Genomic DNA, 114796 nt, shown 5'->3' with positions numbered 1-114796 from the left:
GGACCCACCTGGAACGGGCCATCGGCACCCTGGAGGCGCCCGGGGAGGCCGCGGTCGAGACCGTGGTCTTCGCCTCCGGCATGGCCGCCATCTCCGCCGTCCTCCTCTCCCAGCTCTCCGCCGGCGACGCCGTCGTCCTGCCGACCGACGGCTACCAGGCCCTGCCGCTCCTCCACGAGCAGCTGCGCGCGTACGGGATCGAGGTGCGCACCGCCCCGACCGGCGGGGACGCGCAGCTCGACGTGCTCGACGGCGCCAAGCTGCTGTGGATCGAGACCCCGTCCAATCCCGGCCTCGACGTCTGCGACATCCGCCGGCTGGTCGCCGCGGCGCACGCCGGCGGGGCCCTCGTCGCCGTCGACAACACCCTCGCCACCCCGCTCGGTCAGCGGCCGCTCGAGCTCGGCGCGGACTTCTCGGTCGCCAGCGACACCAAGGGCATGACCGGCCACGGCGACATCCTGCTCGGCCACGTCAGCTGCCGCGACCCGCGCCGGGCCGCGGAGGTACGCCGCTGGCGCAAGATCGTCGGCGCCATCCCCGGGCCGATGGAGGCATGGCTCGCCCACCGCTCGCTCGCCACGCTCCAGCTGCGGATCGACCGCCAGTGCGCCACCGCCCTGGAGCTCGCCCGGGTCCTGGCCGGCCACCCCGACGTCACCGGGCTGCGCCACCCCGGACTCCCGGACGACCCCTCGCACGAGGTCGCCGCCCGGCAGATGCGCCGCTTCGGCTCGGTGATCTCCTTCGAGCTCGCCGACCGCGCACGAGCCGAACGCTTCCTGGACGAACTGCGCCTGGTCGACGACGCCACCAGCTTCGGCGGGGTGCGCTCCTCGGCGGAGCGGCGCGGACGCTGGGGCGGGGACGCCGTCGCGGAGGGCTTCATCCGCTTCTCGGTCGGCGCGGAGGACCCGGAGGACCTGATCGCCGACGTGCTGCGGGCGCTCGACGCGGCGCGCAAGGCCGGCTGACAAGGCTCGGACGGGGGCGCTCCGAGCCTCCCCCCTCGTGGCTCGGAACGCCCCGGTCCTCACGCGGAACCCGCCCGGACAAGGCTAGTTGACTGTGCGTCAGTGTCCAATCACGGGAGCGACAGCGACCTATCGACATATTTATAGTGGGACGATCCTGCGATGAGGCACGGCCGGCCGGGGAGGGGCGCACATGGATCTGGCCCTGCTGCGCACGTTCGTCGCGGTGCACCGGGCCGGTTCCTTCACCCGCGCCGCCGCGCTCCTCGGCCTCTCCCAGCCCGCCGTCACCAGCCAGATCCGCACCCTGGAGCGGCAGCTCGGCCGGCCGCTCTTCCTGAGACAGGCCCGCGGGGTCACCCCCACCAGCATCGGCGACGAACTCGCCCACCGCGCCGCCCCGCACCTGGACGCCCTGGTCGAGATCGCCGAGACGGGGCTCGACGTCGAGCGCGGCGTCCGCACCCTCCACGTCGCCGGGCCTCCCGAGTTCACCTCCCTGCGCGCCCTGCCCGCGCTCGCCCCGCTCGTCGCCCAGGGCCTCGCCCTGCGCGCCTCCTTCGTCGGCAACACGGAGGAACTGCTCGACGGGCTCGCCGCCGGCCACCACGACCTGGCCCTCGCCACCGCCCGGCCGCGCGGCGGACTGCTCACCGCCACCCCGCTCTGCGACGAGGAGCTCGTCCTGGTCGCGGCCCCGCGCTGGGCCGCCCGGCTCTCCCCCGAGGTGCTGCTCGCCACCGGCGCGGTGGTCCTGGACCAGCTCCCGGTGGTCGAGGTGCACGAGTCGCTGCCCTTCGCCGCCCGCTACTGGGCCGCCGTCTTCGAGACGGCGCCGGCCACGGCGGCCACCGTCATCGCCCCCGACCTGCGGGCCGTCCGGGAGGCCGCGGCGGCCGGGGCGGGGCTGGCCGTGCTGCCCCGCTACCTCTGCGAGGAGGCGCTGGAGCGGGGACGGCTCGTGGCGCTGCTCGATCCGCCGGTGCCACCACTGCGGACCTACTTCCTGGTGGCCCGGACGGGAACCCTCGCACTGACCCACATCGCACGGGCCCACGAGGAACTGGTGCGGGCCGCGGGGGACTGGTGAGTTTCAGCCGGGTGGGAACGGGCCATTTTCTTCCCATGCCCGAACGCCCCGTGGTCAAGCGCACCGCACGCGCCATCCTGCTCGACGGAGACGACCTCATCCTCATCAAACGCACCAAGCCGGGGATGGATCCGTACTGGGTCACGCCCGGTGGCGGCGTCGAGCCCTCCGACTCCACCGTCGTCGAGGCCCTCCACCGCGAGGTGCACGAGGAACTCGGCGCCAAGATCGTCGATGTGGTCCCCTGTTTCGTCGACACCGTCGAGCACATCGTCGACGGCGGCGTCTCCGGCGTGAAGGTCCAGCACTTCTTCGTCTGCCGGCTGGAGTCGATGGACCTCAGGCAGCGGCACGGCCCCGAGGTCGACGAACCCGTCGGCGAGTACGAGATCGTCCGGGTGCCCTTCAACCGCGTCGGCATCGCCGCCGTGCACCTGGTGCCGCTCTCACTGCGCCACTACCTCGACGGGAACATCGAGGGGGTGCGCGCCATGCACGCCCCCGACCTCGGCTGACCCGGCCCCCACCACGGCGAGCTCCGCCAGGAAGTCATGGCGGATCCGCTCCGTCGGGACCCCCGAGCCACGCAGCACGTCGATGCCCTCCCGGACCATGCCCAGCGGGCCCGAGAGGTACGCGTCCCGCTCGGTCCACGGGCCCGCCTCGCGGACCGCCTCCGGCAGCGGGCACTGCGCCTCGGTGACCGGGTGCACGGCGAGCCAGGGGAAGGTCTTCTGCAGCCGCAGCAGGGTGTCCATGTCGTAGAGGTCATGGCCCCTGCGGGCCCCGTAGAAGACGTCGACCTTCCGCCGGTCACCGTGCTCGGCGACGTCCTCCACCAGCGCCTTGATCGGCGCGATGCCGGTCCCGCCGCCCAGACAGAGCAGGCCCGTGTCGGTGGCGTGGTCGACCGTCATCGAACCGGCCGGCGGGCCCAGCCGCAGCACGTCCCCGGGCCGGGCCCGGTGCACCAGCGCCTGGGAGACCCAGCCGGCCGGCACGGACTTGACGTGCAGGGTGAGCAGTCCGTCCGGGCGGGGCGCCGACGCGAAGGAGTAGTGCCGCCAGACGCGCGGCCACCAAGGCGTCTCCAGCGTCGTGTACTGCCCGGCGAGGAAGGGGTACGGCGCGTCCGGCCGCAGCGTGAGGACCGCGATGTCGGGGGTCCGCAGATCGTGCGAGACCACCTCGGCCTGCCACCAGGCCGGGGCCTTCACCTCGTCCTCGGCGGCCGCGTCGATCATGATCTGCGAGATCACCGTGTACGCCCGGACCCAGGCCGCCTCGGTCTCCGCGTCCCAGCTCCGCTCCGCGTACCGGACGAGCGCGCCGATCAGCGCCTCCCCGACCGCCGGGTAGTGGGCCGCCTCGACACCGTACTTGCGGTGCCCGCGCCCGAGATGGCCCAGGTACTCGCCGAGGAAGGCGCTGTCGTCCATCCGCTCGGCGACCGTCAGCAGCGCCTTGAGCAGCCGGTCCCGCTGGGTGTCCATCGCGGCCGGGAAGAGCTCCCGCAGGGCCGGGTTCCGGACGAAGAGCAGCGCGTAGAAGTACGAGGTCACCTTGTCGGCGACCGGGGCGATCTCCTCAAGGGTGCGGCGGACGAGCACCGCATCGGGGGAGGGCCCCGCTATTCGGGCCCCCGTCCCGTCGGTCGTGCTGGTCGGACCATCCATCATGTGCCTCGCCTCACGCAGCCGGCTTCCGTGCTCGCAGCATGACGGCCGCCGGAGAGGCTTCGGGCGGAAAGCGGCGTTCTCGGGCCAAAGGGCAGGCTTGCGGACTAGGCTCCACTCTTTCGGCGCGGGCCTGTTTCACGTGAAACCGGCGCGGTGCGCCTCATACGGCACGACGAGGGCCGCGGTTCACGGAGCACAGCCGGGCGCGTTTCACGTGAAACATCACCTGAAAACCTCTGGACGGAAGATCACCCCGTCGGAGAGCCTGGCCGTCATGCCGATCTCCCCCACAGACCTCGCACAGCTCCCCGTCCGGCGCCTCGACCCGAACGACCTCCTGGCCTGCGCCGACCTCTCCGAGAACCGCGGCTGGCCGCGCGAAGAGCACAAGTGGGGCCTGCTGCTCGCCGCGGGCACCGGGTACGGCATCGACGACCCCGACGGCGAGGGCCTGCTCGCGTGCTGCGTGGTGACCTCGTACGGCCCCGAGCTCGCGGCCATCGGCATGGTGCTCGTCGCCGAGCGCTACGCCCGCCGCGGCGTCGGGCGCCGGCTGATGGAGTACGTCCTGGAGACGGCCGGGGAGACCCCGTTGACGCTCTACGCCACCCCGAACGGGCAGCCGCTCTATGAGGGGCTCGGCTTCACCGTGTTCGGCCGCTCCGAGATGGTGAAGGGCCGCTTCACCGCCTCGGCGCCCGCACCCCGCGTGCCGGTCCGCCCGGCGACCGCCGAGGACCTCCAGGAGGTGCTCCGTCTGGACGAGGAGATCTTCGGCCTCGACCGGACCCCGCTCATCACTCGGCTCCCGGCCTTCGCCGACCATCTGCGGGTCGCCGTCGAGGACGGCGCGATCACCGGCTTCGCCGCGGCCTGGCCCAACATGGACACCCATGTCGTCGGCCCGCTGATCGCCCGCGACACCGCCACCGCCCAGGCACTGGTGGAGTCACTGGCGGCCGCCAGTGACCGTCCGCTGCGCACGGACGTCGATCTCCGGCACACCGAGCTGCTGGGCTGGCTCAAGGAGAACGGCCTGGAGCCGATCGCCGTCAACGCGATGATGGTCCGCTCGCTCCCCGGTCTCCCCGGCGACGCCGACCGGCGCTTCGCCCCGCTGACCGTCGCGGCGGGCTGACCCGCCCTCAGCCGTCGGCACGCTCTGGACGAGGCCACGAGGAAACCGAAGCCGGCCCGTCGGGTCCGGGTCGTCGAAGCCGGGCCCGGCGCCCTTCGACGCGGGTCGTACGCTGCGGGCATGAGCGATCTCGAGATCCGTCCCGCCACCGCGGAGGACGTGCCCGCCATCGTCGCAATGCTCGCCGACGATCCGCTCGGCGCCCAGCGGGAGTCCCCGGACGACCCGACGCCCTACCTCGCCGCCTTCGCCCGGCTCGCGGGCGACCCGAACCAGCACCTCGTGGTCGCCGTCCGCGCCGGGAAGGTCGTCGGCACGCTCCAGCTGACGATCGTCCCCGGGCTCTCCCGGCGCGGCGCCACCCGCTCGATCATCGAGGGGGTACGGATCCACTCCGAGGAGCGCGGCGGCGGCCTGGGGACCGTGCTCATCGAATGGGCCGTCGAGGAGTCCCGGCGCCAGGGGTGCGCGCTGGTCCAGCTCACCTCCGACGTCACCCGCACCGATGCCCACCGCTTCTACGAGCGGCTCGGCTTCGAGGCCAGCCATGTGGGGTTCAAGCGGGCGCTCTGACCGTTCGGGGGCGAAGGGCCGTGTTTCACGTGAAACACGGCCCTTCGCCCCCGGAGGCCGGATCAGAGCCCGCGCCAGCCCTTCTCGTCCACCCCGCCCGGGACCGCGTCCCCGGGCTCGTACGGGTCCCGCGTGAAAACGAAGGAGCCGAGGTCGAGATGGCTGACGGTGCCGTCGGGGCGCCGCACCACCCGGAGCGTCTCCCCCGCGTAGTAGCCGTCCAGACCGATCCAGCCGCCTTCGGGCAGCGCCCGGAAAGCCGCGCGCCGGCCCGCGCCCCGCAGCGGCTCCAGCACCACCCCGCCCTCCGCTCCGAGCCGCAGCGTGTAGGAGTACGTTCCCCAGTACCAGGGGCCGGTCAGCGCCAGGAGGTCCTGGTCGACCTCGGACGCGGGCAGCGGGCGCCACGGCTCGGGCAGCCTGGGCTCGGCCTCCGCCACGATCCGTACCAGGTCGGCGGCGACGACCCCGGGCTGTGGTCCGCTCGTCGCGTTGGCGAGGGCCACGCCGACCAGGCCCTCCGCGACGTCCACCCACAGCCCGGCGACGAAGCCGGGCAGCGAGCCGCCGTGACCGATGAGCGTGCCCCTCTCCTCGTGGGCGAGCTGGAGCCCGAGGCCGTACCCCATCTGCACGTCGCCCGCGGCCGGCGGCGAGGCGGGAACCCGCATCTCGGCGACGGTGGCGGCGCTCAGCACACGGTCGTCACCCTCTGCGAGGAAGAGGCCGAACCGGCAGAGGTCGGCGGCCGTCGACCACAGCTGGCCGGCCGGAGCCATCACCCCCAGGTCCTCCGAGGGCTCGGGCAGCATGACGTCGGCCCAGGGGTGCACCGCCCAGCCCCCCGCGTGCGGGGCGACCGGCTGCCCCGTCGTCCGGTCCATGCCCAGCGGCTCCAGGATCTCGGTGCGCAGTGCCTCCTCCCAGGAGACTCCGCGGACCGCCTCGATCAGGGAGCCGAGCAGGGTGTAGCCGGGGTTGGAGTAGTGGAAGCTCCGGCCGGTCGGGTGGAGCAGGGGCGTCTCCCCCAGGACGTCCGAGAGTTCGGGCCGCGTGGCCCCGGGCGTCCGCTCCCACCAGGGCGAGGGTGTCTCCGCGGCGAGCCCCGCGGTGTGGGCGAGCAGCTGGGCGACGGTCGCCTCGCCCACCCCCGTACCGGGCAGGTGCTTCTCCAGCGGGTCGTCGAGACCGATCAGCCCTTCGTCGCGAAGCCGCAGGACGAGGACGGCGGTGAACACCTTGGTGATCGATCCGATCCGGTACTGCGTGTCGGCGTCGGGGGCGTGCCCGTCGACGCAGCTGCGGGCACCGCTCCAGACCATCGCGCCCCCGCGCGCGACGGCGCCGACGAACGAGGGCGCGCGGCCCTCGCTCTGGGCGCGGGCCACACGGTGCAGCAGGGAACGCTCGGTGGTGGGCAGCAGGGCTTCGAAGGCTGAGGTCATGAACCGATCATGCCGCGCCGCCCCGCCCGGGCACGATCAGGTCTGTGCCATGTCCACGAAGCGCGAGTAGTGGCCCTGGAAGGCGACGGTGATGGTGGCCGTCGGGCCGTTACGGTGCTTGCCGACGATGATGTCGGCCTCGCCGGCGCGCGGGGACTCCTTCTCGTAGGCGTCCTCGCGGTGGAGCAGGATGACCATGTCGGCGTCCTGCTCGATGGAGCCGGACTCACGGAGGTCGGAGACCATCGGCTTCTTGTCGGTGCGCTGCTCGGGACCACGGTTCAGCTGCGAGAGCGCGATCACCGGGAGCTCCAGCTCCTTGGCGAGGAGCTTGAGGTTTCGCGACATGTCGGAGACCTCCTGCTGACGGCTCTCCTGCCGCTTGGAGCCGCCGGACTGCATCAGCTGGAGGTAGTCGATGATGACGAGCTTGAGGCCGTTGCGCTGCTTGAGACGGCGGCACTTGGCCCGGATCTCCATCATCGACAGGTTCGGGGAGTCGTCGATGTAGAGCGGGGCCTGGGAGACGTCCGGCATGCGCCGGGCGAGCCGGGTCCAGTCCTCGTCGGTCATCGTGCCGGAGCGCATGTGGTGCAGGGCGACCCGGGCCTCGGCGGACAGCAGGCGCATCGCGATCTCGTTGCGGCCCATTTCGAGGGAGAAGATGACGCTGGGCAGGTTGTTCTTGATGGACGCGGCCCGGGCGAAGTCGAGGGCGAGGGTCGACTTACCCATGGCGGGGCGGGCCGCGATGATGATCATCTGACCGGGGTGGAGACCGTTGGTGAGCGAGTCGAGGTCGCTGAAGCCGGTGGGCACACCCGTCATCTCGCCACTGCGGGAGCCGATCGCCTCGATCTCGTCGAGCGCGCCCTCCATGATGTCGCCGAGCGGCAGGTAGTCCTCGGTGGTCCGCTGCTCGGTGACCTTGTAGATCTCCGCCTGGGCCGAGTTCACGATCTCGTCGACGTCGCCGTCGGCCGCGTATCCCATCTGGGTGATCTTGGTGCCGGCCTCGACGAGCCGGCGCAGCACGGCGCGCTCGTGGACGATCTCCGCGTAGTACGAGGCGTTCGCCGCGGTCGGCACCGACTGGACGAGGGTGTGCAGGTACGAGGCGCCGCCGACGCGGTTGATCTCGCCGCGCTTGGTCAGCTCGGCGCCGACCGTGATCGGGTCGGCGGGCTCGCCCTTGGCGTAGAGGTCGAGGATCGCGCCGAAGACGGTCTCGTGCGCGGGCTTGTAGAAGTCGTGGCCCTTGATGATCTCCACGACGTCGGCGATGGCGTCCTTGGAGAGCAGCATGCCGCCGAGCACGGACTGTTCGGCGTCGAGGTCCTGCGGGGGGACCCGCTCGAAGCCGGAGAGTCCGCCGTCCCAGGGTCCGTCGCTGCCGCGCTCGTGCTGCTCGTCGCGGCCACGTCCGCGTCCGCGGCCCTCGCCACGGCCGTCCCCGCGGCCTTCGCCCCGGGTGCGGACGGGCAGCCGGTCGCTCGGTCCGCCGTCGGCCCAGGGGTCGTCCATGGGCTCGGGAACGCTCACCAGGCCACCTCTTCCCGTCCGCTCAGCGGACCTCGCCGTGCCACTCCTTCTTACGCCACGGCCTTGATCAAAGAGTGGCTTTGCGTCCGCTGCTGGCGCGTCGGGCGCCGGTCCACGGTAGGCCCGCGAGGGGCATCAGCCAATCTGGTTATCCACAGGCTCTGTGGGCGAAGGCCCCAATGCTGTGGATAAGCCGCCGGATCCTGTGCACGGACCGGGGGACAGCCATGTGGACAAACTCATAGCCCACCTACCGCTACGGCCCTGACCTGCGGCTTTTCCGTCCACGGGCTGTGGGGGAGAAAAACTTTTCAGCCCGGGCCACGATCAGAACAAACTGCCCACACCCGAAGCCTCGATCCCCCTCAAAGTAAGGATCACACATGCATTGCATCTCTTACCTGTGGACGATTAGATTGACCCCATGACCCAGGCCCCCACGAGCACCAAGGCCGCACTGCGCCGACACGACCGCGAGATCCTCTCGCTCGCCCTGCCGGCCTTCGGCGCCCTCGTCGCCGAACCGCTCTTCCTGATGGTCGACAGCGCCATCGTGGGGCACCTCGGCACCCCCCAGCTCGCGGGCCTCGCCATCGCCGGCACCCTGCTCTCCACCGCCGTCAGCGTCTTCGTCTTCCTCGCCTACGCCACCACCGCCGCCGTCGCACGACGGGTCGGCGCACGAGACCTGCCCGCCGCCCTCCGGCAGGGCATCGACGGCATCTGGTTGGCCCTCCTCCTCGGCCTCGCCGTCGTCGCCGTCACCCTGCCCACGGCCCCCGGGCTGGTCCAGCTCTTCGGCGCCTCCGACACCGCCGCGCCCTACGCCACCACGTATCTGCGGGTCTCGATCCTGGGCATCCCCGCGATGCTGATCGTCCTGGCCGCCACCGGCGTCCTGCGCGGCCTCCAGGACACCCGGACCCCGCTCTACGTGGCCATCGGCGGTTTCGCGGCCAATGGCGCCCTGAACGCCGGACTGGTCTACGGAGCCGGACTCGGCATCGCGGGCTCCGCCTGGGGCACCGTCATCGCCCAGTGCGGCATGGCCGCCGCCTACCTCGTCGTGGTCGTCCGGGGCGCCCGCCGCCACGGCGCGTCGCTCCGGCCCGACGTGGCCGGCATCCGGGCCTCGGCCCAGGCCGGCGCCCCACTCCTGGTCCGTACACTCTCGCTGCGCGCGGTCCTGATGATCGCCACCGCCGTCGCCGCCCGCATGGGCGACACCGAGGTCGCGGCCCACCAGATCATCCTCTCCCTGTGGAGCCTGATGGCCTTCGCCCTGGACGCCATCGCCATCGCCGGCCAGGCCATCATCGGGCGCTATCTGGGCGCCGACGACGCCGAGGGCGCCCGTCAGGTCTGCCGCCGGATGGTCCAGTGGGGCGTGGTCTCCGGCATGGTCCTCGGACTGCTCCTCGTCCTGGCCCGCCCGCTCTTCGTCCCGCTCTTCACCGGCGACCCCGCCGTCCAGTCCACCCTGCTCCCGGCGCTGCTCGTCGTGGCGCTCTCCCAGCCCATCTCCGGGGTCGTCTTCGTCCTCGACGGCGTCCTCATGGGCGCGGGTGACGGCCCCTACCTCGCCTGGGCGATGCTGCTCACCCTGGCGGTCTTCGCCCCCGTCGCCCTGCTGGTGCCGGTGCTCGGCGGCGGGCTGACCGCGCTCTGGTGGGCGATGACGCTGATGATGACGGTCCGGATGGGCACGCTCTGGTTCCGCATGCGCTCGGGCCGCTGGATCGTCACGGGCGCCACCCGCTGACCGAGGGCGGTGTTTCACGTGAAACACCGCAAAGAGCCACAAGCGCGTGTTTCACGTGAAACGGCGGATGGGCCGCCCCCCAGCGGGGAGCGGCCCATCCGTACTGCTGAGCGCAGCGTTACGCGGCAACGACCTCGATGCCGAGCTTCGCGGCGACCTCGGGGTGCAGACGCACGAGCACCTGGTGCGAGCCCAGGGTCTTGATCGGCGAACCGAGCTCGACGCGACGCTTGTCGACCTCGGGGCCACCGGCGGACTTGATCGCCGTGGCGACGTCGGCCGGGGTCACGGAGCCGAAGAGACGGCCGGCGTCGCCGGAGCGAACGGCCAGGCGCACCTTCGTGCCCTCGAGCTTGGCCTTGACCTCGTTGGCCTGCTCGATGGTCGCGATCTCGTGGATCTTGCGGGCGCGGCGGATCTGCGCCACGTCCTTCTCGCCACCCTTGGTCCAGCGGATCGCGAAACCGCGCGGGACCAGGTAGTTGCGAGCGTAGCCGTCCTTGACCTCGACGACGTCGCCGGCCGCACCGAGGCCGGAGACTTCCTGGGTGAGGATGATCTTCATTTTTCGGTCACCCTTCCCTTATCGCGCGGTGGACGTGTAGGGCAGCAGCGCCATCTCACGGCTGTTCTTGACGGCCGTGGCGACGTCACGCTGGTGCTGCGTGCAGTTGCCGGTCACGCGGCGGGCACGGATCTTGCCGCGGTCGGAAATGAACTTCCGCAGCATGTTCGTGTCCTTGTAGTCCACGTACGCGGTCTTGTCCTTGCAGAACGCGCAGACCTTCTTCTTAGGCTTGCGCACAGGCGGCTTCGCCATGGTGTTTCTCCTGTGTGATCAAGAAGTGTGGGGTACGAGCTGCTTCCAGGGCCCCGAGGGATCCCTAGAAGGGGGGCTCGTCCGAGTAGCCGCCGCCGGAGTTGCCACCCCAGCCGCCACCGCCGCCGGCCTGCTGGCCGCCACCGGAGGAGCCGCCGGAGGCCCAGGGGTCGTCGGCGGGAGCACCGCCGCCACCCTGCTGGCCGCCACCGGAGTTGCCACCCCAGCCGCCGCCACCCTGCTGGCCACCGCCGCCGCCGAAACCGCCGCCGCCACCCTGGCCACCGCGGCCGGTGGTCTTGGTGACCTTGGCCGTGGCGTTGCGCAGGCTGGGGCCGACTTCCTCGACGTCCAGCTCGAAGACCGTGCGCTTGATGCCCTGGTTGTCCTCGTAGGACCGCTGCTTCAGCCGGCCCTGCACGACGACGCGCATGCCTCGCTGAAGGGACTCGGCGACGTTCTCCGCCGCCTGACGCCAGACCGAGCAGGTCAGGAACAGGCTCTCGCCGTCCTTCCACTCGTTGGTCTGCCGGTCGAAGGTGCGGGGAGTGGACGCGACGCGGAACTTCGCGACCGCCGCACCGGACGGGGTGAAGCGCAGCTCGGGGTCGTCGACGAGATTGCCGACGACCGTGATGACGGTCTCGCCTGCCATGGGTGAACCTCTCGGCGGGATTGCTTCTGGCTGCTTGCTGCTACTCGGACCCGATTACCTCTGAGCGAAAGCTCAGTGGGTCTCGGGGCGGAGGACCTTGGTCCGGAGGACCGACTCGTTCAGGTTCATCTGGCGGTCGAGCTCCTTGACGACCGCAGGCTCGGCCTGCAGGTCGATGACCGAGTAGATGCCCTCGGGCTTCTTCTTGATCTCGTAGGCGAGACGACGACGGCCCCAGGTGTCGACCTTCTCGACCTTTCCGTTGCCCTCACGGACGACGGAGAGGAAGTTCTCGATCAGCGGGGAGACAGCGCGCTCCTCGAGATCGGGGTCGAGGATGACCATCACCTCGTAGTGACGCATGTGGAACCCACCTCCTTTGGACTCAGCGGCCACGGTCGTTCCGTGGCAGGAGGGTCGTGATGCGTGAGCGACGGCGTCCCCACTGGCAGGACCAGGGCAGACACCGGCGCAGACCGTACAGAGTACCTGCACATCGCCTTGCGGTTGAAATCCGGCGGGGAGGGGACGCAATCTGTACACATCGGACGTCGGCGGCGCTAGGATGCGCCGCCCTCCGCACGGCACGCCAGGAGGTGCCCCATGGCACAGGCAATGCGACCCGACCCCGGCCACTCCCTCTTCGCGACGGACGGCAAGCCGCATCCGCTGCAGGACACCCTGCTCGCCCTGACGCTGGTGCTCGGCATCCTGTCCTTCGTCACGGCGCAGTTCGACAACCTGCACCTGCTCAGCTCGTGGTCGGGCCTGATCGGCATCCTGACCGGCGCCTACGGACAGTTCATCTCGGTCACCACCCGCGAACGCTTCTTCCTGATCCTCGGACTCGGCGCGTCAGCGGTGGGCTTCTACCTCGGCATGGCGCACGGAGGGCTCTTCGGCGGCGTGATCAGCTGACGCCGAGCACGTCAGGGCCCCCACGGCCCTTCGGGGCGCTCCCCGGTCGCAGTAGGCTTCGGCGCGAGAGCCGGAGCCCCTGACCGATGGGGACACACCTGCCGAGGAGCGCCCCGCATGAGCCTGACCCTGAGGACCATCAGCCGAGAGCAGCATCTGGCGTACATCCAGACACTGCCCGGTGCGAGCCACTGCCAGGTCCCGGCGTGGGCTGACGTGAAGACCGAGTGGCGCTCGGAGAACCTCGGCTGGTTCGACAAGAACGGCGAGCTCGTCGGCGTGGGTCTGGTGCTCTACCGCCAGCTCCCCAAGCTCAAGCGCTACCTGGCCTATCTCCCCGAGGGCCCGGTCATCAACTGGTACGCCCCCAACCTCGACGAGTGGCTCCAGCCGATGCTGGCCCACCTCAAGCAGCAGGGCGCCTTCTCCGTGAAGATGGGCCCGCCGGTCGTCATCCGCCGCTGGGACGCGGCCGCGATCAAGTCCGGCATCCAGGACCCGGACGTCAAGCGGCTCAAGGACGTCCAGGCCACCGAGATCGTGCCGCAGGCGTTCGAGGTCGCCGACCGGCTGCGGAAGATGGGCTGGCAGCAGGGCGACGACGGCGGCGCCGGCTTCGGCGACGTACAGCCGCGTTACGTCTTCCAGGTCCCGCTGGCCAACCGCTCCCTCGACGACGTCCTCAAGGGCTTCAACCAGCTGTGGCGCCGCAACATCAAGAAGGCCGAGAAGGCCGGCGTCGAGGTCGTCCAGGGCGGCTACGAGGACCTCGCCGAGTGGCAGCGCCTGTACGAGATCACCGCGGTCCGCGACAAGTTCCGGCCGCGCCCGCTCTCGTACTTCCAGCGCATGTGGACGGTCCTCAACAGCGAGGACCCCAACCGGATGCGCCTCTACTTCGCCCGCCACAACGGCGTGAACCTCTCCGCGGCGACCATGCTCGTCGTCGGCGGGCACGTCTGGTACTCGTACGGCGCCTCCGACAACATCGGCCGCGAGGTCCGTCCGTCCAACGCCATGCAGTGGCGGATGCTCCGCGACGCGTACGCGATGGGCGCCACCGTCTACGACCTGCGCGGCATCTCCGACTCGCTCGACGAGACCGACCACCTCTTCGGCCTGATCCAGTTCAAGGTCGGTACCGGCGGCGAGGCCGTGGAGTACGTCGGCGAGTGGGACTTCCCGCTGAACAAGCTCCTGCACAAGGCGCTCGACATCTACATGTCGCGCCGCTGACGCTCCCCGCGGGGCTTGCGTACCCTCGTAGTTCCGCGGGTCTCGTACACATCTCCGACACCCCACCGCAGCCATCAGAAAGGTTCCGGGCCGGCCATGGCGCTCTCCCTCTACGTCGACACCGCTCGCTGGCGGGCGCACCAGAAGTCGGTGATCGACCAGTTCCCCGGTCTGATCCCGGTCTGCAAGGGCAACGGCTACGGCTTCGGGCACGAGCGGCTCGCCGAGGAGACGGCCCGGTTCGGCGCCGACATGCTCGCGGTGGGGACCACCTACGAGGCGGCGAAGATCAAGGACTGGTTCGGCGGCGACCTGCTGGTCCTCACGCCGTTCCGGCGCGGCGAGGAGCCGGTGCCGCTGCCCGACCGGGTGATCCGCTCCGTCTCCTCCGTGGACGGCGTGCACGCCCTGGTCGGCGCGCGGGTCGTCATCGAGGTCATGAGCTCGATGAAGCGGCACGGCGTCCGCGAGGAGGAGCTCGCGCTGCTCGCCTCCGCGATCGAGGACGTGCGGCTGGAGGGCTTCGCCCTGCACCTGCCGCTCGACCGCCCGGACGGCACGGACGCCGTCGAGGAGGTCATCGCCTGGATGGACCGGCTGCGGGCCGCCCGGCTGCCGCTGCACACCATGTTCGTGAGCCACCTGCGGGCCGAGGAACAGGCCCGGCTCCAGCAGCAGTTCCCGCAGACCCGCTTCCGCGCCCGGATCGGCACCCGGCTCTGGCTGGGCGACCACGAGGCCACCGAGTACCGCGGCTCCGTCCTGGACGTCACCCGGGTCGCCAAGGGCGACCGGTTCGGCTACCGCCAGCAGAAGGCCGCCTCGGACGGCTGGCTGGTCGTGGTCGCCGGCGGCACCTCGCACGGCGTGGGCCTGGAGGCCCCGAAGGCGATGCACGGCGTGATGCCGCGCGCCAAGGGCGTGGCCCGGGCGGGGCTGGCCACGGTCAACCGGAACCTGTCGCCGTTCGTCTGGGCGGGCAAGCAGCGCTGGTTCGCCGAGCCGCCGCACATGCAGGTGTCGATCCTGTTCGTGCCTGCCGACGCCCAGGAGCCGCAGGTCGGCGACGAGCTGGTGGCGCACCTGCGCCACACCACGACGCAGTACGACCGACTCGTCGAGCGCTGAGCGCGCCGAGCCGGCCGTACGTCACCTCATCGGGTCACCCCCGGGAGCCCTCGGCCCCGGGGGTTCCCCATGTCACGAGCATTTCCTGCGTGCCGGAGTCGGGCGCAGGGGCGGCGTGCCGTGCCGGGTGGGCGGCCCGGCCCATGACGAAGACGTCGGGCGTGCCGTCCAGGACGCCGCCCGAGGGGTCGTCGGAGCCGTCCCGCCGCACCGGGTCCTTATCGGGCGCGAGGATGTCCCGTACGACCATGGCGCACAGGTACAGCGTGCCCAGCAGGTGCAGCACGATCGCGAAGTGGTAGCCGTCGAGCGGCAGTCCCTGCTTGCTGCCGCTGCCGGTGAACGCGAGGTACATCCAGATCCCGAGGTAGTACAGGACCTCGCAGGACTGCCAGATGAGGAAGTCCCGCCAGCGCGGCCGGGCGAGCGCGGCGAGCGGCACCAGCCAGAGCACGTACTGCGGTGAGTAGACCTTGTTGGTGAGGACGAACGCGGCGACCATCAGGAACGCCAGCTGGACGAGCCGCGGCCGGCGGGGCGCGGCGAAGGCCAGCCAGCCGAGCCCGCCCGCGGCCAGCAGCATGAGCAGCAGCGCGTACAGGTTGGCGCGCTCGGGCGGGATCGTCTGGCCGGCACGCTGGCTGACGAGCAGCCAGACGGAGCCGAAGTCGACGTTCCGGTCGCGGCTGAAGAGGTAGAACTGCTTCCACCCCTCGGGCGCGAGGAGCATCACCGGCAGGTTCACCACGAGCCAGGAGCCCGCCGCGCCGAGCAGCGCGGTGCCGAAGGCGCGCAGCCTTCCCGCGCGGACGCAGAGCAGCAGCAGCGGCCACAGGAGCAGCACCGGGTAGAACTTGGCGGCGACGGCGAGGCCGAGCAGGATGCCGGCGGCGAGCGGGCGGGAGCGGGCCCACATCAGGATCGCGGCGGCGGTCAGCGCCACGGCCAGCAGGTCCCAGTTGATGGTGGCGGTCAGGGCCACGGAGGGCGCCAGGGCGACCAGCAGGCCGTCCCAGGGGCGCCGGCGGTGCGTCCGGGCCACACAGACGGCGAGGACGGCCGCGCAGACCATCAGCAGGCCGGCGTTGATCAGCCAGTACGCCTGTTCCTGGGCCTGGAGCTCGCCGCCGGGCGTCAGCCAGGCCGCGACCTCCATGAAGAGCCCCGTCAGAACGGGGTACTCCAGGAACGGTATGTCGCCGGAGAGCCGGTCGAAGTAGGGCACCAGGCCCTCGGAGAAGCCGCGTCCGGCGAACAGGTGCGGGATGTCCGAGTAGCAGGCGTGGGTGTACTGGGAGGTGGTGCCGCGGAACCACGCCCAGTTGTAGCAGGGCAGCTTCTGCACCATGCCGAGGGCGAACATGCCGATGGCGACGAGGGCGATCACCCGCACCGGCGTGAACTGCCCGCCCACGGGTCCGCTGCCCGGCAGGGCACGGCGCCCGTAGCGGCCGCCGATGAGCTCGCTGCCCGCGGCGGCCACCTCGTCGCGCCGGGTGGGGGCGACGACGGGGGGCTCGCCCCCGCGCGCTCCGTCCGGCGCCGCGGGCCCGTCCAGGGGGCCGCTCGTCTTCTTCAGGCTCGGCATGGGGGACATCCTGCCGTACGCCCCTGGGAATCCGGCCGCGACCAGGACGGAAATCCGGCGCCGGGGTCGCCGTTGTTTCACGTGAAACACGAAGGGCCGCCGCGGTCCGCCCCGTACGTGTCGTACGGAGCGGCCGCGACGGCCCTCGCTTCGCCGGGGTCTTGCCTCACGGCCCGGCCCCGGCCATGTCAGCCGAAGAGGCTTCCGTCTCCTGTGGATCCGTCGGTCGGCTCATCGCCGCCACCGCCGTTCCCGTTGCCGCCGCCTGGGCCGCCCGGGTCCGTCGTGGTGTCGGTCGGTGTCGGCTCCGAGCTGTCCGTCGGGGTCGGTTCCGTCGTCCCGCCGGTGCTGCCGCCCTGGTCGCCACCGCCGGTGGTGTCGCAGCCCCAGCCACCCCAGATGTCGCAGGTCGTCTTTCCGGGCTTCGGCTCCTTGGTGGTCGGACGGCCCGGGTCGGTGGGCGTGGCCGGGGGAGTCGTCGTCGGAGCGGTGGTGGCCGTCTCGGTCGGCGTCGCCGTCTCGGTCGGGGTCGGGGTCGCCGTCGGCTTGGGCGTGGCGCCACCGCCGTAGACCGCCTTGGCGTCCGGAAGCTTCTCCGGCTCCGGGAACCGCTCGACGGGAAGGTCCGCGACGGCGTCCGTCATGTAGTCGTTCCAGATCTGGGACGGGAAGGACGAACCGTGGATCGAGTCCTGGCCACCCGTGCCGTACATCTCCTGGAACTTGCGGTCCTTCTTCGTCTCGTCGTCGTCGAAGCGGTACATGTCGATCGCCGTCGAGAGCTGCGGGGTGTAGCCCACGAACCAGGCCGACATGTTGTCGTCGGTGGTACCGGTCTTGCCGGCCACGTCGCGGCCCGGGATGGCGGCGTTGTTACCGGTGCCGTCCGGGTCCTCGACGACGCTGCGGAGCACGTCGGTGACGTTGGAGGAGATGGCCGAGGAGAACGCCTGCTGGGCCTTCGGCTCGTGCTTGTAGATGACCTGGCCCTCCTTGAGGACCTTGGTCACCGAGTAGGGCTCGTTGCGCATGCCCTGGTTGGCGAAGGTGGAGTAGGCGCCGGCCATGCGGATCGCGCTCGGGCTGGAGATGCCCAGCGAGAACGACGGGACCTCGCCCTTCACCAGGGAGTCGGGGCGCAGACCGGCGGTGATGGCCGCGTCACGCACCTTGTCGATGCCGACGTCCATGCCCAGCTGCACGTAGGGGGAGTTGGCGGAGACGATCATCGCCCGGCGCAGGCTGATGTTGCCGTAGCTCTGGTCGCCCTCGTTGTCCTGCTCCCACTCCTTCCCCTTCTCGTCGTGCCAGATCTCGCCGTCGTAGGTGCGGACCTTGAGGTCGTCCTTGCCGCTGTAGCGGCTCTTGTCGGGGTCGACCAGGGTGCGCGTGGAGGGGCCCTGCTCCGCCGGACCCTCGGGGTCGCGGACGCCGTCCTTCATCGCGGCGGCGAGCACGAAGGGCTTGAACGTCGAACCGACCTGGGCGCCGGTGGTGTCGGCGTTGTTGGTGTAGTGCTTGGTCGCGTCCTGGCCGCCGTAGAGCGCGACGAGGGCACCGGTCTTGACGTCGACGGAAGCGCCGCCGAACTCGACGTTGGTGTCGTCCTCCGGACGCTTCTTCTCGTCGATGTACTCGTCGTAGATCTTCTTGACCGACTCCTCCATCGCCTTCACCTTCTTCTTGTCGAAGGTGGTGTGGATCTCGTAGCCGCCCAGATCCAGGGCCTCGGCGCTGATGTCGTACTTGCTGCGGAAGTTGGCCTTCGCGGTGGCGACCAGGTAACCGATCTGGCCGCTCAGCTGGGCGTCCTGCTTCGGCTTCTGGATCTTCGGCAGGGTCGTGTACTTCGCCCGCTCCTCGGCCGGGATCTTCCCGTCCTTGACCATCTCGTCGAGGATCCACGTCCAGCGCTCGGTCAGACGCGCCAGGTTGTTCGCGGGAGTGGCGTTGGGGTCGACCTCGGGGTAGCCGGCCGGGTCGAAGTACGTGGCGCCCTTGAGCACGGAGGCGAGCACCGCCGACTCGGAGGCGTTGAGGTGCTTGGCGTCCTTGTTGAAGTACGCGCGGGAGGCGGCCTGGATGCCGTAGGCGCCGCGGCCGTAGTACGCGGTGTTGAGGTAGCCGGCCAGGATCTCGGGCTTCTCGACCTCGTTGCCGACCTTGATGGAGATGAAGAGTTCCTTCACCTTCCTGGACAGGGTCTGCGACTGGTCGGCGAGCAGGCCGTTCTTCACGTACTGCTGGGTGATGGTCGAGCCGCCCTGGGTCTCGCCGCCCTTCGCCATGTTCCACACGGCGCGGCCGATGCCCATGGGGTCGACGCCCCAGTCGTCCCGGAAGGTCTTGTTCTCGGCCGAGATCACGGCCTCCTGCATGACCTTCGGGATCTGGTCGATGCCGATGATCTGGCGGTTCTGGCCGGCGCCGGTGGCCACCATGCGGCTGCCGTCGGACCAGTAGTAGATATTGTTCTGCGAGGTCGCGGTGGCGTCCACCTTGGGGATGACCACCTGCGAGTACGCGATGACCGCGCCGCCCATGAGGAGCGCGCAGAAGAACAGGAACGTACCCGTCACGAGCTTCCAGGACGGCATCCAGCGACGCCAGCCGTCCTTGTCGTGGCGCGGGTAGTCGATGATCCGCTTCTTGCCCGGCGGACGACCGCCCGGGCCGCCACCGCGGCCACCGCCACCGCCGCCACCGCCGCGACGGCCACCGCCGCCGGGACCGTTCGGTCCGCCGGGGCCGGCCGCGGGCGCGCGTCGGCGACCGCCCCGCTGGGCGGCACGCCGGGCCTCCGCGCGGCCGCCGTACGGACGCGCCTCCTCCCCATGGGAGGCCGAGGCCCCCCCGTACCCGCCGGACGACCCGTAAGGGGCCGGCGATCCGTACGGGGGCGTCCCCGTACCGGTGTCATGGGCCGGGGCCGACCTGCGGCCCGTCGGCTGCTGGGCGGCGCGTCGTGCCGCCGCGCGGCCGCCCGTCGGCGGCTCCTGCGACGGCATCCTGCGACGGTGCTCGCTCATCGAACGACTACTCCTCGGGCAGGCGCGTACGCCTGGAAGCGGCAGTTGAGTTCCGGTCCCCCCGAAATGCGCACGACCGGAGCCCATCGAAGGCCCCTTTCGTATCGCAGCCGGTCACCCGCTGCACTGACGCCCCAGCGCGGCTCCTGGTTCCCGGTGGTGTGCATGCCGCACAGACTACGCACGGCCAAAACCCCTCTAGCGCCGGAGTTCACCCCAAATCAGGCAAGTCGCACGCTGTGAATTGACGATGTGACGCCGGTCACGGCACCTCCACTTGTCGGACCTCTCGGGCCGTTCTATCGTCGTGATGTATCGAGTCGATACATCAGCACGGCATAAAGTGTTCCGAGGCGGACCGCGGTACGGAGGAGGCGACGGATGAGCAGACGCTCCGGCATCCTCGAGTTCGCCGTTCTCGGCCTGCTGCGCGAGGCCCCGATGCACGGCTACGAGCTGCGCAAGCGCCTCAACACCTCGCTCGGCATCTTCCGGGCGTTCAGCTACGGGACGCTCTATCCCTGCCTCAAGACGCTGGTCGCCAACGGCTGGTTGATCGAGGAACCGGGCAGCGCTCCCGAGGACGCCGTGGCCTCGTCACTCGCAGGACGCCGGGCCAAGATCGTCTACCGGTTGACGCCGGAAGGTAAGGAGCACTTCGAGGAGCTCCTCTCCCACACCGGCCCCGACGCCTGGGAGGACGAGCACTTCGCCGCCCGCTTCGCGTTCTTCGGCCAGACCGAGCGCGAGGTGCGGATGCGGGTCCTCGAAGGCCGCCGCAGCCGGCTGGAGGAGCGCCTGGAGAAGATGCGCGCCTCGCTGGCCCGGACGCGCGAGCGACTCGACGACTACACGCTTGAGCTCCAGCGCCACGGAATGGAGTCCGTGGAGCGCGAAGTGCGCTGGCTGAACGAGCTCATCGAGAGCGAGCGGGCGGGCCGCGACCAGCGGCCCGACACCGACGCTCCGCACGACAACGATTCTGGAGAGACGGGCGGCCTGCCCCGGCACGGGGGCAGTACCCGGCCGGATCCGTCCGACGACACCACCAAGTGAAACCCTGCGCCAGCAGGGCTTCCACGATCACACAGGGAGCAACCGGAATGGGTTCGGTTCGCGTAGCCATCGTCGGCGTGGGCAACTGCGCCGCCTCGCTGGTGCAGGGCGTCGAGTACTACAAGGACGCCGACCCGGCGACCAAGGTGCCCGGCCTGATGCACGTCCAGTTCGGCGACTACCACGTCGGTGACGTCGAGTTCGTCGCCGCCTTCGACGTCGACGCGAAGAAGGTCGGCCTCGACCTCTCCGACGCCATCGGCGCCAGCGAGAACAACACCATCAAGATCTGCGACGTCCCGAACAAGGGCGTCACGGTCCAGCGCGGTCACACGCTCGACGGTCTCGGCAAGTACTACCGCCAGACCATCGAGGAGTCCGCCGAGGAGCCGGTCGACGTCGTCCAGATCCTGAAGGACCGCCAGGTCGACGTCCTCGTCTGCTACCTGCCCGTCGGTTCCGAGGACGCGGCGAAGTTCTACGCCCAGTGCGCCATCGACGCCAAGGTCGCCTTCGTCAACGCCCTCCCGGTCTTCATCGCCGGCACCAAGGAGTGGGCGGACAAGTTCACCGAGGCCGGTGTCCCGATCGTCGGTGACGACATCAAGTCGCAGGTCGGCGCGACCATCACGCACCGCGTGATGGCCAAGCTGTTCGAGGACCGCGGTGTCCGCCTCGAGCGCACGATGCAGCTCAACGTCGGCGGCAACATGGACTTCAAGAACATGCTCGAGCGCGAGCGCCTGGAGTCCAAGAAGATCTCGAAGACGCAGGCCGTCACCTCGCAGATCCCGGACCGCGAGCTGGGCGAGAAGAACGTCCACATCGGCCCCTCGGACTACGTGGCCTGGCTGGACGACCGCAAGTGGGCGTACGTGCGCCTCGAGGGCCGCGCCTTCGGCGACGTCCCGCTGAACCTGGAGTACAAGCTCGAGGTCTGGGACTCCCCGAACTCGGCCGGTGTCATCATCGACGCCCTGCGCGCCGCGAAGATCGCCAAGGACCGCGGCATCGGCGGCCCGATCCTCTCCGCTTCCTCGTACTTCATGAAGTCCCCGCCGGTCCAGTACTTCGACGACGAGGCCCTGGCCAACGTCGAGAAGTTCATCAAGGGCGAGGTCGAGCGCTGACCTTCCGAGGTCCGATGCGTTTCACCTGACGAGGGTCCCCGCGGCACTGCCCGGGGACCCTCGCCGTATGTGAGTCTTGCTGCCATGTCCGTCGTACGTGATCTGCGCGTACTGCTGCGCCTGCGCGACTTCCGGCGCCTGCTCACCGTCCGGCTGCTCTCCCAGTGCGCCGACGGTGTCTACCAGGTGGCCCTGGCCACGTACGTCGTCTTCTCCCCCGAGAAACAGACCTCCCCCGCCGCCATCGCCTCCGCCATGGCCGTGCTTCTGCTCCCGTACTCCCTCGTCGGGCCCTTCGCCGGAGTCCTCCTCGACCGCTGGCAGCGCCGCCAGGTCTTCCTCTACGGGAACCTGCTCCGCGCCCTGCTGGCCGCCGGAACCGCCGTGCTGGTCCTGGCCGCCGTCCCGGACTGGCTCTTCTACGCCTCCGCCCTCTCCGTCACGGCCGTCAACCGCTTCGTCCTCGCCGGGCTCTCCGCCGCCCTGCCCCGGGTCGTCGACGAGGAACGGCTCGTCGTCGCCAACTCGCTCTCCCCCACCGCCGGCACCCTCGCCGCCACCCTCGGCGGCGGCCTCGCGTTCGGCGTCCGGCTGCTCGCCGACGACTCGGACGCGGCCGTGGTCGCCTTCGGCGCCGTCCTCTACCTCTGCGCCGCGCTCGCCTCGCTGCGGATCCCCCGTACGCTGCTCGGCCCCGACCCGGACCAGGTGACGCCCCGGCTCTCCAGAGCGCTCGCCTCCACCGCCCGGGAGCTGGCCGCCGGAGTGCGCCACCTGTCCGAGCGGCGCCCGGCCGCCCTGGCGCTCACCGCCGTCGGGCTGATGCGCTTCTGCTACGGCGCCCTGCTCGTGACCGTGCTCATGCTCTCGCGGTACGCCTGGAGCTCCACCGAGACCGAGGGGCTGGGGCTCCTGGGGATCGCCGTCGGCGCCTCCGGTGCCGGCTTCTTCGCCGCCGCCGTGCTCTCACCCTGGGCGGTGGGACGGTTCGGGCCCTTCGGCTGGATGATCGTGTGCTCGGCCGCGGCCGCCGTCCTCGTCCCGGCGCTCGCCCTGCCGTTCACGCCCGCGCCCTTCCTCGTCGCCGCCTTCGTGCTGGGGCTCATCACCCAGGGAGCGAAGATCGCGACCGACACCGTGGTCCAGACGCACGTGGACGACGCCTTCCGCGGGCGGGTGTTCTCCCTCTACGACGTGCTGTTCAACGTCGCCTTCGTGGCGGCGGCCGGGGCCGCCGCCCTGATGCTGCCGCCCGACGGGCGTTCCCCGCTGCTCATCGCGCTGGTGGCGGCCGGCTACGCGGCGATCGCCCTGCTGCTGCGCGGGGAGCGCGAGGAGCGGTGATGTTTCACGTGAAACACCGAGGTGACCCTCCGCGGTGTTTCACGTGAAACACCGAGGTGACCCTCCGCGGTGTTTCACGTGAAACAAGGGGTCCGCGTCAGTCGCGCGCGGCCCACCACTCCTTGAGCGCGGCCACGGCCTGCTCGTACTCCATCGGGCCGTTCTCCAGGCGGAGCTCCAGCAGGAACTTGTACGCCTGCCCGACGGCGGGACCCGGCTTGATCTCCAGGATCTCCTGGATCTGGTTGCCGTCGAGGTCGGGACGGATCGAGTCCAGCTCCTCCTGCTCCTGGAGCTGGGCGATGCGCGCCTCCAGCCCGTCGTAGGCACGGGAGAGCGCGGACGCCTTGCGCTTGTTGCGCGTGGTGCAGTCCGAGCGGGTCAGCTTGTGCAGCCGGGAGAGGAGCGGGCCGCCGTCGCGGACGTAGCGGCGCACCGCCGAGTCGGTCCACTCGCCCGTCCCGTATCCGTGGAAGCGCAGGTGCAGCTCCACCAGACGCGAGACGTCCTTGACCATCTCGTTGGAGTACTTCAGCGCGGTCATCCGCTTTTTGGTCATCTTGGCGCCCACCACCTCGTGGTGGTGGAAGGAGACCCGGCCGTCCTTCTCGAAGCGGCGGGTGCGCGGCTTGCCGATGTCGTGGAGGAGCGCGGCCAGGCGCAGCACCAGGTCCGGGCCGTCCTCCTCCAGGTCGATCGCCTGGTCGAGGACGGTCAGCGAGTGCTCGTACACGTCCTTGTGCCGGTGGTGCTCGTCGCTCTCCAGCCGCAGCGCGGGCAGCTCGGGGAGGACGTGCGCGGCGAGGCCGGTGTCGACGAGCAGGCCGAGGCCCTTCCGCGGGTGGGCCGAGAGCAGCAGCTTGTTCAGCTCGTCCCGGACGCGCTCGGCGGAGACGATCTCGATCCGGTCCGCCATCTCCGTCATGGCCGAGACGACCTCGGGGGCGACTTCGAAGTCGAGCTGGGCGGCGAAGCGGGCCGCCCGCATCATGCGCAGCGGATCGTCGGAGAAGGACTCCTCGGGCGTGCCGGGGGTGCGCAGCACCCGGGCGGCGAGGTCCTCCAGACCGCCGTACGGGTCGACGAACTCCTTCTCGGGGAGTGCCACGGCCATCGCGTTGACGGTGAAGTCACGCCGGACGAGGTCCTGGTCGATGGAGTCGCCGTAGGAGACCTCGGGCTTACGGGAGGTGCGGTCGTACGCCTCGGAGCGGTACGTCGTGACCTCGATCTGGTAGCCGTCCTTCTGCGACCCGACGGTCCCGAAGGCGATCCCGACCTCCCAGACGGCGTCGGCCCAGGGGCGGACGATCTTCAGGACGTCCTCGGGACGGGCGTCCGTGGTGAAGTCCAGGTCGTTGCCGAGCCGGCCGAGGAGGGCGTCCCGTACCGAGCCGCCGACCAGGGCGAGGCGGAATCCGGCCGCCTGGAAGCGGCGGGCGAGGTCGTCGGCGACAGGGGACACGCGCAGCAGCTCGCTGACGGCGCGGCGCTGCACCTGGCTCAGTTCGGTCGAGGTGTCTTCGTTGGCGTTCGGCACAACAGAAAAGGGTACGTGCCCCGTCCCGCCCCGACGTCCCCGTTTTCCCGGCCGCCCCGTCCACCCCGGCGGAGGACGCCTGTGGGGTTCCTGTGAAAACGGCCCCCGCCCGGGCCATCGGCTGGAGGAGTCCCCGGCACTCGGCCCCGCCATGCCTCGTTACCATGCCTGGACACAGCAACCGGGAACCACTGGCATCACGGGCACCACCGACAACGACGAGGACGGGCGAACGCGTGGCTGAGGCGGCAGCTTTCCAGGGAACCGGTCCCTCACCTGCCCGCCGATGGCTGCGGCGCACCCTCACCATCGCCGTCGGAGCGCCCCTGCTCGCCGGTCTCCTCCACCACCCCTCGGCGTCGGCCCAGGCACCCGAGGAGGGCCAGGTCTCCCGGACGGTCGATGTGTCGATCGACACGCTCACCCCGAGCGCTCCGGTCGAGGGGGACACCGTCACCGTCACCGGGACGATGACCAACCGCGGCAAGCGCGCGATCACCGACGCCACGGTGAACCTGCGGGTCGGCCCGCGGATGGACAGCCGCAGCGAGATCGACCAGGTCACCCGGCGGAAGGGCTTCCGCTCCGACAGCGACCCGCAGCCGCTGGACGCCGCCCCCGAGATCGACATCCCCCGGCTGGACGTCGGCGTCGCGCACGACTTCCGGATCTCCGTACCGGTCTCCAAGCTGGGCCTCGACGACGAGGGCGGCGTCTACCAGCTGGGCGTCTCGATCACCGGGCAGACCTCCGAGGCGCAGTACGACCGCGTCCTCGGCATCGAGCGGACCTTCCTGCCGTACCAGCCCGAGCCGACCGACAAGCGGACCCAGCTCACGTACCTCTGGCCGCTGATGTCCTCGGCCCACATCTCGGCCGACACCGCCTCGGACGACCAGCAGACCCCCGTCTTCCAGGAGGACGACCTGGCCGAGGAGCTCCGTCCCGGCGGCCGGCTCGACGAGCTGGTCACCCTGGGCCAGGGCCTCCCGGTCACCTGGGTGATCGACCCGGATCTGCTGGCCTCCGTCGACGCCATGGCCAACGGCTACCGCGTCAAGGACGGCACCGGTCACACCGCCGGCACGGAGGCGAACAGGAAGCTCGCCGAGCGCTGGCTCGGCCTGCTGGAGAAGGCGGTGCAGGGCCGCAAGGTGGTCGCGCTGCCCTTCGCCGACCCCGACCTCGCCTCCCTCGCCCACCACGGCAAGGCCGTCCCGGGCTCGCTCGAGCACCTCCAGTCGGCGACGGAGCTGGCCGGGCCGACCGTCGAGACGATCCTCCACGTCCAGCCCGCCACCGACTTCGCCTGGCCCGTCGAGGGCGCCGTCGACCCCTCGGTCATGGCGGTCGCGACCTCGGCCGGCGCCCGCAAGGTGATCGCCCGCAGCGACAGCATCCAGGACGACGACCTCCCGTACACGCCGACCGCGGCCCGTCCTCTCGGCGGCGGGACGACGGCGGTGGTGAGCGACGCGGAGCTGTCGACGGCCTTCCAGGGCGACATGGTCCGCGCCGAGACCTCGACGCTCGCCGTGCAGGAGTTCCTGGCGCAGACCCTCGCGATCACCCTGGAGCAGCCGCAGGACCAGCGCAGCGTCGTGGTCGCCCCGCAGCGCCGGCCGACCGTGGCGCAGGCGCAGGCGATGGCCGCCGCCGTGCGCGGGCTCGGCGCGCGCCGCTGGACGCAGCCGCTCGACCTGGTCGCCGCGGCGGCGGTGAAGCCCGACCCGGACGCCTCCACCACGGTGCCGCGCGGCTCGCAGTACCCGAAGAAGCTCCGGGACAGCGAGCTTCCGGTGCAGGCGTTCCGGGACATGAAGACCACCCGCGACGAGCTGGACGACTTCAAGGTCATCCTCACCGACGCGACCCGTGTCGTGCCGCCGGTCGGCAACGCGATCAACCGCGAGATGTCCACCTCCTGGCGCGGCCGGGCGAGCGAGGCGGCGATCTACCGCGTCGACGTCCGGGACGTCCTCCAGCGGCTCACCAAGAGCGTCGTCCTCGTCGACAAGTCCGACCTGACCCTCTCGGGGCGCAGCGCGACCATCCCGGTCACGGTGCAGAACAAGCTCCTCCAGGACGTGGAGGGGCTGGTCCTGCGGCTGTCCTCCAGCAACAAGGCCCGTCTGAAGGTCGACGGCGAGGGCTCGGCGGACCTGCCCATCACGGTCCGCGCCGGGCACAGCCAGTCGGTGAAGTTCCCCGCCTCGGCCAACGCCAACGGCCAGGTCTCGATGACCGCCCAGCTCTACACGGTGGACGGCACGCCCTACGGCGCCCCGATGACCTTCTCCGTGCGGGTCTCCGAGATGACCCCGACGGTGATGCTGGTCATCGCCGGCGGTGTGCTGCTGCTCGTCCTCGCCGGCGTCCGCATGTACAGCCAGCGCAAGCGCCTGGCCGCCCGCGCCGCCGAGGCCGAGGCCGAGACGGCCGGATCCGAGGACGACACGACCGCGGAGGACCCGGCCGAGGACGACACGACCGCGGCCGCACCCGAGGACGACACGGCGGAACGCGACAGGACGGAGCCCGACACGGCGGAGCGCGAGACGGCGGACGCGGCCGGGCACCCGAGTGACCCGGACACGGACACCGGCCCCGAAAGCGGCGACCCGTCGAGCCCGAGTGAGAAAGTGGACCGTTGAGCGATGTCGTGGCCGGTCGGCCGGGGACGATGAGGTGGGGTAACCATGAACGCGCCGTACGACGCTGACCGCGGCCAGGGTGCGGGCGGCGCCGCACCGTCCGGCGGCACGCCCCCACAGCAGGGGCAGGCCCCGCAACAGGGACAGCACCCCGGGTACCCGCCGCAGGACCCCTACGGGCAGGGTCCGTACGCGCAGGGCCCGTACCCGGCCGCGCCGCAGGACCCGACCGCGCAGAACCCCGAGAACCCGTACGCCCAGGACCCCTACGTCCAGGACGCCTACGCCCACGACCCGTACCGCGCGCAGGACCTGGCCGCCCAGGACCCGGTGGGCGAGGCGCTCTACGACCGTGCCGCCCACCCGCCGCCCCCGCCGGGCACGTACCAGGACCCCTCGGCGCTCTACCAGCAGCCCGCCGCGCCCCAGCACGCCCCGGATCCGCGGGTCTGGGCGCACACCCCGGCGCCCGAGCCCGACGGCCCCTCCCGCCACCTCCCGTACGGCGACGACGCCCGCACGGTCCAGTTCACCGGCGTCGACGACCTGGTGACCCGGGCGAGCGAGGACGAGCGGCCCGAGCAGGACGCCTTCGCCCACCTCTACCGGGACCAGCAGGGCCAGGTGCCCGCCCCCGCCGCGGAGCCCGACCCGCTGCCGGCGCCCGCGCCGAAGCGGACCGGCCGCGCCTCCGGGCTGCTGAAGTCGAGCGCCGTGATGGCCGCGGGCACCCTGGTCTCCCGGCTCACCGGCTTCGTCCGCTCGCTGGTCATCACCGGCGCCCTCGGCGCCGCGCTGCTCGGCGACACCTTCACCATCGCGTACACCCTGCCGACGATGATCTACATCCTCACCGTCGGCGGCGGCCTCAACTCGGTCTTCGTGCCGCAGCTGGTCCGCTCGATGAAGAACGACGAGGACGGCGGCGAGGCGTACGCCAACCGGCTGCTCACCCTCGTCATGGTGGCGCTCGGCCTGATCGTGGTCGCCGCCGTCTTCGCGGCGCCCGTCCTGATCCGGCTGATGTCGAACACCATCGCCGACGACTCCGCCGCCAACAGCGTCGCCGTCACCTTCGCCCGCTACTGCCTGCCCACGATCTTCTTCATGGGCGTGCACGTGGTGATGGGCCAGATCCTCAACGCCCGCGGCAAGTTCGGCGCGATGATGTGGACCCCGGTCCTCAACAACATCGTCATGATCATCACCTTCGGCCTGTTCATCTGGGTCTACGGCACCTCCGCCGAGTCCCACATGGGCGTGCAGACCATCCCCGACGAGGGCATCCGCCTCCTGGGCATCGGCACCCTGCTCGGCCTCGTGGTCCAGGCGCTGGCGATGATCCCGTACCTGCGCGAGACGGGCTTCCGCTTCCGGCCCCGCTTCGACTGGAAGGGCCACGGCCTCGGCAAGACCGTCAAGCTCGCCAAGTGGACCGTCCTCTTCGTCCTCGCCAACCAGGCGGGCGTCCTGGTCGTCACCCAGCTCGCCACCGCGGCCGGCGAGGAGTCCGGCAAGAACGGCGCCGGCTTCCTCGCGTACTCCAATGCGCAGCTGATCTGGGGCATGCCGCAGGCCATCATCACGGTCTCCGTCATGGCCGCCCTGCTGCCCCGGATCTCCCGCGCCGCCAGCGACGACGACCCGGGCGCCGTCCGCGACGACATCTCCCAGGGCCTGCGCAACTCCGCCGTCGCGATCGTCCCGGTCGCCTTCGCCTTCCTGGCCCTCGGCGTCCCGATGTGCACCCTGCTGTACGCCTCCAGCGGCGTCGAGGCCGCCCAGGGCATGGGCTTCATCCTGATGGCGTTCGGTCTCGGCCTGATCCCGTACTCGGTGCAGTACGTCGTCCTCCGCGGCTTCTACGCCTACGAGGACACCCGCACCCCCTTCTACAACACGGTCATCGTCGCCGCCGTCAACGCGGCGGCCTCCGCCCTCTGCTACGTCCTGCTGCCCGCCCAGTGGGCCGTGGTCGGCATGGCCGCCTCCTACGGCCTCGCCTACGCCGTCGGCGTCGGCATCGCCTGGCGCCGGCTGCGCAACCGCCTCGGCGGCGACCTGGACGGCGCCCACGTGCTGCGCACCTACGCCCGCCTCTGCATGGCCTCGCTGCCGGCCGCGGTGCTGGCCGGCGCCGCCGGCTTCGGCCTGCTGAAGCTCCTCGGCGAGGGCGCCCTCGGTTCGCTGGTCGCACTCGTCGTCGGCGGGGCGGTGCTCCTCGGGGCCTTCTTCGTCGCCGCGCGCCGCATGCGGATCACCGAACTGAACACCCTCGTCGGCATGGTGCGGGGACGCCTGGGACGCTGATCCCGTCCCCCAGGACAACCATCGGGGGGAACCGTGTGTCGTGCATAGCGTCCGACTGTGGGCACAATTGGCTTGGCTGTTGGATGTGGCGCAACGGATGGGGAGGCAGGAACGACGGTGGCGGAACGTAGCACGGCTGCCGTCGACGTGGCCGACAACAGCGGTGACGACCCGCTGACCGCGCAGGCGGACACGGCCGCGACCGACGGGGTGGCGGAAGAGCGGAAGACGGTGGAGGAGCCCACCGAGGCCCCCGAGCAGAAGGCGGTCGAACGGAAGAACGGCGAACATCCCTCCATCACGGCGCCGGAGCTGCACAGCGGCCACAAACTGGCCCGGCGCTACCGGTTGGAGGAGTGCGTCACCCGTCTGGACGGATTCAGCAGCTGGCGTGCGGTCGACGAGAAGCTGCGGCGGGCCGTCGGCGTGCACCTGCTCCCGGCCGACCACCCGCGCGCCCGCTCCGTCCTGGCCGCCGCCCGTTCGGCGGCCCTGCTCGGCGACCCCCGGTTCGTCCAGGTCCTCGACGCGGTCGAGGAGAACGACCTCGTCTACGTCGTCCACGAGTGGCTCCCGGACACCACCGAGCTGACCGCGCTCCTCGCGGACGGCCCGCTGCCGGCCCACGACGCCTACCAGCTCGTCACCCAGGTCTCCCAGGCGATGGCCGCCGCGCACCGCGAGGGCCTGGCCCACCTGCGGCTCACCCCCAGCGCCGTCCTGCGCAGCTCGACCGGTCAGTACCGCATCCGCGGCCTCGCCGTGAACGCCGCCCTGCGCGGCATCACCGCCGACCGCCCGCAGCGCACCGACACCGAGGCCATCGGCGCCCTCCTCTACGCGGCGCTCACCCAGCGCTGGCCCTACGAGAGCGACGCCTACGGCCTCTCCGGGCTGCCCAAGGGCGTCGGCCTGATCCCGCCGGACCAGGTCCGCGCCGGCGTCCACCGGGGCCTCTCCGAGATCGCCATGCGCGCCCTCGCCAACGACGGGGCCACCGCGTCCCGTCAGGAGCCGCCCTGCACCACGCCGGACGAACTCGCCAAGGCCGTCGCCGCGATGCCCCGCGTCAAGCCGCCGGAGCCGGAGTTCCCCGCCCCCGCCGAGTACCAGCGCACCACGTACCAGCAGGGCACGTACGGGCGCCCCCAGCCGCGCCCCATGGTCACCCAGCCCCTCCCGCAGCCGCCGGCCCCGCTGGAGAGCCGCACGGGCAAGGCGCTGAAGTGGGCCGTCGGCGCCCTCCTCATCGCGGCCCTGGGCCTGGGCAGTTGGCAGATCGCCGACCGCCTGCTGCCCAAGGAGCCCAAGCAGAAGACGCCGGTCGTGCAGCCCCCGGTCGACGAGAAGCCCGAACCGCCGAAGCCGCTCACGATCGCCTCGGCCCAGGACTTCGACCCCTTCCCCGACGGCAACGGCGAGGAGTACCCGGAGTCGGTGCCGAACGCCCTCGACGGCGACCCGAGCACCTACTGGCACACCAAGAACTACGCGAGCGCCAACCTCGGCAACCAGAAGGACGGCGTCGGGATCGTCCTGGACCTGGGATCGGCGCAGAAGGTCAGCGAGGTCGACCTCTCGCTCGTCGGACACACCTCGGTGGAGATCCGCACGGCGCCCGAGGACGCCTCCACGGCACCGTCCACGGCGGAGGGCTTCACCACCCAGGCGTCCAAGGCCGGCACCGACCTGAAGGTGGAGCTCACCAAGCCGGTCACGACCCGGTACGTTCTCGTCTGGCTCACGGAGCTCCCCCTCAACGAGGGCGAGTACCGCGGACAGTTGAGCGACGTCAAGGTCATGGGCTGACGACCACAGGGGAGGGGGGCTGTCACCGTTGGACCGTCCGATAGACGCCGCAGACGACCGGGAACTCCTGGCCCGTCATGTCGCCGGGGACCCGGACGCCTTCGGTGAGCTCGTACGGCGCCACCGCGACCGCCTGTGGGCGGTGGCGCTCCGTACCCTGGGCGACCGCGAGGAGGCCGCCGACGCCGTCCAGGACGCCCTCCTCTCGGCCTTCCGGGCCGCCCACACCTTCCGGGGCCAGTCGGCCGTCACGACCTGGCTCCACCGCATCACCGTGAACGCCTGCCTGGACCGCCTGCGCAAGAGCGCCAGCCGCAGGACCTCCCCGGTGGACGACACCGCCCGCTTCGAGCAGCTCCTCGAACCGCACGAGTCCGCCGAGGCACCCGCCGAACGCCAGGACCTCCACCGGCAGCTGCTCGGCGCGCTCGCCACCCTCGCCCCCGACCAGCGCGCAGCGCTCGTCCTCGTCGACATGCAGGGATACCCGGTCGCGGAGGCGGCCCGTATCCTCGGCGTTCCCACCGGCACCGTGAAGAGCCGCTGTGCACGCGGCCGGGCCCGGCTGCTGCCGATGCTCACTCATCTGCGCGCCGACACCGTGGGTAACGAGGCTCCCGACGGGGGAAGGAACCGGACGCCGGGGGCATCCGTCCCACCGGTGTCGGAGCCGACGGAAACCGGACCGATCGATCCAGCTGCTGTGAAGGGCGGAGGTGGGCGCGCGTGACCACGACCGACAAGGCCGACACAGCACAGCACCCGGACGTCTCGGAGATCTCCGACCTGACGGAGGGGCTGCTCTCCCCGAGCCGCTCCGCCACGATCCGCCGGCATCTGGACGGCTGCCCCCTCTGTGCCGACGTCCGGAGCTCCCTCGAGGAGATCCGCGGACTCCTCGGCACCCTCCCGGGCCCGCCGCGCATGCCCGCCGAGATCGCCGGCCGGATCGACGCCGCCCTCGCCGCCGAGGCCCTCCTCGACGCCACCGCCCCGGAGTCCACCCGGCCTGTTTCACGTGAAACCACCACGGCTCCCGAGGACGCTGTTTCACGTGAAACAGCGGAGTCGGACTCCGCGGCCCGGCCCGCCGGCGGGCGTACGACGGGCTCCGACCGCCCGCAGGGCCGCCCCCGGGCGGCCACCGGTCCCGGGCGGGGGCGCACCCGCCACCGGGGTCGCATCGCCGCCCTCACGGGGATCGCCGGGACGGTCGTCGCCGCGTTCTGCGCGTTCAGCCTCTACGCGCTCACCCAGAACGGCTCATCGGAGAGCCAGGGCGCCAAGGCCGACGTCGCGGTGAGCGCGCCCCTCGGCACGTTCTCCGGCGAACCGGTCGAGGACCGCGTCCGGGGTCTGCTCGCGGACGACCTCACCGCCCGTACGCCGAAGGGCGAGCAGCCCGAATCGCTCGCCGCCGAGGAGACGGAGGGCGTCGGCGCCGCCCAGCGGAACAGCGACCCCGCCCTCCCCGGCTGCGTGCTCGCGGGCACCGGCCGCCAGGACACCGTCCTCGCCTCGGAGCGCGGCGAGTACGAGGGCGTCGCCGCCTATCTGCTCGTCCTGCCCGACCGGTCCGACGCCGACCGCGTCCAGGCATACGTCGTCAACGCCTCCTGCACCGGGGACACCCCGGCTCAACTGCTCCGGACAGCGTCCTACCCGAAGCCCTGAGCAAGCCCCCGTCCCGCCGTCCGTCCCACTCTCCGTCTCACTGTCCGTCTCACGTACGCGCCGCGCGGCGCCCTCGGGAATGCTGGCCCCTTAGGATCCGTTGGGTGGGGTGAGAGTGACCGAGACACCGCCCCGTAGGCAGTAGGCAGTCTGCAGAGACGAGGAAGAAACCCGTGAGCGACGTCCGTAACGTGATCATCATCGGCTCCGGGCCCGCGGGTTACACCGCCGCGCTCTACACGGCCCGCGCGTCGCTGAACCCGCTGGTCTTCGAGGGCGCCGTGACCGCCGGTGGCGCCCTGATGAACACCACCGAGGTCGAGAACTTCCCCGGTTTCCGTGACGGCATCATGGGCCCGGACCTCATGGACAACATGCGGGCGCAGGCCGAGCGCTTCGGTGCCGAGCTCGTCCCGGACGATGTCGTCGCCGTGGACCTCACCGGTGACATCAAGACGGTCACCGACACCGCCGGCACCGTGCACCGCGCCAAGGCCGTCATCGTCACCACCGGCTCGCAGCACCGCAAGCTGGGCCTGCCGAACGAGGACACTCTCTCCGGCCGCGGTGTCTCCTGGTGCGCCACCTGCGACGGCTTCTTCTTCAAGGACCAGGACATCGCCGTCGTCGGCGGCGGCGACACCGCGATCGAGGAGGCGACCTTCCTCTCGCGCTTCGCCAAGTCGGTGACGATCGTCCACCGTCGTGACACCCTGCGCGCCTCCAAGGCGATGCAGGAGCGCGCCTTCGCCGACCCGAAGATCAAGTTCGCCTGGGACAACGAGGTGACCGAGATCCACGGCGAGCAGAAGCTCTCCGGTCTGACCCTGCGCAACACCAAGACGGGCGAGACCACCGCCTTGCCGGTGACCGGTCTCTTCATCGCCGTGGGCCACGACCCGCGGACCGAGCTGTTCAAGGGCCAGCTGGAACTCGACGAGGAGGGCTACCTCAAGGTCGCCGCCCCGTCGACCCGCACCAACCTGACGGGTGTCTTCGGCGCCGGCGACGTCGTCGACCACACCTACCGCCAGGCGATCACGGCAGCCGGTACCGGCTGCTCCGCCGCGCTCGACGCCGAGCGCTTCCTGGCCGCCCTCGCCGACAGCGAGAAGCTGGCCGAGACCCCCGCGGTCTGACCCGAACTCTCCCCACCCCACACCCCGCGAAGTTAAGGAGGCCGCCGTGGCCGGCGCCCTGAAGAACGTGACCGACGCTTCCTTCGAAGAGGACGTCCTCAAGAGCGACAAGCCCGTCCTGGTGGACTTCTGGGCTGCCTGGTGCGGCCCGTGCCGTCAGATCGCCCCGTCGCTGGAGGCCATCGCCGCCGAGCACGGCGAGATCGAGATCGTGAAGCTCAACATCGACGAGAACCCGGCCACGGCCGCCAAGTACGGCGTCATGTCCATCCCGACGCTCAACGTCTACCAGGGCGGCGAGGTCGTGAAGACCATCGTCGGCGCCAAGCCGAAGGCCGCCATCCTCCGCGACCTGGAGCCCTTCGTCGAGGCGAAGTGACCCCGCGTTGTTTCACGTTCTCCGTCGCCGGGCTCACAGAGGCCGGAGGGCCGGCTCCTTCTGCACCGCGCCGAGCAGGCGGTCCAGGGCCATCTCGACGTCCTCCTTCCAGGAGAGCGTCGTCCGCAGCTCCAGGCGGAGCCGGGGGAAGGCGGGGTGGGGCCGGACGGTCTTGAAGCCGACCGCGAGGAGGTGGTCGGCCGGCAGCACACAGGCCGGTTCCTTCCAGCGGGCGTCGCCGAACGCCTCGATCGCCTTGAAGCCGCGCCGCAGCACGTCCTTGGCGACCGTCTGCACCATCACCCGGCCCAGGCCCTGCCCCTGGTACTCCGGCATGATCCAGGCCGTCATCAGCTGGACGGCGTCGGCCGCCACGGGGCTCGTGGGGAAGGCCGTCGACCGAGGCACATAGGCCGGGGGAGCGTAGAGCACATAGCCGACCGGCACGTCGTCCACGTAGACGACCCGGCCGCAGGACCCCCACTCCAGCAGCACGGCGGAGATCCACGCCTCCTTCTCGACCTCCGCGCGGGCCGCCTTCACGGCGGCCTCCCCGCTCACCGGATCGAGCTCCCAGAAGACACAGGAGCGACAGCGCTTCGGAAGGTGCGGAAGATTGTCCAGCGTGAGCGGTACGAGCCGACGCCCCACGGCTGCCCCTCGCTTCCCTGGCCGTCGGACGGCCAACCGAGCACGGATACGGCTCTCGGAATCGTAACCAGCGGGCTGTCGGGGCGACACCGCACACAGGCAAAGGGCGGGCCGCGTTCCGATGACGACCGGAACGCGACCCGCCCTGGGGGGGTCCTACGGGGACTACTCCCCGTCCTCCTCCCACTCCTGCTCCGCCTTCAGCATCTGCTTCACGTTGTCCTCGCCGGGGGCCAGCGTCGAAAGGATCCGGTCGAGGTCCTCCACCGAGGCGAACTCGACGACGATCTTGCCCTTCGACTGCCCCAGGTCGACCTTCACCCGGGTCTCGAAACGGTCCGAGAGGCGCGTGGCCAGGCTGGAGAAGACCGGCGAGACCCGGCCGCCCGCCCGGGGCTTCCTCGTCTTCGCGGCGGCGGGCTCGTCGAAGCTCATGAGCCGCACGATCTCCTCGACCGAGCGCACCGAGAGCCCCTCGGCGACGATCCGCTGCGCCAGCTGGTCCTGCGCCTCCGGGTCCTCGACACCGAGGAGGGCGCGGGCGTGGCCGGCGGAGAGCACCCCGGCGGCGACCCGGCGCTGGACCGCCGGGGAGAGCCGCAGCAGCCGGAGGGTGTTGGAGACCTGCGAGCGGGAACGCCCGATCCGGTCGGCGAGCTGGTCATGGGTGCAGCTGAAGTCGGTGAGCAGCTGCTCGTACGCGGCGGCCTCCTCCAGCGGGTTCAGCTGGGCCCGGTGCAGGTTCTCCAGGAGCGCGTCCAGGAGCATCTTCTCGTCGTCGGTGGCCCGGACGATCGCGGGGATGGTCTGCAGACCGGCCTCGTCGGAGGCCCGCCAGCGCCGCTCGCCCATGATCAGCTCATAGCGCCCGCCCTCGGCCTTGCGGACGACCACGGGCTGGAGCAGACCGACCTCCTTGATGGAGGTGACCAGCTCGGCGAGGGCGTCCTCGTCGAAGACCTTGCGGGGCTGCTGTGCGTTGGGGCTGATGTCACCGATCGGGATCTCGGTGAAGTACGCCCCGGCGACCAGCGTCGGCTCGGGCTGCGCCGGCTCGGCGGCGGTCTCGGGCTGCGGGGCTCCCTGGGGGAACAGGCGTGCCGCGCCGCTCCCGGGGAGCGTGGAGACGGCGCCGGTCTCCGGCGCCTGCTGGTCCTGGGGGGCGCCGGCGAACAGCGCGCCGAGCCCCCGCGGCCCCAGTCCCCTACGTCGGTCGCTCACTGAAGTTCCTCCGCCATGCTGTGCTGGTTGTTCTGGTGCCCCAGGCGGCCGTGCTGCTGGGGCTCGTAGTGGACGGCGACGCCCCGGAAGGCGATCTCGCGCGCCGCTTCGATGTACGACAGGGCTCCGCTGGAACCGGGGTCGTAGGTGATCACGGTCTGGCCGTAGCTGGGGGCCTCGGAGATGCGGACGGACCGCGGGATGCTGGTCCGGAGCACCTCCTTCCCGAAGTGGCTGCGGACCTCCTCGGCGACCTGCGAGGCGAGCCGGGTCCGGCCGTCGTACATGGTCAGCAGGATCGTCGAGACGTGCAGCGTCGGGTTGAGGTGTCCGCGGACCAGGTCCACGTTCTTCAGGAGCTGGCCCAGGCCCTCCAGCGCGTAGTACTCGCACTGGATCGGGATGAGCACCTCGGCGCCCGCCACCAGGGCGTTCACCGAGAGCAGGCCGAGGGAGGGCGGGCAGTCGATCAGGACGTAGTCCAGCGGCTGCTCGTACGCCTGGATCGCGCGCTGGAGCCGGCTCTCCCGCGCCACCATCGACACCAGCTCGATCTCCGCGCCGGCGAGGTCGATCGTGGCCGGGGCGCAGAAGAGACCTTCGACGTCCAGGACCGGCTGGACCACCTCGGAGAGCGGCCGGCTGTCGACGAGGACGTCGTAGATGGAGGGGACGTCGGCGTGGTGGTCGATGCCCAGGGCCGTGGAGGCGTTGCCCTGCGGGTCCAGGTCGATGACGAGGACGCGGGCACCGTGCAGCGCCAGGGAGGCGGCCAGGTTGACGGTCGTGGTCGTCTTGCCCACGCCGCCCTTCTGGTTGGCCACCACCATGATGCGGGTCTGCTCGGGACGGGGCAGTCCCTCCCCGGCCCGGCCCAGGGCCTCTACGGCCAGCTGGGCTGCACGGCCAATGGGGGTGTCGTCCATCGGGGGCAGTGTTTCACGTGAAACATCCTCCCCCGCCGATTCGGTTCGGGGACCGGGGACCGGATCGGTCATCGGTCCCGCGATGTTGGCGTCGGACCGCAAGGATTCACTCTCCTCGGCATCAAGCTCGCGATGGGAAGAGCCTGCCATGCCTTCGGGGTCCGGAACCAGCGAGGTCGGTGGATCTGTGGGTGAATCCACCTCTGTGGAAAACTCCGTAACCCTCGCGGGTGGCTTCACACGGGGTCGGCGGTCCCGGGGGGTGGCAGCCGCACGCCCGCGGCTGATGATCCCCTGGAGCAGTGAGCGACGTTTCACGTGAAACACGATGCCCCTGCGGCCCTGCCGGGACCGTCCGACACTCCGTGAATGCGGACGAATGCGACGCTCAGCGGCGCCTACGGGTCTTGCTCGTCCGGGCGGCCTTGGCCCGCTTGGCCGCGAAGCGCACACCGCCGGGGCTCTCGCCGACCTCGACCCGGACCACCGTGGACATCGGGTCGACGATGCCCTCGCCGACGTGGAGCACCGAGGTCTCCACCACGCCCAGCTTGGAGAGCGCGGCACGCGCCCCGTCGAGCTCCTCCTCCGCGGTGTCGCCCTTCAGCAGCAGCATCTCTCCGTAGGGACGGAGCAGGGGGACGCCCCAGCCGGCCAGCCGGTCGAGGGGCGCCACGGCACGGGCGGTCACGACGTGGACCGGCGGGAACTTGCCGAGCATCTCCTCGGCGCGACCGCGTACGACGGTCACGTGGTCGAGGCCGAGCAGCTCCACGACCTCCTGGAGGAAGGTGATCCGGCGCAGCAGCGGCTCCAGGAGCGTGATCTTCAGATCCGGCCGCACCAGGGCCAGCGGGATGCCGGGCAGACCGGCGCCGGAGCCGACGTCGCACACGGTCACGCCCTCGGGGACGACCTCGCCGAGGACGGCGCAGTTCAGCAGGTGGCGCTCCCACAGCCGCGGGACCTCGCGGGGGCCGATGAGCCCGCGCTTCACACCGGCGTCCGCGAGCAGTTCCGCGTACCGCACGGCCTCGGGGAAGTACTCGCCGAAGACCTTCCGTGCCTGCTCGGGCGCCTCGGGGAGCTCCGCTGCCTCCGTCACGGGAACCGTCCTTCCGTGCCGCACGCGTACCGTGCGAGCGCACTGTGGTGGCTGAACTATCAGGCTGACAAAGATCGGCCCCGTCTGCGAACAGACGGGGCCGACGCGATGAGGGGGGTCAGGCAGGGAGGACGACGACGAAGCGCTGCGGCTCCTCGCCCTCGGACTCGCTGCGCAGACCGGCGGCGGCGACCGCGTCGTGCACGACCTTGCGCTCGAACGGGGTCATCGGGTCCAGCTTGACCGGCTGGCCGGTGGACTTCACCTCGTCCGCGGCCTTGGCGCCGATCTGGGCCAGCTCCGTGCGCTTCTGCGCGCGGAACCCGGCGATGTCGAGCATCAGCCGGCTGCGGTCACCGGTCTCCCGGTGCACCGCCAGGCGGGTCAGCTCCTGGAGCGCCTCCAGCACCTCGCCGTCGCGGCCCACGAGCTTCTGCAGGTCGCGGCTGCCGGAGTCGCTGATGATCGAGACCGCGGCCCGGTCCGCCTCGACGTCCATGTCGATGTCGCCGTCGAGGTCGGCGATGTCGAGCAGACCCTCAAGGTAGTCGGCCGCGATCTCACCCTCCTGCTCCAGGCGGGTCAGGGTGTCGCCACCCTCGGCGGCGGCGGAGGTGGTGCCTTCCGTCACGGATGGACTCCTTCTGGCTACGAAGCTACGGGGACGCTTCTACTTCTTGGAGGACGGGTGCTTGGGCCGCTGCTGGCCCTTGCGCTGGCGGGAGCCGCCGGAGTTGGCGCGGCTGCGGCCGCCACCCTGCGTGCCGCCCTTGGCGGGCGTCTCGGGCTTCTTCTCCAGCGAGGTCTTCGCCCCGGTGTCCTGGGCGGTCTCGCCCGCGGACTCCTCGGCGGTCTCGGTGACGGCCTCGTCGCCCTTGGCCTGCTGGCCGCCGGCCTGGCGCTGGGCCTTGGTCTGGCGCTTGGGCTGCTGCCGCTTGGGGGCGGCGGTGCCCTCGGCCTCGGCGACGGCGGCGTCGCTCTTCACCACGGTGCCGTCGGCCTGGGCGGCGAAGCCGGCCTTGGACAGGGCGCCGATGAAGCGGCGCTCGTTCTCGTTGCGGTCGGAGCCCTTGGCGACGATCGCCTTGACGACGGCCTTGTGGCGCCGGCTGCGGACCTCACCGTGGTGCGTGACGCTCTTCAGCAGGCGCTGGAGGTAGGAGTCCTGCGCCTTGCTGCCCGGGGTCGGGTTCTGGTTGATCACGTACATCTGCTGGCCCATGGTCCACACGTTGGTGGTCAGCCAGTAGACGAGGACACCGACGGGGAAGTTGATGCCCATGACGGCGAAGATCACCGGGAAGATGTACATGAGCATCTTCTGCTGCTGCATGTACGGGGTCTTCACCGAGAGGTCGACGTTCTTCATCATCAGCTGGCGCTGGGTGAAGAACTGCGAGGCCGACATCAGGACGATCATGATCGCGGTGACGACGCGGACATCGGTCAGCGAGGCGCCGAGGGCCGCGACGGCCTCGGGCGAGTCCATGAACTTCGAGGCGATCGGGGCACCGAAGATGTGCGCCTGACGGGCGCTGTCGACCAGCTCCTGGTTGAGGACACCGATCTCCTTGCCCGACGCGATGTTGGACAGCACGTGGTACAGGGCGAAGAAGAACGGCGACTGGGCGAGGATGGGAAGGCACGAGGAGAGCGGGTTGGTGCCCGTCTCCTTGTACAGCTTCATCATCTCTTCGGACTGACGCTGCTTGTCGCTCTTGTAGCGCTCCTGGATCGCCTTCATCTTCGGCTGGAGCGCCTGCATGTTCCGCGTCGCCTTGATCTGCTTCACGAAGAGCGGGATCAGGCAGATGCGGATCAGCACCACGAGGGACACGATCGACAGACCCCAGGCCCAGCCCGTGTCAGGACCGAAGACGGCCCCGTACAGCTTGTGGAACTGGACGATGACCCAGGAAACGGGCCAGGTGATGAAGCTGAACAGACTGGCAATCGTGTCCACTAATCAGGCTCCTTGAGCATTGGGCGAGGTCTCTGCGGCCGGGCTCGTCTCGGCGGAGATCCCGCCCTTGTCGCCGCGCAGCGCGTTCCTGAGCATCTCGTGCCAGCGCGGACGCTTCCGCGGGGGGACATGGTCCACTCCGCCCGGCGACCACGGGTTGCACCGCAGGATGCGCCAGGCGGTCAGGGCGATGCCCTTGATCGCGCCATGCCGGTCTATGGCCGTGAATCCGTAGTGGGAACACGACGGGTAGTACCGGCAGACGTCGCCCAGAAGCGGGCTGATCGTCCACTGGTACAGCTTGATGAGGGCGAGGAACGGGTACTTCATCGCGTACCCCCTCCCAGCAGCCGCTGGAGAGCGGCGTCCAGGTCGCGGGCCAGGTGGGCGTGGTCGGCGTCACCGGCTCCGGGCAACGCCCGTACGACCACCAGGCTACCGGGGGGCAGCGCGGACAGCCGGTCGCGGACGAGGTGGCGCAGACGACGCTTCACCTGGTTGCGGACGACCGCACCGCCCACGGCCTTGCTCACGACGAAACCCGCACGCGTCGGGGGAGCGCTCTCCCCAGGCGCGTGCGGGTCCGTTGCACCGCTTCGTAGGTGGACGACGAGGAGCGGGCGACCGGCCCGGCGTCCTCGGCGTACCGCGGTTGCGAAGTCCTCGCGCCGCCTCAGCCGATTCTCGGTAGGCAGCACGTCATGACCTGTTTAGAAGATCAGGCGGACAGGCTCGCGCGACCCTTGGCACGGCGGTTCGCCAGGATGGCGCGGCCGGCACGGGTACGCATGCGCAGGCGGAAGCCGTGGGTCTTCGCGCGACGACGGTTGTTCGGCTGGAAGGTGCGCTTGCTCACTCGGGGGCTCCAGAAATGATTCGGGTGGTGGCGGGACATCGCCTGGCTGTCACCGTGCGCCCACGAGTAGCTCGCATACGCTCGAGTGCACCGCTACGCGACCACACAAGGTGATCTTTGCCCATCGGAGGCAGGCGGCAGCAGCCATCGACAACTCGACCTGGTTACGGTACGCGCGGTTACGCCATCCGGTCAAACCGACCCGTCGGCGGGCCCCTTTGTGCACAGGCTGTGGACAACAACTTGAACCACGTCAGCCGCCACGACTACCGTGACTGGACTCGACTGTCTCTTCCGTTCTGTTCCTGTCGTCCCGAGAACCACACATTCGTGGGACCTGCGAGAAAGCGTGCCCTGTGGCTGACGTACCTGCCGATCTTGCCGCAGTGTGGCCACGCGTGCTCGACCAGCTGCTCGGAGAAGGACAGCAGGGCATCGAGCCGAAGGACAAACAGTGGATCGAGCGCTGCCAGCCGCTCGCCCTGGTCGCCGACACGGCCCTGCTCGCCGTCCCCAACGAATGGGGCAAGCGGGTCCTGGAGGGCCGGCTGGCCCCGCTGATCAGCGAGACCCTCAGCCGCGAGTGCGGCCGCCCGATCCGGATCGCGATCACCGTCGACGACTCCGTCGGCGAACAGCCGCCCGCGCCCTCCCCCGGCCGGCCGCCACAGCCCCGCTACGACGAGCGGCCGCAGCCCGAGCCGTACGAGAAGTACGACGGGTACGGCCACCGGGCGCTGTCCGACGACGGGCTGCCCACCGCGCGCCCCGCCTACCCGGACTACCCGCAGCCGCCGCGCCCCGAGCCGGGCGCCTGGCCGCGGTCCCAGGAGGACCTCTCCTGGCAGCAGCCGCGCCTCGGCGGTTTCCCCGAGCGCGCCCCGTACACCGGCCCGGCCCCGGAGCAGACCGGGCTGCCGCGCTACGACGAGCCCTCCCGCGGCTACGAGCAGCCGCAGCGGCCCGAGCGCGCCGAGCTGCCCGAGCCGCCGGGGGCCGGTCCGCGGCCCGGGCCTGGCGCCGGCGGCCAGGGCGTGGGTCCGGGCATCGGCCAGGGCTCGCTCGGCTCCTCCGGTACGGGCTCCGGCTCCGGCGGGCCCGGCGAGCCGCACGCGCGCCTGAACCCGAAGTACCTCTTCGACACCTTCGTCATCGGTTCCTCGAACCGGTTCGCCCACGCGGCCGCGGTCGCGGTGGCCGAGGCGCCGGCGAAGGCGTACAACCCCCTCTTCATCTACGGCGAGTCGGGGCTCGGCAAGACGCACCTGCTGCACGCCATCGGGCACTACGCGCGGAGCCTCTACCCCGGCACGCGCGTGCGGTACGTGAGCTCGGAGGAGTTCACCAACGAGTTCATCAACTCGATCCGCGACGGCAAGGGCGACGCCTTCCGCAAGCGCTACCGCGACGTGGACATCCTGCTCGTCGACGACATCCAGTTCCTCGCGAGCAAGGAGTCGACGCAGGAGGAGTTCTTCCACACCTTCAACACGCTCCACAACGCGAACAAGCAGATCGTGCTCTCCTCGGACCGGCCTCCCAAGCAGCTGGTGACCCTGGAGGACCGGCTGCGCAACCGCTTCGAGTGGGGACTCACCACCGACGTGCAGCCGCCGGAGCTGGAGACGCGCATCGCGATCCTCCGCAAGAAGGCGGTGCAGGAGCAGCTGAACGCCCCGCCGGAGGTGCTGGAGTTCATCGCCTCCCGGATCTCGCGGAACATCCGCGAGCTGGAGGGCGCGCTGATCCGGGTGACGGCCTTCGCGAGCCTCAACCGGCAGCCGGTGGACCTGGGGCTGACCGAGATCGTCCTCAAGGACCTGATCCCGGGCGGCGAGGACTCGTCGCCGGAGATCACGGCGCCGGCCATCATGGCGGCCACGGCCGACTACTTCGGGCTGACGGTGGAGGACCTCTGCGGTTCCTCCCGCAGCCGGGTGCTGGTGACGGCCCGCCAGATCGCCATGTACCTGTGCCGGGAGCTCACCGATCTGTCGCTGCCGAAGATCGGTGCGCAGTTCGGTGGCCGCGACCACACGACGGTGATGCACGCGGACCGGAAGATCCGGGCCCTGATGGCGGAGCGGCGCTCCATCTACAACCAGGTCACCGAGCTGACCAACCGCATCAAGAACGGCTGACACACCGCCGTACGTGCCTCGAAGGGCGCTCCGGGACACCTCCCGGGGCGCCCTTCGGCGTTGCCGGGAGACGTCTGTCGATGGCGTCTGTCGAATGGGGCTGCGGTGGGGCTGTCGGTGGGGCTGCGGTGGGGCTGTCGGTGGCGTCCGGACGCCACGAGGCGCCATGCCCCGGATGGCCGTGTTCGATTACTCCGTTCCGGTGGCGGGTTCTCCACAGATTGGGGGATGATCTCCCGTCCACAGGGTGGGGACTGTCGAGTTATCCGGATTGTGTCCACAGGCCGGGCTGGTGACAGACCATCACGCCAGCTCAGAGGGGTGTGGATTTGTTGGCAACCGATCTCCACAGGCTGTGGATGAATCTTTCGTCCACAGGGGGCCCGAAGAGTTGTCCACCGGCTGCCCACAGGGGCGGGCCGGTTGCCCACAGCTTCTCCACACCGCTGTCCACTGTTCGGCAACAAAACACCCCCTCTCACCAGCCGGAGTGAAAGGCGTCACACCAAGGGAGACGTTTGGGCTGTGGGGAACCTGGGGAAAGCTGGGGACAGCACTGGGGAGAACTACCCCTCGCCTGTGTATCGGGTGTGCAGAACTTTCGCGTGTCCACAGAGAACCGTGGTTGTCCACCGGTTCCACCCACAGGGGCAGTGGACAAAAAACGGGCTCTGACCTGCGCAGATGGCGTTATCCACGGTTTCCACAGGCCCTACTACTACTTCCACTCATAGTTAGCCCGGGAATCGTTTTGAAGCGGGGCCTGTGCACAACTCGGCGCCGGAGCCCTGACGCGCTCTCGTCACGACTTGACCCCGAGCCGCACCGAGTGTCGGCGGCGTACGTCAGACTGGATCCCGCAGTCGACGAAGAGCCAGCAACAAGCAGGAGGCGGTTCCGGTGAAGATCCGGGTGGAGCGCGATGTACTCGCGGAGGCGGTGGCGTGGGTGGCCCGCAGCCTTCCGGCCCGTCCGCCGGCTCCCGTACTCGCGGGCCTTCTGCTGAAGGCCGAGGACGGCGCGCTGAGCTTCTCGAGCTTCGACTACGAGGTCTCCGCCCGCGTCTCCGTCGAGGCCGAGGTCGAGGAGGACGGCACCGTCCTCGTCTCCGGCCGCCTCCTCGCCGACATCTGCCGCGCCCTCCCCAACCGTCCGGTGGAGATCTCCACAGACGGTGTACGGGCGACCGTTGTCTGCGGCTCCTCCCGCTTCACCCTCCACACCCTCCCTGTGGAGGAGTACCCGGCGCTGCCGGAGATGCCCACCGCGACCGGCACCGTCCCCGGCGAGGTCTTCGCCGCCGCCGCCGCCCAGGTGGCCATCGCCGCCGGCCGTGACGACACGCTGCCCGTCCTCACCGGTGTGCGCATCGAGATCGAGGGCGACACCGTCACCCTGGCCTCCACCGACCGCTACCGCTTCGCGGTCCGCGAGTTCCTGTGGAAGCCGGAGTCCCCGGACGCCTCCGCGGTCGCCCTGGTGCCCGCGAAGACCCTCCTGGACACCGCGAAGGCGCTCACCAGCGGCGACACCGTCACGCTGGCGCTCTCCGGCTCCGGCAAGGGCGAGGGCCTCATCGGCTTCGAGGGCGCGGGCCGCCGCACCACCACCCGCCTCCTGGAGGGCGACCTCCCGAAGTACCGCACGCTCTTCCCCACCGAGTTCAACTCGGTCGCGGTGATCGAGACCGCCCCCTTCGTGGAGGCCGTCAAGCGCGTGGCCCTGGTCGCCGAGCGCAACACGCCCGTCCGCCTCAGCTTCGAGCAGGGCGTCCTCATCCTGGAGGCCGGCTCCAGCGACGACGCACAGGCTGTGGAGCGGGTCGACGCGCAGCTGGACGGCGACGACATCTCGATCGCCTTCAACCCGACCTTCCTGCTGGACGGCCTGAGCGCGATCGACTCCCCGGTCGCCCAGCTGTCCTTCACGACCTCCACCAAGCCCGCCCTGCTGAGCGGTCGCCCGGCGGTGGACGCGGAGGCGGACGACGCCTACAAGTACCTGATCATGCCGGTGCGACTGAGCGGCTGACGCCGGGCTGACCTGCGGGTGAGGGGCGTCGACTGAGCGGCTGACCCCACAGGTGTGCGGCCGGGTCCGGGCGTAGGCTCGGACCCGGGTAGGAACCGCACACGACGCTAAAGGAACACTCTGATGGAGCTCGGTCTCGTCGGTCTCGGCAAGATGGGCGGCAACATGCGCGAGCGCATCCGCCGCGCAGGCCACACCGTCATCGGATACGACCGCAACCCGGACCTCGCCGATGTCCACAGCCTCGAAGAGCTTGTGAACAAGCTCAAGGGTCCGCGCGTCGTGTGGGTCATGGTCCCCGCCGGCGCGGCGACCCAGTCCACCGTCGACGAGCTGGCGGAGCTGCTCTCCCCCGGTGACATCGTCGTGGACGGCGGGAACTCCCGCTGGACCGACGACGAGAAGCACGCGGAGGAGCTCGCCGCCAAGGGCATCGGCTTCGTCGACTGCGGCGTCTCCGGCGGCGTCTGGGGCCTGGAGAACGGCTACGCGCTGATGTACGGCGGCGACGCCGAGAACGTCGCGAAGGTCCAGCCGATCTTCGACGCGCTCAAGCCCGAGGGCCCGTACGGCGCCGTGCACGCGGGCAAGGTCGGCGCGGGCCACTTCGCGAAGATGGTCCACAACGGCATCGAGTACGCGATGATGCAGGCGTACGCCGAGGGCTGGGAGCTCCTGGAGAAGGTCGACTCCGTGGAGAACGTCCGCGAGATCTTCCGCTCCTGGCAGGAGGGCACGGTCATCCGTTCCTGGCTGCTCGACCTCGCGGTCAACGCCCTCGACGAGGACGAGCACCTGGACCAGCTGCGCGGCTACGCGTCGGACTCCGGCGAGGGCCGGTGGACCGTCGAGGCCGCCATCGACAACGCCGTACCGCTCCCGGCGATCACCGCGTCGCTGTTCGCGCGGTTCGCGTCCCGCCAGGACGACTCGCCGCAGATGAAGATGATCGCCGCGCTGCGCAACCAGTTCGGCGGCCACGCGGTCGAGAAGAAGTAGCAATCCACAGGCTGTGCACCACCCGGTGCACAGCGACCGGGGGAAGGCCGGCGCCCACCATGCACGTCACGCATCTCTCGCTGGCCGACTTCCGCTCGTACGCCCGGGCCGAGGTACCCCTCGACCCGGGCGTCACCGCGTTCGTGGGGGCGAACGGCCAGGGCAAGACCAATCTCGTCGAGGCCGTCGGCTATCTCGCCACCCTCGGCAGCCACCGCGTCGCCTCGGACGCCCCGCTGGTGCGGATGGGCGCCGAGCGGGCCGTCATCCGGGCCGCCGTCACCCAGGGCGAGCGCTCCCAGCTGGTCGAGCTGGAGCTCAACCCGGGCCGCGCCAACCGTGCCCGCATCAACAGGTCCTCGCAGGTCAGACCGCGTGACGTGCTCGGCATCGTGCGGACCGTGCTCTTCGCCCCCGAGGACCTGTCGCTGATCAAGGGCGACCCCGGCGAGCGCCGGCGCTTCCTCGACGAACTGATCACGGCGCGCGCGCCGCGCATGGCGGGCGTGCGCTCCGACTACGAGCGGGTGCTGAAGCAGCGGAACACCCTGCTGAAGTCCGCCGCGATGGCCCGCCGGCACGGCGGCCGCGGCATGGACCTCTCCACCCTCGACGTCTGGGACCAGCACCTGGCCCGGGCCGGCGCCGAGCTGCTCGCCCAGCGTCTCGACCTCGTCCACACCCTCCAGCCGCTCGCGGACAAGGCGTACGAACAGCTCGCGCCCGGCGGCGGACCGATTCTGCTGGAGTACCGGCCTTCCGCCCCCGGCACCGGACACACCCGCGAGGAGCTGTACGAGCAGCTGATCGCCGCCCTCGCGGAGGCCCGCAAGCAGGAGATCGAGCGCGGGGTCACCCTCGTCGGCCCGCACCGGGACGAGCTGCTGCTCCGCCTCGGCGACCTGCCGGCCAAGGGGTACGCGAGCCACGGCGAGTCCTGGTCGTACGCGCTGGCGCTCCGCCTCGCCTCGTACGACCTGCTGCGCTCCGAGGGCAACGAGCCGGTCCTCGTCCTGGACGACGTCTTCGCCGAGCTGGACGCGCGCCGGCGCGAGCGGCTGGCCGAGCTGGTGGCCCACGGCGAGCAGGTGCTGGTGACCGCGGCGGTCGACGACGACGTGCCGGGCGTCCTGGCGGGGACGCGGTACGCGGTGAGCGGAGGGACGGTGGAGCGCGTATGAGCGGCACCGAGGAAACTTCCCCACAGCCTGTGGACAAGCCCGCGGCCCCCGAGCCCTCGGGGGTGGACCTCGCCCGGGTCGCCCTGCGCGCCGCGAAGGAGCAGGCACGCGCGCGTGGGGCGGCCGCGCAGCAGAAGAAGCAGGCCCGGCGCGGCGGCGGCCTGCGCTCCGGCGCGCGTGCCGACGGGCGGGACCCGATGGCGCTCGGCGCCGCGATCAACCGGCTGCTCGCCGAGCGGGGCTGGGAGACGCCGGCCGCGGTCGGCGGGGTCATGGGTCGGTGGCCGCAGATCGTCGGGGAGGACCTCGCCAAGCACTGCGTACCGGTGAAGTACGAGGAGGAGCCGGACGCGCGCGTGCTGACCGTGCAGTGCGACTCGACGGCGTGGGCGACGCAGCTGCGGTTGCTCGCGCCGACGCTGGTCGCCCGGCTCAACGAGGACCTTGGGCACGGGACCGTGCGGTTGATCAAGGTGCTGGGGCCGGGGGCGGGTGCGCGGCGGTTCGGGCCGTTGCGGGCGCCGGGGTCTGTGGGGCCCGGGGATACGTACGGGTAGGACGGGGACGGTCCTCGGGCGCGGGCCCAAGCAGTCGGGCGCCGTCGCGCAGGGCGTTGTGCCCACCCGTTCCGCCCTTGCGGAACGCCTGCCCACAACGCGGCGGAGCGCCTGCCCACTACGAGCTACGACTCGAAGCGCTAGGTGGCCGTCAGGGGCCCCTGGAGACCCTGTCCGGATATGGGGAGTCGTCTCGGGGGCGCTCAGGGCGGCACATGCGCTTTCAGGTACCCGCAAACCCCCATGACTGTCGGCGGTACCGGTAGACTGGAAGACAATCCCGCCACACTGCGGAACTGTCGAACGACGCAGCCGGCTCCTCTATGCCCGGAGCACGGCCTGTGCTGTGCCAGAAAGGGCGCTTCGTGGCCGATTCCGGCAACCCCAACGAGAACAACCAGTACACCGCCAGCAACATCCAGGTCCTCGAGGGTCTGGATGCGGTGCGCAAGCGCCCCGGTATGTACATCGGCTCGACCGGTGAGCGCGGCCTGCACCACATGGTGCAGGAGGTCGTCGACAACTCGGTCGACGAGGCCCTGGCCGGCCACGCGGACACCATCGACGTGACGATCCTGGCCGACGGCGGCGTGCGCGTCGTCGACAACGGCCGTGGCATCCCCGTCGGCATCGTCGAGTCCGAGGGCAAGCCGGCCGTGGAGGTCGTGCTGACCGTCCTCCACGCGGGCGGCAAGTTCGGCGGCGGCGGCTACGCGGTCTCCGGCGGTCTGCACGGCGTCGGCGTCTCCGTGGTGAACGCGCTGTCCACGAAGGTCTCCGTCGAGATCAAGACGGACGGCTACCGCTGGACGCAGGACTACAAGATGGGTGCTCCCACCGCGCCCCTCGCCCAGCACGAGGAGACCTCCGAGACCGGCACCTCGGTCACGTTCTGGTCCGACCCCGACATCTTCGAGACGGTCGAGTACTCCTTCGAGACGCTCTCCCGCCGCTTCCAGGAGATGGCCTTCCTCAACAAGGGCCTGACGATCACGCTCACCGACGAGCGCGAGTCCGCCAAGGCCACCGTCGGCGCCGACGACCCGGACGCCGAGGCCGCCGCAGAGCCGGCCGCGCGCACGGTGACGTACCACTACGAGGGCGGCATCGTCGACTTCGTGAAGTACCTCAACTCGCGCAAGGGCGAGCTGATCAACCCGACCGTCATCGACATCGAGGCCGAGGACAAGGAGCGCCTGCTCTCCGCCGAGATCGCGATGCAGTGGAACTCGTCGTACAGCGAGGGCGTGTACTCCTTCGCCAACACGATCCACACCCACGAGGGCGGTACCCACGAGGAGGGCTTCCGCGCCGCGCTGACGACGCTCGTCAACAAGTACGCGCGCGAGAAGAAGCTGCTCCGCGAGAAGGACGACAACCTCACGGGCGACGACATCCGCGAGGGTCTGACCGCGATCATCTCGATCAAGATCGGCGAGCCGCAGTTCGAGGGCCAGACCAAGACCAAGCTCGGCAACACCGAGGCGAAGACCTTCGTGCAGAAGGTCGTCCACGAGCACCTGACGGACTGGTTCGACCGCAACCCGAACGAGGCCGCGGACATCATCCGCAAGGGCATCACCGCCGCCACCGCGCGCGTGGCCGCCCGCAAGGCCCGCGACCTCACCCGCCGCAAGGGTCTGCTGGAGTCGGCCTCCCTGCCGGGCAAGCTCTCCGACTGCCAGTCGAACGACCCCACCAAGTGCGAGATCTTCATCGTCGAGGGCGACTCCGCCGGCGGCTCCGCCAAGTCCGGCCGGAACCCGATGTACCAGGCCATCCTGCCGATCCGCGGCAAGATCCTGAACGTCGAGAAGGCCCGGATCGACAAGATCCTCCAGAACACCGAGGTCCAGGCACTGATCTCGGCCTTCGGCACCGGGGTCCACGAGGACTTCGACATCGAGAAGCTCCGCTATCACAAGATCATCCTGATGGCGGACGCCGACGTCGACGGCCAGCACATCAACACCCTGCTGCTGACCTTCCTCTTCCGCTTTATGCGGCCGCTGATCGAGCACGGGCACGTGTACCTCTCCCGCCCGCCGCTCTACAAGATCAAGTGGGGCCGGGACGACTTCGAGTACGCGTACTCGGACCGCGAGCGCGACGCGCTGGTCGAGCTGGGCAAGCAGAACGGCAAGCGGATCAGGGAAGACTCGATCCAGCGCTTCAAGGGTCTCGGCGAGATGAACGCCGAGGAGCTGCGCGTCACCACCATGGACGTCGAGCACCGGGTGCTCGGCCAGGTCACCCTGGACGACGCCGCCCAGGCCGACGACCTGTTCTCGGTGCTGATGGGCGAGGACGTCGAGGCACGGCGCTCCTTCATCCAGCGCAACGCCAAGGACGTTCGCTTCCTCGACATCTGAGTCGGTCTCAGCTGACCGCACGAAAGGACTGACCACCAGCAATGGCCGACGAGAACCCTCCCGTGACCACCGAAGAAGAAGAGCCGGTGCTGCGCATCGAGCCCGTCGGGCTCGAGACCGAGATGCAGCGCTCGTACCTCGACTACGCGATGTCCGTCATCGTGTCCCGCGCGCTGCCCGACGTGCGTGACGGCCTCAAGCCCGTCCACCGGCGCGTGCTGTACGCGATGTACGACGGCGGCTACCGGCCCGAGAAGGGCTTCTACAAGTGCGCCCGCGTCGTCGGCGACGTCATGGGCACGTACCACCCGCACGGCGACTCCTCCATCTACGACGCGCTGGTCCGTCTGGCCCAGCCGTGGTCGATGCGGATGCCGCTCGTCGACTCCAACGGCAACTTCGGCTCCCCGGGCAACGACCCGGCCGCCGCCATGCGCTACACCGAGTGCAAGATGGCGCCGCTGTCGATGGAGATGGTCCGCGACATCGACGAGGAGACCGTCGACTTCACGGACAACTACGACGGCCGCAACCAGGAGCCGACGGTCCTCCCGGCCCGTTTCCCGAACCTGCTGGTCAACGGCTCCGCCGGTATCGCGGTCGGCATGGCCACCAACATCCCGCCGCACAACCTCCGCGAGGTCGCCGAGGGCGCCCAGTGGTACCTGGCGAACCCCGAGGCCGGCCACGAGGAGCTCCTCGACGCGCTCATCGAGCGGATCAAGGGCCCCGACTTCCCGACCGGCGCGCTCGTCGTCGGCCGCAAGGGCATCGAGGAGGCGTACCGCACCGGCCGCGGCTCCATCACCATGCGCGCGGTCGTCGAGGTCGAGGAGATCCAGAACCGCCAGTGCCTGGTGGTCACCGAGCTGCCCTACCAGGTCAACCCGGACAACCTCGCGCAGAAGATCGCCGACCTGGTGAAGGACGGCAAGATCGGCGGCATCGCCGACGTCCGCGACGAGACCTCGTCCCGGACCGGCCAGCGCCTGGTCATCGTGCTCAAGCGGGACGCGGTCGCCAAGGTCGTCCTCAACAACCTGTACAAGCACACCGACCTCCAGACGAACTTCGGCGCCAACATGCTGGCGCTCGTCGACGGCGTGCCGCGCACCCTCTCCCTGGACGCGTTCATCCGCCACTGGGTGACGCACCAGATCGAGGTCATCGTCCGCCGGACCAAGTTCCGGCTGCGCAAGGCCGAGGAGCGCGCCCACATCCTGCGCGGCCTCCTCAAGGCGCTCGACGCGATCGACGAGGTCATCGCCCTCATCCGCCGCAGCGAGACGGTCGAGGTCGCCCGCGAGGGCCTGATGGGCCTCCTCCAGATCGACGAGATCCAGGCCAACGCGATCCTGGAGATGCAGCTCCGCCGGCTCGCCGCCCTGGAGCGCCAGAAGATCATCGCCGAGCACGACGAGCTGCAGGCGAAGATCAACGAGTACAACGCGATCCTCGCCTCGCCCGAGAAGCAGCGGGCCATCGTCAGCGAGGAACTGGCCGCGATCGTCGACAAGTTCGGCGACGACCGCCGCTCCAAGCTGGTGCCCTTCGACGGTGACATGTCCATCGAGGACCTCATCGCCGAGGAGGACATCGTCGTCACCATCACGCGTGGCGGCTACGTGAAGCGGACCAAGACCGAGGACTACCGCTCGCAGAAGCGCGGCGGCAAGGGCGTGCGCGGGACGAAGCTGAAGCAGGACGACATCGTCGACCACTTCTTCGTCTCCACCACCCACCACTGGCTGCTCTTCTTCACCAACAAGGGCCGGGTCTACCGGGCCAAGGCGTACGAGCTGCCGGACGCCGGCCGGGACGCCCGCGGCCAGCACGTGGCCAACCTGCTGGCCTTCCAGCCGGACGAGCAGATCGCCCAGATCCTGGCGATCCGCGACTACGAGGCCGCGCCGTACCTGGTCCTCGCCACCCGCTCCGGGCTGGTGAAGAAGACCGCGCTGAAGGACTACGACTCGCCGCGCTCCGGCGGTGTCATCGCCATCAACCTGCGGGAGCGGGAGGACGGCAGCGACGACGAGCTGATCGGCGCCGAGCTGGCCTCCGCCGAGGACGACCTGCTGCTCATCTCGAAGAAGGCGCAGTCGATCCGCTTCACCGCCACCGACGACGCGCTGCGCCCGATGGGACGCGCCACATCGGGTGTCAAGGGCATGAGTTTCCGCGCGGACGACGAACTGCTCTCGATGAATGTCGTCCGGCCCGGTACGTTCGTCTTCACCGCGACCGACGGCGGTTACGCGAAGCGCACCCCCGTCGACGAGTACCGCGTCCAGGGCCGTGGCGGCCTCGGCATCAAGGCCGCCAAGATCGTGGAGGACCGCGGCTCGCTCGTGGGCGCGCTGGTGGTCGAGGAGACCGACGAGATCCTCGCCATCACGCTGTCCGGCGGTGTGATTCGTACGCGAGTCAACGAAGTCAGGGAGACCGGCCGTGACACCATGGGCGTCCAGCTGATCAACCTGGGCAAGCGCGATGCCGTCGTCGGCATCGCACGGAACGCCGAGGCCGGCAGCGAGGACGAGGACGGCGAGGACGTCGTCGACGCCGAGGGTGCCCTTGAGGCAGCCGAGGCCGAGGCAGCGGTCGAGGGCACGGAGCCTGCGACCGGGGATCACGAGGAGTAGAGCGTGAGTGGAGCCACGGGCGCCGGATCGGCGGCTGCCGGAGCTTCTGCAGGTGCTGGAGCGCACGGCGCCCGTGGCTCGGCCACGGACTCCCAGGGGGTTGCGGTGACGGACACTCGGGGGCAGCAGCCCCCCTATCAGGGCTACAACGGCGCCCTGCCCGGCGAGCGCCCGGCGGCGCCCCCGGCGGGCGCCTACCACCCGCCGCGGGCCTACGACGGCCCGCAGGGCGGCGGCCCCACCCAGGGCGGCCAGTCCGGCGCGGTGCGGCGGCCCCGGACGGGCGCGCGGACGACCCCGCGCACCCGCAAGGCGCGGCTGCGGGTGGCGAAGGCCGACCCGTGGTCGGTGATGAAGGTGAGCTTCCTGCTCTCCATCGCCCTGGGCATCTGCACGGTCGTCGCGGCGGCCGTGCTGTGGATGGTCATGGACGCCATGGGCGTCTTCTCGACGGTCGGCGGGACGATCAGCGAGGCGACGGGCTCGAACGAGTCCAACGGCTTCGACCTGCAGTCGTTCCTGTCGCTGCCCCGGGTCCTGATGTTCACCTCGGTGATCGCGGTGATCGACGTGGTCCTGATGACCGCCCTGGCGACCCTCGGCGCGTTCATCTACAACCTGTCCGCCGGCTTCGTCGGCGGCGTCGAGCTGACGCTGGCCGAGGACGAGTAGACCGCGAGGGGGCCGGCACCGGAACCGATTTTGGGACTGGCCCCCACGTGCGCTAATGTTCAGGAGTCAGCGCGGCGGGAAACAAACCGCAAAGCGCGGCGGGGCTATAGCTCAGTTGGTTAGAGCGCATCCCTGATAAGGATGAGGCCACAGGTTCAAATCCTGTTAGCCCCACAGAAGTGATCGACCCGGACGGTTCCACCGTCCGGGTCGATCTCGTTGTGTGAGGTTTGGCGCCCGCACAGGTCACCGATCGGTATCGGTCGATGTGTAGAGTGGGCGTCAGGAAGACTCCTACGTCAACGAAAGACGAGGTCGCGCGGTGAAGAAGCTGCTCCTGGTCGCACTGGCCGCCATCGGCGGGCTCCTCGTGTACCGCCAGATCCAGGCGGATCGCGCCGAGCAGGACCTGTGGACGGAGGCGACCGACTCCGTGCCGTCCGGTTCCGGTGTCTGAGGCCCCACCCATCTGAAACCGAGAGATCCCGGTCGCGCCACGCGCGGCCGGGATCTCGGCGTTTCCGGGTCCCGCCTCCACCCGCTGTTCCAGGGCCGTGACACAAAGTCCTTGAATTCGCCTGAGCAAATGACTAGCTTGCACTGGCAAAGTTGAGTGCTCGCGAACAAGGACGACCGGGGGGACACCGTGACCACAGGACGACGAAGGGCCGCGGCGGGAGGCGCGCTGGCAGGCGTACTCGCGCTGCTGCTCGGCCCGGCACCGCAGGCGGCGGCCGAGGACGGCACCGAGGCCGCCCCCGGCGGCGCCCTGGTGATGGTCCTCGACTCCTCCGGCTCCATGGCCGACCCGGTGAGCGGCACGGGGGCCGGCGGGCGTACGAGGATGGCGGCGGCCCGCGACGCCATCGGCACCGTCGTGGACGGCCTCCCCGACGGCCACCCGACCGGACTGCGCGTCTACGGCGCCGACCAGGCGAGCGGCTGCGACGACACCCGCCTCGCCCGGCCCGTCGCCCCGCTCGACCGGGCCGGGCTCAAGGCCGCCGTCGCCGCGCTCACGCCCAAGGGCGACACCCCCATCGGGCTCTCCCTCCGCAAGGCCGCCGAGGACCTGCCGAAGCCCGCCGGCGGCGCCCTCGCCACCCGCACGATCCTCCTGGTCTCCGACGGCGAGGACACCTGCGGCACCCCCAAGCCCTGCGAGGTCGCCGCCGACCTCGCCCGCCAGGGCGTCGGCCTGCGCATCGACACCGTCGGCTTCCAGGTCGCCGGCCGGGCCCGCGAGGACCTGGAGTGCGTCGCCGAGGCCGGCAACGGCCGCTACTACGACGCCCCGGACGCCGACGCCCTCGCCCGCCAGCTCCAGCGCGCCGCCCGGCTCTCCGCCGACGGCTACCGGCTCGACGGCACGCCCGTCCGGGGCACCCCCGGCCGCTCCGGCGCGCCCGACCTCGCCCCCGGGCAGTACCTCGACACCATCGGGCCCGGCGAGAAGCGCTACTACGCCACCACCCTCGACGCCGACTCCAACGCCCACTTCGCCGCCACCGCCGTCCCGCAGCCGGGCGCCGCTGTCGACACCGTCGACAAGCTGACCACCAGCCTCGTCTGGCTCTCCTCCACCGGCGACGAGGGCAGCTGCGAGACCCGCGGCGAGATCTTCCACCAGGACGAGGGCGCGGTCCCGCTTACCTCCTCCGTCGCCCGCGTCCCCACCCAGACCCGCTACTCCGCCTGCGACCGGCCCGGCCGCTTCTGGCTGACCGTCGAGCGCACCAGCAAGCCCGGCTCGGACGCCGCACGCTGGCCGCTGGAGCTGCTCCTCCGCGTCGAGAAGCCGCTGCCCGCCGGGACCGTACCGGCCCAGTCGGAGCCCGAGTACGGCGCCGGCGGACCCGAGGCCGCCGTGCCCGCCGGAGAGCCGCGGGAGGTCCGCGGCGGCACCGGCTTCAACGACGCCACGGAACTCTCCACCGGGGCCTGGCGCGACCGCCTGCTGCCCGCCCAGACCCGCTGGTACAAGGTGCCCGTCGGCTGGGGCCAGCAGCTGCGCTACGACGTCGAGTTCGGCAACGTACCGGCCGCCGGCGGCATGACGGGACCGGCCCGCTCCTACGTCGCCACCGAGGTCTACACCCCCGCCCGGCAGCCGGTCGGCACCGGCACCGGCGTCTTCGACTCACGGACCGTCTACACCGGGGAGCCGGCCGAGCTGCGCATGGGCACGGTCCCGGTCGCCTGGACCAACCGCTACGAGCCGAACCAGAACGTCACCGCCGTCCACCTCCCCGGCGGCCACTACATCGCCGTCACCCTCGGCGCCGACGCCGCCCGGATCCCCGGCGACCCCGAGATCGGCTTCGTCCTGCGCGTCAGCGTCCTGGGCCAGGAGAAGGCCGGACCCGAGCACCACGCGCGCGTGGCGGACCCCAAGGCCCCCGCGGAGCCGGGTGAATCCGCCCCCGGTGCGGACACCGGAGGCACGAGCGGGGCAGGATGGTCCGGCACGACGGCCCTGGCGGCCGGCGGCGGGGCGCTCCTCCTGCTCACGGGGGTCCTCCTCGGCGTCCGGCGGGCACGGGGCAGGGCGCGGTGACGGACACGACGAGGAGAAGCGCGTGAGCACGCAGGCGGGGGCCACGGCCGGGGACGGGACCGGACGCCGGGGGAGGAGCGCGGCCAGGACACGGAAGGCGGCGGCGCTCCTCACGGCCGCCGCCGCGGTGGGCACGCTCACCGCGCTGCCCGCGTGGGCGGCCGAGGAGGCTCCCCTGCCCGCGTACGCCTTCGACCCCTCGGGGCAGCGGATCCAGGGTGCCGCCTCCAGCGCCGACGCCGTCGCCCTGGAGCCCGGCAAGACCTACCGGGACACCCTCAGGAAGGACGGGAAGGTCTACTACCGGCTCAACCTGGACACGACGAAGAACTCGTACGTCTCCGCCGTCGCCGTCCCCAAGCCGGGCGGCAAGGCCGAGTACGGCGACGGCTTCCGGATCACGATCCAGGACGGCTCCGGCAGCGACTGCGGCTACCAGGAGGTGAACTTCGCCACCGGCGACCACGTCCGGCCGCTGACCGGCTACGCCCGCCGGATCGTCCACCCGGACGAGAACTACTGCCAGGACGCCGGCACGTACTACGTGCTCGTCGAGCGCGAGTCGGACGCCACCTCCACCCCGGACGACTGGGAGCTGGAGCTCCAGCACGTCACCGAGCCGCTGCTGCGCAAGATCGGCCCGGACAAGCTGCCCGAGTCGTGGCCCTCCGGGACGCCCGCGCCGCCCGTCGGCAAGCCCGAGGTCCGGGAGGGCGGGGCCGGTTTCCACACCGCCGTCTCGCTGAAGGAAGGCGAGTGGCGGGCGAACATCCGGCCGGGCCAGACGCTCTTCTGGCGGGTGCCGGTCGACTGGGGCCAGCAGATCTTCGCCACCGCCGAGCTGGGCAGCAGCAACGCGGGCGACGAGCTGGTGAGCAACGCGCTCGCGCTCGGCCTCGACAACCCGGCGCGCGGTTTCGTCGACCTCCAGACCGCCAGCTACAACGGCAAGCAGACCACCGTGGCCCTCGTCCCGCGGCGGCCGGTCGCCCACGACAACCGCTCCTCGTTCGAGACCGCCACGAGCGCCATGGGGCTCGCCGGCTGGTACTACCTCACCGCCACGCTCAGCCCCGAGATCGCCGAGGAGTACGGCGACACGGCCCTGCCGCTGATCCTGCGGGTCAACGTCGGGGGCGAGAAGAAGCCCGCGCCCGACTACGACGCGGACCCGGGCATCTTCCAGGTGACGGACGGGGACCGGGCCGCGGCGGCGAGCGGCGCGAGCGGGGCAGCGGCGGCCGACGGCAACACCCTGATGGTCGCCCTCGCCGCGGGCGGCATCGGCCTCGGCACCGTCCTGCTCGTCGGCCTGGGCGCGTGGACCCTGCTGGCCCGCCGGACGGCCCGTTCCTAGGCGCTCTCAGACCTGGGTCAGCGCCCAGAAGCCGACCGCCAGCGACACCAGCGCGAGCAGCAGCACCGGGACCGCCACCTTCGGGGGCGGTCCCGGACGTCGTTCGGGTGCCTCCAGCCGCCGATCGGGAACCTGAACGGTCTGAGCGGTGTATGGATTCGTAGAGGCGTGCGACTGCGGCTGTGTGTGCGGCTGCAGCTGCGGCTGTGTCTGCGGCACAGCGGGACCGAAGGGGGGTACGGGATGGGCGACCGGCGGGGGCAGGTGGAAGCTGCCCGTCTCCGAGGGCCCGGGCACCGGCTGCCGGTACGGGTTCTGCCGCTGCTGCTCGTACGGATCCCGGTTCGGCTCCTGGTACGTCTGCGGGGCCTGCGCGGCGGCCGGGACCGGTGGCGCCGGCGGGGTCTGCGGGACCTGCGCGGCGGCCGGGACCGGTGGCGCCGGCGGGGTCTGCGGGGCCTGCGCGGCGGCCGGGACCGGTGGCGCCGGCGGAGTGTCCTGGACGGGGCGGGCGACCGGGCCCTCCGGGCCGAAACCGGCGGGCAGCGGGCCGAGCTGGTCGAAGATCTCGACCGGCTCCTCCCCGCCCTCCGGCTCGGGCAGCATCTCCGCCGCCGCGTTCAGCGCCTTCCGCGCGCCCGTGGCCGTCCGGAAGCGGGCCTGCGGATCGGGCTGCAGCAGCCCGGCCAGGACCTGCCACAGCGGCTCGGGGACGCTCGCGGGCGCCGGCGGGGTGCCGTGCGTCAGGAAGTGCTCCATGAGGGCCTGCGAGTCCGGCCGGGTGCCGTGCAGCAGATACAGCGCGACCAGCCCGACCGCGTACAGGTCCGCCGTGAAGTCGGGCTCGGCTCCGAGGAGTTGCTCGGGCGCGAAGTAACCGGGCGTGCCCACCACGTAGTTGGTCTCGGTGAGCCGGGGTTCGCCCTTGCGCATCGAGATGCCGAAGTCCGACAGCCGCAGATGCGGCCGGCCCGTACCGGTCGCCTCCATCAGGATGTTGGCCGGCTTGATGTCCCGGTGCACGACCCCCTCCGCGTGCACCGTCGCCAGCCCCGACAGCAGCTGGTCGAGGAGCGTGCAGACATAGCGGGGCGGCAGCGGCCCGTAGTCGCCGATGACATGGGCGAGCGAGCCGCCGGCGACCAGGTCCATCGTGAAGAGGACCTGGTCGTCGTCGGCGGCCCAGCTGGCCGGGGCCAGCACGTGCGGATGGTCGATCCGCAGCGCCTGCTCGCGGACGAAGCGGAGCAGCGTGTGCGCGTCGCTCTGCTGGAGCACCTTGGCCGCCACATAGCGGCGCCGCCGGTGGTCCCAGGCGCGCCAGACCGCGCCGGCCCCGCCCCGCCCGATCGGATCGATCAGCTCGTACCTGCCGGCGAAGACCTCACCCATCGCGCTGCGCCCGCTCCCCGTTCGTCGTCCGTCGTCAGTCGTGCGTGCTGCGTCAGTTCTGGTGCGACTCGTAGTGGGCCACCGCGTCGGCGGTGCGCCCGGCGCCGTACACCCGGAGGAACTCTGCCAGCTCCGGGTGGTGCGGGGCGAGGGAGTCGGCGGCGTCGATGATGTCGCCGGCGGCGGCCACGGAGCGCAACAGCGACTGGATCTCGCGGACCACGCGGCGCACGGTCGGGGCGCCGGATCCGTTGGCGGTCTGGCCGCTGGTGCCGGTCAGGACGGAGCCGCCCTGGGACTTCTTGATCTCGTCCATGCGGTCGGTGGCCTCGGCGGCGCTGACGCTGCCGTCGGCGACCTGCACGGCGAGCTCCTGGAGGGCCTGGACGCGCTGGACCACGGCCGGGTTGCCGATCTTGGCGCGCTGGCCGCTCATGAGCTGGGACAGCATGGGCGCGGACAGCCCGAGCACCCCGGCCAGCCTGGCCTGGTTGAGCCCGAGATCGTCGATCAGCCGACGGAAGAGCGCCCCCAGCGGCTCCCCGTACCAACTGCGCTGAAGCTCTCTGGCTCTTGCCGTGGCTTCCTGCTGCGCTGCGTCCATCAGTTCTCCCCATCCCTGCGGTTCGCCACTGCGAACCTCGGTCAGCATCTTACGGAGCGTGGTCGTTCATCGGGAGACCCCACCTTTTGCCCGGGACAGGGGGAGAACCGGTACGCTGTCCTCGTTCCGGGGCCTTAGCTCAGTTGGTAGAGCGCTGTCTTTGCATGGCAGATGTCAGGGGTTCGACTCCCCTAGGCTCCACCCGTGAAATGCCCTCTGGACTGCGGAAACGTGGTTCAGAGGGCATTTTTGGTGTGCCGGGCGCGGGCCGCGCGGCGCCTCGACGGCCCGCCCACGACGCTGCGGCGGCCAAGCGGACGGAGCCCTCCGCGATGGTCAGGACGACACCGACGAGGCCGCCCTCCACGCGCCGCGGTAAAGGTTCGAAAGCCCCGGGGCGACCCCGTACGCTGTTCCACCCTGACGGGGGGAGGCAGGCCAGCATGCACACCATCATCATCGTGCCACCGTTGTCCGAAGGGCCGAACGAGCACCTCAAGATCGCTCCCGGTGAGCGGATCGTCTTCGGCCGGCAGGCGCCGGCGGACAACCTCGTTCTCGCGCACGACGGGGTGTCCCGGTACGCCGGTGAGATCACCGCGCAGGGCGTCTTCTGGACCCTCAGCAACCACAGTGCCGACCAGACCTACGTCGTGGAGAACCCGGAGGGAGCCGGGGAGCACGTCAAGGTCGCCCCCGGGCGCCTCGACGCGCCCGTCCCGTTCGAGTTCTCCCGGGTGATCCTGCCGGCCGCGGGCGATCTGCTCAGCTTCGACGTGTGGGCTCCGCGGCATTCGTACGGCAGCCGGCGCGGCGCTCCCGGGGCCCTGGTCACCGCTCCCGCCTTCAGTCTCGACCGCAGCACGCGCTACTTCGCCGTGCTGGCCGCCCTGTGCGAGCCGCGGTTGCGTGGCGCACCGCACGCGCCGCTGCCGACGATCGACCAGGTGGTGGAGCGCCTGCGGCCGACCTGGCCCGCGGCCGGCCGGTCGTCCGTCTCGTGGAACATCGACTACCTCGCCGTCAAGCTCCGCCTGCGGCCCGACCCGGACACCGCGCCGGAAGGGCGGCGCGCCCACGGCAAGAAGGAGTCGCTCGTCTCGCTCGCCCTGCGCTTCGACCTCGTGCGCGAGGACGATCTGCTCGTCCTCGCGCACGACCGGGCCGAGGCGGGGCGATGACCGGGCCGGAGCCCGTGGTCGCCGTGCCGGAGGGGTACCGCGTCGGCGCCTGGGAGGTCGGCGCGCCGCTCGCGTCCGGCGCCTTCGCCACCGTCTACGCCGCCCGCAGGGCGCACGGGCACCCGGCCCGGGAGGGCTCCGTCGAACTGCCCGAACGCGCCGCGCTGAAGTTCCTCCCCACCGGGACACGTACACCTCGCCAGTTGCGGTATCTGGAGGAGCTCACCCAGCAGGAGATCGAGTTACTCAGCCGATTACGCTCGCCCCGGCTCATCCGCATGTACGAGGTGCTGAACGTCGACGACCCCCGGCGGCCCGGCCTCGACGGCGTCACCGTCCTCGTCCTGGAGCAGGCCGCGTCCTCGCTCGAGGACCTCCTGGCCCGCACCCCCGTCCCCCCGTCCGGGCACACCGTCCTCACCCAGGTCTGCGAGGGCCTGCACCAGCTGCACGACGCCGGCTGGGTCCACGGGGACCTCAAGGCCGCCAACGTCCTCCTCATGGACGACGGCTCGGCCCGCCTCGCCGACTTCAACACGGCCGCCGAGATGCAGGGCACGCACGCGTACACCCACGCGTTCGTCACCCCCGACTACACGGCCCCCGAACTGCTCTGGCCGGAGGTCGACGAACGCGGCACCCGCATCCGTCCCACGGCCGACACCTGGGCCTTCGGAGTCCTCGCCCACCTCGTCCTGACCGGCACCCACCCCCTGCCCGGCAACACCCCCCAAGCCCGCTCCGAAGCGGCGATCCGCTACGCCCGCGGCAGCGAGGAACTGCGTCTCTCCCCCGCGCTGCGCCCCGACTGGCGGGACATCATCACCGACTGCCTGGCCCGTACGCACGAAGCGCGCGCCGCTCACGACAGCTCCTCGCTCCTGCGCCGCGTCGAGCAGGCCGCGGGCGGCGCTCCGGCCCGACGGCCTCGGCGCCGGGCCCGCTTCTCGCGCCGCCACCCCGTCCTGACGGCGCTCGCCGCCACGGTGCTCCTGACGGCCGTGGTCCTAGCGGGCGCGGTGTACGCGTACGTCAACGACGACGACGGCGCCCCGGTCTACCAGGCACTGGATCCGGCGTCGGCGTTCCCCACCGGGCCGGACGGCGAGGTGGTCTACGGCTACCACCGCTGCCCGAGCGACTCCGTCTGCTTCTTCAGCGAGCACAACGGCAACGGAGAGATGTGCAGCTGGAAGGAGGCCGACAGCGACTGGCTCGCCGGCGAGCGCACCTGTGCGTGGGCCCGCGACCGCCCCGTCCGCTCCGCCTTCAACAACATCGCCGACGCCCGCCGGCTCCACGACGTCGAGTTCTTCCGGGGCCCGGACTTCAGCCCCACCGGAAAGGACCGGCGCCGCATGGCCCAGCGCACCGGCTGCAACGCCGTCAACAGCATGGGCAACCTGGCGGGCACCTACGCGCCCCGCTCCCACCGGCTCGTCGACAGCTGCTCGTCCAGGAACGTGGTGTGGACGATCCTGTCGATCTTCTCGTGACCCCCCCGCACCACCGACGGCGTCGCCGGGACAGGAGGTGTCCCGGCGACGCCGGTGGAAAGCGGCCCGTGACTCAGACCGGGTGCGCGACTACCACTTGGAGTGCCAGTACAGGGCCGAGCGGGTCATCTCCAGCGGGGCGTCGCCCTGGCGCCAGCCCGTCGCCGCCTTGGGCAGGTTGCGCCACTTGAGCGTCAGCGTCTTGTTGCGCGTGGTCCGCAGGCCGGAGTGGTCCTTGGCCCCCGGGAGGTTCTTGTAGCGGACCCAGTGCTTCACGCCGCCGGCGGTCGCGGTGTCCTCGCCGACGGCCTCGTCGGAGTCGCTCGCGATGGCCGTCCAGTCCGTTCCCTGCGCCGACTGCGGGTTTTTCTGCAGCTGCTTGAGGAAGCCGGACTTCTTCCGCATCTGCGCGCAGGCCGTGTACAGGCACAGGGACGAGTTCGTGCCCTCGTGCGGCGTCCCCAGCGTCACGACGTCCTCGACGAAGAGCTTGCTCGGGTAGCCCCGCTTCTTCTTCGCGACACCCGACAGCGCCTCCCGGATGACCAGGCCGCCCATGGAGTGGCCGACGAGGTCGACCGACCTCCCCTTGGAGGTGTACTCCGAGTAGATCTTGTTGGCGAGCGCCTTGCCGAGCTTCTCGATGCTGTCGTTGGCGCCCGCCTTGGCGATGCGGAGATCGCAGTTCTTGTCCTTCTTGTAGAACGCGACGCTCCGCACCTTGCCCTTCCAGTAATGCTCCTTGAACTCCTTCTTGAGGTTGTTCCAGCCGCTCTTGCAGTCGAACGACGCCTCGCCGAGCCAGTCGATGCCGTGGACCAGGAGCACGTCCTCGGTCTTGCTGTCGTTCCGCTTCGGCGTCTTCGCCGCCTCCGCCGGCGCCACCGCGCCCAGCATGACGGCGGCCAGCGTCAGCCCCGTCACCACCAGTCCCGTCTCCCGCTGACGCATCCGCATCCGTCTACCCCCATGTCCCGATGACCGGAGCCGGTCCTCTGTGCCGGCCCACTCGAAAGCTAGTCAGCCGGTGACGGACATGGAGCCTGCAACTATCCAGGTTGCGGGCGGGAGTTGACGGACCGTGTCCCTCACCGCGACCGGCGGGGGACGGTGAGGGCGGGCGTCAGCGGAGGGTGAGGGAGGTCTCGGCCATGACGTGGGTGAGCTTCTCGGGGTTGCGGACGTAGTACAGGCCCTTGACCAGGCCGGCCTCGACGCGCAGCGCCATGACCCCGTCCAGCTCGCCGTCGAGGTGCACGGCGAGGGCCGGGGCGCCGTTGACGACGGTGAGCTCGGTGGTGACGGTCGCCTCGGCCTTGAGGGAGCCGCCGAGGTAGAAGCGGGTCACCTTGTCGGCGCCGACGACCGGGCGGAGCGCGGCCTTCTTGATGCCGCCGCCGTCGCTGACGAGGACGACGTCGGGGGCGAGCAGGTCCAGGAAGTCCTGCGGGTCGCGGGTCTCGAGGGCCCGCCGGAAGGAGTCCACGGCCGCCCGCGCCTCCCGCGCGGAGACCGTGGTGCGGGGGCGGCGGGCGTCGACGTGCTTGCGGGCGCGGTGCGCGATCTGGCGGACGGCGGCCGGGGTCTTGTCGACGGCCGCCGCGATCTCGTCGTACCCCACGTCGAACACCTCGCGGAGGACGAAGACGGCCCGCTCGGTCGGGGTGAGGGTCTCCAGGACCAGCATCATCGCCATCGACACGGACTCGGTGAGCTCGACGTCCTCGGCCACGTCCGGCGCCGTGAGCAGCGGCTCGGGCAGCCACTGGCCGACGTACGCCTCCCGGCGGCGCTGCACCGTGCGGAGCCGGTTGAGCGCCTGCCGGGTGGTGATGCGGACGAGGTACGCCCGCTGGTCGCGGACCTGCTCCAGGTCGACGCCGGTCCAGCGGAGCCAGGTCTCCTGGAGGACGTCCTCGGCGTCGGCGGCCGAGCCGAGCATCTCGTAGGCCACCGTGAAGAGCAGGTTCCGGTGGGCGACGAAGGTCTCGGTCGCCGGGTCCGTGTCGTGCGTGCCGGTCATGCTGCGGTCTTCTCCCCGTCGTCGGTGTGCGCGGTCCCGCCGGGTCAGGCCACGCGCTCCGGGGCGTCCGTGGTGCGGACCGCGCGCTCCCGGAGCAGCTGCGGCCGGTGCTTGCCGTCCTTGGGCCAGGAGTGCGCACCGGGCTTGTGGGCCTCTTCCGTCAGGTGCTTGACGCTGAGCGTGCAGGCGATCTCCTTGAGCTTCGCCCCCGCACGCCCGCTGACGTAGATTGCCATCGCCCGGTCGTCCTTGTGTGCGATCTGGAAGATCGCGGTGCGACGCCCGAAGCTGAGGCACATCGCGTTGAACGCCATGTCCACGGGCTCGGGCCGGGCGCCCGCGATCCGGGCCAGCACCGTGTCGGCGGCGTGCGCGCCGAGGCAGCCGGCGACGTAGGCGCTCATCCGGAACGGCAGGTCCGAGGGGGCCGAGCAGTCCCCGGCCGCGACGATCCGCTCGTCGTCCACGCTGGTGAGGGTCTCGTCGGTGAGCAGCCGTCCGGTGGCGTCGGTGGTCAGTCCGCTGCGCGCGGCCAGGTCGGGGACGCCGAAGCCGGCGGTCCAGACGGCGAGCCCGCCGGTCACCGTGCGGCCGTCGGCGAGGCGGACGGTGTCCGCGGTCACCTCGGTGACCTTGGTGCCTGGGCCGTCGAGCACGGTGACTCCGAGGGCGGCGAACCGCCGGGCGGCCGAGCGCCGTGCCCGGGGGTGCAGATAGGGGCCGAGGACCCCGCCGCAGACCAGCGTCACCGGGCGGCCGCCCTCGGCGATTTCGGCGGCGGTCTCGATGCCGACCGGGCCGCCGCCGACGACGGTGACCGGGACGCCGGCGGGCAGCGCCGCGACGGCGGTCCGCAGCCGCTCGGCCGCCTCCAGTTCGGCGACCTGGTGGGCGTGTTCGGCGACGCCGGGCACGGCGGGCCGGGCGACCGTGCTGCCGACCGCGTAGATCAGGTGGTCGTAGCGGACCGTGGCGCCCGACTCCAGGGTGACCACGCGCGCGTGGGCGTCGATCCGGGCCACCGAGTCGACCACGAGCCGGACGCGCTCGGCCAGGACCTCCTCGTACCGGACGACCGCGGAGTGGCTGCCGCCGACCAGCTGGTGGAGGCGGAGCCGGGGGACGAACGAGGGACGGGGGTTGATCACCGTCACGGTCACGTCGTCGCGCCGGGTGAGTCGGTTGGCCGCCATGACACCGGCGTACCCGCCGCCGATCACGACCACTTCGGTGTTCCCGCCCATGATGCCTCCTCCGTCTGCCCCGTCTTCAGGGGTTCGACCTCAAGACACCGAGGGGTCGTCGCCTGTGACGCGGGTGTGACGTGGATCACCAGTGGGGGGTGGGGAACGGGGCTTGGGCCGGACGGGTGGTGTTCATCGGAAGAACTGCGCGGGTGCGGCGTCGCTCCGCCGAATCCGGGGCCCGGTACAGATCATGAGGAAGGTATGAAAAGCGCGCAACCCGAAATGAACCATCCGGGAAGCGCGCATACCGCCCTCGTCTCCGTACGACCCCGGAGAACACCGCAGACACGAAAGTGAGGGGCCATGGCCACCGCCAAGGTCAAGCAGTTCTGGACCGCCTTCATCTCCGTCCTCTTCGCCCTGCTCGCCTCCGTCGGCCTGGCGGCCCCCGCCGCCGCCCGGGGCCAGGCCCCCGTGACCCAGCCCGAGGAGCCGGCCGCCCCCGCCGCCCCGGCCACCGCCGCGGAGCGCACCGCGACCGTCGTGACACAGCGGCAGGCGGAGCCGTGGGCACCCGTCCGGCAGGGCTCGCTGCCGCCCACCATCAAGCAGCGGATCGGCGCCGAGGCGCACGGCTCCTCGCCCTCCGTCCGGCAGCTGCGCGCCGCCACGCCGCTCGCGAGCGACCCGGCCGCGCTGACCGAGCTGGCGCTCGCGACGGCCGCCTAGGGTGCGGGGAGAGCACGCTTCCCTCCCGGCACCCCGGCCCGCGCCGAACAGCCGGAACGGCCGGAACCGATGGAACCGCCAGACCCGATGGAACAGCCGGAACAGCTTGAACCGGTGGAACCGCCAGACCCGATGGAACAGCCGGAACAGCTTGAACCGATGGAACCGCCAGACCCGATGGAACAGCCAGACCCGATGGAACAGCCGGAACAGACTGTACGGTCGAAGCGGCTCCAGGTCAGCGGCGCTCGTCGGGCTCCGTGGACTCGGTCTCCGTCTCCGCCTCGATCCCGGACACGGTCCCGGTCTCGACGTCCACGTCGCTCCCGGACTCCGTGACCACACTCCTGCCGGCCTCGTCCTCCGCGCCCGTGTAGACCTCCGACGCGGACGGCATGCCCGAGCCCTCGTCCACCTCCGTGGGAGCCGGCGGCTCGACCAGCCAGTCGGGGTTGGCCTGCCTGTCCCACCACTTCCAGGCGACGATCGCGCCGCCGACCAGCACGCCGAGCACGGCGAGCCCCTTGACCAGACGCCCGGCCCTGGCCCGGCGCTCATGCTTCCTCACGATCTTCCGGATGTCGTCCGGCGTCACCTGACCGCGTAGCGCGGCCCAGGCGGCAGTGGAACGCGCCCCGGCCTCCTCCAGCACGGGACCGGTCGCGGCGACCGCGTGTTCGACACGCGGGACGGTGTAGTCGGTCACCTGATGGGCGACCGAGCGGGTCCGGGCAGCGGCGCGATGCGCGGCCTCGTCGACCCGCGGCGGCACGTGCGGCGCCACATGCGCCGCGTACTGCACACGCGCCTGCGCGCGCGCCTGCCGAGCGGCACTCGACACCTTGGGTGCGATCCGCACCCGCGCCTCGTGCGCATAGCGCGCGGCCTGGTCCTTGGCCGTGCCGGCGTACGGCGCCACCACGTCCGCGGCGTGCAGGACGCTTTCCTTCGCCGAATCCGTAGCGGTGCGCACGCTGTCCATGCGAGTCACGGGTTCCTCCTCCTCGGTGGCGAGCGATGTCGGTATTTCGCCTTTCCATCCTTTTCGGCATCATGCCTGCCGGAGCGACGTCCGGCATGCGGGGCGGGCATCCGGGGCATGCGAGGCATGTGAGGCATGCGGGCGGCCGGGCCGGGGCATGCGAGGATCGACTCGCCAGAGCCGCCGGAGCGTGAGGCGATCCGTTCCGCGGCGTGACGCACGATCAGGGAGGGGCGGACCGTGGCGATGCCGTACGCGATCCTCAAGACCAGCGCGGGCGACATCGAGGTGCGCCTGCTGCCGTTCCACGCGCCGAAGACGGTGCGCAACTTCGTCGAGCTCGCCTCGGGCGAGCGCGAGTGGACGCACCCGGGCACCGGCCGGGTCTCCTCGGACCCCCTCTACGACGGCACGGTCTTCCACCGCGTCATCGGCGACTTCATGATCCAGGGCGGCGATCCGCTGGGCACCGGCACCGGCGGCCCCGGGTACGAGTTCGCGGACGAGTTCCACCCCGAGCTGTGGTTCGACCGGCCGTACCTGCTGGCGATGGCCAACGCGGGGCCGGGCACCAACGGCTCGCAGTTCTTCATCACGGTGGGCCCGGCGACCTGGCTGAACCGCAAGCACACCATCTTCGGCGAGGTCGTGGACCCGAAGAGCCGGGCCGTCGTGGACGCCATCGCGGCGGTCCCGACCGACCCGCAGACGCAGCGGCCGCTGCAGGACGTGGTGGTCGAGTCCGTGGTGATCGAGCAGCGCTGACCGGGAAGGACGGGACCCCGCTCATGGACGCGCAGGCCGGACTCCAGCCCTGCTACCGGCACCCGGGCACCGAGACGGGCATCCGCTGCACCCGCTGCGAGAAGCCCATCTGCCCCCAGTGCATGATCCCGGCCTCGGTCGGCTTCCAGTGTCCCGACTGCGTCCGCGGCGGCTCGGGGACCGGGCACGCGGCGGGCGCGAACCAGCCGCGGACGCTGGCCGGCGGCCGGGTCAGGACGGACGACCGGCTGGTCACCAAGGTCCTCATCGGGATCTGCCTGGCCGTGTACCTCCCGGTGCTGGTCGTCGGCGACCGGTTCGTGGACGAGCTCGTGCTGATCGGCTACGCGTACAACCCGCTGCTCGGCGAGGTCGTGGGCGTCGCGGACGGCGAGTGGTACCGGCTCCTCACCGCCACGGTCCTGCACCAGGAGCCGTGGCACATCCTCTTCAACCTGCTCGGCCTGTGGGTGATCGGCGGGATCGTCGAGCCCGAGCTGGGCCGGTCCAGGTACGCGCTGCTGTGCCTGCTCTCCGGCCTGGCCGGCTCGGCCCTCGCCTATGTGGTCGCCGCGCCGAACCAGCCCTCGCTGGGGGCCTCGGGGATCGTCTACGGCCTGATCGGCGCGTGGGTGGTGCTGGCCCGCCGGCGCCGTCACGACATGCGGCCGGTGGTCCTCTTCGTGGCCCTGTCCCTGTTGATGACATTCACCCGTCCGGGGATCTCCTGGGAGGCCCACGTGGGGGGTCTGGTGGCCGGCCTGGTGCTGACGTACGTGCTCGTGCAGGCGCCGCGGGCCCGCCGGGAGCTGATCCAGTACGGCGCCTGTGGACTGCTGCTGTTGATCGAGGCGGGCGTCGTGATGGCCCGCACGATGGCGCTCACCTGAGCGCTGGGGGCTGTGGACGAGCTGGGGAGAGGAGCTTTCCCCAGAGTTATCCACAGTGTGCGGCGGGTTCTCCCCACCGTCCTGGGTGTGACGGAGCCCCCTGCCTCTGACCTGGGATTTCTCCCGGGAGGTAGGGGGCTTCAGTCTGCTTCTGAGGGGATCCCCGCGGTCATACCGGCGTCAACCCGGTGCGAGTTATCCACAGATCTTCGTAAGTTATCCAGTGCTGTGCACAACGCTGTGGATAAACTCTGGGGTGAGCTTGACGGCGGACCTGCGAACCCGCTAGGCGCCGCTAAGAGGCTCACTTCCACTGCGTGGAGACACCGAACCCGGCGGCGATGAAACCGAAGCCGACCACGATGTTCCAGTTCCGGATCGACTCGATCGGAAGCGAACCGTCGGTGACGTAGAAGACCACGATCCACACCAGACCGATGGCGAACAGCGCCAGCATCACCGGAGCGACCCAGCTGCGGTTCGTCAGTTTGATGGTGGCGGCCTGCTTCGCCGGCGGCGGCGTGTAGTCGGCCTTCTTGCGGATCCGTGACTTCGGCACGAGGGACTCTCCTGTCGATGCGCTGCGTGACCGCGCAGGGAACTGTGGCTGTCGCCGGGATGTGACGTAGCAGGTCGACTGCGCCCCCCGGGCGTCCGTTAGCGTAGTGGTTCCGCGGCGCAGAAGGGGATCAGGGTACGTTGAGCAATTCCGCCGGCACTCCGCGCGACCCGCTCGCCGGGCCGGGCCGCACCACCAGGTGGCGCCCCGTCCGGCTGCTGACCCTTGCCGTCTTCGCCCTCGCCGGTCTGCTCTTCGTCACCAGCTTCAACACCGCCAAGGGCACCAACATCCGCACGGACGGCTCCCTCCTGAGGCTCTCCGACCTCATCGAGGAGCGCAGCCACAAGAACGCCGGACTCGACGAGACCACCGCCGCCCTGCGCGGCGAGGTCGACTCCCTGGCCGCCCGCGACGACGGCTCCACCGCCGCAGAGGACCGCCGGCTGAAGGCCCTGGAGACCTCCGCGGGCACCACCGAGATCTCCGGCCCCGGCCTCACCGTCACCCTCGACGACGCCCCGCCCGGCGCCCAGGCCGCCCCCGGCTACCCCGAGCCGCAGGCCAACGACCTGGTCATCCACCAGCAGGACCTCCAGGCCGTCGTCAACGCCCTCTGGGAGGGCGGCGCCGAAGGCATCCGCGTCATGGACCAGCGGCTCATCTCCACCAGCGCGGTCCGCTGCGTCGGCAACACCCTCATCCTCCAGGGCCGCGTCTACTCGCCGCCGTACAAGATCACCGCGGTCGGCGACCGGGGGAAGCTCGACAAGGCCCTCGCCGCCTCCCCGGCGCTCCAGAACTACCAGCTCTACGTGAAGGCGTACGGGCTCGGCTGGAAGGTCGACGACCACCAGGACGTCACCCTCCCCGGCTACACCGGCGCGGTCGACCTCCACTACGCCAGGCCGGCCGCCTGACCGGGTCGTCCACAGGCTTCGGACAGCTTCCCCACGACGGCGCCCGCGCCCCGTACTCTGGTGCCCGTAACGAACGGAAGGGGCGTCGGACGTCATGTACGGATGGATCTGGCGGCATCTGCCGGGCAACGCCTGGGTGAGGGCGCTGATCTCGGTCGTGCTGGTCCTCGCGGTCGTCTACGTGCTCTTCCAGTACGTGTTCCCCTGGGCGGAGCCTCTGCTTCCGTTCAACGATGTGACGGTGGACGGCCAGTGAGCGCGCGAATTCTCGTCGTCGACAACTACGACAGCTTCGTCTTCAACCTCGTGCAGTACCTCTACCAGCTCGGCGCCGAGTGCGAGGTGGTCCGCAACGACGAGGTGGAGCTGAGCCACGCCCAGGACGGCTTCGACGGCGTGCTGCTGTCGCCCGGCCCGGGCGCCCCCGAGCAGGCCGGCGTCTGCATCGACATGGTGCGGCACTGCGCCGCCACCGGCGTCCCGATCTTCGGCGTCTGTCTCGGCATGCAGTCGATGGCCGTCGCCTACGGCGGCGTCGTCGACCGCGCCCCCGAGCTGCTGCACGGCAAGACCTCGCCCGTCCTCCACGAGGGCAAGGGCGTCTTCACCGGCCTCCCCTCGCCGTTCACCGCCACCCGCTACCACTCGCTCGCCGCCGAGCCGGCCGACCTGCCGGCCGAGCTCGAAGTGACCGCGCGGACCGAGGACGGCATCATCATGGGCCTCCGCCACCGCGAACTGCCCGTCGAGGGAGTCCAGTTCCACCCCGAGTCGGTGCTCACCGAGCACGGCCACCTGATGCTCGCCAACTGGCTGGTGCAGTGCGGAGACAAGGGCGCGGTCGGCCGGTCCGCGGGGCTCGCGCCGGTGGTGGGCAAGGCCGTCGCGTGACCACGGGCTCGCCGTGGTTCCGGCCCACCGGGCAGCCAGGAGCCGAGCCGATACCCGAGGAGCAGGGGCCCCCGCAGCCGTACGAGCAGCAGGGCCCGTACGCGTATCCGTACCAGCCCGAGCCCTCGTACGAGACCGCGTACGGGAACCAGGCGCCGTACCCGTACGAGCCGCAGGCGTACGAGGTCCCGGAGACCCCCCGGGCCCCCGAAGCCCCGCAGGTCCCGCAGGAGACCTCCTACGAGCCCATACATGAGCCGTACGGGGCCGGCGAGACGCGGGAGCTGCCCCAGGTCGCCGAGGAGCCCCCGCGGCCCGTGGAGCCCCTTCCCGGGCCGGGACGGGCCGAGCGGCGCCGGGCCGCCGCCAAGCAGGGCCGCGGGAAGAGCCGCAGGGCCGCCGCACCGGCCCCCGCGGCCGACGGCGACCAGGGCGCGGACGCCCCCGCGCGGCCCCTCTCGCGGGTCGAGGCGCGCCGCGCCGCCCGCGAGGCCAAGGCGGCCAAGGACAGCGTCGGCGTCGTCGTCGGCGAGCTGTTCATCACCCTCGGCGTCGTCATGCTCCTCTTCGTCGCCTACCAGCTGTGGTGGACCAACGTCCTCGCCGGCCAGGAGACCAACCAGGCCAAGGAGCGGATCGAGGACACCTGGGCCAAGGGCGAGAGCAAGCCGGACGTCTTCGCCCCCGGCGAGGGCTTCGCCATCATGTACATCCCCAAGCTCGACGTCGTCGTCCCCGTCGCCGAGGGCATCAGCAAGCCCAAGGTCCTCGACAAGGGCATGGTCGGCCACTACGGCGAGGGCAAGCTGAAGACCGCCATGCCCTCCGACAAGCAGGGCAACTTCGCGGTCGCCGGCCACCGCAACACCCACGGCGAACCGTTCCGCTACATCAACCGCCTCAAGCCCGGCGACCCGATCGTGGTCGAGACGCAGGACGCCTACTACACCTACGCGATGGCGAGCATCCTGCCGCAGACCCCGCCGTCGAACATCGCCGTCATCGACCCGATCCCCAAGGGCTCCGGCTTCACCAAGCCCGGCCGGTACATCACGCTGACCACCTGCACGCCCGAGTTCACCAGCACCTACCGCATGATCGTGTGGGGAAAGCTGGTCGAGGAACGGCCGCGCAGCAAGGGAAAGCCGAGCGCGCTCGTAGGCTGAGACCCCAACACCTCCAGAAGGGACGAGGGCCGACCCAGTGTCACGCGCGCGCAACCGGATCGCCGGGCTCATCAGCGTCTTCGGCGAACTCCTCATCACAGCCGGCCTCGTGCTCGGACTCTTCGTCGTCTACTCGCTGTGGTGGACGAACGTCCTCGCCGACCGCGCCGCCGACAAGGAAGGCGCCCAGGTCCGCGGCGAATGGGCCGACCAGGGCCCCGGCGCCCTCGACACCAAGGGCGGCCTCGGCTTCCTCCACGTCCCCGCCTTCGGCGGCGACGAGATCCTGGTGAAGCGCGGCACCGAGAGCCCCATCCTCAACAACGGCGTCGCCGGCTACTACACCGAACCGGTCAAGTCGGCCCTCCCGCAGGACAAGGAGGGCAACTTCACCCTGGCCGCGCACCGCGACGGCCACGGCGCCAAGTTCCACAACATCCACAAGTTGAAGAACGGCGATCCGATCGTCTTCGAGTCCAAGGACACCTGGTACGTCTACAAGGTCTACAAGACCCTCCCGGAGACCACGAAGTACAACGTGGACGTCCTCCAGCCGGTCCCCGAGGAGTCCGGCAAGACCACGCCCGGCCGGTACATCACCCTCACCACCTGCACCCCCATGTACACCTCGGACTACCGCTACATCGTCTGGGGCGAACTGGCCCGCACCGAGAAGGTCGACGCGAACCGCACCCCGCCGGCCGAACTGCGCTGAGGCGGGCGCGAGCAGAAAGGGGAGAGCCCCGGAGTCCTGTGAAGGACTCCGGGGCTCTCCCCTCGTACCGACCGGCGGACCGGGGCTAGTCGAACCAGCCGCCGATGTTGCTCTCGCCGTTGTTGTTGTCGCCGCCGCCCTGCTGGTCGCCGCCACCGGGGTTGCCACCGCCGCCGCCGTCCACGGTGACCAGGGTGACCGTGTCGCCCTGCTTGACCATGGAACCCGCGGGCGGGTTCGACTGGAACACCCGGGCGTCGTCCTTGTCGACGCCGACCACGGTGACCGTGACGCCCTGGCCCTGGAGGTTGTCCCGGACCTCCTTGAGCGTCTTCCCGACGATGTCGGCCGGGATCTGGACCTGGGTCACCGCCGGGCCCTTGGAGACCTTCAGGACGATCGCGACGTCCAGCGGCTGGTTGCTGGGGCCGCCGGGGGTCTGCTCCAGGACCATGCCCTTGGGCTGGTCGTTGTCGACCTCCTCCTGCTTCACGTTGGTGAAGCCGAGGCCGTTCAGCTGCTGCAGCGCCAGGTTGATGTCACGGTTGCGGACGTCCGGCAGCTGCGTCAGCTTCTGCTTGGCGACCGTGAGGGTCACCTCGGAGTTCTTCTCGGCCTTGGTGCCGTTCTGCGGGTTCTGCCGCAGGACGGTGCCGGGGTCCTCCTCGGACTCCTCCTCCTCGACCTTGACCTTGAAGCCCTTGCCCTCCAGGGTCTCCCGGGCCCGCTCCAGCGACTGCTCCTGGACGTCCGGGACCTCGACGAGCGGCGCGCCCTCGGAGACCCACACCTGGATCGTGGCGTCGACGTCGATCTTGGCGGAGCCGTCGGCGGCCGGGTTCTGGCGGCAGATCGCGCCGGTGGGCTGCTCGCAGCGCTCGCTGCCCGCCTCCTGCACCTTCACCTGCGCGTTGACCGCGGACTTCTGCGCCTCGTCCATCTTCTGGCCGACGAGCTGCGGCACCGTCGTCTGCTGCGGGGTGTCGTTGGTGTTCATCAGGTACTGGGCGATGAAGATCGCGCCGACCAGGACCAGGACACCGCAGAGCGCCAGCAGGATCGTCGAGGCGTTCGACTTCTTCTGGCCGCCGCGGCGGCGGTCCGGACGGTCGTCGTAACCGTCGTACCCGCCATAGCCCCCGCCGTCCGGCGACACCGGCGGCATCATCGACGTCTGGCCGACCGGGTCGGCCTGGCGCAGCGCGGTGGTCGGCTGGTCCTCCGGCGGGTAGCCGTAGCCGTTGTACGCCGGGGCGCCGCCCATGCCCATCGCGGCGGCGGCCGCGACCGGCTGCCCGTCGAGGCACGCCTCGATGTCCGCGCGCATCTCGTCGGCGGACTGGTAGCGGTAGTCGGGGTCCTTGACCAGCGCCTTCAGGACGATGGCGTCCATCTCGGGCGTGATCTCGGCGTCGAAGTTACTCGGCGGCTGCGGCTCTTCCCGGACGTGCTGGTAGGCGACGGCCACGGGGGAGTCGCCGATGAACGGCGGCCGGACGGTGAGGAGTTCGTACAGCAGGCAGCCGGTGGAGTACAGGTCGGACCGGGCGTCGACCTGCTCGCCCTTGGCCTGCTCCGGGGAGAGGTACTGGGCGGTGCCGATGACCGCGGCGGTCTGCGTCATGGTCATGCCCGCGTCGCCCATCGCGCGCGCGATGCCGAAGTCCATGACCTTGACCTGGCCGGTGCGGGTCAGCATCACGTTGGCGGGCTTGATGTCGCGGTGCACGATGCCGGCGCGGTGCGAGTACTCCAGCGCCTGCAGGATGCCGACGGTCATCTCCAGCGTCCGCTCCGGCAGCAGCTTGCGGCCGGAGTGCAGCAGCTCGCGGAGGGTCGAGCCGTCGACGTACTCCATCACGATGTACGGGATGGAGACCCCGTCGACGTAGTCCTCGCCGGTGTCGTAGACGGCGACGATCGCCGGGTGGTTCAGGGAGGCGGCGGACTGTGCCTCGCGGCGGAACCGGGCCTGGAAGGACGGGTCACGGGCCAGGTCGGCCCGCAGCGTCTTCACGGCGACGGTGCGGCCGAGCCGGGTGTCCTGGGCGAGGTACACCTCGGCCATGCCACCGCGGCCGAGCACCGAGCCCAGCTCGTACCGGCCGCCGAGGCGACGCGGCTCTTCCATAGTTGATCCAGCCCTCTCCGTCTGTCCCGACCGCACCGTGGTCCGGCGGTGTGTGCTGTCCGCGCATACGGTACCGGCCCCGAAGAGCCGTACCGCGCGCGGAGGGCAGCTGATACCTGACCGGTACCTGGGGGGCACCGGCCCTTCGCAAGATCAGCCGCGGCTCTTCAGAACCGCCTTCATGACCGCCTTCGCGATCGGCGCGGCCAGGCCGCCACCGCTGATGTCCTCACGGCCGACGCCCTCGGCGTCCTCGACGATCACGGCGACCGCGACGGGGGAACCCTGGTCCGTCTTGGCGTACGAGATGAACCACGCGTACGGGCGCTTGGCGTTCTTCTCGCCGTGCTGCGCGGTACCGGTCTTGCCGCCGACCTTCACGCCGGACATGTTCAGGTCGGCCTTGCCGCCGGTGCCCTTGGCGACCACGTTCTCCATCATGGCCTGGAGCTTCTGCGCGTTCTCCGGGGAGACCGGCTGGCTCAGCTGCTCCGGCTCGTTCTGCTTGATGACGTCCAGGTTCGGCGCCCGCAGCTGGTCGATCATGTACGGCTTCATCAGCTTGCCGTCGTTCGCGATCGCCGCCGTGACCATCGCCATCTGGAGCGGGGTGGTCGCGGTGTTGAACTGGCCGATGGAGGAGAGCGCGTTGCCACCGCGGTCGGCCTTCTTGTCGTAGACCGAGGCGGCGGACCGGACGGGGGTGAACTGCTCGGCGTTGAAGCCGAACTTCTCCGCCATCTCGTTCATCTTCTCGACGCCGACGTCGTCACCGAGCTTGGCGAAGACCGAGTTGCAGGAGATCCGCAGCGCCTCGTTGAGGCTGGCGTTGGCGCAGCCGCCCGAGTGGTTCTTCATCGGGACGGTGGAGAGCGGGATCTTCCAGCCCTCGGGCGTCTCGGTCGCCGCGTCGATGTCCGTGACCTTGCCGGCCTCCAGGGCGGCGGCCGCGGTCACGACCTTGAAGACCGAGCCGGGGGGGTAGATCTCGCGCAGCGCGCGGTTCTGCATCGGCTTGGCCTTGGACTCGGTCAGCGCCACCCACGCCTTCTCGTCGTCGCTGCCCGCGATCGTGGAGGGGTCGTACGAGGGGGTGGACGCCAGCGCCAGAATCTTGCCGGTCGACGGCTCGATCGCGACCACGGCGCCGGTGTTCTTCCCCAGGCCCTCGAAGGCGGCCTTCTGGGCGGCGCCGTTGAGGGTGGTGACGACGTCGCCGCCGCGCTTCTTCTCGCCGGTGAACATCGACAGGGTGCGGTCGAAGAAGAGCCGGTCGTCGTTGCCGGTGAGGATGCCGTCCTCGATCTTCTCGATGAAGTTGGCGTCGTACACCTGCGAGGCGTACCCGGTGACCGGCGCCCACATGGGGCCGTTCACGTAGGTCCGCTTGTACTTGTAGTAGTTGCCGCCGGAGTCGACGGAGCCGGTGATCGGCTTGCCGTCGACGATGATGTTGCCGCGCTCGTTGGCGTACCGCTCGATGCGGACGCGGGTGTTCTTCGGGTGCGCGTTCAGCTCGTCGGCGCGCACGAACTGGAGCCAGTTGTCGCGCAGGAGCAGGGCGAGGACGAGCAGGCCGCAGAAGATCGCGACCCGGCGCAGCGGCTTGTTCACGGACGGACCACCTGGGTCATCTCGGCGTCGGGGTTCGGTGCGGGGGCGGGCGCGGGGCGGCGCGCGGTGTCGCTGATCCGGATCAGGATGCCGATCAGGGCCCAGTTGGCGATCACGGACGAACCGCCGTACGCGAGGAACGGCATCGTCATACCGGTGAGCGGGATGAGGCCCATCACACCGCCGGCGACGACGAAGATCTGCAGCGCGAAGGCGCCGGAGAGACCCATCGCCAGCAGCTTGCCGAAGGGGTCGCGGGCGGCGAGGGCGGTACGGATGCCGCGCTCGATGATCAGGCCGTACAGCAGCAGGAAGACCATGACGCCGGCGAGACCGAGCTCCTCGCCGACGGTGGCGAAGATGAAGTCGGAGTTGGCGGCGAAGCTGATCAGGTCGGAGTTGCCCTGCCCGAGACCGGTGCCGAGGATGCCGCCCGAACCGAACGACATGAGCACCTGGGTCATCTGGTCACAGGCGTTCAGCATGTTCTGGTCGGTGGCCGTCTCCAGACAGCCGAAGGGGTCGAGCCAGGCCGCCACACGCGACTTCACGTGACCCGCCGTGGAACCCACGACCACCGCGCCGGCGACGGCCATGAGCAGACCCATGACGATCCAGCTGGTCCGCTCGGTGGCCACGTACAGCATGATCACGAACATGCCGAAGAACAGCAGCGAGGTACCGAGGTCGTTCTCGAAGACCAGGATGAGGAGGCTGACCGCCCAGATCGTCAGGATCGGGCCGAGGTCGCGGCCGCGGGGCAGGTAGAGCCCCATGAAGCGGCGGCTGGCCAGGGCCAGCGCGTCCCGCTTCACCATCAGGTAGCCGGAGAAGAAGATCGCGAGGACGAGCTTGGCGAACTCACCGGGCTGGATGGAGAAGCCGCCGATCCGGATCCAGATCTTGGCGCCGAACACGTCCGCGCCGAGGCCCGGGACGAGCGGCAGCAGCAGCAGGACGAGCGCCACCACCATGGAGATGTACGTGTAGCGCTGCAGGACGCGGTGGTCCTTGAGCAGCAGCAGCACACCGACGAACATGGCGATGCCGATCGCCGAGTACATCATCTGGCTGGGCGCGTCCGGGCTGAAGCTCTTGTACAGCCGCATCGACGTCGCGATCAGCCGCGGCGACTGGTCCAGTCGCCAGATCAGCACCAGGCCCATGCCGTTGAGCAGGGTCGCCAGCGGCAGCAGCAGCGGGTCCGCGTACGGGGCCCACTTGCGCACCACGAGGTGGGCGACGGTCGCGAGGAGCGCCAGGCCGAGCCCGTACCCGAGCATGCCGGCCGGGACTTCGCCGTCCAGCGCGAGCCCGACGTTGAGGTACGCGAACACCGGGATGGCGACGGCGAAGCCGAGGAGCGCCAGCTCCGTGTTGCGGCGGCTCGGCGCCTCGATCGCGCCGATGGTGGTCGTGTTGGTGACAACGCTCATGGTGGTGACAGGCCCCCTACGGGTGCTTACTGCTTGCCGCAGTTCGAGGCCAGCTTCTGCTCCTCCGAGGTGAGGGTGGGACCCGGGGTCGGAGCGGCTGCGGTGGGCTTGGGGTCGGGCTTGGCGTCGGCGCTGTCGCCGTCGGCCGGCTTCTCGGCCGCCTCGGCGGCCTTCTCCTTGTCGGCCTTCTCCTTGGCCACGCGGCGCTCTTCGGTCTTCTTGCAGGCCGAAGCCTGGACCGCCAGCTCGGAGATCTTCGTCTGGGCCTTGGCGAGGCTGCCGCCCGCGATGGTGTCCTCGACCTGCTTCCGCTGGTAGGCGGGGAGGTACTTGAGTTCGATCTCGGGGTGGTCCTTCTCGACCTCCGAGAGCTTCACCCAGGCGAGGTCCTGGCTGATGCCCCGGTACAGCGCCACGTGCTCGGCGTTGGAGCCCACGTAGTACTGGGTCTGGGTCCAGCACCAGCCGCCGTACGCGCCGCCGGCGAGGACGCCGAGCGCGAGGACGAGGATCACGGTGCGCCCGATCCACCGCCGCTTCTTCCGCGGCTTGACGAAGTCGTCGTCGGTGTACGCGTCGAAGGCGCCGTGCGGCGGCATCGAGCCGTAGCCGTGGTCGTCGCCGCTGCCGGGTGGGCCGAAGCCGCCGGCGGGGGGCTGGTGGTGGGCGGGGCGGCCGAGCCCGGAGGCGCGGCCGGCCGGGGTCTGCATCGCGCCGCCGTCGTTCAGCTGCTGCTGGTTCTCGGCGACCGCGCCGACGACGACCGGGGTGTCGCTGAGGTGGCCGGCGAGGGTGTCGCCGCCGTCGACGTCGAGGACGTCGGCGACGATCACCGTGATGTTGTCGGGGCCGCCGCCGCGCAGCGCGAGCTGGATCAGCTCCTGCACCGTCTCCTGCGGGCCCTGGTAGCTGGCGAGGGTGTCCTCCAGGGTCTGGTGGGACACCACGCCGGACAGGCCGTCGGAGCAGATCAGGTACCGGTCGCCGGCGCGGACCTCACGGATGGAGAGGTCGGGCTCGACGTGGTCGCCGCTGCCCAGCGCGCGCATGAGGAGCGAGCGCTGGGGGTGGGTGGTGGCCTCTTCCTCGGTGATCCGGCCCTCGTCGACGAGCCGCTGGACCCAGGTGTGGTCCTGGGTGATCTGGGTGAGGACGCCGTCGCGCAGCAGGTAGGCGCGCGAGTCGCCGACGTGCACGAGGCCGAGCCGCTGTCCGGTCCACAGCAGGGCGGTGAGCGTGGTGCCCATGCCCTCCAGCTGCGGGTCCTCCTCGACCATCATCCGGAGCTGGTCGTTGGCGCGCTGCACCGCCGTACCGAGCGAGGTGAGGATGTCGGAGCCGGGGATGTCGTCGTCGAGCGTGACGAGCGTGGAGATCACCTCGGAGGAGGCGACCTCGCCGGCGGCCTGGCCGCCCATGCCGTCGGCGATCGCGAGCAGCCGGGGACCGGCGTAGCCGGAGTCCTCGTTGCCCTCGCGGATCATGCCCTTGTGCGAGCCCGCGGCGAATCGCAGGGAGAGACTCATGCCCACCTGCCCTGTCGCCGCTGCATCGGGGTACAGCCGGTCTCGACCCACACTGCCCGCCCTCCGGTCGCTCCGGTCAGCTCGCTCATTGTCGTACTACTTCCGCAGCTCGATGACGGTCTTGCCGATGCGGATCGGCGCCCCCAGCGGAATCGGCGTTGCGGTGGTGAGGCGGGTCCGGTCCAGGTAGGTGCCGTTCGTGGACCCGAGGTCCTCGACGATCCACTGGCCGTCCCGGTCGGGGTAGATCCGGGCGTGCCGGCTGGACGCGTAGTCGTCGTCCAGCACGATCGTCGAGTCGTGCGCCCGGCCCAGGGTGATCGTCTGGCCCTGGAGGGCCACGGTCGTGCCGGTGAGGGTGCCCTCGGAGACGACCAGCTTCGTCGGGGCGCCGCGGCGCGACCGGCCACCGCCGGCCGGCTGCTGCTGCGCGCGCTGCTGCGGCGGCGCGGCGGGCTGCCGCCCGCCCTGCTGGGGTCGCGCCTCCTGGCGGCGGGAGCCGCGCTGGGTCACCCGCGTACCGAACAGGTCGCTACGGATGACCTGGACGGCCACGATGACGAACAGCCACAGAACGGCCAGGAAACCCAGCCGCATGACCGTCAGGGTCAGCTCTGACATTGCCCCCGCTTCACCCTTCGGCTTGCCGGTAAACGATGGTGGTGCTGCCCACGACGATCCGCGAGCCGTCGCGGAGCGTAGCGCGGGTGGTGTGCTGCCCGTCCACCACGATGCCGTTGGTGGATCCGAGATCCTGGATCGTCGAGGGCGTTCCGGTCCGGATCTCGCAGTGCCGGCGGGACACGCCGGGATCGTCGATCCTCACGTCCGCGTCGGTGCTGCGGCCGAGGACCAGGGTCGGGCGGGAGATCTGGTGGCGGTTGCCGTTGATCTCGATCCAGCGGCGCACCTGGGCGCCGCCGGCCGCCGGAGGACGGCCGCCGCCGGCCGGCCGGTGACCCGCGCCGCCGGGCGGCGGCGAGGACGGCATCGGCGGGGCCCCGGCCGGGGCCCCCTGCGGGTACCCGTAGCCGCCGCCCTGCCCCTGAGGCTGGTGCTGGCCGCCGTGCGGCTGCGGCTGGGACGCGCTCGACGCGAGCGTACGGCTGCGCACCCGGTACAGCCCGGTGTCGAGGTCGTCGGCCTTCTCCAGGTGGACCTTGATCGGGCCCATGAAGGTGTACCGCTGCTGCTTGGCGTAGTCGCGGACCAGGCCGGCGAGCTCGTCGCCCAGCTGGCCCGAGTAGGGGCTCAGACGCTCGTAGTCGGGCGCGCTCAGCTCCACGATGAAGTCATTGGGGACGACGGTCCGCTCGCGGTTCCAGATCTGCGCGTTGTTGTCGCACTCGCGCTGGAGCGCGCCGGCGATCTCGACCGGCTGGACCTCGGACTTGAACACCTTGGCGAAGGTGCCGTTGACCAGACCTTCGAGACGCTGCTCGAAACGCTTCAGGACTCCCATGGGGCACCTCCTCCGTCGTTGCCGTCCTGGTACTGCTTACTGATCGTATCCACGCGTCGGGAAATCGGCTGGTTCCCCTTCTCTGCCCTGTGGACGAGTGTCACCTCTCACAGGCCCTCCCCCCAGGGATCGTAGAGGGGGCCTGTGGACAGTGTCCCGCACGCGGCTGTCCGACAGGAGGGGCGGAGTACGCGAGTGCGCGCGTCGGGAAGTGCCGCCGACGCCGCAACCTCCCGCTTCTCCCCTGTCTCTCCCATCTCTCCCCTCTCTCCCCTGTGTCCCTTCTCTCCTTCTTCTCCCTACTTCTCCCCTCCGGTGCGCGCGGCGACTCTCAGGGCTTCCCCCGAGAGGGCCCGGAGGGGCCGGGGCGAGGGGTTCGCTTCGGCATCGGTGGCGGTGGAGGGCGTTGTGGGGCGGCAGGGGCTTCACTCGGGGCTGGGCGGCAGGGGGAGCGGTCGCCCTGTCGCGCCTGTCGTCCCTGTCCCTGCCGCCCGCATCGCCGTCCCCGCTCCCTTCGCCGTCGCCCTCCTCCCGTCGCCCCTCCCTCACCTCTGTTCTGCTCACGGAGGGCCGAAACAACGGATGTGAATCCACCGTCCGCGACGTGCTAATCTTCAGATGTCGCCAGGCGCTCCCACCGAAAAGGTGAGAGACCGGGAGACCACCCAATGCGCGGGTGGCGGAATAGGCAGACGCGCTGGATTCAGGTTCCAGTGCCCGAAAGGGCGTGGGGGTTCAACTCCCCCCTCGCGCACCAGACGGAAGCCCCGTAGGTCCCAGACCTACGGGGCTTCTGCGTTCTCCCCGGCATGTGACGCTTCCCACGTCCCCTCCATCGCCGTGCACCTCCTTTCGTCGCTCCGGGTCGCGACGAAAGAGAGAAGCCTGGGGCTCCTGACGCTGCCTAGGGTGCGAGCGTGGAAGCGACGAGTGGGGGAACGACGCCGACGGCGGTCGGGCGCGGGATCGGAACCAGGACGGCCGCCGCGTGGAGATGGCTCGTGCCCGCGGGGGAATGGTCACGGCGCAGGACGGTCGGCGAGTCGGCCCTCACCGCCGTCGTGGCGCTGCTCGCCGCCGGCACGGAGGAACTCCTCGGCGGCGAGGGCCGGCAGCTCGCCGCGGTCGCCGCCGCCTCGGCCGTGCTGTCGCTGCTGCGCCGCCGTTTCCCCGCCACCGTGCTCGTCGTCACCGCCGCGCTCAGCCCCGTCGTCCCCGGCCTCGGCCCGCTGCTGCTCGTCCTCGGCTGGTCCGCCGGCGGTCACATCGTCGGCGTCGGCCGGGCCCTGCACGCGTTCATCGCCGCCTACGTCCTCAACGTCGCCGCCACGCTGATCGACGTCTGGGACCAGCAGCGGATGCTGACCGTCGCCTTCATGGCGACCCTCTACTACCTCGGCACCACCCTCGCCCCCGGCCTCGCCCACCGCTACTGGGCCCAGCGCCGCACCCTCCTGCACGCCCTCCAGGAGCGCAACGTACAGCTGGTGCGCGAGCGGGCGATGATCGGGCGGAACGCCCGGCTGAGGGAACGCCAGCGCATCGCCCAGGACATGCACGACAGCCTCGGCCACCAACTCGCCCTGATCGCCGTCCACACCGGCGCGCTGGAGGTCGACCGCGAACTGACCGAGCGGCAGCGCGAGGTCGTCGGCGTGCTGCGGAACGCCTCCGTGACCGCCATGCACGAACTGCGGGAGGTCGTCGGCATACTCCGCGACGGCACCGAGGCCGCCGACCCCGACACCGGACCGGTGGGAACCGGCGACGAGAGCGGACGGGCCGCCCGCGGGCTCGCCGGCATCGAAGGACTCGTCGCCTCCGCACGTGCCGCCGGGACCCGCGTCACGCTGCGGCGGATCGGCGACGAGCGGCCCCTGGAGCCGGCCGCCGGACACGCCGCGTACCGCATGGCACAGGAAGCGCTCACCAACGCCTACAAGTACGCCCCGGGCGCCGCCATCAGCGTCGAACTGCGCTACGAGCCCGACACCTTCGTCGTCGAGATCTTCAATGAGGAGCCGCCCGCAGGGCCCGCGAAGGGGGTCGTCAGCGGCGGCCAGGGGCTGGCCGGACTCGAGGAACGGGCCCGGCTCGTCGGCGGCATGTGCCACGCCGGACCCGCCGACGGCGGAGGCTTCCGGGTCGCCGGAATGCTGCCGTACGGCTCCGCACCGACCGGCGAATCGGCGCCTTTGGTCGACGCCGCCGACGACTTCCGGCAGCAGTCGACGAAGCCCTTCGGCGGGGAGGCTCGTCCCGTACCGGTCGGAGAGCCCGACTGGAGTTTCACGGAACGGGAGTTGGCGATGGCACTGCACGGAGGGAAGACCCGCAGCACCGGCGGATCGATCGCAATCGGCTGCGGCATCGCCTTCGCGGCGCTCGTCGTCCTCGTCGTCGCCGCCGGCCTCGGCATCTACCACTTCGTCGGCTCGGTCCAGGACGCGATGGTCACGCCCGCGAAGTACGAGTCCATCGAGGTCGGCATGGCGGAGAAGGACGTCCGGCCCATGCTGCCCGACGGCGACTCCCTCGCGGCCATGGCCACCTCGGGCGACGGCGCGCCGCCCGAGCCCAAGGGCGCCGCCTGCCTCACCTTCCTCTCCACCGAGATGAGCGACGACTTCGACACCGAGCCCGTTTTCCGGTTCTGCTTCAAGGACGGCAAGCTGATCGAGAAGAAGGCGTACGAGGTGCGGCCGTAGCGTCACGGCCGCCTCGTACCGGAGGCGTTGGGGGAGAGGCGTAGTGCTGTCAGGGCGGACGGGACGGTCCGGAAGGACCGTCAAGGTCGTGGTGGCCGACGACGAGCCGCTGATCAGGGCGGGGATCCGGATGATCCTCAACTCCGATCCGGACATCCACGTGGTCGCCGAGGCCGCGAACGGGCGCGAGGCCGTCGACGCGGCCCGCGCGCACGCAGCCGACGTCGTTCTGCTCGACATCCAGATGCCGGTCCTCGACGGGCTCTCCGCCCTCCCCGAGCTGCGCAGGGCCGCCCCGGGGGCGCGGGTGATCGTCCTGACCACCTTCGGCGAGCGCGAGAACGTGCTGCGGGCGCTGGAGCACGGCAGCGCCGGCTTCCTGCTGAAGGACACCGCCCCCGCCGAACTGATCGGCGCCGTACGGGCCGCGGCCGCCGGCGACGCCTACCTCTCGCCCGCGGCGACCCGGCACGTCGTCGAACGGCTCGCCTCCGGCCGCGAGACCGCCCGCGCCGAAGAGGCCCGCGGCCGGGTCGCCGCGCTCGGCGAGAAGGAGCGGGAGGTCCTCGCACTCCTCGGCGAGGGCCTCTCCAACGCCGACGCGGGCCGCCGGCTGCACATGAGCGAGGCGACCGTGAAGACGTACGTCAGCAGGATCCTCGCCAAGCTCCAGTGCGACAACCGCGTCCAGGCGGCGCTCCTCGCCCGCGACGCCGGGCTGTAGCGGCGAGGTCACCGGCCCTGAGGGGGCGACGGGTGGGGGCGGGCGCCGGCGCGGGGGCGTCGGGCGTCGGGCGTCGGGGTCACGAGGGGTCGGGGAGGCCGGCGGAGCCCGCGGCGTTGTAGCGGAGGAGGTACTCGGCGAACCGGGCCAGGTCCTCGCCGGACCAGTCCTTCAGGCGCTCCTGATAGGCGGCGCGACGGTTGGCCTGGGCGGTGGCGAGCACCGCGAGACCGGCCTCCGTCGGATGCAGCCCCTGCACCCGGTGGTCGTCCGGGGCGGGCCGGCGCTCCACCAGGCCCAGCTTCTCCAGGCCCGCCAGCTGGCGGCTGACCGTCGACTTGTCCAGCAGGTAGTGCGCCGCGAGATCCGTGGCGCGGCAGCCGCGCTGGTCCTCGATGTGGGCGAGGAGCGTGTACGAGACGAGCGGGAGCTCCGGGTGGACGCGGGCCGCGGCGGCGCGGGCCCGGCGCGCGAAGGCCGTCAGCTCGCGCTGGATGACGTCCACGGACGCCTCGCGCGGCGCCTCGCCGCCGACGTCGGACATATGGGCTCCCTTGCCGCACTCGCCCCCTCCGGGCTTTCAGTTGTATAGTACAACGGTTCTTTAGTTGTAAAAGCCAACCAAAGCCTCGGAGGTCACGGTGTCCACAGGACCCCACCCCACCGCCGGCGCCCTGCGGCACGTCCTCGGGCACCTCCTCACCCCCCTCCTCATGTGCCTGGGCATGGGCCTCGCCTACCTCGGCGCCTTCCACGCCCCCCAGCCCCACGACCTCCGCGTCGACGTCGTCGGCTCCGGCCCCGCCGCCCAGGTCCTCGCGCAGACCCTCCAGGACAAGGGCGCCGGCGCCCTCGACGTCCGCACCGTCCCCGACCGGGCCACCGCCGCCACCGCCCTCCGCCGGCAGGACAGCTTCGGCGCCTACATCCCCGGCGACCACCCCGAGCTCCTCGTCGCCTCCGCCTCCTCCGACACCAGCGCCATGGCCGTCGAGAAGGTCTTCACCGAGGTCGCCGCCCGACAGGACGCCCCCCTCAAGGTCACCGACCTCGCCCCCACCGCCTCCGGCGACCCCACCGGCCAGGGCGTCTTCTTCCTCCTCGTCGCCGTCAGCATCGGCGCCTACGCCTCCGTCGCCGTCATCGGAGCCGCCGGAGCCGCCCTCCCCATGCGGATCCGCGCCCTCCTCGCCGCCGGCACCTCCCTCGTCGTCAGCCTCATCGGCACCCTCTTCGCCGGCCCCGTCTTCCACCTCGTCGACCACGGCCTCGCCGGCGTCTGGGCCCTCTCCTGGCTCTACGCCGCCGGCATCCTCCTCATCGGCATCGGCCTCCACACCTACCTCCGCCGCTGGACCACGCTCGGCGTGATGGTCCTCTTCGTCATGCTCAACTTCACGAGCTCCGGCGGCATCTACCGGCCGGAGCTCCAGCCCGGCTTCTTCGGCTCCCTGCACGCCTTCTGGAACGGCGCCGGCCTCGTCGAAGGCATCCGCGGCCACGTCTACCTCGACGGGCACGCCCTCGGCGGCAACGTCCTCGTCCTCGTCCTCTGGCTCCTCGCCGGCGTCGTCCTCGTCACCCTCGCCGGCCGCACCGAGGCGCGGCGGAACGCCCTGGCCGCCGCCGCGGCGAAGCGGGCCGAGGCGAAGGGGGCCGAGGCCGAGGAAGAGATGGAGGAGGCCGTGGCCGTCTGACGCGTCGGAGCCGGCAGAGACCTCCGAGCCGGCAGCGTCCTCCGAGCCGTCCGACCAGGGGGTCGAAGGTTTTCCACAGGCCGTTGTCCACAGGGGGAGACGGCCGATCAAGAGCGGCTGTACCGTCAGGCCCGGAACTCATCGAAACGTGTCGGACCAGTCATCGGGGGAGGTCGTCCCATGGGCGAGATTCAGGCCGTCGTGCCAGGACAGCGTGGAGAAGCAGGCGGGGAGCGCATCCCGCACGTGCCCGGATTCGCACGGCGCGGCGGCACCACGGAGCACTCCCCCAGGGCGCGCGGGAAGCAGCTGCGGACCGCAGTCCCCCGCTCCTCCCACGCGCGGCTCGACCTCCCCGCCGGGCGCCCCGACGCCGTCCGCGCCGTCGAGGAGTCCAGCCGCGGCCGCGTCCCCGAACTCACCCCCATCCGCGTCGGCCGCATGGCCGCCAACCCCTTCGCGTTCCTGCGCGGCTCCGCCGGCCTCATGGCCCACGACCTCGTCGGCACCCCCGTCACCGGCATCGCCGCCCAGCTGTGCGGCGACGCCCACGCCGCCAACTTCGGCCTCTACGGCGACGCCCGCGGCCGGCTCGTGATGGACCTCAACGACTTCGACGAGACCGTCGTCGGCCCCTGGGAATGGGACCTCAAGCGGCTCGCCACCTCCCTCGTCCTCGCCGGCCGGGTGGTCGGCGCGGACGAGGACACCTGCCGGGCCGCCGCCTTCGACACCGTCGGCGCCTACCGGCGCACCATGCGCCTCCTTGCCCGGCTCCCCGCCCACGACGCCTGGAACGCGATACCCGACGAGGAGCTCGTCTCCCACACCGACGCCCGCGACCTCCTCGGCACCCTGGAGCGCGTCTCCGCCAAGGCCCGCAACAACACCAGCGCCCGGTTCGCCGCCCGCTCCACCGAGACCGTCGCCGACACCGACGGCGGCGGACGCCGCTTCGTCGACGCGCCTCCCGTCCTGCGCCGGGTGCCCGACGCCGAGGCCGCGGCCGTCACCGCCGCCCTCGGCGGCTACCTGGAGACCGTCTCCGAGGACCGCCGCCCGCTCCTCGCCCGGTACGCCGTCCACGACGTCGCCTTCCGGGTCGTCGGCACCGGCAGCGTCGGCACCCGCTCCTATGTCGTCCTGCTCCTCGACCACCGCGGCGAACCGCTCGTCCTCCAGGTGAAGGAAGCCCGGCCGTCCGTGCTGCTGCCCCACCTGCCCGCCGCCGGGTTCGCCGTCCCCGACCCCGGCCACGAGGGCCGCCGCGTCGTCCTCGGGCAGAAGCGCATGCAAGTGGTCAGCGACATCCTGCTCGGCTGGACCACGGTCGACGGGCGCCCCTTCCAGGTGCGCCAGTTCCGCAACCGCAAGGGCAGCGTCGACCCCGCCGCGCTCACCGCCGACCAGGTCGACGACTACGGCCGCATGACCGGCGCGCTCCTCGCCCGCGCCCACGCCCACAGTGCCGACCCGCGCCTGATAGCCGGCTACTGCGGCAAGAACGAGGAGTTCGACGAGGCCGTCGCCGCCTTCGCGGTCACCTACGCCGACCGCACCACCGAGGACCACGCCGACCTGCTCACGGCCATCCGCAGCGGACGCATGGCGGCTGAGCTGGGTGTCTGAGCCGGGCGCCTGAGAAGTGAACGAGGGGGAGGGGAGGGAGGGGGAGGGAGGGGGGAGGGGCCCCCTTGTGAGGACCTACGCTTGAGGGGTCGGGCCGGAACGAGGACGTGGGCGGGCGTGAACGTGAGCGAGGACCAGGGCGAGCACCAGGACCAGGGCCAGGGCCGGGACCAGGACCAGGACCGGGACCGGGAGCTGGGGCAGGGCCAGGAGCCGGAGCCGGGCCCGGGTTCGCAGCGGGAGCAGCGTCGGGCGTCCGACCCGGAGCCCGACGCCGGTGTGGCGGCCGGGGAGGGTGGGGAGCGGCCGGAGGCTCGGTTGGAGCGGGCTGTTCGGGTGGCCGAGCAGGCGCTGATCGAGTTCGAGATCGCCGTGGAGACCTTCCGGGTCGAGGTGGAGAACTTCTCGCGGCTGCACCACCAGAAGCTGGGGCCGATGTACGCGCGGCTCGACGAGCTGGACGCGTCGATCGCGGAGGCGCGGGCGGCGCGGACCGGTGACCCGGAGGATCTGCGGCTGGCGCGGGAGGCGCGGGCCGCGGTGCTGCCGCTGCCGGGGGTCGAGGTGCTCTTCGACGACTGGATCGACTCCGACGGGCTCTCCCCCGAGGCGGCCGCGATGCTGACCGAGCGGCCGGTGCAGCCGCCGCAGCGGGTGCGGCCCAGCGAGGAGGTGCGCCGGCTCTACCGCGAGCTGGCGCGCAAGGCGCATCCCGACCTGGCCCGTGAGGACGACGAGCGGAAGCGGCGGGAGGAGTTCATCACCCGGGTGAACGCCGCTTACGCGCGCGGCGACGAGGGGCTGTTGCGTGAGCTCGCCGACGAGTGGGAGGCCGGTCCGGTGCCGGCCGAGGAGCGGCTGAGCGAGAGCGAGGAGCTGTACGCGCGGCTGGAGTGGCTGGCGCAGCGCAAGGACCTGCTGTCGGCGCTGGCGCGGGAGCTGGAGGACAGCGCGATCGGGTCGATGCTGCGGCTGGCGCCGGAGGACCCGGACCGGCTGCTGGAGGAGATCGCCGAGCAGCTGCGCGGCCAGGTGTCCGAGCGTGAGGCCGAGCTGGCCACGCTGGTGCAGTAGGTTTTTTCAGGTCGAGGCGGTTCCGCCGTACACGAGAGAAGGTCAGTGCCATGAGTTTCGCCCCGCTGCCGTCGGTGCCCGCCGCGTCCGTGCCCGCTGATGCCCTGGTGCTGGACGTGCGGGAGGACGACGAGTGGGCGGCCGGCCGGGTCGAGGGTGCGCTGCACGTGCCGATGAGCGACTTCGTGGCGCGGTTCGCCGAGGTCGGTGAGCAGCTTGCCGAGCACGGCCGCGCCTATGTGATGTGCCGGGTGGGCGGCCGTTCGGCGCAGGTCACGCAGTACCTGGTGCAGCAGGGCTATGACGCGGTGAACGTGGACGGCGGGATGGTGGCCTGGGAGGGTGCCGGGCGTCCCGTGGTGTCGGACAGCGGGCCGGGGTTCGTCGCCTGAGCCCTGGCCTCCTTCGTGGGGGTCATCCCAGGGGGTGGGTGGCGATGAGGTCGCCGAGGGCCTCCTCGTGGGCGGCGGCCGGGCCGAGGGAGAGTTCGAGGTACTTCGCCCAGGCGTGGTAGCGGTGCAGCGGGTAGTCGGTGTCGGCGCCGAAGCCGCCGTGCAGGTGCTGGGCGGTCTGGACGACCCGGCGGACGCCTTCGGCCGCCCAGATCTTGGCGACGGCGAGGTCCGCCTCGGCGGGCAGCGCCGTGTCGGCGTCGGTGGAGACGCGCCAGGCGGCCTGCCACAGGGTGGCCTCCATCGCGCGGAGGTCGATGTAGCGGTCGGCGGTCTGGACGGCGACGGCCTGGAACGTGGCGACGGGGTGGCCGAACTGTTCCCGCTTGCCGGTGTACTGGCTCGTCATGGTGAGGACCTGTTCGCCGAGGCCGAGGGCGAGCGCGCAGGTTCCGGTGGTGAGCAGGGCGCGGAGGGCGGGCCAGGCGTCCGCGGAGTCGAGGACCCGGTCGGCGGGGAGGCGGGCGCCGTCGAGGCGTAGCCGGGCGAGGCGTTCGCCGTGGGTGCCGTACTGGGCGTCGAGGGTGAGGTCCGGGTGGCCGCTGGGGACCAGGGCGAGGACGGTGTGGCCGTCGGCGGTGTGGGCCGGGACGGCGGTGAGGTCGGCGTGGTGGGCCCACGGGACGTGGTCGGTGGTGCCGTCGAGGATCCAGTGGGTGCCGTCGTGCCGGGCGGTGACGGCTCGCTCGGCGGGTTCGTGGCCGGTGGTGCCGTGGGCGGCGGCGGTGAGGACGAGTCGTCCGGCGGTGACGTCGGGCAGGAGCGCGGCGGCGGTGCCGGCCGGGGCGTGCCGCTGGACGACGTGGGTGACGGCGGTGGTCTCCAGGAGGGGGACGCGGGCCAGGACGCGGGCCGATTCGCGCAGGACGAGGCAGAGGGCGACGGGGTCGAGGCCGGTGCCGCCGTGCTCGGGTGCGACGAGGAGTCCGAGGAGGTCGGTGGCGGCGAGGCGCTGCCACAGGGGGCGGTCGAGGTCGTCGGCGACGGCGGTGGGGGTGAGGGCGGGGCTGGGTACGGCGTCGGGTGCGACGTCGGCGAAGACGGTGCGGGCCGTCTCCGCGGCCGCCTGCTGTTCCTCGGTGAACGTGAAGTCCATGGCCCTGTCCTTCCGTTGCTGTTCCGGCGGCCCGTCAGGTGCCGCTTTTCTGACGGGCCGTCAAGATAGAACAGGTTCTAGCGGAAGGGAATGGGCTGTCAGCGGTCGAAGTCCAGCTCCACGTCCGGGGTGGCCGGGTGGGACTGGCAGGCCAGGACGTAGCCGGCGTCGGTCTCCTCCGGTTCGAGGGCGAAGTTGCGGTCCATGCGGACCTCGCCGCCGACGACGAAGGCGCGGCAGGTGCCGCAGACTCCGCCCTTGCAGGCGTAGGGGGCGTCGGAGCGGGCGCGCAGGACGGTGTCGAGGAGGCTCTCGCCGCGCTCCACGGGCCAGGTGCCGGAGCGGCCGTGGAGCGTGGCCGTGAGGGTGGCGTGGGCGGGGGTGTCGGCGGTGGGCACGGGCGCGGGGCCCGAGCCGTCGTCGACGTGGAAGATCTCCTGGTGGACGCGGGCGCGGTCGACGCCGAGGCCGCGCAGGGCCCGCTCGGCGCCCTGGACGAGGCCGTAGGGGCCGCAGAGGAACCAGCCGTCGATGGCGCCGACCGGGAGGAGGGCGGGCAGGAGGGCGGTGAGCCGGTCCTCGTCGAGGCGGCCGGAGGGGAGGCCGGCCTGCTGCTCCTCGCGGGAGAGGACGGTGACGAGCTGGAACCGGTCGGGGTGACGGTCCTTCAGGTCGGCGACCTCGTCGAGGAACATCGTGGAGGCGGCGGTGCGGTCGCTGCGGATCAGGCAGAACCGGGCCTCGGGTTCGCGGTCGAGGAGGGTGGCGGCCATGGAGAGTACGGGGGTGATGCCGCTGCCGCCGGCGACGGCGGCGAAGTGGCCGGGGCGCGGGTCGAGGACGAACCGGCCGGTGGGGGCCATGACCTCGACGGTGTGGCCGGGGGTGAGCTCCTTGAGGGCCCAGGTGGAGAAGGCGCCGCCGTCGACGAGGCGGATGCCGACACGGAGTTCGGGCCGCTCGCCGGCCGGGGCGGCGGGGGAGCAGATCGAGTAGGTGCGGCGGATCTCCTGGCCGGACTCGTCGGTGCGGCGCAGGGCGAGGTGCTGTCCGGGGCGGTGCCGGAAGGTCTCGTGGAGGTCGTCGGGGACCGCGAAGGTGACGGCCACGGAGTCGTCGGTGAGCCGCTCGACCCGGCTCACCGGGAGCGGATGGAACATCTACAGCTCCTTGAAGTGGTCGAAGGGTTCGCGGCAGGCGGCGCAGCGGCGCAGGGCCTTGCAGGCGGTGGAGGAGAAGCGGCTGAGGAGTTCGGTGTCGGTGGAGCCGCAGTGGGGGCAGCGGATGGCCAGGGTGAGGGCGACGGGTCCGCCGGCCGGGCCCTGGGGGCGGGGCGGGGCGATGCCGAACTCGGTGAGCTTGCGGCGGCCTTCCTCGCTGATGTCGTCGGTGGACCAGGCGGGGGCGAGGACGGTGACGACGGTGACCTCGGGGATGCCGTGCTCGTGGAGGGCGTGCTCGATGTCGGTGGACATCGTCTCGACGGCGGGGCAGCCGGTGTAGGTGGGGGTGAGGGCGACCTCGACGCGGCCGGGGCCGGTGACGTGGACGCCGCGGAGCACGCCGAGTTCGGCGAGGGTGAGGACGGGCAGCTCGGGGTCGGGGACGGCGCCGGCGATCCGGGCCAGTTCCGCTTCGAGCGGGGTGGTGGTGGCGGTCACCATGTCGCCCCCGGGTGGCTGCGGTGGAGGTGCTGCATCTCGGCGAGCATCCGGCCGAAGTGTTCGGTGTGGAGGCCCTGGCGGCCGGCTCCGGCGCGCCAGGCGCCGGTGCGGGGGCCGGTGGGGACGGTGAGGCCGGCGCGGGTGAGGACCGCGGTGACGGAGTCCAGCCAGGCGGCTTCGAGGGTGGTGGTGTCGAGGCCGAGGCCGTCGAGGGGCTGGAAGAGCTCTCCGGTGTACCGCCAGAGGGCGTCGCAGGCCGTCTGCATGCGGCGGTGGCTCTCGTCGGTGCCGTCGCCGAGGCGGAGGGTCCAGTGCTCGGCGTGGTCCTGGTGGTAGGCGACTTCCTTGACGGCCTTGCCGGCGAGTCCGGCGAGCGGGCCGTCGCCGTCGGCGAGGGCGGCGTAGAGGAGCCGCTGGTAGGTGGAGAAGTACAGCTGGCGGGCGATGGTGTGGGCGAAGTCGCCGTTGGGCTGCTCGACCAGCTGGACGTTGCGGAAGGCGCGCTCCTCGCGGAGGAAGGCGAGTTCGTCCTCGTCGCCGGCGAGGGAGAGCAGGACGCGGGCCTGGCCGAGGAGGTCGAGCGCGATGTTGGCGAGGGCGACCTCCTCCTCCAGGACGGGGGCGCTGCCGGCCCACTCCCCCAGGCGCTGGGCGAGGACGAGGGCGTCGTCGCCGAGGGCGAGGGCCGCGGCGGTGACGGCCGGGTCGGCGGCCGGTGCGGCGGGCGTGGTGCCGGTGGTGTCGCCGGGGTCGGTGGTGTGGGTGGTGGTCACAGGTGCTTCACCCCCTCCGGGATCTCGTAGAAGGTCGGGTGCCGGTAGGGCTTGTCGGCGGCCGGCTCGAAGAAGGGGTCCTTCTCGTCCGGGGAGGAGGCGGTGATGGCGGCGGAGGGCACGACCCAGAGGGAGACGCCTTCCATCCGGCGGGTGTAGAGGTCCCGGGCGTTGCGCAGGGCCATCTCCGCGTCGGGGGCGTGGAGGCTGCCGGCGTGGGTGTGGGAGAGCCCTCGGCGGGAGCGCACGAACACCTCCCACAGGGGCCAAGTGTCGCTGCTCATGCCTGTGCCTCCCCGTGCTGTCCGGTGTGCTTGCGCGCGTAGGCCGCGGCGGCCTCTCTGACCCAGGCGCCGTCCTCGTGGGCCTGGCGGCGCTTGGTGATCCGCTGGTCGTTGCAGGGGCCGTTGCCCTTGAGCACGTCCCAGAACTCGTCCCAGTCGATGGGGCCGAAGTCGTAGTGCCCGCGCTCCTCGTTCCACTTCAGGTCGGGGTCGGGGAGGGTGAGGCCGAGGGCCTCCGCCTGCGGGGCGGCGATGTCGACGAAGCGCTGGCGCAGTTCGTCGTTGGAGTGGCGCTTGATCTTCCAGGCCATGGCCTGTTCCGAGTGGGTCGACACGTCGTCGGGCGGGCCGAACATCATGAGGGACGGCCACCACCAGCGGTCCACCGCGTCCTGGGCCATGGCGTGCTGGGCCTCGGTGCCGCGGGAGAGGGCGAGCAGCGCCTCGTATCCCTGGCGCTGGTGGAAGGACTCCTCCTTGCAGACGCGGACCATGGCCCGGGCGTACGGGCCGTAGGAGCAGCGGCAGAGGGGGACCTGGTTGGTGATGGCGGCGCCGTCCACGAGCCAGCCGATGGCGCCGACGTCGGCCCAGGTGAGGGTGGGGTAGTTGAAGATCGAGGAGTACTTCTGGCGGCCGCTGTGGAGCTTGTCGAGGAGCTCGTCGCGGCTGACGCCGAGGGTCTCGGCGGCGCTGTAGAGGTACAGGCCGTGGCCGGCCTCGTCCTGGACCTTGGCCATGAGGATGGCCTTGCGGCGCAGCGAGGGCGCGCGGGTGATCCAGTTGGCCTCGGGCTGCATGCCGATGATCTCGGAGTGGGCGTGCTGCGCGATCTGGCGGACGAGGGAGGCGCGGTACGCCTCCGGCATCCAGTCGCGCGGCTCGATGCGCTCGTCGGCGGCCACGGCGGCGTCGAACACCGCCTCGCGGGCGGCCTGTGCCGCCGCGTCCGCGGCATCCGTGCCGGGCGCTTCCGCGGTCACTGCCGTCCCTGCCGTCCCTGCGGTCATCGGACCCCCTACCGACCGATCGTTCGGTTGAATGACTTCAATGGTGGGTCGGCGGCCCGTATGGTGTCAACCCTGTGGATAACCGCCTGCTCCGTTCGGGGCGCAACGAGCGGGTCACCGGTGGGACGGGATCGGGTCGGGAAGCCCGGGAACGGGGTGGGATGAGCGCGCACATCGACGGCAGCGGGGAGCGGCGGCCGGCCGGGGGGATCCTGGCGCTGTCCATGCCGTACCAGGTGGTGGCCGCGGTGGCGCTGGCCGCCCTGGCCGTCCTCGCCTGCCTGCATCTGGCCATGGTCTTCCTGCACGTGGCCCCGTCGAACACGATCACCAAGCAGCACGGCCAGGCCGTCGACGACTGGATCTACCCCGAGTTCGAGCAGAACTGGAAGCTCTTCGCCCCCAATCCGCTCCAGCAGAACGTCTCCGTCGAGGTCCGCGCCGAGGTCGCCGACGCGTCGGGCATCCGGCGGACCACCGGCTGGATCGACCTCACCGCGCAGGACGTCGAGGACGTCCGGGGCAACGTCTTCCCCAGCCACACCCAGCAGAACCAGCTGCGCCGGGCGATCGACTGGTACGGCAACGCCCACGACGACGAGGGCCGTCCGAAGGGCATGCGGGGCCGCCTGTCGGAGCAGTACATGCGCCGTATCGTGCTGCCGCGCATCGAGGGCCCGCAGGCCCGCGCGGACGTCGGCGGGACGGTGGAGCGGATCCAGCTCCGCCGGGTCCTCCGTCCGGTGCAGGCCCCGCACTGGAGCACCGAGAAGCGCTCCACCACCCCCTCCATCAGCACCATGCCGTGGTGGGACATCACCGACGCCGACCGCAGCCGTACGGAGACGAGCCGATGACCGCCCCCCGACCCGCACCGGCCGCGGATCCGGCGCGCGTGCCCTTCGACCGCAGGCTGGCCCGCGCCGCGCAGACGGTCACCTCGCGCGCGCTGGGCCCGTACCAGACCGCGATCGTCCGCATCGGCTTCTCACTGACCTGGCTCTTCTTCCTGCTGCGGGAGTTCCCGCACCGGCACGAGATGTACGGCCCCGACGGCCCCTGGTCGTTCGACCTCGCCCGCCGGCTGATCGCCGACAACCGGGCGTTCTCGGTCCTGATGTGGTCCGACGGGCGGCTCTGGTTCGAGGTGGTCTACGGGCTCGCGGTGGTGGCCGCCGCGCTGCTGCTCGTCGGCTGGCACACCCGGGCCATGTCGGTGGTCTTCATGGTCGGCGCGCTGTCGCTGCAGAACCGGTCCGTCTTCCTCGGCGACGGCGGCGACAACGTGGTGCACCTCGTCTCGCTCTACCTCACGCTGCTCCGCTGCGGCCAGGTGTGGTCCCTGGACGCCCGGCGGGCGGCCCGCAAGGCGGCCCGGGGCGAGGAGGCCGCCCGGCGGGTGGAACTCGCCGGACCGGTCCTCTGGATCGTCCTCGGCGGCTTCCTGGTCGCCGCCACCTGGTTCAGCCCGCTCACCGGCGAGTGGTGGATGTACGTGCTGCTGTGGGTGCTCTGGCTCGGCCAGGGCCTGTGGTGGCTGGTGGAGCAGTACGCGCCGGGCGAGCCCCGCGTCCTCCTGGACGTCCTCGCGAACCTCACCCACAACGCGACGCTCGTGGTCCTCATGGCCGAGGTCTGTCTGATCTACGCCACCGCCGGCTGGTACAAGATCCAGGGCTCGCGCTGGCAGGACGGCACCGCCCTCTTCTACCCGCTGCACCTGGACTACTTCACGCCCTGGCCGGCCCTCTCCGAGCTCCTCGCCTCCAGCGGGATCATGGTCATGCTGCTCAGCTACGGCACCGTGATCGTGCAGGTCGCCTTCCCCTTCACGCTGTTCAAGCGCAAGGTGAAGAACGTCCTGCTCGTCGTGATGATGCTGGAGCACGCGGGAATCGCGCTGCTGCTCGGCCTGCCGGCCTTCTCGATGGCGATGATCGCCGCCGACGCCGTCTTCCTGCCCACCGTCTTCCTGGTGTGGCTCGGGGCGCGCGCGGCCCGCAGCCGGGACCGGCTGCTGCGCCGGAAGGACACCGCCCCGGAGCCGCCCCCGCAGCGGCCCGCCGGGGAGCCCGCCGAGGGGCCGTCCGGCGGGGACGCGGGCGGCGAGGCCGCCCCCCGTACCCTCGTCGGGTGAGCACCACCGAAGAGAACCCCGTCCCGGCCGGCGCCGAGCCGCTGCAGTACGACGAGGGCTACGGCCCCGAGGTCGGCGTCGGCCCGCACCCCGAGCCGTGGCCCGAGGACCCGCGCTACGACCGCGAGCTGCTGGCCGAGGGCGACCGGCGCAACGTCGTGGACGCCTACCGGTACTGGACGCGGGAGGCGATCGTCGCCGACCTGGACACCCGCCGGCACGACTTCCACGTGGCCGTGGAGAACTGGGGCCACGACTTCAACATCGGATCGGTGGTGCGGACCGCCAACGCCTTCCTGGCCAAGGAGGTGCACATCGTGGGGCGGCGCCGCTGGAACCGGCGCGGCGCCATGGTCACCGACCGCTACCAGCACGTGCGGCACCACCCCGACACGGAGGCGCTCACCGCCTGGGCGGCCGCCGAGGACCTGCCGATCATCGGCATCGACAACCTGCCGGGCTCGGTGCCGCTGGAGCGGACCGTGCTGCCCCGCCGCTGTGTGCTGCTCTTCGGGCAGGAGGGGCCCGGGCTGACCGAGGAGGCCCGCCGCCATGTGCGGACGGTCTGCTCGATCGCCCAGTTCGGCTCCACCCGGTCGATCAACGCCGGGGCGGCCGCCGCGATCGCCATGCACGCCTGGATCCAGCGCTACGCCGACGTGCCGGCCCCCGCATAGGAGACCGGCACGCCGGGCCGCGGAGCTCGGGTCACGCCTGGCGGCGCACCTCGACGACGCGGAAGCGGTTGGAGACGAAGGCGCCGTCGCACAGCGCCGCGTTCGCCGCCGGGTTGCCGCCCGAGCCGTGGAAGTCGGAGAACGCGGCCGTCTGGTTCACGTACACCCCGCCCGTCAGGTTGAGCGAGAGCTGCGCCGACTCCTCCAGGCAGATCTCCTCCACGGCCCGCTCGGTGTCGGCGGAGGTCGTGTACGCGCCGACCGTCATCGCGCCCTTGTCGCGGATCGTGCGCCGCAGCAGCTCCAGGCCGTCGGCGGTGGAGTCCACCGAGACGGCGAAGGAGACCGGGCCGAAGCACTCGGAGAGGTACGCGGCCTCCGCGTCCGGCTTCGAGCCGTCCAGCTTCACCATGACCGGGGTCCGGACGACCGCGTCCGGGAAGTCCGGGTTGGCGACCTCGCGGGAGGCGAGCGCCACCTCGCCGAGACCGGCGGCCGCCTCCAGGCGGGCCTTCACGTCCGGGTTGACCAGGGCGCCGAGCAGGGCGTTGGCCCGCGCGTCGTCGCCGAGGAGGCCGCCGACCGCGCCGGCCAGGTCGGCCACCACCTCGTCGTACGACTTGGGGCCCTGGTCGGTGGTGATGCCGTCCCGGGGGATCAGCAGGTTCTGCGGGGTGGTGCACATCTGGCCGCTGTACAGGGACAGCGAGAACGCCAGGTTGGACAGCATCCCCTTGTAGTCGTCGGTGGAGTCGATCAGCACCGTGTTGACGCCGGCCTTCTCCGTGTAGACCTGGGCCTGCCGGGCGTTGGCCTCCAGCCAGTCGCCGAACTCGGTGGAGCCGGTGTAGTCGATGATCCGGATCTCCGGGCGGACCGCCAGCGTCTTGGCGATGCCCTCGCCCGGGCGCTCGGTGGCCAGCGCCACCAGGTTCGGGTCGAAGCCGGACTCGGCGAGGACCTCGCGGGCGACCTTCACGGTCAGCGCCAGCGGGAGGACCGCGCGGGGGTGGGGCTTCACCAGGACCGCGTTGCCCGTGGCGAGCGAGGCGAACAGGCCCGGGTAGCCGTTCCACGTCGGGAAGGTGTTGCAGCCGATGACCAGGGCGACGCCGCGGCCGACCGGGGTGAACTCCTTGCTCAGCTCCAGCGGGTCCCGCTTGCCCTGCGGCTTGGACCAGGCGGCCCGGCCGGCGGGGGTGCGGGTCTGCTCCTCGTACGCGTACGCCACCGCCTCCAGACCGCGGTCCTGCGCGTGCGGGCCGCCGGCCTGGAACGCCATCATGAACGCCTGGCCGCTGGTGTGCATGACCGCGTGGGCGAACTCGTGGGTGCGGGCCGAGATCCGGGCCAGGATCTCCAGGCAGACCAGGGCGCGGGTCTCCGGACCGGCGTCGCGCCAGGCGGGCAGGCCGGCGCGCATCGCGGGCAGCAGCACGTCCACGTCCGCGTGCGGGTACTCGACGCCCAGCTCGGGGCCGTACGGCGACACCTCGCCGCCGGTCCAGCCGTCGGTGCCCGGCTGGTCGAGGTCGAAGCGGCCGTTCAGCACCGCCTGGTGGGCGGCGAGACCGGCGGCGGCGTCGAGCGAGCCGTCCGCCCCGTACGCCTTCGGGTGCTCCGGGTAGGGCGACCAGTAGGCACGGCTGCGGATGGTGGCGAGGGCCTGATCGAGCGTGGACCGGTGCTTCTCGGCCAGAACGTCGGTGGTCGGCTGGGCGGTGGCCATGGATGGACCAACTCCTCGTCGAGCTGGGCAGGGAGACGCGTACGGAGTTAGAGTAACCGAACGATCGGTCGGGACAAGGGGGTCCGTCGATCCTGTGGAAAACCGATCGGGGAGGATCACTCCTATGAGCGCCGGCAGCGAAGCGGACATGCGTGCCAACGGCACCGTCAGGGGGAGCGCCACCATGGACGAGGCAATCGGGCGGGACCGGACGGTCGCCGTCGTCGGCACCGGCACGATGGGCCAGGGGATCGCACAGGTGGCACTGGTCGCCGGCCACCCCGTACGCCTCTACGACAGCGCCCCCGGCCGGGCCGCCGAGGCCGTCGCCGCGATCGGCGCCCGCCTGGACCGGCTGGTCGAGAAGGGGCGGATGGCCGCCGCCGACCGCGAGACCGCCGCCGGCCGGCTGCACGCCGCCGAGGACCTGGCCGAGCTCGCCGACGCGGCCCTCGTCGTCGAGGCGATCGTCGAGGACCTGGAGGTCAAGCAGCGCCTCTTCGCCGACCTGGAGAAGGCCGTCGGCGACGACACCCTCCTCGCCACCAACACCTCCTCCCTCTCCGTCACCGCCATCGCCGGCCGGCTGCGGCTCCCCGGCCGCTTCGTCGGCCTGCACTTCTTCAACCCGGCGCCGCTGCTCCCCCTCGTCGAGGTCGTCCGCGGCTTCGCCACCGACGAGACCGCCGCCACGCGCGCGTACGAGACGGTCCTGGCCTGGGGCAAGACGCCGGTGCGCTGCGCCGACACCCCCGGCTTCATCGTCAACCGGATCGCCCGCCCCTTCTACGCGGAGGCGTTCCGCGTGTACGAGGAGGGCGGCGCCGACCCGGCCACCATCGACGCGGTGCTGCGCGAGTGCGGCGGCTTCCGGATGGGCCCCTTCGAGCTGACCGACCTGATCGGGCAGGACGTCAACGAGGCCGTGACCCGCTCCGTGTGGGACTCCTTCTTCCAGGACCCGAAGTTCACGCCGTCGCTGGCGCAGCGGCGGCTGGTCGAGTCGGGGCGGCTCGGCCGGAAGTCGGGCCACGGCTGGTTCCCGTACGCGGAGGGCGCGGAGCGGCCCGAGCCGCGCACCGAGGCGCCCGCGAAGGCGCCGGAGCGGATCACCGTCCGCGGCGACCTCGGGCCGGCCGAGGCGCTGGTGGGGCTGGTCGAGGAGGCGGGGATCGCCGTCCGGCGCAAGAAGGGCCAAGGGTTCATCCAGCTGCCGGCCGGTGTCGAGCTGGTGCTCGCGGACGGGGAGACCTCGTTCGAGTACCACCGTGAGGACATCGTCTCCTTCGACCTCGCGCTCGACTACGCGTCCGCCACCCGGATCGCGCTCTCCGCGCGTGAGGGCATCGCCCCCGACGCCCTGGCCGAGGCCGTGGGCCTCTTCCAGGCCCTGGGCAAGAAGGTGACCGTCGTCCGAGACCTGCCCGGCATGATCGTGGCCCGGACGGTCGCCATGCTCGCCGACCTCGCCGCCGACGCGGTCGCCCGCGGGGTGGCCTCCGCCGAGGACATCGACACGGCGATGCGGCTCGGGGTCAACTATCCGGCGGGCCCGCTGGAGTGGGCGCGGAAGGTCGGACACCGGCGGCTCGCCGCCCTGCTCGACGAGATGGACACGCGGTACCCGGGCGCCCGGTACACGCCGAGCCTGGCGCTGATGCGCCTGGGATACGCCGAGGCCGCCGAGGAGGAGCGATGACCACCGCCCGACGTGACACCTACACCCCCGAGACCCTGCTCTCCGTCGCGGTGCGGGTCTTCAACGAGCGCGGTTACGACGGCACGTCCATGGAGCACCTGTCCAAGGCGGCCGGGATCTCCAAGTCCTCGATCTACCACCACGTGGCGGGCAAGGAGGAGCTGCTGCGGCGGGCGGTCAGCCGGGCGCTGGACGGGCTCTTCGCGATCCTCGACGAGCCGGGCGCGGTGCGCGGCCGGGCGGTGGAGCGGGTCGAGTACGTGACCCGGCGGACCGTCGAGGTGCTGATAGCCGAGCTGCCGTACGTGACGCTGCTGCTGCGGGTGCGGGGCAACACCGCGACCGAGCGGTGGGCGATGGAGCGGCGCCGGGAGTTCGACCACCGGGTGGCCGAGCTGCTCGGGGCGGCCGCCGCCGAGGGCGATCTGCGCTCGGACGTGGACATCCGGCTCGCGACCCGGCTCCTCTTCGGCATGATCAACTCGCTGGTGGAGTGGTACCGGCCGCATCCGGACCAGGCGGAGCGCGACCAGCTCGCCGAGACCGTCGCCCACCTGGCCTTCGACGGGCTGCGGAAGGCCCGCTGAGGGCTCTGGCGGGCGTACGAGAGGGCCCCGGGGAACTTCCCGGGGCCCTCTCGTACTCTTCCGCGTGCGACGCCCTCAGGGCCTCGGGTCGGCGTTCAGGTCCATCTCGTCGAAGACGAGCAGGGTGCGGGTGGAGAGCACCTCCGGGATCGCCTGGAGGCGGGTGAGGACCAGTTCGCGCAGGGTGCGGTTGTCCGGGGTGTGGACCAGCAGCAGGACGTCGAAGTCGCCGCTGACCAGCGCGATGTGCGCGGCGCCGGGGAGCGCTTCGAGCTGTTCGCGGACCGTGCGCCAGGAGTTCTGGACGATCTTGAGCGTGATGTAGGCGGAGGCGCCGTGGCCGGCCCGCTCGTGGTTGATCCGGGCGCTGAAGCCGCGGATCACGCCGTCGTCGATGAGCCGGTTGATGCGGGCGTACGCGTTGGCCCGGGAGACGTGCACGCGCTCGGCGACGGAGCGCACCGAGGCGCGGCCGTCCGTCTGGAGCAGCCGCAGGATGTCCCGGTCTATCGCGTCCAGCGGGCGTGCCGGGGCGGCGTACGCCGGCGTGCCCGGGGGAGCGCTCAGCACCTCGCCCGCGGCGTCGCCCGTCGCGTCGTCCGGGGTCCCGCCCCGGGCGACGGCCATTTGTTCATCCGCCATGTCCCCCCGCCTCTCTCCGGTGGACGACCTGTCTCTATCCCAGGCTGTGGAGAACCGTTTGTCCACAGGCTGGAGGTGCCTGTAGCCAAAATGCCTCCACGACCGAACAATCGGTAGGTGAGGCGCGCCACACTCGCGCCACCCGCCTTCGGGTCTTATGCCCGCTCCCACGAGGAGGTGGACTCGTTGCAACAGCGCAGTTCGACAGTCCAGGAGCCGCTCGCCGACTCGGCCTACCGGCCCACCCCGCCGCCGGCCTGGCGTCCGCGGACCGACCCCGCACCGCTGCTGCCCGACGCCGAGCCGCTGCGCGTGCTCGGCACGGACGCGGTGGCCGACGCCGACCCCGCGCTGCTGCGCCGGCTCTACGCGGAGCTGGTCCGCGGGCGCCGGTACAACGCCCAGGCGACCGCCCTGACCAAGCAGGGCCGGCTCGCCGTCTACCCGTCCACCACCGGCCAGGAGGCGTGCGAGATCGCCGCCGCCCTCGCCCTGGAAGAGCGGGACTGGCTCTTCCCGTCGTACCGGGACACCCTCGCGGCGGTCGCCCGGGGCCTCGACCCCGTGCAGGCGCTGACCCTGCTGCGCGGCGACTGGCACACCGGCTACGACCCGCGCGAGTACCGCATCGCGCCGCTGTGCACCCCGCTCGCCACCCAGCTGCCGCACGCGGTGGGCCTCGCCCACGCGGCCCGGCTGAAGGGCGACGACGTGGTCGCGCTCGCCATGGTCGGCGACGGCGGCACCAGCGAGGGCGACTTCCACGAGGCGCTGAACTTCGCCGCCGTCTGGCAGGCGCCGGTGGTCTTCCTCGTGCAGAACAACGGCTTCGCGATCTCCGTGCCGCTCGCCAAGCAGACCGCCGCCCCCTCGCTCGCCCACAAGGCCGTCGGGTACGGCATGCCGGGCCGGCTGGTGGACGGCAACGACGCGGTCGCGGTGCACCAGGTCCTCACCGAGGCCGTGGCCCGCGCGCGGCGCGGCGGCGGACCGACCCTCGTGGAGGCGATCACCTACCGGATCGACGCCCACACCAACGCCGACGACGCCACCCGCTACCGCGCGGACGGCGAGGTCGAGACCTGGCGGGCGCACGACCCGGTGCTCCTCCTCGAACGGGAGCTGACCGAGCGCGGCCTGCTCGACGAGGAGGGCCGGCGGGCGGCGGCCGAGGCCGCGGAGACGATGGCGGCGGAGCTGCGCGAGCGGATGAACGCCGACCCGGTACTCGACCCGATGGACCTCTTCACCCACGTCTACGCCGAGCAGACCGCGCAGCTGCGCGAGCAGGCGGCGCAGCTGCGGGCCGAACTCGAAGCGGAGGGCGAGAGCCGATGACGACGGCGACGACCGGCGCGGCGGCCGCCAAGGCGGCGGGCCGGACCAAGCCGGCCACCATGGCACAGGCGCTCCAGCGCGCCATGCGCGACGCGATGGCCGAGGACCCGACCGTCCACGTGATGGGCGAGGACGTCGGCACCCTCGGCGGGGTCTTCCGGGTCACCGACGGGCTGGCCAAGGAGTTCGGCGAGGACCGCTGCACGGACACGCCGCTGGCCGAGGCGGGCATCCTCGGCACCGCCGTCGGCATGGCCATGTACGGCCTGCGGCCGGTGGTCGAGATGCAGTTCGACGCGTTCGCCTACCCGGCGTTCGAGCAGCTCGTCTCGCACGTGGCGCGGATGCGGAACCGGACGCGCGGCGCGATGCCGATGCCGATGGTGATCCGGGTGCCGTACGGCGGCGGGATCGGCGGCGTCGAGCACCACAGCGACTCCTCCGAGATCTACTACATGGCCACGCCCGGCCTGCACGTGGTCACCCCGGCGACCGTCGAGGACGCCTACGGGCTGCTGCGGGCGGCGATCGCCTCCGACGACCCGGTCGTCTTCCTGGAGCCCAAGCGGCTCTACTGGTCCAAGTCGGACTGGTCGCCCGAGGCCCCCGCGCGCGTGGAGCCGATCGGCAAGGCCGTGGTCCGCCGGCCCGGCACCAGCGCCACCCTGATCACCTACGGCCCCTCGCTGCCGGTCTGTCTGGAGGCGGCCGAGGCGGCCACCGCGGAGGGCTGGGACCTGGAGGTCGTGGACCTCCGCTCGCTCGTGCCCTTCGACGAGGAGACCGTCGCCGCGTCGGTGCGGCGCACCGGCCGCGCGGTCGTGGTGCACGAGTCCGGCGGCTTCGCCGGCCCGGGCGCGGAGATCGCCGCCCGGATCACCGAGCGCTGCTTCCACCACCTGGAGGCGCCGGTGCTGCGGGTCGCGGGCTTCGACATCCCGTACCCGCCGCCGATGCTGGAGCGGCACCACCTGCCGGGCGTCGACCGGGTCCTGGACGCGGTCGCGCGGCTCCAGTGGGAGGCGGGGAACTGATGGCCCAGGTCCTGGAGTTCAAGCTCCCCGACCTCGGTGAGGGACTCACCGAGGCCGAGATCGTCCGCTGGCTGGTGAACGTCGGCGACGTCGTCGCCATCGACCAGCCGGTCGTCGAGGTCGAGACCGCCAAGGCGATGGTCGAGGTGCCCTGCCCGTACGGGGGCGTGGTCACCGCCCGCTTCGGCGAGGAGGGCACCGAACTGCCCGTCGGCGCACCGCTCCTGACGGTCGCCGTCGGCGCCTCCGCCGGCACGGCTCCGGCCGCCGCGCCCGCGCCCGCGCCTGCCGCCGAGGCGGCGGAGGCCGCGTCCGCCGTCTCCTCGGAGTACTCGGGCAACGTCCTCGTCGGCTACGGCACGGCGGGCCCCGCGGCCCGGCGCCGCCGGATCCGCCCCCAGTCCCCGGCCGTCGCGCACCCCACGCCGAACGCGACGACGGCCGGTCCCCCCACGACGGCCGGCCCCCTCGCCGGGGCCGGTACCGTCGCGGCGGCCGCCGCCGCGGTGGCCGTCCCCGAGGGGCCCGTCGCGGTCATCTCCCCGCTCGTGCGGAAGCTCGCCCGCGACCGGGGCCTCGACCTGCGGGAGGTGCGCGGCTCGGGCCCCGAGGGGCTGATCCTGCGCGCCGACGTCGAGCGGGCCCTCGCCGCCCGCGAGACGCCCGCCGTGGCGGCCCCGGCCGCCGCCCCCGCCACGGGCACCGCCCCGGCCGGGGAGCGGATCCCGCTGCGCGGGGTGCGCGGAGCCGTCGCCGACAAGCTCTCCCGCAGCCGCACCGAGATCCCCGACGCGACCTGCTGGGTGGACGCCGACGCCACCGAACTCATGGCGGCGCGGGCGGCGATGAACGCGGCGGGCGGGCCGAAGATCTCGCTCCTCGCGCTCCTCGCCCGGATCTGCGTCCACGCCCTGGCCCGCTTCCCCGAGCTGAACTCGACCGTGGACACGGCCGCCCGCGAGATCGTCCGGCTCCCCGGGGTGCACCTCGGCTTCGCCGCGCAGACCCCGCGCGGGCTCGTCGTCCCCGTGGTCAGGGACGCCGGGACCCGGACCGCCGAGTCGCTGACCGAGGAGTTCGCCCGGCTCACCGAGTCGGCCCGGCAGGGCACCCTCACCCCGGCCGACCTCACCGGCGGCACCTTCACCCTCAACAACTACGGGGTGTTCGGGGTGGACGGCTCCACGCCGATCATCAACCACCCCGAAGCGGCGATGCTCGGCGTCGGCCGGATCATCCCCAAGCCCTGGGTCCACCAGGGCGAACTGGCCGTCCGTCAGGTGGTGCAGCTCTCGCTCACCTTCGACCACCGGGTCTGCGACGGCGGCACGGCCGGCGGCTTCCTGCGGTACGTCGCGGACTGCGTCGAGCAGCCCGCGGTGCTGCTGCGCACCGTCTGAGCCGACGACCACCGGCCCGGCCGGCCCCCTGGTGACTGCAGGCCCGGCAGGCCCCGGTGACCGCAGGCCGGCTGGCCCCGGCCCGTCTCACCAGGAGACCGGCCGGGGCGCCGGCGGCCGCCGGCGGACCATACTGCTGGGGTGACCACCGCATACGACGCCGTCGTGCTCGCCGGGGGCGCCGCGCGGCGCCTCGGCGGCGTGGACAAGCCCGGGGTACGGGTCGGCGGCCTGGCCCTGCTCGACCGGGTGCTCGGCGCCTGCGCCGGGGCCCGCCGGACCGTGGTCGTCGGCGACCCCCGCCCGACCGTCCGGCCCGTCCGCTGGACCCGTGAGCAGCGGATCGGCACGGGCCCCGTGGCCGCCCTCGACGCCGGAGCCCAGGCGCTCCAGACCCCGGAGCCGGTCCCGGCGGAGCAGGACCCCGGGGTCCTGCTCGTCCTCTCCGCCGATCTGCCGTTCCTCGGCGGGGCGACCGTCGGCCGGCTCCTCGCCGCGCTCGACGCCGCGCCGGACGCCGAGGCCGCGCTCCTCACCGACGCCGACGGGCGCGACCAGCCGCTCGTCGCCGTCTACCGCGCCGGACCGCTGCGCCGCGCGCTCGACGGGCTGCGGCACGCCCACCGCGGCCTCGACCACCTTCCCCTCCGGGACCTCACCGGCGGGCTCCGGTTCGTCCGCGTCCCGGTCGGCCCGGACGAGCCGGCGGCCTCCTTCGACTGCGACACCTGGGAGGACATCGCCACGGCCCGGGCCCGCATCAGGGACCATGGAGCCGTGCTGGACGAATGGATCACCGCAGTCAAGACCGAACTGGGCCTCGACCTGGACGTCGACACCGGCGTCCTGCTCGACCTGGCCCGCGACGCCGCACACGGCGTCGCCCGCCCCGCCGCGCCGCTGACGACCTTCCTCGTCGGCTACGCCGCGGCGAAGGCCGCCGAGGACGGGACGGCCCCCGCCGACGCGGTCGCCGAGGCCGCCCGCAAGGCCGCCGCGCTCGCCCAGCGATGGGCGGCCGAACAGGACGAGGCCGGATGACCCACGGGCACCACCGCGCCACCCCCTGGCCCGAGGCCCGCGCCCGCGCCGCCCGCGCCGGAGCCGAGGCCCGGGCGGCCGCGGGCCGCCCGCCCGTCCGCGTACCGCTCGGGCAGGCCCTCGGCCGGACCCTCGCAGAACCGCTGCGGGCCCTCACCGACCTGCCCTCCTTCGACAGCTCCGCCATGGACGGCTGGGCGGTCGCGGGACCGGGCCCCTGGACCGTGCGCGAGGAGTCGGTCCTCGCCGGGCACGCCGGGGCCGCCGCCCTCGCCCCCGGCGAGGCGGTGCGGATCGCCACCGGCGCCCGCGTCCCCGCCGGCGCCACCGCCGTCGTCCGCAGCGAGCACGCGCGCACGGAGGCTCCGGCGGGCTCCCCGGCGGACTCCCCAGCCGACTCTCCGGTGGACCCCCCGGCGGACTCCCCAGCCGGCTCTCCGGTGGGCCCCCCGGCGGACTCCCCGGCCGGAACGGTTCTGCTGCACCCCCTCCGTGCGGTCGTGACCGGGCAGGACATCCGCCCCCGGGGCCAGGAGTGCCGCGCCGGCGACGAGCTGCTGCCCGCCGGCACCGTCGTCGGCCCGGCCGTGCTCGGCCTCGCGGCCGCCGCCGGCTACGACGAGCCCGCCGTGCTGCCCCGCCCCCGGGTGGAGATCCTCGTCCTCGGCGACGAGCTGCTCACCTCCGGACTCCCCCGCGACGGCCTCATCCGGGACGCGCTCGGCCCGATGCTCGGCCCCTGGCTGACGGCGCTCGGCGCCGAGGTCCTGGCGACGCGCCGGATCGGCGACGACGCGGAGGCCCTGTACGACGCCGTCACGGGCTCCGCCGCCGAACTCGTCGTCACCACCGGCGGCACCGCCGCCGGGCCCGTGGACCACGTCCACCGGGTCCTCGACAAGGCCGGCGCCACCCTCCTCGTCGACGGCGTGAAGGTCCGCCCCGGCCACCCCATGCTGCTCGCCCGGCTCGACCCCGGACGCCACCTCGTCGGCCTGCCGGGCAACCCCCTCGCCGCCGTCTCCGGCCTCCTCACGCTCGCCGCGCCTCTTCTCGCGGCCCTCACCGAAGAGCCGGCCGCAGCCGCCGAGGCCCCCCGCGCGCCCGTCCACGACGCCGTCCAGGGCCATCCGTACGACACCCGTCTCGTCCCCGTCGTCCACCGGGACGGAACCGCCGTGCCCCTGCACTACAACGGGCCCGCCATGCTGCGCGGCATCGCCGCCGCCGACGCCATGGCCGTCGTCCCGCCCGGCGGCGCCGAGCCCGGCCGGCGGCTCGAACTGCTCGCCCTGCCCCGGCCGACCGAGACGCCGTCCGCCCAAGGAGCATGTTTCACGTGAAACTTCCCAGCCGTGACGTCATGGCCCGCCATGCCGACGAAAAGGTCACCGGCGCGCGGATCCATCTGCCCAGCCGGAGCGTGGACCCGCTCCGCCAGGTCGGCCGGCGCCTCCTGATGGCCCTCGGGGTCCTCTTCCTGACCGTCCTCATCGTCTACGCCGACCGGGACGGCTACCACGACAACGCCAACGGGACGGTCGACTTCCTCGACGCCGCCTACTACGCGACCGTCACCCTCTCCACCACCGGATACGGCGACATCGTCCCGTTCAGCGACTCCGCTCGGCTCGTCAACATCCTGGTGATCACGCCGCTGCGCGTGCTCTTCCTGATCATCCTGGTCGGCACCACCCTCGAGGTCCTCACGGAACGGACCCGCGAGGAGTTCCGCCTCAAGAAGTGGAGGTCCCACTTGCGCGACCACACCGTGATCGTCGGCTTCGGCACCAAGGGACGATCCGCGATCCAGACCCTCTGCGCCACCGGTCTCCGCAAGGACCAGATCGTCATCGTCGACCCCTCCGGCAAGGTCATCGAGGCGGCCAACCTCGACGGCTTCGTCGGCGTCGTCGGCGACGGCACCCGCAGCGACGTGCTGCTCCGGGCAGAGGTGCAGAAGGCCCGCCAGGTCGTCATCGCCACCCAGCGCGACGACACCGCCGTCCTGGTCACCCTGACCGCCCGCCAGCTCAACCGGGGCGCGAAGATCGTCGCCGCCGTCCGGGAGGAGGAGAACGCGCCGCTGCTCCGCCAGTCCGGCGCCGACGCGGTCATCACCAGCGCCTCCGCCGCCGGCCGCCTGCTCGGCCTCTCCGTGCTCAGCCCCAGCGCGGGCACGGTCATGGAGGACCTCATCCAGCAGGGCTCCGGCCTCGACCTCGTCGAGCGCCCGGTGACCAAGGCCGAGGCCGGCCGGAGCGTCCGCGAGACCGACGACCTGGTGGTGAGCGTGCTGCGCGGCCACCGGCTGCTCGGCTACGACGACCCGCAGGCCAGCCCGCTCCAGCTCACCGACCGGGTCATCACCATCGTGCGGGCCGCCCCGGTCACCCCGCTTACCACACCCCCGGAGGACTGAGCACTCCCCGCCGGCCCCGGAGTAGCCTCGCCGCCATGCATGCGATCACGATTCCGGAACCCGGTGGTCCCGAGGCCCTCGTCTGGGCCGAGGTGCCCGATCCCGTGCCCGGCGAGGGCGAGGTCCTCGTCGAGGTGGTGGCCAGCGCCGTCAACCGCGCCGACGTCCTCCAGCGGCAGGGCTTCTACGACCCGCCGCCCGGCACCTCGCCCCACCCCGGCCTGGAGTGCTCCGGGCGGATCACCGCCCTCGGCCCCGGCGTCTCCGGCTGGTCGGTCGGCGACGAGGTCTGCGCGCTGCTCGTCGGCGGCGGCTACGCCCAGCGGGTGGCCGTCCCGGCCGGCCAGCTGCTGCCGGTCCCGAAGGGCGTCGACCTGGCCACGGCCGCCGCGCTCCCCGAGGTGGCCTGCACGGTCTGGTCCAACATCTTCATGATCGCCCACCTGCGGCCCGGCGAGACGCTGCTCGTGCACGGCGGGGCCAGCGGCATCGGCACGATGGCGATCCAGCTGGCCAAGGCGGTCGGCGCGAAGGTCGCGGTCACCGCCGGCAGCCCGGAGAAGCTGGCCCGCTGCGCCGAACTCGGCGCGGACGTCCTGATCGACTACCGCACCCAGGACTTCGTCGAGGAGCTCCGCACGGCCACGGACGGCGCGGGCGCGGACGTCATCCTCGACATCATGGGCGCCAAGTACCTGGACCGGAACGTGCGGGCCCTCGCGTTCAACGGCCGCCTCGTGATCATCGGCCTCCAGGGCGGCGTCAAGGGCGAGCTGAACCTCGGGGCGCTGCTCGCCAAGCGGGCCGCCGTGATGGCGACGACCCTGCGCGCCCGACCGCTCCAGGAGAAGGCGGCGATCGTCGCGGCCGTCCGCGAGCACGTCTGGCCGCTGGTCGAGGGCGGCACGGTCCGCCCGGTCGTCGACCGGACGCTGCCGATGCAGGAGGCCGCCGAGGCCCACCGCGTCCTGGAGTCCGGCGCGCACGTCGGCAAGGTGCTGCTGCTCGCGCCGTAGCCGCCGCACGGAACGCGAAAGGGCCCGGCGCGTCCGAAGCGCCGGGCCCTTCCCTCGTACGACCGCCCTACAGGTACGGCCCCGAGCCGACCGCGCGGCCGTGGCCGCGGCCACCGCCCTCGTCGTCATCGTCGTGCGAGACACCGGGCGGCAGGGCCCGGCGCATCTGCTCCAACTGGGCGCGGGCCGCCATCTGCTGGGCGAACAGCGCGGTCTGGATGCCGTGGAAGAGTCCCTCCAGCCACCCCACCAACTGGGCCTGCGCGATCCGCAGTTCCGCCTCGGAGGGGATAGCCTCGTCGGTGAACGGCAGCGAGAGGCGCTCCAGTTCCTCCACCAGCTCCGGCGCGAGGCCGTCCTCCAGCTCCTTCACCGAGCTGGCGTGGATCTCCTTCAGCCGGACCCGGCTGGCCTCGTCGAGAGGTGCCGCCCGAACTTCCTCCAGAAGCTGCTTGATCATGCTGCCGATCCGCATGACCTTCGCAGGCTGCTCGACCATTTCCGTCACCGGGACCTCGCGGGGTTCGTCGTCGCCCTGGGCGCCGCCGAGAGCCATTCCGTCCTGTCCCACGATGAGGACCTGCGGGCTCTCCGGCGACCTGTCATTCCTCGGCATCTCCATGCCGCCATTCTCTCGCACACATGCTTCACCACCAGGTGTGCCCGGGGAGGAGGGTGATCCACCCTCCTCCCCGGGCACGGTCACGGCACGGAAAGGTGTCAGGTCGCCGCGCGGCGGGCGACGGCCCCCTTCGAACGGGTCACCAGCGCGGCGAGCAGGGCGGCGCCGAGCGGGACGGCGACGAGCAGGGCCGCCAGGGTCTCCCAGGGCACCACGATCGGCACGTACGGCGGGGTGAGGTCGCCGCCCCAGCCCTCCGCGACGGTCTGCTCGTGGTAGCGGATCTGCTCGCGCTCCTCGGTGAGCCGCAAGCCCACGGCGGGCAGCAGACCGGCGACGGAGCCGAGGACGACGCCCATCGCGGCGACCACCCCGCACTGGAAGCCGCTGAGGGTGCGGCGGACGCGCGGCGGGGCGCCGACGGCGGCGAGCGTCTTCAGATCGGCCTCGGCGTCGGCCTGGGCCAGACCGGTGGCGATGCCGGCGGCGCCGATGGTGACCAGGCCGGCGAAGACGGTCAGCGCGAGCAGGAAGATGCTGTCGTCGGAGACGTACCCCTCCTCGATGACGAGGTCGATCCCGGCGCCGATCCCGGCCAGTTCGGCGTCGAGCTTCTGGCGCTGCTCGGTGTCGGGCAGCCGGTCGGTGCTGAAGTAGGCGCCGACCGGGGCGGTGCCGAGTCCGGCGGCCTTCGCGGTCGCGGGCGTCATCAGCACCTGGAGGCCGTAGGTCTTCGTCCCGGACTTCACCAGGTGGGCGGGGACCGAGACGACCTTGCCCGGGGCGGGCTTGTTCTCCATCGACGCCTTCTCGGCGGCCTTCGTGTCGGTGATCTGCTTGACGCCGATGGTGCCGTCCGTGGCGACCAGCGCCCGCTGGAAGGTGACGGCCTTTCCGGCCGCGAGGGCCTCGGCGGCGCCGGGGGCGTCGATGCCGAGCACCTTCAGGAGGCGGGCGTCGCCGACGAGGAGACCGCCGTCGACGTAGACGCCGCCGCCCTCCTCCTGCTTGCAGCGCCAGTCGTCGCGCATCATCGTGCGCCGCTGTTCGGGGGTGTACTTCAGCGAGGGGTCGCTGCCGTCGGTCGTCGGCGCCCACATCGGGCAGACGTGGGCGGGCGGCACCATCACCTCGTAGCGCCCGCAGCCGGGGCCCTCGCCCCAGGCGGAGCAGCCGGGCTTGCCGACGGCGATGCGGGAGACGTCGGCGCGGGTGTCGACGGACATGTGGCGCTGGACGGTGTCGGCGACGGCGCGGACGTCCCGGCCGCCCTCCTCCATCTGGAAGAAGGAGACGGCGCCGTGCGGCAGCCGCGGGGTGTACTCGGCGCGGTACTGGGCGTCGGTGCTCGCCGAGTACGTGACGACGGCGACGGTGCCGGCGACGGCGGCGAGGACGGCGGCGACCGCGGGAGCCGTACGGCCCCGGTTGCGGACGGCGTCGCGGAGCGCGAGCCGCGGCGAGAGCGGCAGCCAGCGCCCGGTCCGCCCGAAGAGCCCGACCAGGGCGGGGGTCATGGCGACCACGCCCAGCTCGGCGATGGCGGAGCCGCCGGCGACGATGACGAACTGGTCGCTGAAGACGGAGCCGTAGAGGGCGATCGCCCCGCCGAGGAGCAGCGCGATCAGACCGAGGACGGGCAGCACCCGGCTGGTGGAGCGGACGCCGCGGCGGCCGGTGAGCGAGGCGAGCACGGTCTGCCGGGAGGCGGTGACCGCCGGGACGACGGCGGCGAGCAGGCCGGTGAGGACGGCGAGCAGGGCGATGCCGAGGAGTTCCAGCGGCCGCACGTCGAAGGCGCCGAACCGCTGCCCCAGGTAGTCCTCCAGGAGCGGCTGGAGGGCCAGGGTGAGGACCAGGGCGAGGACCGTGCCGACGACGGCGGCGGAGACGCCGATGACGAGGCCGCCGCTGAGCACGATGGCGCGGATGTGGCTGCGGGCGCCGCCGTTGGCGCCGACCAGGCCGAGCTGACGGCGGGAGCGGCGGGCGCCGACCGCGAAGGCGGGGCCGGCGAGCAGGCAGATCTCCAGCATCGCCAGGCCGACGACGGTGGCGAGGGAGGCGAGCAGCATGGCGTCGGCGCCGTCGCTGGACCCGTAGTCGCCCCAGCCGGACCGCTGGTAGAACGGGACCTCGGAGTCGGCGGGCGGGTCGAGCAGGACGGCCCGGGAGACGACGAGGACGCCCTTGGTGTTGATCTCCTTCACGGTGTTCCACGTGAAACCACCGGCGCGCTGCACCAGGTAGGTGGTGCCGGCGCCGGGGCCGGGCGCGCCGGCCTTCTCGGCGGCCTTCGCGTACGGGGCGAGGAACGCGCCGGGCAGGGCGGTGATCTGCGCGGTCGTCAGGGTGTCGGGCAGCTCGTAGGAGCCCACGATCCGGTACGGCCGGTCGAAATTGCGAGCGGAAACGGTCGAGCCGATCGAGAGGCCGCTGCGCTCCAGGAAGGCGGAGGTGGCGATCACCTCGTCGGCCTTCTTCGGATAGCGGCCGTCGAGGAGGGTGGTGATGCCCTTCGCGATCGGATCGTCCGCCTTCAGCTCGCGGACGTCGGTCTGGAGCAGGCCGTGCACGGTGGTCAGCTTGGCGCCGCCCACGGTGTCGGTGATCCAGCGGGAGCCGGCCGGGATGACCTTGGTCGGGTCGGTGGTGCCGCTGGGCCAGGGCGTGTTCTCGTCGTCCTGTTCCGGGACGGAGTTGTCGCCCTGCGGGGTCTGGAAGAGGGGGACGCCGCCGAAGCCGGCGTCGCGGAAGGCGGCGTCGGCGGTGCCGATGGACCGCTCCAGCCGTTCGGAGACGGAGAGTTCGGCGCTGCGGATGGTGAGGTCGGCGGCGCTGACGCCCAGGATGGGCAGGGCGATCATCGCGAGGACGAGCGAGCTGCGGCCCTTGGCGCGCCAGGCGTCGCGGCGGGCGATGCGGACGGCCGCCCGCCAGGAGTGGAGCCAGGTCTTCACGCCTCCGCCACCCGGCCCGTCAGGAGGGAGTCGGCGTCGCTGCGCACGGTCTGGTCGACGATGGCGCCGTCGCGCAGGAAGACGACGCGGTCGGCCCAGGCGGCGAAGCGCGGTTCGTGGGTGACGAGGACGCCGGCGGCGCCCGCGTCGCAGCGGGAGCGGAGCAGGGCGAGGACGGACTCGCCGGTCTCGGAGTCGAGGGCGCCGGTGGGCTCGTCGGCGAGGACGAGGCGGCGGTCGCCGACGAGGGCGCGGGCGATGGCGACGCGCTGCTGCTGCCCGCCGGACATCTCGTCGGGGAACCGGTCGGCGAGGTGGCCGAGCCCCATCTCCTCCAGCGCGGCGAGGGCTTCGACCCGCGCCTTGCGGGCGGACATCCCGTCGAGCTCGCGCGGCAGGGAGACGTTCTCGGCGGCGGTCAGCGCCGGGATGAGGTTGTAGTCCTGGAAGACGTAGCCGATGCTGCGGCGGCGCAGGGCGGCGAGCTCCTTGAGCCCGGCGGTGGTGATGTCGGTGCCCTCGACGATCACCTGGCCGGAGCTGGGGGTGTCGAGGCCGCCGGCGATGGTGAGCAGCGTGGACTTGCCGGAGCCGGACGGCCCCATGACGGCGACGAGTTCGCCGGGGTGCACGTCGAGGTCGATGCCGCGCAGGGCGTGCACCTCGGTGGCGCCGGACCCGTGGACCCGGGTCAGGTTGTGCAGGCGCAGCACGGGCTGCGCGGCGGGCGGTGTGGACATGGCGGGTCCCCCTAGGCGTGCGCGGAGAACGCACGGTGAGCGGTGTGATGGAAGAACAGAGACGGTCGTACGGGGGCGCGGGCCCCGGGTCAGCGGGCCCGGCCCACGGCCCCGCCCCCCGGCCCC

102 protein-coding genes and 3 tRNA genes (1 of these 105 cut by a window edge) are annotated in these 114796 nt (G+C 71.7%); 61 read left to right on the top strand and 44 right to left on the bottom strand.

Annotated elements, in window-relative coordinates:
• The 3 genes from IF73_RS0103185 to IF73_RS0103175 all read left to right on the top strand — a co-directional run.
• Positions 1–974, top strand: the 3' portion of a protein-coding gene (locus IF73_RS0103185; RefSeq protein ID WP_037878144.1) for a cystathionine gamma-lyase. 187 nt of this gene lie to the left of the window's left edge; the window shows 974 of its 1161 coding nt (coding positions 188–1161); the start codon falls outside the window, past its left edge; the stop codon is at positions 972–974.
• A 193-nt stretch (positions 975–1167) separates the two neighbouring features.
• Entirely contained in the window at positions 1168–2064 is an 897-nt protein-coding gene (locus IF73_RS0103180) for a LysR family transcriptional regulator (RefSeq protein ID WP_031003156.1), read from the top strand.
• Positions 2065–2099: 35 nt separating this feature from the next.
• On the top strand, positions 2100–2579 hold the full coding sequence (locus IF73_RS0103175; protein WP_031003155.1) for an NUDIX domain-containing protein: 480 nt from the start codon (positions 2100–2102) through the stop codon (positions 2577–2579).
• Here the strand turns inward: IF73_RS0103175 and IF73_RS0103170 are convergent.
• Positions 2511–3743 carry a globin domain-containing protein gene (locus IF73_RS0103170; RefSeq protein ID WP_107049186.1) on the bottom strand — a complete coding sequence of 411 codons (1233 nt, stop codon included), beginning with the start codon at positions 3741–3743 and terminating at the stop codon, positions 2511–2513. The two genes, IF73_RS0103175 and IF73_RS0103170, sit on opposite strands and share 69 nt — an antisense overlap.
• A 274-nt stretch (positions 3744–4017) precedes the next feature.
• Between IF73_RS0103170 and IF73_RS0103165 the strand changes: the two genes are divergently transcribed.
• Entirely contained in the window at positions 4018–4881 is an 864-nt protein-coding gene (locus IF73_RS0103165; RefSeq protein ID WP_031003151.1) for a GNAT family N-acetyltransferase, read from the top strand.
• Between the two features lie 120 nt (positions 4882–5001).
• On the top strand, positions 5002–5454 hold the full coding sequence (locus tag IF73_RS0103160) for a GNAT family N-acetyltransferase (protein WP_031003149.1): 453 nt from the start codon (positions 5002–5004) through the stop codon (positions 5452–5454).
• A gap of 62 nt (positions 5455–5516) precedes the next feature.
• On the opposite strand, the gene IF73_RS0103155 is transcribed toward IF73_RS0103160, so the two are convergent.
• Together IF73_RS0103155 and dnaB are read right to left on the bottom strand one after the other, a co-directional pair.
• Positions 5517–6899: a serine hydrolase domain-containing protein gene (locus IF73_RS0103155; protein WP_031003147.1), complete on the bottom strand. Its 1383-nt coding sequence runs from the start codon at positions 6897–6899 to the stop codon at positions 5517–5519.
• A gap of 36 nt (positions 6900–6935) precedes the next feature.
• Positions 6936–8441, bottom strand: a complete 1506-nt coding sequence (gene dnaB, locus IF73_RS0103150; RefSeq protein ID WP_078867916.1) for a replicative DNA helicase — start codon at positions 8439–8441, stop codon at positions 6936–6938.
• A 424-nt stretch (positions 8442–8865) separates the two neighbouring features.
• Between dnaB and IF73_RS0103145 the strand changes: the two genes are divergently transcribed.
• Positions 8866–10203: an MATE family efflux transporter gene (locus tag IF73_RS0103145; RefSeq protein ID WP_031003143.1), complete on the top strand. Its 1338-nt coding sequence runs from the start codon at positions 8866–8868 to the stop codon at positions 10201–10203.
• 118 nt (positions 10204–10321) lie between these two features.
• Here the strand turns inward: IF73_RS0103145 and rplI are convergent, their stop codons facing one another.
• From rplI to rpsF, 4 genes are all read right to left on the bottom strand, one after another.
• Positions 10322–10768: a 50S ribosomal protein L9 gene (gene rplI / locus IF73_RS0103140; protein WP_030493790.1), complete on the bottom strand. Its 447-nt coding sequence runs from the start codon at positions 10766–10768 to the stop codon at positions 10322–10324.
• Positions 10769–10786: 18 nt separating this feature from the next.
• The gene (rpsR, locus tag IF73_RS0103135; protein WP_005315025.1) at positions 10787–11023 is read right to left on the bottom strand and encodes a 30S ribosomal protein S18; all 237 of its coding nucleotides are present in this window, start codon (positions 11021–11023) and stop codon (positions 10787–10789) included.
• A gap of 64 nt (positions 11024–11087) precedes the next feature.
• Entirely contained in the window at positions 11088–11678 is a 591-nt protein-coding gene (locus IF73_RS0103130; protein WP_031003140.1) for a single-stranded DNA-binding protein, read from the bottom strand.
• A gap of 72 nt (positions 11679–11750) precedes the next feature.
• Positions 11751–12041, bottom strand: coding sequence for a 30S ribosomal protein S6 (gene rpsF, locus IF73_RS0103125; RefSeq protein ID WP_004950685.1), 291 nt, complete (start codon positions 12039–12041; stop codon positions 11751–11753).
• Positions 12042–12281: 240 nt separating this feature from the next.
• Here rpsF and IF73_RS0103120 point away from each other — a divergent pair, with 240 nt between their 5' ends.
• The 3 genes from IF73_RS0103120 to IF73_RS0103110 all read left to right on the top strand — a co-directional run bounded on the left by IF73_RS0103120 (position 12282) and on the right by IF73_RS0103110 (position 14960).
• Positions 12282–12596: a hypothetical protein gene (locus IF73_RS0103120; RefSeq protein ID WP_031003137.1), complete on the top strand. Its 315-nt coding sequence runs from the start codon at positions 12282–12284 to the stop codon at positions 12594–12596.
• A 117-nt stretch (positions 12597–12713) separates the two neighbouring features.
• Complete coding sequence (locus tag IF73_RS0103115; RefSeq protein WP_031003135.1) at positions 12714–13832, top strand: lipid II:glycine glycyltransferase FemX; 1119 nt, start codon at positions 12714–12716, stop codon at positions 13830–13832.
• Positions 13833–13928: 96 nt separating this feature from the next.
• Positions 13929–14960 carry an alanine racemase gene (locus tag IF73_RS0103110; RefSeq protein ID WP_031003134.1) on the top strand — a complete coding sequence of 344 codons (1032 nt, stop codon included), beginning with the start codon at positions 13929–13931 and terminating at the stop codon, positions 14958–14960.
• Positions 14961–14994: 34 nt separating this feature from the next.
• Here IF73_RS0103110 and IF73_RS0103105 read toward each other — a convergent pair whose 3' ends face one another.
• Both IF73_RS0103105 and IF73_RS37365 read right to left on the bottom strand, forming a co-directional pair.
• Entirely contained in the window at positions 14995–16548 is a 1554-nt protein-coding gene (locus tag IF73_RS0103105) for a glycosyltransferase family 87 protein (RefSeq protein WP_420706531.1), read from the bottom strand.
• Between the two features lie 188 nt (positions 16549–16736).
• A complete protein-coding gene (locus IF73_RS37365) occupies positions 16737–19577 on the bottom strand; it encodes a transglycosylase domain-containing protein (RefSeq protein ID WP_051716495.1) in 2841 nt (946 codons plus the stop codon).
• A 381-nt stretch (positions 19578–19958) separates the two neighbouring features.
• Here IF73_RS37365 and IF73_RS0103095 point away from each other — a divergent pair, with 381 nt between their 5' ends.
• The 3 genes from IF73_RS0103095 (at position 19959) to IF73_RS0103085 (ending at position 23107) form a co-directional block, all read left to right on the top strand.
• Positions 19959–20633: a PadR family transcriptional regulator gene (locus tag IF73_RS0103095; RefSeq protein ID WP_031003131.1), complete on the top strand. Its 675-nt coding sequence runs from the start codon at positions 19959–19961 to the stop codon at positions 20631–20633.
• A 47-nt stretch (positions 20634–20680) separates the two neighbouring features.
• Positions 20681–21763, top strand: a complete 1083-nt coding sequence (locus IF73_RS0103090) for an inositol-3-phosphate synthase (RefSeq protein WP_031003130.1) — start codon at positions 20681–20683, stop codon at positions 21761–21763.
• 84 nt (positions 21764–21847) lie between these two features.
• On the top strand, positions 21848–23107 hold the full coding sequence (locus IF73_RS0103085) for an MFS transporter (protein ID WP_031003129.1): 1260 nt from the start codon (positions 21848–21850) through the stop codon (positions 23105–23107).
• Positions 23108–23204: 97 nt separating this feature from the next.
• On the opposite strand, the gene IF73_RS0103080 is transcribed toward IF73_RS0103085, so the two are convergent.
• Complete coding sequence (locus IF73_RS0103080; RefSeq protein ID WP_031003128.1) at positions 23205–24647, bottom strand: CCA tRNA nucleotidyltransferase; 1443 nt, start codon at positions 24645–24647, stop codon at positions 23205–23207.
• Positions 24648–24883: 236 nt separating this feature from the next.
• On the opposite strand from IF73_RS0103080, the gene IF73_RS0103075 reads away from it, so the two are divergent.
• The 7 genes from IF73_RS0103075 to trxA all read left to right on the top strand — a co-directional run bounded on the left by IF73_RS0103075 (position 24884) and on the right by trxA (position 34612).
• Complete coding sequence (locus tag IF73_RS0103075; protein WP_031003127.1) at positions 24884–27301, top strand: DUF6049 family protein; 2418 nt, start codon at positions 24884–24886, stop codon at positions 27299–27301.
• A 45-nt stretch (positions 27302–27346) separates the two neighbouring features.
• A complete protein-coding gene (gene murJ, locus IF73_RS0103070) occupies positions 27347–29611 on the top strand; it encodes a murein biosynthesis integral membrane protein MurJ (RefSeq protein ID WP_031003126.1) in 2265 nt (754 codons plus the stop codon).
• A gap of 117 nt (positions 29612–29728) precedes the next feature.
• Entirely contained in the window at positions 29729–31420 is a 1692-nt protein-coding gene (locus IF73_RS0103065; RefSeq protein WP_031003124.1) for a protein kinase family protein, read from the top strand.
• Positions 31421–31448: 28 nt separating this feature from the next.
• Positions 31449–32150 (top strand): RNA polymerase sigma factor SigM, encoded by a 702-nt coding sequence (gene sigM, locus IF73_RS0103060; RefSeq protein ID WP_031003122.1) that lies wholly within the window; start codon positions 31449–31451, stop codon positions 32148–32150.
• Positions 32147–33094: a hypothetical protein gene (locus IF73_RS0103055; protein WP_031003120.1), complete on the top strand. Its 948-nt coding sequence runs from the start codon at positions 32147–32149 to the stop codon at positions 33092–33094. The genes sigM and IF73_RS0103055 overlap by 4 nt, the downstream gene beginning before the upstream one ends.
• Before the next feature lie 173 nt (positions 33095–33267).
• On the top strand, positions 33268–34233 hold the full coding sequence (trxB, locus tag IF73_RS0103050) for a thioredoxin-disulfide reductase (protein WP_031003118.1): 966 nt from the start codon (positions 33268–33270) through the stop codon (positions 34231–34233).
• A gap of 46 nt (positions 34234–34279) precedes the next feature.
• Entirely contained in the window at positions 34280–34612 is a 333-nt protein-coding gene (trxA, locus tag IF73_RS0103045; RefSeq protein ID WP_031003116.1) for a thioredoxin, read from the top strand.
• Between the two features lie 33 nt (positions 34613–34645).
• Here the strand turns inward: trxA and IF73_RS0103040 are convergent, their stop codons facing one another.
• The 9 genes from IF73_RS0103040 to rpmH form a co-directional block, all read right to left on the bottom strand.
• Complete coding sequence (locus tag IF73_RS0103040) at positions 34646–35263, bottom strand: GNAT family N-acetyltransferase (RefSeq protein ID WP_031003114.1); 618 nt, start codon at positions 35261–35263, stop codon at positions 34646–34648.
• 165 nt (positions 35264–35428) lie between these two features.
• The gene (locus IF73_RS0103035; RefSeq protein ID WP_031003112.1) at positions 35429–36484 is read right to left on the bottom strand and encodes a ParB/RepB/Spo0J family partition protein; all 1056 of its coding nucleotides are present in this window, start codon (positions 36482–36484) and stop codon (positions 35429–35431) included.
• Entirely contained in the window at positions 36481–37560 is a 1080-nt protein-coding gene (locus tag IF73_RS0103030) for a ParA family protein (protein ID WP_078867915.1), read from the bottom strand. The genes IF73_RS0103035 and IF73_RS0103030 overlap by 4 nt, the downstream gene beginning before the upstream one ends.
• A gap of 238 nt (positions 37561–37798) precedes the next feature.
• Positions 37799–38515 (bottom strand): 16S rRNA (guanine(527)-N(7))-methyltransferase RsmG, encoded by a 717-nt coding sequence (gene rsmG, locus IF73_RS0103025; protein WP_031003109.1) that lies wholly within the window; start codon positions 38513–38515, stop codon positions 37799–37801.
• A gap of 118 nt (positions 38516–38633) precedes the next feature.
• On the bottom strand, positions 38634–39146 hold the full coding sequence (locus tag IF73_RS0103020) for a protein jag (protein ID WP_031003107.1): 513 nt from the start codon (positions 39144–39146) through the stop codon (positions 38634–38636).
• 39 nt (positions 39147–39185) lie between these two features.
• Positions 39186–40478 carry a membrane protein insertase YidC gene (gene yidC, locus IF73_RS0103015; RefSeq protein ID WP_031003106.1) on the bottom strand — a complete coding sequence of 431 codons (1293 nt, stop codon included), beginning with the start codon at positions 40476–40478 and terminating at the stop codon, positions 39186–39188.
• 3 nt (positions 40479–40481) lie between these two features.
• Positions 40482–40808, bottom strand: coding sequence for a membrane protein insertion efficiency factor YidD (gene yidD, locus IF73_RS0103010; RefSeq protein ID WP_030493766.1), 327 nt, complete (start codon positions 40806–40808; stop codon positions 40482–40484).
• Positions 40805–41176, bottom strand: a complete 372-nt coding sequence (gene rnpA / locus IF73_RS39305) for a ribonuclease P protein component (RefSeq protein WP_043222725.1) — start codon at positions 41174–41176, stop codon at positions 40805–40807. The genes yidD and rnpA overlap by 4 nt, the downstream gene beginning before the upstream one ends.
• A 20-nt stretch (positions 41177–41196) precedes the next feature.
• Entirely contained in the window at positions 41197–41334 is a 138-nt protein-coding gene (rpmH, locus tag IF73_RS0103000; RefSeq protein WP_015659252.1) for a 50S ribosomal protein L34, read from the bottom strand.
• A gap of 356 nt (positions 41335–41690) precedes the next feature.
• Here rpmH and dnaA point away from each other — a divergent pair, with 356 nt between their 5' ends.
• The 12 genes from dnaA (at position 41691) to IF73_RS0102940 (ending at position 57846) form a co-directional block, all read left to right on the top strand.
• Positions 41691–43475 (top strand): chromosomal replication initiator protein DnaA, encoded by a 1785-nt coding sequence (gene dnaA, locus IF73_RS0102995; RefSeq protein WP_078867914.1) that lies wholly within the window; start codon positions 41691–41693, stop codon positions 43473–43475.
• 900 nt (positions 43476–44375) lie between these two features.
• The gene (gene dnaN, locus IF73_RS0102990; protein ID WP_031003097.1) at positions 44376–45506 is read left to right on the top strand and encodes a DNA polymerase III subunit beta; all 1131 of its coding nucleotides are present in this window, start codon (positions 44376–44378) and stop codon (positions 45504–45506) included.
• Positions 45507–45629: 123 nt separating this feature from the next.
• On the top strand, positions 45630–46505 hold the full coding sequence (gene gnd / locus IF73_RS0102985; protein ID WP_031003095.1) for a phosphogluconate dehydrogenase (NAD(+)-dependent, decarboxylating): 876 nt from the start codon (positions 45630–45632) through the stop codon (positions 46503–46505).
• A gap of 59 nt (positions 46506–46564) precedes the next feature.
• Positions 46565–47686, top strand: a complete 1122-nt coding sequence (recF, locus tag IF73_RS0102980; protein WP_031003093.1) for a DNA replication/repair protein RecF — start codon at positions 46565–46567, stop codon at positions 47684–47686.
• Positions 47683–48243 (top strand): DUF721 domain-containing protein, encoded by a 561-nt coding sequence (locus IF73_RS0102975; RefSeq protein WP_031003091.1) that lies wholly within the window; start codon positions 47683–47685, stop codon positions 48241–48243. Before recF ends, IF73_RS0102975 begins: the two co-directional genes overlap by 4 nt.
• A gap of 341 nt (positions 48244–48584) precedes the next feature.
• Positions 48585–50615 (top strand): DNA topoisomerase (ATP-hydrolyzing) subunit B, encoded by a 2031-nt coding sequence (gyrB, locus tag IF73_RS0102970; RefSeq protein ID WP_031003089.1) that lies wholly within the window; start codon positions 48585–48587, stop codon positions 50613–50615.
• Between the two features lie 41 nt (positions 50616–50656).
• Complete coding sequence (gene gyrA, locus IF73_RS0102965; RefSeq protein ID WP_031003087.1) at positions 50657–53260, top strand: DNA gyrase subunit A; 2604 nt, start codon at positions 50657–50659, stop codon at positions 53258–53260.
• A gap of 105 nt (positions 53261–53365) precedes the next feature.
• Positions 53366–53932 carry a DUF3566 domain-containing protein gene (locus IF73_RS0102960; RefSeq protein ID WP_031003085.1) on the top strand — a complete coding sequence of 189 codons (567 nt, stop codon included), beginning with the start codon at positions 53366–53368 and terminating at the stop codon, positions 53930–53932.
• A gap of 100 nt (positions 53933–54032) precedes the next feature.
• Positions 54033–54106 (top strand) — tRNA-Ile (locus IF73_RS0102955).
• Between the two features lie 148 nt (positions 54107–54254).
• Positions 54255–54389 (top strand): DLW-39 family protein, encoded by a 135-nt coding sequence (locus tag IF73_RS41810; protein ID WP_208809277.1) that lies wholly within the window; start codon positions 54255–54257, stop codon positions 54387–54389.
• 189 nt (positions 54390–54578) lie between these two features.
• The gene (locus tag IF73_RS0102945; protein WP_234338139.1) at positions 54579–56489 is read left to right on the top strand and encodes a vWA domain-containing protein; all 1911 of its coding nucleotides are present in this window, start codon (positions 54579–54581) and stop codon (positions 56487–56489) included.
• A 22-nt stretch (positions 56490–56511) separates the two neighbouring features.
• On the top strand, positions 56512–57846 hold the full coding sequence (locus tag IF73_RS0102940; protein WP_234338138.1) for a hypothetical protein: 1335 nt from the start codon (positions 56512–56514) through the stop codon (positions 57844–57846).
• 6 nt (positions 57847–57852) lie between these two features.
• Here the strand turns inward: IF73_RS0102940 and IF73_RS0102935 are convergent, their stop codons facing one another.
• The gene (locus IF73_RS0102935) at positions 57853–59238 is read right to left on the bottom strand and encodes a serine/threonine-protein kinase (RefSeq protein WP_031003079.1); all 1386 of its coding nucleotides are present in this window, start codon (positions 59236–59238) and stop codon (positions 57853–57855) included.
• 52 nt (positions 59239–59290) lie between these two features.
• A complete protein-coding gene (locus IF73_RS0102930; RefSeq protein WP_030493753.1) occupies positions 59291–59842 on the bottom strand; it encodes a helix-turn-helix domain-containing protein in 552 nt (183 codons plus the stop codon).
• 128 nt (positions 59843–59970) lie between these two features.
• Here IF73_RS0102930 and IF73_RS0102925 point away from each other — a divergent pair.
• The 3 genes from IF73_RS0102925 to IF73_RS0102915 all read left to right on the top strand — a co-directional run bounded on the left by IF73_RS0102925 (position 59971) and on the right by IF73_RS0102915 (position 62519).
• A tRNA-Ala gene (locus IF73_RS0102925) sits at positions 59971–60043 on the top strand.
• Positions 60044–60285: 242 nt separating this feature from the next.
• The gene (locus IF73_RS0102920; RefSeq protein ID WP_031003077.1) at positions 60286–61023 is read left to right on the top strand and encodes a hypothetical protein; all 738 of its coding nucleotides are present in this window, start codon (positions 60286–60288) and stop codon (positions 61021–61023) included.
• Entirely contained in the window at positions 61020–62519 is a 1500-nt protein-coding gene (locus IF73_RS0102915) for a protein kinase domain-containing protein (protein WP_031003075.1), read from the top strand. The genes IF73_RS0102920 and IF73_RS0102915 overlap by 4 nt, the downstream gene beginning before the upstream one ends.
• A 90-nt stretch (positions 62520–62609) precedes the next feature.
• Here IF73_RS0102915 and IF73_RS0102910 read toward each other — a convergent pair whose 3' ends face one another.
• The 3 genes from IF73_RS0102910 to IF73_RS0102900 all read right to left on the bottom strand — a co-directional run bounded on the left by IF73_RS0102910 (position 62610) and on the right by IF73_RS0102900 (position 65786).
• Positions 62610–63470 carry an esterase/lipase family protein gene (locus IF73_RS0102910; RefSeq protein WP_158821898.1) on the bottom strand — a complete coding sequence of 287 codons (861 nt, stop codon included), beginning with the start codon at positions 63468–63470 and terminating at the stop codon, positions 62610–62612.
• 172 nt (positions 63471–63642) lie between these two features.
• Positions 63643–64542 (bottom strand): RNA polymerase sigma-70 factor, encoded by a 900-nt coding sequence (locus tag IF73_RS0102905; protein WP_031003071.1) that lies wholly within the window; start codon positions 64540–64542, stop codon positions 63643–63645.
• A gap of 44 nt (positions 64543–64586) precedes the next feature.
• Positions 64587–65786, bottom strand: a complete 1200-nt coding sequence (locus IF73_RS0102900; RefSeq protein WP_031003069.1) for an NAD(P)/FAD-dependent oxidoreductase — start codon at positions 65784–65786, stop codon at positions 64587–64589.
• A 306-nt stretch (positions 65787–66092) separates the two neighbouring features.
• Between IF73_RS0102900 and IF73_RS40880 the strand changes: the two genes are divergently transcribed.
• A complete protein-coding gene (locus IF73_RS40880) occupies positions 66093–66458 on the top strand; it encodes a DUF6344 domain-containing protein (protein ID WP_031003066.1) in 366 nt (121 codons plus the stop codon).
• A gap of 238 nt (positions 66459–66696) precedes the next feature.
• Here IF73_RS40880 and IF73_RS0102890 read toward each other — a convergent pair whose 3' ends face one another.
• Positions 66697–67449 (bottom strand): DUF5324 family protein, encoded by a 753-nt coding sequence (locus tag IF73_RS0102890; protein WP_031003064.1) that lies wholly within the window; start codon positions 67447–67449, stop codon positions 66697–66699.
• Between the two features lie 237 nt (positions 67450–67686).
• Here IF73_RS0102890 and IF73_RS0102885 point away from each other — a divergent pair, with 237 nt between their 5' ends.
• Positions 67687–68205, top strand: coding sequence for a peptidylprolyl isomerase (locus IF73_RS0102885; protein WP_031003062.1), 519 nt, complete (start codon positions 67687–67689; stop codon positions 68203–68205).
• Between the two features lie 23 nt (positions 68206–68228).
• Positions 68229–69095, top strand: coding sequence for a rhomboid family intramembrane serine protease (locus IF73_RS0102880; protein WP_031003059.1), 867 nt, complete (start codon positions 68229–68231; stop codon positions 69093–69095).
• Between the two features lie 304 nt (positions 69096–69399).
• On the opposite strand, the gene crgA is transcribed toward IF73_RS0102880, so the two are convergent.
• Positions 69400–69654, bottom strand: coding sequence for a cell division protein CrgA (gene crgA / locus IF73_RS0102875; RefSeq protein ID WP_031003056.1), 255 nt, complete (start codon positions 69652–69654; stop codon positions 69400–69402).
• A gap of 140 nt (positions 69655–69794) precedes the next feature.
• Here crgA and IF73_RS0102870 point away from each other — a divergent pair, with 140 nt between their 5' ends.
• The 5 genes from IF73_RS0102870 (at position 69795) to IF73_RS0102850 (ending at position 73346) form a co-directional block, all read left to right on the top strand.
• The gene (locus IF73_RS0102870; protein ID WP_031003054.1) at positions 69795–70574 is read left to right on the top strand and encodes a DUF881 domain-containing protein; all 780 of its coding nucleotides are present in this window, start codon (positions 69795–69797) and stop codon (positions 70572–70574) included.
• Between the two features lie 94 nt (positions 70575–70668).
• Positions 70669–70830, top strand: coding sequence for a hypothetical protein (locus IF73_RS41365; protein ID WP_030685828.1), 162 nt, complete (start codon positions 70669–70671; stop codon positions 70828–70830).
• The gene (locus IF73_RS0102860) at positions 70827–71465 is read left to right on the top strand and encodes an aminodeoxychorismate/anthranilate synthase component II (protein ID WP_031003052.1); all 639 of its coding nucleotides are present in this window, start codon (positions 70827–70829) and stop codon (positions 71463–71465) included. The genes IF73_RS41365 and IF73_RS0102860 overlap by 4 nt, the downstream gene beginning before the upstream one ends.
• Positions 71462–72631, top strand: a complete 1170-nt coding sequence (locus IF73_RS0102855; protein ID WP_031003051.1) for a class E sortase — start codon at positions 71462–71464, stop codon at positions 72629–72631. The genes IF73_RS0102860 and IF73_RS0102855 overlap by 4 nt, the downstream gene beginning before the upstream one ends.
• A 37-nt stretch (positions 72632–72668) precedes the next feature.
• Positions 72669–73346: a class E sortase gene (locus IF73_RS0102850; RefSeq protein WP_031003049.1), complete on the top strand. Its 678-nt coding sequence runs from the start codon at positions 72669–72671 to the stop codon at positions 73344–73346.
• A gap of 85 nt (positions 73347–73431) precedes the next feature.
• On the opposite strand, the gene pknB is transcribed toward IF73_RS0102850, so the two are convergent.
• From pknB to IF73_RS0102820, 6 genes are all read right to left on the bottom strand, one after another.
• On the bottom strand, positions 73432–75477 hold the full coding sequence (gene pknB, locus IF73_RS0102845; protein ID WP_031003048.1) for a Stk1 family PASTA domain-containing Ser/Thr kinase: 2046 nt from the start codon (positions 75475–75477) through the stop codon (positions 73432–73434).
• Positions 75478–75630: 153 nt separating this feature from the next.
• Positions 75631–77091, bottom strand: a complete 1461-nt coding sequence (locus tag IF73_RS0102840) for a peptidoglycan D,D-transpeptidase FtsI family protein (RefSeq protein ID WP_031003047.1) — start codon at positions 77089–77091, stop codon at positions 75631–75633.
• Positions 77088–78527 (bottom strand): FtsW/RodA/SpoVE family cell cycle protein, encoded by a 1440-nt coding sequence (locus IF73_RS0102835; RefSeq protein WP_031003046.1) that lies wholly within the window; start codon positions 78525–78527, stop codon positions 77088–77090. The genes IF73_RS0102840 and IF73_RS0102835 overlap by 4 nt, the downstream gene beginning before the upstream one ends.
• Before the next feature lie 26 nt (positions 78528–78553).
• Complete coding sequence (locus IF73_RS0102830) at positions 78554–80053, bottom strand: Stp1/IreP family PP2C-type Ser/Thr phosphatase (RefSeq protein ID WP_031003044.1); 1500 nt, start codon at positions 80051–80053, stop codon at positions 78554–78556.
• 96 nt (positions 80054–80149) lie between these two features.
• A complete protein-coding gene (locus tag IF73_RS0102825; RefSeq protein WP_031003043.1) occupies positions 80150–80674 on the bottom strand; it encodes an FHA domain-containing protein FhaB/FipA in 525 nt (174 codons plus the stop codon).
• Between the two features lie 10 nt (positions 80675–80684).
• Positions 80685–81515 carry an FhaA domain-containing protein gene (locus IF73_RS0102820; protein WP_031003041.1) on the bottom strand — a complete coding sequence of 277 codons (831 nt, stop codon included), beginning with the start codon at positions 81513–81515 and terminating at the stop codon, positions 80685–80687.
• Positions 81516–82185: 670 nt separating this feature from the next.
• On the opposite strand from IF73_RS0102820, the gene IF73_RS0102815 reads away from it, so the two are divergent.
• From IF73_RS0102815 to IF73_RS0102805, 3 genes are all read left to right on the top strand, one after another.
• A tRNA-Leu gene (locus IF73_RS0102815) sits at positions 82186–82272 on the top strand.
• A gap of 244 nt (positions 82273–82516) precedes the next feature.
• On the top strand, positions 82517–84223 hold the full coding sequence (locus tag IF73_RS0102810) for a sensor histidine kinase (RefSeq protein WP_037878136.1): 1707 nt from the start codon (positions 82517–82519) through the stop codon (positions 84221–84223).
• An 88-nt stretch (positions 84224–84311) separates the two neighbouring features.
• The gene (locus IF73_RS0102805) at positions 84312–84947 is read left to right on the top strand and encodes a response regulator (protein WP_031003036.1); all 636 of its coding nucleotides are present in this window, start codon (positions 84312–84314) and stop codon (positions 84945–84947) included.
• A gap of 79 nt (positions 84948–85026) precedes the next feature.
• Here IF73_RS0102805 and IF73_RS0102800 read toward each other — a convergent pair whose 3' ends face one another.
• Positions 85027–85491 (bottom strand): MarR family winged helix-turn-helix transcriptional regulator, encoded by a 465-nt coding sequence (locus IF73_RS0102800; RefSeq protein ID WP_031003034.1) that lies wholly within the window; start codon positions 85489–85491, stop codon positions 85027–85029.
• 97 nt (positions 85492–85588) lie between these two features.
• On the opposite strand from IF73_RS0102800, the gene IF73_RS0102795 reads away from it, so the two are divergent.
• From IF73_RS0102795 to IF73_RS0102780, 4 genes are all read left to right on the top strand, one after another.
• Complete coding sequence (locus IF73_RS0102795; RefSeq protein WP_031003032.1) at positions 85589–86644, top strand: hypothetical protein; 1056 nt, start codon at positions 85589–85591, stop codon at positions 86642–86644.
• Between the two features lie 180 nt (positions 86645–86824).
• Positions 86825–88273 (top strand): DUF2252 domain-containing protein, encoded by a 1449-nt coding sequence (locus IF73_RS0102790; RefSeq protein WP_031003030.1) that lies wholly within the window; start codon positions 86825–86827, stop codon positions 88271–88273.
• Positions 88274–88552: 279 nt separating this feature from the next.
• A complete protein-coding gene (locus IF73_RS0102785) occupies positions 88553–89347 on the top strand; it encodes a J domain-containing protein (protein WP_031003028.1) in 795 nt (264 codons plus the stop codon).
• Positions 89348–89397: 50 nt separating this feature from the next.
• Positions 89398–89739, top strand: coding sequence for a rhodanese-like domain-containing protein (locus IF73_RS0102780; RefSeq protein ID WP_031003026.1), 342 nt, complete (start codon positions 89398–89400; stop codon positions 89737–89739).
• 22 nt (positions 89740–89761) lie between these two features.
• Here the strand turns inward: IF73_RS0102780 and IF73_RS0102775 are convergent, their stop codons facing one another.
• The 6 genes from IF73_RS0102775 to paaA all read right to left on the bottom strand — a co-directional run bounded on the left by IF73_RS0102775 (position 89762) and on the right by paaA (position 94626).
• A complete protein-coding gene (locus tag IF73_RS0102775) occupies positions 89762–90895 on the bottom strand; it encodes an acyl-CoA dehydrogenase family protein (protein WP_031003025.1) in 1134 nt (377 codons plus the stop codon).
• Positions 90896–90993: 98 nt separating this feature from the next.
• On the bottom strand, positions 90994–92055 hold the full coding sequence (locus IF73_RS0102770) for a 2Fe-2S iron-sulfur cluster-binding protein (protein ID WP_031003023.1): 1062 nt from the start codon (positions 92053–92055) through the stop codon (positions 90994–90996).
• On the bottom strand, positions 92056–92559 hold the full coding sequence (gene paaD / locus IF73_RS0102765) for a 1,2-phenylacetyl-CoA epoxidase subunit PaaD (RefSeq protein ID WP_031003021.1): 504 nt from the start codon (positions 92557–92559) through the stop codon (positions 92056–92058).
• Positions 92553–93332 (bottom strand): 1,2-phenylacetyl-CoA epoxidase subunit PaaC, encoded by a 780-nt coding sequence (gene paaC / locus IF73_RS0102760; protein WP_031003019.1) that lies wholly within the window; start codon positions 93330–93332, stop codon positions 92553–92555. Before paaC ends, paaD begins: the two co-directional genes overlap by 7 nt.
• The gene (gene paaB / locus IF73_RS0102755) at positions 93329–93616 is read right to left on the bottom strand and encodes a 1,2-phenylacetyl-CoA epoxidase subunit PaaB (RefSeq protein WP_030493720.1); all 288 of its coding nucleotides are present in this window, start codon (positions 93614–93616) and stop codon (positions 93329–93331) included. Before paaB ends, paaC begins: the two co-directional genes overlap by 4 nt.
• Entirely contained in the window at positions 93613–94626 is a 1014-nt protein-coding gene (gene paaA, locus IF73_RS0102750) for a 1,2-phenylacetyl-CoA epoxidase subunit PaaA (protein ID WP_031003017.1), read from the bottom strand. Before paaA ends, paaB begins: the two co-directional genes overlap by 4 nt.
• Positions 94627–94787: 161 nt before the next feature.
• Between paaA and IF73_RS0102745 the strand changes: the two genes are divergently transcribed.
• Genes IF73_RS0102745 through IF73_RS0102735 form a run of 3 tightly spaced genes read left to right on the top strand, consistent with a single transcriptional unit; the run spans position 94788 to position 97440 of the window.
• Positions 94788–95483: a DUF5819 family protein gene (locus IF73_RS0102745; RefSeq protein WP_051716493.1), complete on the top strand. Its 696-nt coding sequence runs from the start codon at positions 94788–94790 to the stop codon at positions 95481–95483.
• A complete protein-coding gene (locus IF73_RS0102740) occupies positions 95480–96763 on the top strand; it encodes an HTTM domain-containing protein (RefSeq protein WP_051716492.1) in 1284 nt (427 codons plus the stop codon). The genes IF73_RS0102745 and IF73_RS0102740 overlap by 4 nt, the downstream gene beginning before the upstream one ends.
• Positions 96760–97440: a TrmH family RNA methyltransferase gene (locus tag IF73_RS0102735; RefSeq protein ID WP_031003012.1), complete on the top strand. Its 681-nt coding sequence runs from the start codon at positions 96760–96762 to the stop codon at positions 97438–97440. The genes IF73_RS0102740 and IF73_RS0102735 overlap by 4 nt, the downstream gene beginning before the upstream one ends.
• Positions 97441–97471: 31 nt before the next feature.
• Here IF73_RS0102735 and paaN read toward each other — a convergent pair whose 3' ends face one another.
• Positions 97472–99169: a phenylacetic acid degradation protein PaaN gene (paaN, locus tag IF73_RS0102730; RefSeq protein WP_031003010.1), complete on the bottom strand. Its 1698-nt coding sequence runs from the start codon at positions 99167–99169 to the stop codon at positions 97472–97474.
• Between the two features lie 148 nt (positions 99170–99317).
• Here paaN and IF73_RS0102725 point away from each other — a divergent pair, with 148 nt between their 5' ends.
• A complete protein-coding gene (locus IF73_RS0102725) occupies positions 99318–100868 on the top strand; it encodes a 3-hydroxyacyl-CoA dehydrogenase (protein WP_199806608.1) in 1551 nt (516 codons plus the stop codon).
• Positions 100865–101455 (top strand): TetR/AcrR family transcriptional regulator, encoded by a 591-nt coding sequence (locus IF73_RS0102720; protein WP_031003006.1) that lies wholly within the window; start codon positions 100865–100867, stop codon positions 101453–101455. The genes IF73_RS0102725 and IF73_RS0102720 overlap by 4 nt, the downstream gene beginning before the upstream one ends.
• Before the next feature lie 75 nt (positions 101456–101530).
• On the opposite strand, the gene IF73_RS0102715 is transcribed toward IF73_RS0102720, so the two are convergent.
• Positions 101531–102097 (bottom strand): Lrp/AsnC family transcriptional regulator, encoded by a 567-nt coding sequence (locus IF73_RS0102715; protein WP_199806605.1) that lies wholly within the window; start codon positions 102095–102097, stop codon positions 101531–101533.
• 186 nt (positions 102098–102283) lie between these two features.
• On the opposite strand from IF73_RS0102715, the gene pdhA reads away from it, so the two are divergent.
• From pdhA to IF73_RS0102680, 7 genes are all read left to right on the top strand, one after another.
• A complete protein-coding gene (pdhA, locus tag IF73_RS0102710; protein WP_386723645.1) occupies positions 102284–103435 on the top strand; it encodes a pyruvate dehydrogenase (acetyl-transferring) E1 component subunit alpha in 1152 nt (383 codons plus the stop codon).
• Complete coding sequence (locus IF73_RS0102705; protein ID WP_031003001.1) at positions 103432–104469, top strand: alpha-ketoacid dehydrogenase subunit beta; 1038 nt, start codon at positions 103432–103434, stop codon at positions 104467–104469. Before pdhA ends, IF73_RS0102705 begins: the two co-directional genes overlap by 4 nt.
• Entirely contained in the window at positions 104469–105869 is a 1401-nt protein-coding gene (locus IF73_RS0102700; RefSeq protein WP_031002999.1) for a dihydrolipoamide acetyltransferase family protein, read from the top strand. The genes IF73_RS0102705 and IF73_RS0102700 overlap by 1 nt, the downstream gene beginning before the upstream one ends.
• A gap of 141 nt (positions 105870–106010) precedes the next feature.
• Positions 106011–106910 carry a DUF6457 domain-containing protein gene (locus tag IF73_RS42820; RefSeq protein ID WP_031002997.1) on the top strand — a complete coding sequence of 300 codons (900 nt, stop codon included), beginning with the start codon at positions 106011–106013 and terminating at the stop codon, positions 106908–106910.
• The gene (locus tag IF73_RS39290; RefSeq protein WP_051716491.1) at positions 106907–108253 is read left to right on the top strand and encodes a molybdopterin-binding protein; all 1347 of its coding nucleotides are present in this window, start codon (positions 106907–106909) and stop codon (positions 108251–108253) included. Before IF73_RS42820 ends, IF73_RS39290 begins: the two co-directional genes overlap by 4 nt.
• Positions 108241–109332, top strand: a complete 1092-nt coding sequence (locus IF73_RS0102685; protein ID WP_031002994.1) for a potassium channel family protein — start codon at positions 108241–108243, stop codon at positions 109330–109332. Before IF73_RS39290 ends, IF73_RS0102685 begins: the two co-directional genes overlap by 13 nt.
• 35 nt (positions 109333–109367) lie before the next feature.
• Positions 109368–110348, top strand: coding sequence for an NAD(P)H-quinone oxidoreductase (locus IF73_RS0102680; RefSeq protein ID WP_031002993.1), 981 nt, complete (start codon positions 109368–109370; stop codon positions 110346–110348).
• A 67-nt stretch (positions 110349–110415) separates the two neighbouring features.
• Here the strand turns inward: IF73_RS0102680 and IF73_RS0102675 are convergent, their stop codons facing one another.
• The 3 genes from IF73_RS0102675 to IF73_RS0102665 form a co-directional block, all read right to left on the bottom strand.
• Complete coding sequence (locus IF73_RS0102675; protein ID WP_031002992.1) at positions 110416–110970, bottom strand: bacterial proteasome activator family protein; 555 nt, start codon at positions 110968–110970, stop codon at positions 110416–110418.
• Positions 110971–111068: 98 nt separating this feature from the next.
• Entirely contained in the window at positions 111069–113930 is a 2862-nt protein-coding gene (locus tag IF73_RS0102670; RefSeq protein WP_031002990.1) for an FtsX-like permease family protein, read from the bottom strand.
• The gene (locus IF73_RS0102665) at positions 113927–114670 is read right to left on the bottom strand and encodes an ABC transporter ATP-binding protein (RefSeq protein WP_031002988.1); all 744 of its coding nucleotides are present in this window, start codon (positions 114668–114670) and stop codon (positions 113927–113929) included. The genes IF73_RS0102670 and IF73_RS0102665 overlap by 4 nt, the downstream gene beginning before the upstream one ends.
• Positions 114671–114796 lie beyond the last annotated feature (126 nt).

The organism is Streptomyces sp. NRRL F-5727, from assembly GCF_000719555.1.
Classification (GTDB): domain Bacteria; phylum Actinomycetota; class Actinomycetes; order Streptomycetales; family Streptomycetaceae; genus Streptomyces.
The sequence above is the reverse complement of the archived record's forward strand: the minus strand, read 5'-3'. Positions and strand labels throughout refer to the sequence as shown.

Bases quoted from the DNA above. Each gene is read 5' to 3' on its own strand.
- IF73_RS0103180 (WP_031003156.1), top strand. From the start codon at position 1,168: ATGGATCTGGCCCTGCTGCGCACGTTCGTCGCGGTGCACCGGGCCGGT.
- IF73_RS0103175 (WP_031003155.1), top strand. From the start codon at position 2,100: ATGCCCGAACGCCCCGTGGTCAAGCGCACCGCACGCGCCATCCTGCTC.
- IF73_RS0103170 (WP_107049186.1), bottom strand. From the start codon at position 3,743: ATGATGGATGGTCCGACCAGCACGACCGACGGGACGGGGGCCCGAATA.
- IF73_RS0103165 (WP_031003151.1), top strand. From the start codon at position 4,018: ATGCCGATCTCCCCCACAGACCTCGCACAGCTCCCCGTCCGGCGCCTC.
- IF73_RS0103160 (WP_031003149.1), top strand. From the start codon at position 5,002: ATGAGCGATCTCGAGATCCGTCCCGCCACCGCGGAGGACGTGCCCGCC.
- IF73_RS0103155 (WP_031003147.1), bottom strand. From the start codon at position 6,899: ATGACCTCAGCCTTCGAAGCCCTGCTGCCCACCACCGAGCGTTCCCTG.
- IF73_RS0103145 (WP_031003143.1), top strand. From the start codon at position 8,866: ATGACCCAGGCCCCCACGAGCACCAAGGCCGCACTGCGCCGACACGAC.
- rplI (WP_030493790.1), bottom strand. From the start codon at position 10,768: ATGAAGATCATCCTCACCCAGGAAGTCTCCGGCCTCGGTGCGGCCGGC.
- rpsR (WP_005315025.1), bottom strand. From the start codon at position 11,023: ATGGCGAAGCCGCCTGTGCGCAAGCCTAAGAAGAAGGTCTGCGCGTTC.
- IF73_RS0103130 (WP_031003140.1), bottom strand. From the start codon at position 11,678: ATGGCAGGCGAGACCGTCATCACGGTCGTCGGCAATCTCGTCGACGAC.
- rpsF (WP_004950685.1), bottom strand. From the start codon at position 12,041: ATGCGTCACTACGAGGTGATGGTCATCCTCGACCCCGATCTCGAGGAG.
- IF73_RS0103120 (WP_031003137.1), top strand. From the start codon at position 12,282: ATGGCACAGGCAATGCGACCCGACCCCGGCCACTCCCTCTTCGCGACG.
- IF73_RS0103115 (WP_031003135.1), top strand. From the start codon at position 12,714: ATGAGCCTGACCCTGAGGACCATCAGCCGAGAGCAGCATCTGGCGTAC.
- IF73_RS0103110 (WP_031003134.1), top strand. From the start codon at position 13,929: ATGGCGCTCTCCCTCTACGTCGACACCGCTCGCTGGCGGGCGCACCAG.
- IF73_RS0103105 (WP_420706531.1), bottom strand. From the start codon at position 16,548: ATGCCGAGCCTGAAGAAGACGAGCGGCCCCCTGGACGGGCCCGCGGCG.
- IF73_RS37365 (WP_051716495.1), bottom strand. From the start codon at position 19,577: ATGAGCGAGCACCGTCGCAGGATGCCGTCGCAGGAGCCGCCGACGGGC.
- IF73_RS0103095 (WP_031003131.1), top strand. From the start codon at position 19,959: ATGAGCAGACGCTCCGGCATCCTCGAGTTCGCCGTTCTCGGCCTGCTG.
- IF73_RS0103090 (WP_031003130.1), top strand. From the start codon at position 20,681: ATGGGTTCGGTTCGCGTAGCCATCGTCGGCGTGGGCAACTGCGCCGCC.
- IF73_RS0103085 (WP_031003129.1), top strand. From the start codon at position 21,848: ATGTCCGTCGTACGTGATCTGCGCGTACTGCTGCGCCTGCGCGACTTC.
- murJ (WP_031003126.1), top strand. From the start codon at position 27,347: ATGAACGCGCCGTACGACGCTGACCGCGGCCAGGGTGCGGGCGGCGCC.
- IF73_RS0103030 (WP_078867915.1), bottom strand. From the start codon at position 37,560: ATGGCAGGCTCTTCCCATCGCGAGCTTGATGCCGAGGAGAGTGAATCC.
- yidD (WP_030493766.1), bottom strand. From the start codon at position 40,808: ATGAAGTACCCGTTCCTCGCCCTCATCAAGCTGTACCAGTGGACGATC.
- gnd (WP_031003095.1), top strand. From the start codon at position 45,630: ATGGAGCTCGGTCTCGTCGGTCTCGGCAAGATGGGCGGCAACATGCGC.
- recF (WP_031003093.1), top strand. From the start codon at position 46,565: ATGCACGTCACGCATCTCTCGCTGGCCGACTTCCGCTCGTACGCCCGG.
- IF73_RS0102975 (WP_031003091.1), top strand. From the start codon at position 47,683: ATGAGCGGCACCGAGGAAACTTCCCCACAGCCTGTGGACAAGCCCGCG.
- gyrA (WP_031003087.1), top strand. From the start codon at position 50,657: ATGGCCGACGAGAACCCTCCCGTGACCACCGAAGAAGAAGAGCCGGTG.
- IF73_RS0102935 (WP_031003079.1), bottom strand. From the start codon at position 59,238: ATGGGTGAGGTCTTCGCCGGCAGGTACGAGCTGATCGATCCGATCGGG.
- IF73_RS0102930 (WP_030493753.1), bottom strand. From the start codon at position 59,842: ATGGACGCAGCGCAGCAGGAAGCCACGGCAAGAGCCAGAGAGCTTCAG.
- IF73_RS0102920 (WP_031003077.1), top strand. From the start codon at position 60,286: ATGCACACCATCATCATCGTGCCACCGTTGTCCGAAGGGCCGAACGAG.
- IF73_RS0102915 (WP_031003075.1), top strand. From the start codon at position 61,020: ATGACCGGGCCGGAGCCCGTGGTCGCCGTGCCGGAGGGGTACCGCGTC.
- IF73_RS0102910 (WP_158821898.1), bottom strand. From the start codon at position 63,470: ATGCGTCAGCGGGAGACGGGACTGGTGGTGACGGGGCTGACGCTGGCC.
- IF73_RS0102905 (WP_031003071.1), bottom strand. From the start codon at position 64,542: ATGACCGGCACGCACGACACGGACCCGGCGACCGAGACCTTCGTCGCC.
- IF73_RS0102900 (WP_031003069.1), bottom strand. From the start codon at position 65,786: ATGGGCGGGAACACCGAAGTGGTCGTGATCGGCGGCGGGTACGCCGGT.
- IF73_RS40880 (WP_031003066.1), top strand. From the start codon at position 66,093: ATGGCCACCGCCAAGGTCAAGCAGTTCTGGACCGCCTTCATCTCCGTC.
- IF73_RS0102885 (WP_031003062.1), top strand. From the start codon at position 67,687: ATGCCGTACGCGATCCTCAAGACCAGCGCGGGCGACATCGAGGTGCGC.
- IF73_RS0102880 (WP_031003059.1), top strand. From the start codon at position 68,229: ATGGACGCGCAGGCCGGACTCCAGCCCTGCTACCGGCACCCGGGCACC.
- IF73_RS41365 (WP_030685828.1), top strand. From the start codon at position 70,669: ATGTACGGATGGATCTGGCGGCATCTGCCGGGCAACGCCTGGGTGAGG.
- pknB (WP_031003048.1), bottom strand. From the start codon at position 75,477: ATGGAAGAGCCGCGTCGCCTCGGCGGCCGGTACGAGCTGGGCTCGGTG.
- IF73_RS0102835 (WP_031003046.1), bottom strand. From the start codon at position 78,527: ATGAGCGTTGTCACCAACACGACCACCATCGGCGCGATCGAGGCGCCG.
- IF73_RS0102830 (WP_031003044.1), bottom strand. From the start codon at position 80,053: ATGAGTCTCTCCCTGCGATTCGCCGCGGGCTCGCACAAGGGCATGATC.
- IF73_RS0102825 (WP_031003043.1), bottom strand. From the start codon at position 80,674: ATGTCAGAGCTGACCCTGACGGTCATGCGGCTGGGTTTCCTGGCCGTT.
- IF73_RS0102820 (WP_031003041.1), bottom strand. From the start codon at position 81,515: ATGGGAGTCCTGAAGCGTTTCGAGCAGCGTCTCGAAGGTCTGGTCAAC.
- IF73_RS0102800 (WP_031003034.1), bottom strand. From the start codon at position 85,491: ATGTCCGACGTCGGCGGCGAGGCGCCGCGCGAGGCGTCCGTGGACGTC.
- IF73_RS0102790 (WP_031003030.1), top strand. From the start codon at position 86,825: ATGGGCGAGATTCAGGCCGTCGTGCCAGGACAGCGTGGAGAAGCAGGC.
- IF73_RS0102780 (WP_031003026.1), top strand. From the start codon at position 89,398: ATGAGTTTCGCCCCGCTGCCGTCGGTGCCCGCCGCGTCCGTGCCCGCT.
- IF73_RS0102775 (WP_031003025.1), bottom strand. From the start codon at position 90,895: ATGGACTTCACGTTCACCGAGGAACAGCAGGCGGCCGCGGAGACGGCC.
- IF73_RS0102770 (WP_031003023.1), bottom strand. From the start codon at position 92,055: ATGTTCCATCCGCTCCCGGTGAGCCGGGTCGAGCGGCTCACCGACGAC.
- paaD (WP_031003021.1), bottom strand. From the start codon at position 92,559: ATGGTGACCGCCACCACCACCCCGCTCGAAGCGGAACTGGCCCGGATC.
- paaB (WP_030493720.1), bottom strand. From the start codon at position 93,616: ATGAGCAGCGACACTTGGCCCCTGTGGGAGGTGTTCGTGCGCTCCCGC.
- paaA (WP_031003017.1), bottom strand. From the start codon at position 94,626: ATGACCGCAGGGACGGCAGGGACGGCAGTGACCGCGGAAGCGCCCGGC.
- IF73_RS0102745 (WP_051716493.1), top strand. From the start codon at position 94,788: ATGAGCGCGCACATCGACGGCAGCGGGGAGCGGCGGCCGGCCGGGGGG.
- IF73_RS0102740 (WP_051716492.1), top strand. From the start codon at position 95,480: ATGACCGCCCCCCGACCCGCACCGGCCGCGGATCCGGCGCGCGTGCCC.
- paaN (WP_031003010.1), bottom strand. From the start codon at position 99,169: ATGGCCACCGCCCAGCCGACCACCGACGTTCTGGCCGAGAAGCACCGG.
- IF73_RS0102725 (WP_199806608.1), top strand. From the start codon at position 99,318: ATGCGTGCCAACGGCACCGTCAGGGGGAGCGCCACCATGGACGAGGCA.
- IF73_RS0102720 (WP_031003006.1), top strand. From the start codon at position 100,865: ATGACCACCGCCCGACGTGACACCTACACCCCCGAGACCCTGCTCTCC.
- IF73_RS0102715 (WP_199806605.1), bottom strand. From the start codon at position 102,097: ATGGCGGATGAACAAATGGCCGTCGCCCGGGGCGGGACCCCGGACGAC.
- IF73_RS0102705 (WP_031003001.1), top strand. From the start codon at position 103,432: ATGACGACGGCGACGACCGGCGCGGCGGCCGCCAAGGCGGCGGGCCGG.
- IF73_RS0102700 (WP_031002999.1), top strand. From the start codon at position 104,469: ATGGCCCAGGTCCTGGAGTTCAAGCTCCCCGACCTCGGTGAGGGACTC.
- IF73_RS39290 (WP_051716491.1), top strand. From the start codon at position 106,907: ATGACCCACGGGCACCACCGCGCCACCCCCTGGCCCGAGGCCCGCGCC.
- IF73_RS0102685 (WP_031002994.1), top strand. From the start codon at position 108,241: ATGTTTCACGTGAAACTTCCCAGCCGTGACGTCATGGCCCGCCATGCC.
- IF73_RS0102680 (WP_031002993.1), top strand. From the start codon at position 109,368: ATGCATGCGATCACGATTCCGGAACCCGGTGGTCCCGAGGCCCTCGTC.
- IF73_RS0102675 (WP_031002992.1), bottom strand. From the start codon at position 110,970: ATGGAGATGCCGAGGAATGACAGGTCGCCGGAGAGCCCGCAGGTCCTC.
- IF73_RS0102665 (WP_031002988.1), bottom strand. From the start codon at position 114,670: ATGTCCACACCGCCCGCCGCGCAGCCCGTGCTGCGCCTGCACAACCTG.